Annotated in this window: 120 protein-coding genes and 1 riboswitch (1 of these 121 running past the window's edge); of the genes, 51 read left to right on the forward strand and 69 right to left on the reverse strand. The window is 70.8% G+C overall.

Features of this window, described 5'->3' with window-relative positions:
* Positions 1–282 precede the first annotated feature (282 nt).
* Positions 283–549, reverse strand: a complete 267-nt coding sequence (locus KXR53_RS09450; protein ID WP_437374872.1) for a hypothetical protein — start codon at positions 547–549, stop codon at positions 283–285.
* A gap of 206 nt (positions 550–755) precedes the next feature.
* On the opposite strand from KXR53_RS09450, the gene KXR53_RS09455 reads away from it, so the two are divergent.
* A complete protein-coding gene (locus tag KXR53_RS09455) occupies positions 756–1,778 on the forward strand; it encodes a cupin domain-containing protein (protein ID WP_437374873.1) in 1,023 nt (340 codons plus the stop codon).
* Positions 1,779–1,982: 204 nt separating this feature from the next.
* The gene (locus KXR53_RS09460) at positions 1,983–2,822 is read left to right on the forward strand and encodes a hypothetical protein (protein WP_437374874.1); all 840 of its coding nucleotides are present in this window, start codon (positions 1,983–1,985) and stop codon (positions 2,820–2,822) included.
* Between the two features lie 172 nt (positions 2,823–2,994).
* On the opposite strand, the gene KXR53_RS09465 is transcribed toward KXR53_RS09460, so the two are convergent.
* The 4 genes from KXR53_RS09465 to KXR53_RS09480 form a co-directional block, all read right to left on the reverse strand.
* Complete coding sequence (locus tag KXR53_RS09465) at positions 2,995–4,965, reverse strand: S9 family peptidase (RefSeq protein ID WP_437374875.1); 1,971 nt, start codon at positions 4,963–4,965, stop codon at positions 2,995–2,997.
* A 73-nt stretch (positions 4,966–5,038) separates the two neighbouring features.
* Positions 5,039–5,197, reverse strand: coding sequence for a YqaE/Pmp3 family membrane protein (locus tag KXR53_RS09470; protein WP_034850683.1), 159 nt, complete (start codon positions 5,195–5,197; stop codon positions 5,039–5,041).
* Between the two features lie 77 nt (positions 5,198–5,274).
* Complete coding sequence (locus tag KXR53_RS09475) at positions 5,275–5,445, reverse strand: hypothetical protein (RefSeq protein ID WP_437374876.1); 171 nt, start codon at positions 5,443–5,445, stop codon at positions 5,275–5,277.
* A 91-nt stretch (positions 5,446–5,536) separates the two neighbouring features.
* Positions 5,537–5,794 carry a hypothetical protein gene (locus tag KXR53_RS09480; RefSeq protein WP_437374877.1) on the reverse strand — a complete coding sequence of 86 codons (258 nt, stop codon included), beginning with the start codon at positions 5,792–5,794 and terminating at the stop codon, positions 5,537–5,539.
* 146 nt (positions 5,795–5,940) lie between these two features.
* Between KXR53_RS09480 and KXR53_RS09485 the strand changes: the two genes are divergently transcribed.
* Positions 5,941–6,810, forward strand: a complete 870-nt coding sequence (locus KXR53_RS09485) for a hypothetical protein (RefSeq protein WP_437374878.1) — start codon at positions 5,941–5,943, stop codon at positions 6,808–6,810.
* Positions 6,811–6,897: 87 nt separating this feature from the next.
* Positions 6,898–7,716: a hypothetical protein gene (locus KXR53_RS09490; protein WP_437374879.1), complete on the forward strand. Its 819-nt coding sequence runs from the start codon at positions 6,898–6,900 to the stop codon at positions 7,714–7,716.
* A 31-nt stretch (positions 7,717–7,747) separates the two neighbouring features.
* On the opposite strand, the gene KXR53_RS09495 is transcribed toward KXR53_RS09490, so the two are convergent.
* Positions 7,748–9,178, reverse strand: a complete 1,431-nt coding sequence (locus tag KXR53_RS09495) for an MFS transporter (protein ID WP_437374880.1) — start codon at positions 9,176–9,178, stop codon at positions 7,748–7,750.
* 158 nt (positions 9,179–9,336) lie between these two features.
* Between KXR53_RS09495 and KXR53_RS09500 the strand changes: the two genes are divergently transcribed.
* Complete coding sequence (locus KXR53_RS09500) at positions 9,337–9,690, forward strand: ArsR/SmtB family transcription factor (RefSeq protein ID WP_437374881.1); 354 nt, start codon at positions 9,337–9,339, stop codon at positions 9,688–9,690.
* Here the strand turns inward: KXR53_RS09500 and KXR53_RS09505 are convergent.
* The 5 genes from KXR53_RS09505 to KXR53_RS09525 all read right to left on the reverse strand — a co-directional run bounded on the left by KXR53_RS09505 (position 9,687) and on the right by KXR53_RS09525 (position 13,025).
* Positions 9,687–10,121 (reverse strand): YybH family protein, encoded by a 435-nt coding sequence (locus KXR53_RS09505; RefSeq protein WP_437374882.1) that lies wholly within the window; start codon positions 10,119–10,121, stop codon positions 9,687–9,689. The two genes, KXR53_RS09500 and KXR53_RS09505, sit on opposite strands and share 4 nt — an antisense overlap.
* 226 nt (positions 10,122–10,347) lie before the next feature.
* Entirely contained in the window at positions 10,348–10,791 is a 444-nt protein-coding gene (locus KXR53_RS09510) for a YybH family protein (protein ID WP_437374883.1), read from the reverse strand.
* A 74-nt stretch (positions 10,792–10,865) separates the two neighbouring features.
* The gene (locus KXR53_RS09515; RefSeq protein ID WP_437374884.1) at positions 10,866–11,288 is read right to left on the reverse strand and encodes a VOC family protein; all 423 of its coding nucleotides are present in this window, start codon (positions 11,286–11,288) and stop codon (positions 10,866–10,868) included.
* Positions 11,289–11,394: 106 nt separating this feature from the next.
* Positions 11,395–12,657 carry an RNA polymerase sigma factor gene (locus KXR53_RS09520; protein WP_437374885.1) on the reverse strand — a complete coding sequence of 421 codons (1,263 nt, stop codon included), beginning with the start codon at positions 12,655–12,657 and terminating at the stop codon, positions 11,395–11,397.
* Positions 12,654–13,025: a YciI family protein gene (locus KXR53_RS09525; RefSeq protein ID WP_437374886.1), complete on the reverse strand. Its 372-nt coding sequence runs from the start codon at positions 13,023–13,025 to the stop codon at positions 12,654–12,656. Before KXR53_RS09525 ends, KXR53_RS09520 begins: the two co-directional genes overlap by 4 nt.
* Before the next feature lie 163 nt (positions 13,026–13,188).
* Here KXR53_RS09525 and KXR53_RS09530 point away from each other — a divergent pair, with 163 nt between their 5' ends.
* The gene (locus KXR53_RS09530; protein WP_437374887.1) at positions 13,189–13,872 is read left to right on the forward strand and encodes a class I SAM-dependent methyltransferase; all 684 of its coding nucleotides are present in this window, start codon (positions 13,189–13,191) and stop codon (positions 13,870–13,872) included.
* A gap of 4 nt (positions 13,873–13,876) precedes the next feature.
* Here KXR53_RS09530 and xseA read toward each other — a convergent pair whose 3' ends face one another.
* Complete coding sequence (gene xseA / locus KXR53_RS09535; RefSeq protein WP_437374888.1) at positions 13,877–15,370, reverse strand: exodeoxyribonuclease VII large subunit; 1,494 nt, start codon at positions 15,368–15,370, stop codon at positions 13,877–13,879.
* 57 nt (positions 15,371–15,427) lie between these two features.
* Between xseA and purD the strand changes: the two genes are divergently transcribed.
* From purD to greB, 4 genes are read left to right on the forward strand one after another with little or no spacing between them, the layout of a single operon-like run.
* Positions 15,428–16,687 (forward strand): phosphoribosylamine--glycine ligase, encoded by a 1,260-nt coding sequence (gene purD / locus KXR53_RS09540; RefSeq protein ID WP_437374889.1) that lies wholly within the window; start codon positions 15,428–15,430, stop codon positions 16,685–16,687.
* On the forward strand, positions 16,684–16,962 hold the full coding sequence (locus KXR53_RS09545) for a CPCC family cysteine-rich protein (RefSeq protein ID WP_437374890.1): 279 nt from the start codon (positions 16,684–16,686) through the stop codon (positions 16,960–16,962). Before purD ends, KXR53_RS09545 begins: the two co-directional genes overlap by 4 nt.
* A 40-nt stretch (positions 16,963–17,002) precedes the next feature.
* Positions 17,003–17,191 carry a hypothetical protein gene (locus tag KXR53_RS09550; RefSeq protein WP_437374891.1) on the forward strand — a complete coding sequence of 63 codons (189 nt, stop codon included), beginning with the start codon at positions 17,003–17,005 and terminating at the stop codon, positions 17,189–17,191.
* 53 nt (positions 17,192–17,244) lie between these two features.
* Positions 17,245–17,796 (forward strand): transcription elongation factor GreB, encoded by a 552-nt coding sequence (gene greB, locus KXR53_RS09555; protein WP_437374892.1) that lies wholly within the window; start codon positions 17,245–17,247, stop codon positions 17,794–17,796.
* A gap of 171 nt (positions 17,797–17,967) precedes the next feature.
* On the opposite strand, the gene KXR53_RS09560 is transcribed toward greB, so the two are convergent.
* Positions 17,968–18,459 carry a GAF domain-containing protein gene (locus KXR53_RS09560; RefSeq protein ID WP_437374893.1) on the reverse strand — a complete coding sequence of 164 codons (492 nt, stop codon included), beginning with the start codon at positions 18,457–18,459 and terminating at the stop codon, positions 17,968–17,970.
* A 61-nt stretch (positions 18,460–18,520) separates the two neighbouring features.
* The gene (locus KXR53_RS09565) at positions 18,521–18,820 is read right to left on the reverse strand and encodes an ArsR/SmtB family transcription factor (RefSeq protein ID WP_437374894.1); all 300 of its coding nucleotides are present in this window, start codon (positions 18,818–18,820) and stop codon (positions 18,521–18,523) included.
* A 66-nt stretch (positions 18,821–18,886) separates the two neighbouring features.
* On the opposite strand from KXR53_RS09565, the gene KXR53_RS09570 reads away from it, so the two are divergent.
* Positions 18,887–19,804, forward strand: a complete 918-nt coding sequence (locus KXR53_RS09570; RefSeq protein WP_437374895.1) for a PhzF family phenazine biosynthesis protein — start codon at positions 18,887–18,889, stop codon at positions 19,802–19,804.
* A 3-nt stretch (positions 19,805–19,807) separates the two neighbouring features.
* On the opposite strand, the gene KXR53_RS09575 is transcribed toward KXR53_RS09570, so the two are convergent.
* Both KXR53_RS09575 and KXR53_RS09580 read right to left on the reverse strand, forming a co-directional pair.
* Positions 19,808–20,113 carry a DUF5076 domain-containing protein gene (locus tag KXR53_RS09575; RefSeq protein ID WP_437374896.1) on the reverse strand — a complete coding sequence of 102 codons (306 nt, stop codon included), beginning with the start codon at positions 20,111–20,113 and terminating at the stop codon, positions 19,808–19,810.
* 23 nt (positions 20,114–20,136) lie between these two features.
* Positions 20,137–20,571: a nucleoside deaminase gene (locus KXR53_RS09580; protein WP_437375127.1), complete on the reverse strand. Its 435-nt coding sequence runs from the start codon at positions 20,569–20,571 to the stop codon at positions 20,137–20,139.
* 123 nt (positions 20,572–20,694) lie between these two features.
* On the opposite strand from KXR53_RS09580, the gene KXR53_RS09585 reads away from it, so the two are divergent.
* Together KXR53_RS09585 and rsmD are read left to right on the forward strand one after the other, a co-directional pair.
* Entirely contained in the window at positions 20,695–21,576 is an 882-nt protein-coding gene (locus KXR53_RS09585; RefSeq protein WP_437374897.1) for a pseudouridine synthase, read from the forward strand.
* Entirely contained in the window at positions 21,545–22,114 is a 570-nt protein-coding gene (gene rsmD / locus KXR53_RS09590) for a 16S rRNA (guanine(966)-N(2))-methyltransferase RsmD (RefSeq protein WP_437374898.1), read from the forward strand. The genes KXR53_RS09585 and rsmD overlap by 32 nt, the downstream gene beginning before the upstream one ends.
* 172 nt (positions 22,115–22,286) lie before the next feature.
* On the opposite strand, the gene KXR53_RS09595 is transcribed toward rsmD, so the two are convergent.
* Complete coding sequence (locus KXR53_RS09595) at positions 22,287–22,781, reverse strand: 6,7-dimethyl-8-ribityllumazine synthase (RefSeq protein ID WP_437374899.1); 495 nt, start codon at positions 22,779–22,781, stop codon at positions 22,287–22,289.
* 72 nt (positions 22,782–22,853) lie between these two features.
* A riboswitch (FMN riboswitch) is annotated at positions 22,854–23,013 on the reverse strand.
* 172 nt (positions 23,014–23,185) lie between these two features.
* Between KXR53_RS09595 and KXR53_RS09600 the strand changes: the two genes are divergently transcribed.
* Positions 23,186–23,620: a GFA family protein gene (locus KXR53_RS09600; protein ID WP_437374900.1), complete on the forward strand. Its 435-nt coding sequence runs from the start codon at positions 23,186–23,188 to the stop codon at positions 23,618–23,620.
* Between the two features lie 3 nt (positions 23,621–23,623).
* On the opposite strand, the gene KXR53_RS09605 is transcribed toward KXR53_RS09600, so the two are convergent.
* Both KXR53_RS09605 and tldD read right to left on the reverse strand, forming a co-directional pair.
* A complete protein-coding gene (locus KXR53_RS09605; protein WP_437374901.1) occupies positions 23,624–23,962 on the reverse strand; it encodes an antibiotic biosynthesis monooxygenase family protein in 339 nt (112 codons plus the stop codon).
* The gene (gene tldD / locus KXR53_RS09610; protein WP_437374902.1) at positions 23,959–25,392 is read right to left on the reverse strand and encodes a metalloprotease TldD; all 1,434 of its coding nucleotides are present in this window, start codon (positions 25,390–25,392) and stop codon (positions 23,959–23,961) included. The genes KXR53_RS09605 and tldD overlap by 4 nt, the downstream gene beginning before the upstream one ends.
* Before the next feature lie 332 nt (positions 25,393–25,724).
* On the opposite strand from tldD, the gene coxB reads away from it, so the two are divergent.
* The 10 genes from coxB (at position 25,725) to KXR53_RS09660 (ending at position 35,326) form a co-directional block, all read left to right on the forward strand.
* Positions 25,725–26,594, forward strand: a complete 870-nt coding sequence (coxB, locus tag KXR53_RS09615) for a cytochrome c oxidase subunit II (RefSeq protein WP_437374903.1) — start codon at positions 25,725–25,727, stop codon at positions 26,592–26,594.
* Positions 26,595–26,671: 77 nt separating this feature from the next.
* On the forward strand, positions 26,672–28,267 hold the full coding sequence (gene ctaD / locus KXR53_RS09620; protein ID WP_437374904.1) for a cytochrome c oxidase subunit I: 1,596 nt from the start codon (positions 26,672–26,674) through the stop codon (positions 28,265–28,267).
* 74 nt (positions 28,268–28,341) lie between these two features.
* Positions 28,342–29,268, forward strand: a complete 927-nt coding sequence (locus KXR53_RS09625) for a heme o synthase (protein WP_437374905.1) — start codon at positions 28,342–28,344, stop codon at positions 29,266–29,268.
* A gap of 1 nt (position 29,269) precedes the next feature.
* A complete protein-coding gene (locus KXR53_RS09630; RefSeq protein ID WP_437374906.1) occupies positions 29,270–29,422 on the forward strand; it encodes a hypothetical protein in 153 nt (50 codons plus the stop codon).
* Position 29,423: 1 nt separating this feature from the next.
* A complete protein-coding gene (locus KXR53_RS09635; protein WP_437374907.1) occupies positions 29,424–30,032 on the forward strand; it encodes a cytochrome c oxidase assembly protein in 609 nt (202 codons plus the stop codon).
* A 76-nt stretch (positions 30,033–30,108) separates the two neighbouring features.
* Complete coding sequence (locus tag KXR53_RS09640; protein ID WP_437374908.1) at positions 30,109–30,990, forward strand: cytochrome c oxidase subunit 3; 882 nt, start codon at positions 30,109–30,111, stop codon at positions 30,988–30,990.
* A gap of 5 nt (positions 30,991–30,995) precedes the next feature.
* Positions 30,996–31,349 (forward strand): DUF983 domain-containing protein, encoded by a 354-nt coding sequence (locus tag KXR53_RS09645; RefSeq protein WP_437374909.1) that lies wholly within the window; start codon positions 30,996–30,998, stop codon positions 31,347–31,349.
* A gap of 4 nt (positions 31,350–31,353) precedes the next feature.
* On the forward strand, positions 31,354–32,079 hold the full coding sequence (locus KXR53_RS09650) for an SURF1 family protein (RefSeq protein ID WP_437374910.1): 726 nt from the start codon (positions 31,354–31,356) through the stop codon (positions 32,077–32,079).
* Complete coding sequence (locus KXR53_RS09655; protein ID WP_437374911.1) at positions 32,076–33,569, forward strand: carboxypeptidase M32; 1,494 nt, start codon at positions 32,076–32,078, stop codon at positions 33,567–33,569. Before KXR53_RS09650 ends, KXR53_RS09655 begins: the two co-directional genes overlap by 4 nt.
* 305 nt (positions 33,570–33,874) lie before the next feature.
* Entirely contained in the window at positions 33,875–35,326 is a 1,452-nt protein-coding gene (locus KXR53_RS09660; protein ID WP_437374912.1) for a DHA2 family efflux MFS transporter permease subunit, read from the forward strand.
* Positions 35,327–35,336: 10 nt separating this feature from the next.
* Here KXR53_RS09660 and KXR53_RS09665 read toward each other — a convergent pair whose 3' ends face one another.
* The 3 genes from KXR53_RS09665 to KXR53_RS09675 all read right to left on the reverse strand — a co-directional run bounded on the left by KXR53_RS09665 (position 35,337) and on the right by KXR53_RS09675 (position 37,011).
* Positions 35,337–36,062 carry a hypothetical protein gene (locus KXR53_RS09665; RefSeq protein WP_437374913.1) on the reverse strand — a complete coding sequence of 242 codons (726 nt, stop codon included), beginning with the start codon at positions 36,060–36,062 and terminating at the stop codon, positions 35,337–35,339.
* Positions 36,059–36,784: a VWA domain-containing protein gene (locus KXR53_RS09670; RefSeq protein WP_437374914.1), complete on the reverse strand. Its 726-nt coding sequence runs from the start codon at positions 36,782–36,784 to the stop codon at positions 36,059–36,061. The genes KXR53_RS09665 and KXR53_RS09670 overlap by 4 nt, the downstream gene beginning before the upstream one ends.
* Before the next feature lie 71 nt (positions 36,785–36,855).
* Entirely contained in the window at positions 36,856–37,011 is a 156-nt protein-coding gene (locus KXR53_RS09675; RefSeq protein ID WP_437374915.1) for a hypothetical protein, read from the reverse strand.
* Positions 37,012–37,144: 133 nt separating this feature from the next.
* Between KXR53_RS09675 and KXR53_RS09680 the strand changes: the two genes are divergently transcribed.
* A complete protein-coding gene (locus KXR53_RS09680; protein WP_437374916.1) occupies positions 37,145–38,065 on the forward strand; it encodes a LysR substrate-binding domain-containing protein in 921 nt (306 codons plus the stop codon).
* Positions 38,066–38,099: 34 nt separating this feature from the next.
* Complete coding sequence (locus KXR53_RS09685) at positions 38,100–39,152, forward strand: TAXI family TRAP transporter solute-binding subunit (protein WP_437374917.1); 1,053 nt, start codon at positions 38,100–38,102, stop codon at positions 39,150–39,152.
* A gap of 18 nt (positions 39,153–39,170) precedes the next feature.
* Here the strand turns inward: KXR53_RS09685 and KXR53_RS09690 are convergent, their stop codons facing one another.
* Entirely contained in the window at positions 39,171–40,343 is a 1,173-nt protein-coding gene (locus KXR53_RS09690) for a M20 aminoacylase family protein (RefSeq protein WP_437374918.1), read from the reverse strand.
* A 131-nt stretch (positions 40,344–40,474) separates the two neighbouring features.
* Complete coding sequence (locus KXR53_RS09695; RefSeq protein WP_437374919.1) at positions 40,475–41,362, reverse strand: trypsin-like serine peptidase; 888 nt, start codon at positions 41,360–41,362, stop codon at positions 40,475–40,477.
* A gap of 240 nt (positions 41,363–41,602) precedes the next feature.
* Between KXR53_RS09695 and clpS the strand changes: the two genes are divergently transcribed.
* Complete coding sequence (gene clpS / locus KXR53_RS09700; RefSeq protein WP_437374920.1) at positions 41,603–41,911, forward strand: ATP-dependent Clp protease adapter ClpS; 309 nt, start codon at positions 41,603–41,605, stop codon at positions 41,909–41,911.
* Positions 41,912–42,121: 210 nt separating this feature from the next.
* On the opposite strand, the gene KXR53_RS09705 is transcribed toward clpS, so the two are convergent.
* Complete coding sequence (locus tag KXR53_RS09705) at positions 42,122–43,060, reverse strand: ribokinase (RefSeq protein WP_437374921.1); 939 nt, start codon at positions 43,058–43,060, stop codon at positions 42,122–42,124.
* A 160-nt stretch (positions 43,061–43,220) separates the two neighbouring features.
* On the opposite strand from KXR53_RS09705, the gene KXR53_RS09710 reads away from it, so the two are divergent.
* Positions 43,221–44,426: a M20 aminoacylase family protein gene (locus KXR53_RS09710; protein ID WP_437374922.1), complete on the forward strand. Its 1,206-nt coding sequence runs from the start codon at positions 43,221–43,223 to the stop codon at positions 44,424–44,426.
* A 6-nt stretch (positions 44,427–44,432) separates the two neighbouring features.
* Here the strand turns inward: KXR53_RS09710 and KXR53_RS09715 are convergent, their stop codons facing one another.
* The 3 genes from KXR53_RS09715 to KXR53_RS09725 form a co-directional block, all read right to left on the reverse strand.
* A complete protein-coding gene (locus KXR53_RS09715; protein ID WP_437374923.1) occupies positions 44,433–44,999 on the reverse strand; it encodes a hypothetical protein in 567 nt (188 codons plus the stop codon).
* A gap of 81 nt (positions 45,000–45,080) precedes the next feature.
* Entirely contained in the window at positions 45,081–45,701 is a 621-nt protein-coding gene (locus KXR53_RS09720; RefSeq protein WP_437374924.1) for a TetR/AcrR family transcriptional regulator, read from the reverse strand.
* 76 nt (positions 45,702–45,777) lie between these two features.
* Positions 45,778–46,269, reverse strand: coding sequence for a VOC family protein (locus KXR53_RS09725; protein WP_437374925.1), 492 nt, complete (start codon positions 46,267–46,269; stop codon positions 45,778–45,780).
* A gap of 230 nt (positions 46,270–46,499) precedes the next feature.
* Between KXR53_RS09725 and hemA the strand changes: the two genes are divergently transcribed.
* Entirely contained in the window at positions 46,500–47,720 is a 1,221-nt protein-coding gene (hemA, locus tag KXR53_RS09730) for a 5-aminolevulinate synthase (RefSeq protein WP_437374926.1), read from the forward strand.
* 136 nt (positions 47,721–47,856) lie between these two features.
* Here the strand turns inward: hemA and KXR53_RS09735 are convergent, their stop codons facing one another.
* The 5 genes from KXR53_RS09735 to KXR53_RS09755 all read right to left on the reverse strand — a co-directional run bounded on the left by KXR53_RS09735 (position 47,857) and on the right by KXR53_RS09755 (position 52,235).
* Positions 47,857–48,099 (reverse strand): antitoxin, encoded by a 243-nt coding sequence (locus tag KXR53_RS09735; RefSeq protein WP_437374927.1) that lies wholly within the window; start codon positions 48,097–48,099, stop codon positions 47,857–47,859.
* A 132-nt stretch (positions 48,100–48,231) separates the two neighbouring features.
* Positions 48,232–49,128 carry a bifunctional 5,10-methylenetetrahydrofolate dehydrogenase/5,10-methenyltetrahydrofolate cyclohydrolase gene (locus KXR53_RS09740; RefSeq protein ID WP_437374928.1) on the reverse strand — a complete coding sequence of 299 codons (897 nt, stop codon included), beginning with the start codon at positions 49,126–49,128 and terminating at the stop codon, positions 48,232–48,234.
* A 79-nt stretch (positions 49,129–49,207) separates the two neighbouring features.
* Complete coding sequence (locus KXR53_RS09745) at positions 49,208–50,014, reverse strand: carbohydrate ABC transporter permease (protein WP_437374929.1); 807 nt, start codon at positions 50,012–50,014, stop codon at positions 49,208–49,210.
* Entirely contained in the window at positions 50,011–50,880 is an 870-nt protein-coding gene (locus tag KXR53_RS09750; RefSeq protein WP_437374930.1) for a carbohydrate ABC transporter permease, read from the reverse strand. Before KXR53_RS09750 ends, KXR53_RS09745 begins: the two co-directional genes overlap by 4 nt.
* Positions 50,881–51,014: 134 nt before the next feature.
* The gene (locus KXR53_RS09755) at positions 51,015–52,235 is read right to left on the reverse strand and encodes an ABC transporter substrate-binding protein (protein ID WP_437374931.1); all 1,221 of its coding nucleotides are present in this window, start codon (positions 52,233–52,235) and stop codon (positions 51,015–51,017) included.
* Between the two features lie 270 nt (positions 52,236–52,505).
* On the opposite strand from KXR53_RS09755, the gene KXR53_RS09760 reads away from it, so the two are divergent.
* A complete protein-coding gene (locus KXR53_RS09760; protein WP_437374932.1) occupies positions 52,506–53,528 on the forward strand; it encodes a LacI family DNA-binding transcriptional regulator in 1,023 nt (340 codons plus the stop codon).
* Between the two features lie 4 nt (positions 53,529–53,532).
* Here KXR53_RS09760 and KXR53_RS09765 read toward each other — a convergent pair whose 3' ends face one another.
* Complete coding sequence (locus KXR53_RS09765; RefSeq protein ID WP_437374933.1) at positions 53,533–54,321, reverse strand: phosphodiesterase; 789 nt, start codon at positions 54,319–54,321, stop codon at positions 53,533–53,535.
* A gap of 132 nt (positions 54,322–54,453) precedes the next feature.
* Complete coding sequence (locus KXR53_RS09770) at positions 54,454–55,506, reverse strand: trypsin-like peptidase domain-containing protein (protein ID WP_437374934.1); 1,053 nt, start codon at positions 55,504–55,506, stop codon at positions 54,454–54,456.
* A gap of 302 nt (positions 55,507–55,808) precedes the next feature.
* Here KXR53_RS09770 and KXR53_RS09775 point away from each other — a divergent pair, with 302 nt between their 5' ends.
* Positions 55,809–56,036 carry a hypothetical protein gene (locus KXR53_RS09775; protein WP_437374935.1) on the forward strand — a complete coding sequence of 76 codons (228 nt, stop codon included), beginning with the start codon at positions 55,809–55,811 and terminating at the stop codon, positions 56,034–56,036.
* Positions 56,037–56,056: 20 nt separating this feature from the next.
* Here KXR53_RS09775 and KXR53_RS09780 read toward each other — a convergent pair whose 3' ends face one another.
* The 4 genes from KXR53_RS09780 to fabI form a co-directional block, all read right to left on the reverse strand.
* Positions 56,057–56,377, reverse strand: a complete 321-nt coding sequence (locus KXR53_RS09780; protein WP_437375128.1) for a FitA-like ribbon-helix-helix domain-containing protein — start codon at positions 56,375–56,377, stop codon at positions 56,057–56,059.
* A 159-nt stretch (positions 56,378–56,536) separates the two neighbouring features.
* Complete coding sequence (gene aroC / locus KXR53_RS09785) at positions 56,537–57,613, reverse strand: chorismate synthase (protein ID WP_437374936.1); 1,077 nt, start codon at positions 57,611–57,613, stop codon at positions 56,537–56,539.
* Positions 57,614–57,632: 19 nt separating this feature from the next.
* A complete protein-coding gene (locus tag KXR53_RS09790; RefSeq protein ID WP_437374937.1) occupies positions 57,633–58,130 on the reverse strand; it encodes an N-acetyltransferase family protein in 498 nt (165 codons plus the stop codon).
* Complete coding sequence (gene fabI, locus KXR53_RS09795) at positions 58,127–58,966, reverse strand: enoyl-ACP reductase FabI (protein WP_437374938.1); 840 nt, start codon at positions 58,964–58,966, stop codon at positions 58,127–58,129. Before fabI ends, KXR53_RS09790 begins: the two co-directional genes overlap by 4 nt.
* A gap of 109 nt (positions 58,967–59,075) precedes the next feature.
* Between fabI and KXR53_RS09800 the strand changes: the two genes are divergently transcribed.
* The gene (locus KXR53_RS09800; protein WP_437374939.1) at positions 59,076–60,440 is read left to right on the forward strand and encodes a YihY family inner membrane protein; all 1,365 of its coding nucleotides are present in this window, start codon (positions 59,076–59,078) and stop codon (positions 60,438–60,440) included.
* Between the two features lie 42 nt (positions 60,441–60,482).
* On the opposite strand, the gene KXR53_RS09805 is transcribed toward KXR53_RS09800, so the two are convergent.
* Entirely contained in the window at positions 60,483–60,959 is a 477-nt protein-coding gene (locus tag KXR53_RS09805; protein WP_437374940.1) for an RT0821/Lpp0805 family surface protein, read from the reverse strand.
* A 117-nt stretch (positions 60,960–61,076) separates the two neighbouring features.
* On the opposite strand from KXR53_RS09805, the gene pdxH reads away from it, so the two are divergent.
* From pdxH to sppA, 4 genes are all read left to right on the forward strand, one after another.
* Positions 61,077–61,754, forward strand: a complete 678-nt coding sequence (pdxH, locus tag KXR53_RS09810) for a pyridoxamine 5'-phosphate oxidase (protein ID WP_437374941.1) — start codon at positions 61,077–61,079, stop codon at positions 61,752–61,754.
* Positions 61,751–62,692 (forward strand): cation diffusion facilitator family transporter, encoded by a 942-nt coding sequence (locus tag KXR53_RS09815; protein ID WP_437374942.1) that lies wholly within the window; start codon positions 61,751–61,753, stop codon positions 62,690–62,692. The genes pdxH and KXR53_RS09815 overlap by 4 nt, the downstream gene beginning before the upstream one ends.
* Before the next feature lie 69 nt (positions 62,693–62,761).
* A complete protein-coding gene (locus KXR53_RS09820) occupies positions 62,762–63,334 on the forward strand; it encodes a peroxidase-related enzyme (RefSeq protein WP_437374943.1) in 573 nt (190 codons plus the stop codon).
* 18 nt (positions 63,335–63,352) lie between these two features.
* The gene (gene sppA, locus KXR53_RS09825) at positions 63,353–65,098 is read left to right on the forward strand and encodes a signal peptide peptidase SppA (RefSeq protein ID WP_437374944.1); all 1,746 of its coding nucleotides are present in this window, start codon (positions 63,353–63,355) and stop codon (positions 65,096–65,098) included.
* A gap of 176 nt (positions 65,099–65,274) precedes the next feature.
* Here sppA and KXR53_RS09830 read toward each other — a convergent pair whose 3' ends face one another.
* Complete coding sequence (locus KXR53_RS09830; RefSeq protein WP_437374945.1) at positions 65,275–66,018, reverse strand: TlyA family RNA methyltransferase; 744 nt, start codon at positions 66,016–66,018, stop codon at positions 65,275–65,277.
* A 93-nt stretch (positions 66,019–66,111) separates the two neighbouring features.
* Between KXR53_RS09830 and KXR53_RS09835 the strand changes: the two genes are divergently transcribed.
* Complete coding sequence (locus KXR53_RS09835) at positions 66,112–67,185, forward strand: Gfo/Idh/MocA family protein (protein ID WP_437374946.1); 1,074 nt, start codon at positions 66,112–66,114, stop codon at positions 67,183–67,185.
* A gap of 10 nt (positions 67,186–67,195) precedes the next feature.
* Here KXR53_RS09835 and KXR53_RS09840 read toward each other — a convergent pair whose 3' ends face one another.
* Positions 67,196–67,612, reverse strand: a complete 417-nt coding sequence (locus KXR53_RS09840; RefSeq protein WP_437374947.1) for a hypothetical protein — start codon at positions 67,610–67,612, stop codon at positions 67,196–67,198.
* 268 nt (positions 67,613–67,880) lie between these two features.
* On the opposite strand from KXR53_RS09840, the gene KXR53_RS09845 reads away from it, so the two are divergent.
* From KXR53_RS09845 to KXR53_RS09855, 3 genes are all read left to right on the forward strand, one after another.
* Entirely contained in the window at positions 67,881–68,951 is a 1,071-nt protein-coding gene (locus KXR53_RS09845; protein WP_437374948.1) for an efflux RND transporter periplasmic adaptor subunit, read from the forward strand.
* A gap of 1 nt (position 68,952) precedes the next feature.
* Positions 68,953–72,066, forward strand: coding sequence for an efflux RND transporter permease subunit (locus KXR53_RS09850; RefSeq protein WP_437374949.1), 3,114 nt, complete (start codon positions 68,953–68,955; stop codon positions 72,064–72,066).
* A 146-nt stretch (positions 72,067–72,212) separates the two neighbouring features.
* Positions 72,213–73,007, forward strand: coding sequence for an undecaprenyl-diphosphate phosphatase (locus tag KXR53_RS09855; protein ID WP_437374950.1), 795 nt, complete (start codon positions 72,213–72,215; stop codon positions 73,005–73,007).
* A gap of 13 nt (positions 73,008–73,020) precedes the next feature.
* Here the strand turns inward: KXR53_RS09855 and KXR53_RS09860 are convergent, their stop codons facing one another.
* The 4 genes from KXR53_RS09860 to KXR53_RS09875 form a co-directional block, all read right to left on the reverse strand.
* Positions 73,021–73,350: a hypothetical protein gene (locus tag KXR53_RS09860; RefSeq protein ID WP_437374951.1), complete on the reverse strand. Its 330-nt coding sequence runs from the start codon at positions 73,348–73,350 to the stop codon at positions 73,021–73,023.
* Between the two features lie 112 nt (positions 73,351–73,462).
* Positions 73,463–74,200: a GNAT family N-acetyltransferase gene (locus KXR53_RS09865; protein ID WP_437374952.1), complete on the reverse strand. Its 738-nt coding sequence runs from the start codon at positions 74,198–74,200 to the stop codon at positions 73,463–73,465.
* A 6-nt stretch (positions 74,201–74,206) separates the two neighbouring features.
* Positions 74,207–75,418, reverse strand: coding sequence for a family 1 glycosylhydrolase (locus KXR53_RS09870; RefSeq protein ID WP_437374953.1), 1,212 nt, complete (start codon positions 75,416–75,418; stop codon positions 74,207–74,209).
* Positions 75,376–75,720: a cupin domain-containing protein gene (locus tag KXR53_RS09875; RefSeq protein ID WP_437374954.1), complete on the reverse strand. Its 345-nt coding sequence runs from the start codon at positions 75,718–75,720 to the stop codon at positions 75,376–75,378. The genes KXR53_RS09870 and KXR53_RS09875 overlap by 43 nt, the downstream gene beginning before the upstream one ends.
* A 145-nt stretch (positions 75,721–75,865) precedes the next feature.
* Here KXR53_RS09875 and KXR53_RS09880 point away from each other — a divergent pair, with 145 nt between their 5' ends.
* Complete coding sequence (locus KXR53_RS09880; RefSeq protein WP_437374955.1) at positions 75,866–76,285, forward strand: acyl-CoA thioesterase; 420 nt, start codon at positions 75,866–75,868, stop codon at positions 76,283–76,285.
* Here KXR53_RS09880 and KXR53_RS09885 read toward each other — a convergent pair whose 3' ends face one another.
* Together KXR53_RS09885 and KXR53_RS09890 are read right to left on the reverse strand one after the other, a co-directional pair.
* Positions 76,286–77,572: an MFS transporter gene (locus KXR53_RS09885; RefSeq protein WP_437374956.1), complete on the reverse strand. Its 1,287-nt coding sequence runs from the start codon at positions 77,570–77,572 to the stop codon at positions 76,286–76,288. It abuts the gene before it with no gap.
* A 16-nt stretch (positions 77,573–77,588) separates the two neighbouring features.
* Positions 77,589–78,179, reverse strand: a complete 591-nt coding sequence (locus KXR53_RS09890) for a PRC-barrel domain-containing protein (protein WP_437374957.1) — start codon at positions 78,177–78,179, stop codon at positions 77,589–77,591.
* A gap of 167 nt (positions 78,180–78,346) precedes the next feature.
* On the opposite strand from KXR53_RS09890, the gene mdh reads away from it, so the two are divergent.
* Positions 78,347–79,309 carry a malate dehydrogenase gene (gene mdh, locus KXR53_RS09895; RefSeq protein WP_437374958.1) on the forward strand — a complete coding sequence of 321 codons (963 nt, stop codon included), beginning with the start codon at positions 78,347–78,349 and terminating at the stop codon, positions 79,307–79,309.
* A 50-nt stretch (positions 79,310–79,359) separates the two neighbouring features.
* On the opposite strand, the gene KXR53_RS09900 is transcribed toward mdh, so the two are convergent.
* Positions 79,360–80,511, reverse strand: coding sequence for an alpha/beta hydrolase (locus tag KXR53_RS09900; protein ID WP_437374959.1), 1,152 nt, complete (start codon positions 80,509–80,511; stop codon positions 79,360–79,362).
* A gap of 92 nt (positions 80,512–80,603) precedes the next feature.
* Between KXR53_RS09900 and KXR53_RS09905 the strand changes: the two genes are divergently transcribed.
* Complete coding sequence (locus tag KXR53_RS09905; RefSeq protein WP_437374960.1) at positions 80,604–80,819, forward strand: hypothetical protein; 216 nt, start codon at positions 80,604–80,606, stop codon at positions 80,817–80,819.
* A gap of 2 nt (positions 80,820–80,821) precedes the next feature.
* On the opposite strand, the gene panC is transcribed toward KXR53_RS09905, so the two are convergent.
* The 5 genes from panC to KXR53_RS09930 form a co-directional block, all read right to left on the reverse strand.
* Complete coding sequence (gene panC, locus KXR53_RS09910; RefSeq protein ID WP_437374961.1) at positions 80,822–81,658, reverse strand: pantoate--beta-alanine ligase; 837 nt, start codon at positions 81,656–81,658, stop codon at positions 80,822–80,824.
* Positions 81,648–82,478, reverse strand: a complete 831-nt coding sequence (panB, locus tag KXR53_RS09915) for a 3-methyl-2-oxobutanoate hydroxymethyltransferase (protein ID WP_437374962.1) — start codon at positions 82,476–82,478, stop codon at positions 81,648–81,650. Before panB ends, panC begins: the two co-directional genes overlap by 11 nt.
* A 149-nt stretch (positions 82,479–82,627) precedes the next feature.
* Positions 82,628–83,104 (reverse strand): carboxymuconolactone decarboxylase family protein, encoded by a 477-nt coding sequence (locus tag KXR53_RS09920; RefSeq protein ID WP_437374963.1) that lies wholly within the window; start codon positions 83,102–83,104, stop codon positions 82,628–82,630.
* A gap of 101 nt (positions 83,105–83,205) precedes the next feature.
* Positions 83,206–84,624 carry an amidase gene (locus KXR53_RS09925; protein ID WP_437374964.1) on the reverse strand — a complete coding sequence of 473 codons (1,419 nt, stop codon included), beginning with the start codon at positions 84,622–84,624 and terminating at the stop codon, positions 83,206–83,208.
* A 54-nt stretch (positions 84,625–84,678) separates the two neighbouring features.
* On the reverse strand, positions 84,679–84,963 hold the full coding sequence (locus tag KXR53_RS09930; protein WP_437374965.1) for a GNAT family N-acetyltransferase: 285 nt from the start codon (positions 84,961–84,963) through the stop codon (positions 84,679–84,681).
* A 172-nt stretch (positions 84,964–85,135) separates the two neighbouring features.
* Between KXR53_RS09930 and KXR53_RS09935 the strand changes: the two genes are divergently transcribed.
* Entirely contained in the window at positions 85,136–86,377 is a 1,242-nt protein-coding gene (locus KXR53_RS09935; protein WP_437374966.1) for a class I SAM-dependent methyltransferase, read from the forward strand.
* A gap of 41 nt (positions 86,378–86,418) precedes the next feature.
* Here the strand turns inward: KXR53_RS09935 and KXR53_RS09940 are convergent, their stop codons facing one another.
* On the reverse strand, positions 86,419–87,603 hold the full coding sequence (locus tag KXR53_RS09940; RefSeq protein ID WP_437374967.1) for an MFS transporter: 1,185 nt from the start codon (positions 87,601–87,603) through the stop codon (positions 86,419–86,421).
* Between the two features lie 224 nt (positions 87,604–87,827).
* A complete protein-coding gene (locus KXR53_RS09945) occupies positions 87,828–88,991 on the reverse strand; it encodes a GSCFA domain-containing protein (RefSeq protein WP_437374968.1) in 1,164 nt (387 codons plus the stop codon).
* A gap of 184 nt (positions 88,992–89,175) precedes the next feature.
* Here KXR53_RS09945 and KXR53_RS09950 point away from each other — a divergent pair, with 184 nt between their 5' ends.
* Positions 89,176–90,069 carry a LysR family transcriptional regulator gene (locus tag KXR53_RS09950; protein WP_437374969.1) on the forward strand — a complete coding sequence of 298 codons (894 nt, stop codon included), beginning with the start codon at positions 89,176–89,178 and terminating at the stop codon, positions 90,067–90,069.
* 62 nt (positions 90,070–90,131) lie between these two features.
* Positions 90,132–90,884, forward strand: a complete 753-nt coding sequence (locus tag KXR53_RS09955; protein WP_437374970.1) for a nucleotidyltransferase domain-containing protein — start codon at positions 90,132–90,134, stop codon at positions 90,882–90,884.
* A 25-nt stretch (positions 90,885–90,909) separates the two neighbouring features.
* Here the strand turns inward: KXR53_RS09955 and KXR53_RS09960 are convergent, their stop codons facing one another.
* From KXR53_RS09960 to KXR53_RS09975, 4 genes are all read right to left on the reverse strand, one after another.
* Positions 90,910–91,431 (reverse strand): N-acetyltransferase family protein, encoded by a 522-nt coding sequence (locus tag KXR53_RS09960; protein WP_437374971.1) that lies wholly within the window; start codon positions 91,429–91,431, stop codon positions 90,910–90,912.
* Positions 91,428–92,081, reverse strand: coding sequence for a glutathione S-transferase family protein (locus tag KXR53_RS09965; RefSeq protein ID WP_437374972.1), 654 nt, complete (start codon positions 92,079–92,081; stop codon positions 91,428–91,430). Before KXR53_RS09965 ends, KXR53_RS09960 begins: the two co-directional genes overlap by 4 nt.
* A 74-nt stretch (positions 92,082–92,155) precedes the next feature.
* The gene (locus KXR53_RS09970; protein WP_437374973.1) at positions 92,156–92,779 is read right to left on the reverse strand and encodes an SRPBCC domain-containing protein; all 624 of its coding nucleotides are present in this window, start codon (positions 92,777–92,779) and stop codon (positions 92,156–92,158) included.
* Positions 92,776–93,690, reverse strand: a complete 915-nt coding sequence (locus KXR53_RS09975; protein WP_437374974.1) for a LysR substrate-binding domain-containing protein — start codon at positions 93,688–93,690, stop codon at positions 92,776–92,778. The genes KXR53_RS09970 and KXR53_RS09975 overlap by 4 nt, the downstream gene beginning before the upstream one ends.
* Positions 93,691–93,792: 102 nt before the next feature.
* Between KXR53_RS09975 and KXR53_RS09980 the strand changes: the two genes are divergently transcribed.
* Positions 93,793–94,989: an MFS transporter gene (locus KXR53_RS09980; protein ID WP_437374975.1), complete on the forward strand. Its 1,197-nt coding sequence runs from the start codon at positions 93,793–93,795 to the stop codon at positions 94,987–94,989.
* 3 nt (positions 94,990–94,992) lie between these two features.
* On the opposite strand, the gene KXR53_RS09985 is transcribed toward KXR53_RS09980, so the two are convergent.
* Together KXR53_RS09985 and KXR53_RS09990 are read right to left on the reverse strand one after the other, a co-directional pair.
* Positions 94,993–95,547, reverse strand: a complete 555-nt coding sequence (locus tag KXR53_RS09985) for a methylated-DNA--[protein]-cysteine S-methyltransferase (RefSeq protein ID WP_437374976.1) — start codon at positions 95,545–95,547, stop codon at positions 94,993–94,995.
* Positions 95,548–95,602: 55 nt separating this feature from the next.
* The gene (locus KXR53_RS09990; RefSeq protein ID WP_437374977.1) at positions 95,603–98,872 is read right to left on the reverse strand and encodes a hypothetical protein; all 3,270 of its coding nucleotides are present in this window, start codon (positions 98,870–98,872) and stop codon (positions 95,603–95,605) included.
* A gap of 135 nt (positions 98,873–99,007) precedes the next feature.
* Between KXR53_RS09990 and KXR53_RS09995 the strand changes: the two genes are divergently transcribed.
* Positions 99,008–99,742, forward strand: a complete 735-nt coding sequence (locus KXR53_RS09995) for an SIMPL domain-containing protein (RefSeq protein WP_437374978.1) — start codon at positions 99,008–99,010, stop codon at positions 99,740–99,742.
* Between the two features lie 127 nt (positions 99,743–99,869).
* Here KXR53_RS09995 and KXR53_RS10000 read toward each other — a convergent pair whose 3' ends face one another.
* Complete coding sequence (locus tag KXR53_RS10000; RefSeq protein ID WP_437374979.1) at positions 99,870–100,319, reverse strand: lytic transglycosylase domain-containing protein; 450 nt, start codon at positions 100,317–100,319, stop codon at positions 99,870–99,872.
* Between the two features lie 161 nt (positions 100,320–100,480).
* Here KXR53_RS10000 and KXR53_RS10005 point away from each other — a divergent pair, with 161 nt between their 5' ends.
* Genes KXR53_RS10005 through KXR53_RS10015 form a run of 3 tightly spaced genes read left to right on the forward strand, consistent with a single transcriptional unit; the run spans position 100,481 to position 104,164 of the window.
* Positions 100,481–102,562 (forward strand): 3-hydroxyacyl-CoA dehydrogenase NAD-binding domain-containing protein, encoded by a 2,082-nt coding sequence (locus tag KXR53_RS10005; RefSeq protein ID WP_437374980.1) that lies wholly within the window; start codon positions 100,481–100,483, stop codon positions 102,560–102,562.
* A gap of 46 nt (positions 102,563–102,608) precedes the next feature.
* Entirely contained in the window at positions 102,609–103,379 is a 771-nt protein-coding gene (locus tag KXR53_RS10010) for an SDR family NAD(P)-dependent oxidoreductase (protein WP_437374981.1), read from the forward strand.
* 20 nt (positions 103,380–103,399) lie between these two features.
* Positions 103,400–104,164 carry an SDR family oxidoreductase gene (locus tag KXR53_RS10015; RefSeq protein ID WP_437374982.1) on the forward strand — a complete coding sequence of 255 codons (765 nt, stop codon included), beginning with the start codon at positions 103,400–103,402 and terminating at the stop codon, positions 104,162–104,164.
* Between the two features lie 14 nt (positions 104,165–104,178).
* Here KXR53_RS10015 and soxA read toward each other — a convergent pair whose 3' ends face one another.
* The 6 genes in view from soxA to KXR53_RS10045 are tightly spaced (at most 3 nt apart) and all read right to left on the reverse strand, a layout consistent with a single transcriptional unit that may run on beyond the window.
* The gene (gene soxA / locus KXR53_RS10020) at positions 104,179–104,940 is read right to left on the reverse strand and encodes a sulfur oxidation c-type cytochrome SoxA (RefSeq protein WP_437374983.1); all 762 of its coding nucleotides are present in this window, start codon (positions 104,938–104,940) and stop codon (positions 104,179–104,181) included.
* Positions 104,940–105,260, reverse strand: a complete 321-nt coding sequence (gene soxZ, locus KXR53_RS10025) for a thiosulfate oxidation carrier complex protein SoxZ (RefSeq protein ID WP_437374984.1) — start codon at positions 105,258–105,260, stop codon at positions 104,940–104,942. Before soxZ ends, soxA begins: the two co-directional genes overlap by 1 nt.
* Complete coding sequence (locus KXR53_RS10030) at positions 105,257–105,853, reverse strand: SoxY-related AACIE arm protein (RefSeq protein ID WP_437374985.1); 597 nt, start codon at positions 105,851–105,853, stop codon at positions 105,257–105,259. The genes soxZ and KXR53_RS10030 overlap by 4 nt, the downstream gene beginning before the upstream one ends.
* A 3-nt stretch (positions 105,854–105,856) precedes the next feature.
* Positions 105,857–106,297 (reverse strand): c-type cytochrome, encoded by a 441-nt coding sequence (locus KXR53_RS10035; protein ID WP_437374986.1) that lies wholly within the window; start codon positions 106,295–106,297, stop codon positions 105,857–105,859.
* The gene (locus KXR53_RS10040) at positions 106,294–107,559 is read right to left on the reverse strand and encodes an FCSD flavin-binding domain-containing protein (protein WP_437374987.1); all 1,266 of its coding nucleotides are present in this window, start codon (positions 107,557–107,559) and stop codon (positions 106,294–106,296) included. Before KXR53_RS10040 ends, KXR53_RS10035 begins: the two co-directional genes overlap by 4 nt.
* Positions 107,546–107,774 carry the 3' portion of a c-type cytochrome gene (locus tag KXR53_RS10045; RefSeq protein WP_437374988.1) on the reverse strand. Its footprint extends 71 nt past the window's final position, so the window shows 229 of its 300 coding nt (coding positions 72–300); its start codon lies beyond the right edge, outside the window; its stop codon occupies positions 107,546–107,548. Before KXR53_RS10045 ends, KXR53_RS10040 begins: the two co-directional genes overlap by 14 nt.

Raw genomic sequence — 107,774 nt, forward strand, 5'->3', positions numbered from 1 at the left:
CGTGCGGCCATGTCCGCTGTCGGGAGCCTACTCCGATGGCCGGTTTGGATGCGTCCACGTCGGGCTGGGCCAACCGAGAAGGGCCGGATCCGGACGATTCGGTCGATATCCGGTGTCGGGGCGCTGGCGCGATGACCGCATATGGCGCAACGCAGACGGGTCGCATGTGATGGCCGACCGCAAACCCGACAGCCCCACGCCCGCCCTCACTCCGCCGCCACCACCCTGGCCACCACCCACTGGTTCTTCTCGATGCGGCGGGTGCGCGTGAAGCCCCACCGTTCAAACATCGACACCGCGCCGTTGTGCAGGAAGGATGACGAGACCGAGCGGCCCTGCGGGTCCTCGGGATAGCTTTCGACCGCGCCGCCGATGGGACCTGTCGACGAAGAAGCAGCTGATCCGCCAGTCCGGCAGCGCCGCCAGCCCGTCGCGACAGGCGCGCTGGTGCTTGATCCGCGGCAGTTCCTCCACCGGCCCGAACTGGCACCAGCCGATGCAGGCCGCGCCGTCGTAGACCAGCGCGGCATGGGATTGGCTGTCCCGCACCCGGCGCTCCTTCTCGGCCCGGTTCTGGCCGGGGATCTTCGTGCGCCCGATACCCTCCGGTCGGAGACGTTTGCCGGACGGCACACCGTCCACGGCGCATTGTGCTTGCCGGCACCCTGGCCGATGATCCTCGTTCCGCCGGCGGACCGGACCCGCGACCTGCCGGGCCGAGGCCGGCCGCCGGGCCGCAAGGGAGGTTCACCCGCATGCCCACCGGAACCCCGCCGAAGCCGATCTCGACGCCCGACCTGCCCTGGGAGGAATGGGCCGACATCCCGCGCTTCAGCCTGCGCTGTAAGCACCTGACGCGCGCCGCGATGGGCGACGACTACCATGTCGGCGTCGTCATCGAGGAGCTGCCGCCGGGCGGGCGGAGCGCGCCCGCCCACTACCACATCTTCGAGGAGGAGCATGTCTACATCCTCGAAGGCACCGTCACCCTGCGCCTGGGCGCCGAGACCCACGAGCTGAAGCCGGGCGACTACGCCTGCTTCCCGGCCGGCCAGAAGGCCGGGCACTGCCTGGTCAACACCGGCACCGCGCCGTGCCGCTACGTGCTGGTGGGCGAGCGCAACCCGAACGAGGTGGCGGTCTACACCGACAGCAACAAGGTGATGGTGCGCGCCCTGGGCCGCTCGATCCTCGATCTCGCTGCGCGGCGCGGCTATTGGGACGGGGAGGACACCGGCCTGCCGCCGGGGGAGAGCCCGCCCGAAGCCGCCGCCGCGCCCGAGCCGCCGGCCGTGCCGAAGCCGCCGATCTCCGCGGACCAGGTGGAATGGACCGACGAGGGTGTGCCCGGCAGCGCCCGCTTCGGCGGCCGGTCGAAGCACCTCACCTTCGCCGCCGTCGGGCGGGGCTACCACGTCGGCGTGCTGATCGAATCGCCGGCGCCCGGCAAGCGCCTGTGCCCCACCCACTACCACATGCTGGAGGAGGAGCAGGCGCTGGTCCTGGAGGGGCAGCTGACGCTCATCCTCGGCGAGGAGCGCCACACGCTGAAGCCGGGCGACTATGTCTGCTTCCCCGCCGGGCAGAAGATCGGCCATTCCTTCATGAACAGCGGCCCCGGCCCCTGCCGCTACCTGATGATCGGCGAGCGCAACCCGAACGACGTCTGCGTCTATCCCGATTCGAACAAGATGGCCGTCGCCGCCCTGCGAACGGAGCAGGACATCTTCGACATGTCGGGGGTGCGGCGGTACTGGGACGGCGAGGAGACGGACTGACCGGGGCCGCGCGAGCGGAGACATGGATTGCTTCGTCGGCTTCGCCTCCTCGCAATGACGGTTTTGGGGAAGCCGTCCCCTGCACCCCACCACCGTCATCGCGAGCCCCGAAGGGGCGTGGCGATCCAGGCTGCGGCAAGGCAGGCGGCGAGTTAACGCAGTGTCGTCTTGCGTTAACTCGCGACCTTGTTCATGATATGTTCCATGAACGCCGCCTCTCCCGATCTCGACATCCCGGCCTATTGCCGCGGCCTCGCGCTGCAGCAGGTCGAGATGCTCACGCGGATCGCGGAGCTCGGCATGCGGATGGTCGAGGCCGAAGGCGCCCGCGCCATCGCCGCCCAGGCCCGCGCCGCCGAACCCAAGGCCGACGAGGCCGCGGTCGAGACAGCCAGGGCCGAGGCGCAGGAGGCCGGGCTGGCCTTCAGCCGCTTCTCCCGCACGGTGCAGCGCGCCCTGGCGCTGCGCGCCCGCGCCGCCGACCGGCTCTGCGCCCTCGATCGCGCCGACCGCAAGGCCCGCCGCGCCCGCCAGCGCAACCACGTCACCGGCGCCCTCTACGCCCTGATCTGGGACCCGGCCCAGTCGACCGAGGAGCTCGACGAGGCCGACCATCGCACCGGCATTCTCCACGAGCAGCTCGACGCGCTCTACCAGGATGAGGAGGACCGGATCGAGGACCGGCCGGTCGGCGCGGTCATCACCGGCCTGGCCTGCGGCCTCGGCCTGTCCGACGAATGGCGCCGCCGGGCGCCCGACTGGTCGGACCCGCCCTATCCGCCGCCGCCGACCGGCACCCCGGCCGAGATCCGGGAACGGCGCCGGGCCCGGCTGCACGAGCTGATGCAGCGGACGCTCGACGCCATCGATCCCGACAAGGCTCCCGGCCTCGAGGCCGGGCTCGCGGCCCGGCTCGCGGAGCCCGATGTCGAGGCACTGATCGACACCGAGCCGCCGGCCCGGGCCGCCGAACGCCTCTGCCGCTCCCTCGGCGTCGGCTTCGACGGCGACTACGAGGAGCCCAAGGAACCCGACACCGGGTGACGGCTTCGGGCCGGTCGGATGGGCCGGAGCCGCCCCCCTCACCCGAAATCGCTGCGCGATTTCGACCTCTCCCCAAGGAGAGGTGAAGTGAGACGTCGCTCCGAAATCCCTCTCCTCGGGTGAGGGGGCTTCGGACCGCGCGTCAGGCAGCGGCGGCGCCCTCCAGGCCCCCTCAGAAAGCCAGCCCGGTCTTGAAGATCCCCACCGCGTAGAAGGCCAGCTCGCCGTCCAGGGCGCGCTGGATATTGGCCGCCTTGCGGAAGCCATGCTGCTCGCCTGCGAACAGGACGTAGCCGACCGGCTGGCCCTTGGCGCGCAGCGCCTCGACCATCGCCTCGGTCTGGTTCGGCGGCACCACCTCGTCCTCCTCGCCCTGGAAGAAGATCACCGGCTTCGACAGCCTGTCGGCGTGGTACAGCGGCGACCGCTCGCGGTACCGCTCGGCCTCCTGCGGATAGGGGCCGATCAGCCAGTCGAGATAGCGCGACTCGAACTTATGCGTGTCGCGGGCCAGGGCGGCGGCGTCGCTGACCCCGAAATGGCTGGCGCCGCCGGCGAACCAGGTGTCGAAGGCCAGGGCCGCCAGCGCGGTGTAGCCGCCGGCGCTGCCGCCGGTGATCACCGACCGGGCGGGGTCGGCCAGCCCTTGGGACGCCAGGTATTTGGCCCCGGCGACGGCGTCCTGCACGTCGACCACGCCCCAGGACAGGTGCAGCCGGTCGCGATAGGCGCGGCCGTAGCCGGTGCTGCCGCCGTAATTGACGTCCAGCACGGCGATGCCGCGGCTGGTCCAGTACTGGATGCCGAGATTGAGGGTCGAGGAGGCGGCGGCGGTCGGCCCGCCATGGATCTCCACCACCAGCGGCGGCACGTCGCCTTCGGGCGCCGCATGGTCCGGGCTGGTCGGCGGATAGTACAGGCCGTGGGCCGTCCGGCCGCCCGCGGTCGGGAATTCCACGGGCCGCGCCTCGGCGAAATAGCCGCGCAGCGCCGGGTCCTCGCCGATCTCGGTCGACCGTTTCAGCACCTCCCGGCGCAGCGTGGCGAGGTCGAGCCGGACGATCTGCGCGGCGTCGCGCGGCGAGCCGGCGCGGAACACCGCCACCCGCTCATTCGCGCGGACCGAGCTGATATCGGTGTAGGGCAGGTCGATCGGGGTCAGGGCGCCGGTCATGAGATCGACGAAGCCGAGCTTGCCGAGGCCGCCCTCGATGGTGCTGCACAGCAGGCGGCGAGGGCCCGAGAAGGCGTAGGTCGACATGCCGAACACCCATTGCGGCTGGCCGAACTCGGCCGCCATCGGCAGCACCGCCTCGGCCGGGCAGCCGCGCCCGTCGCAGCGATACAGGTTCCACCAGCCGGAGCGGTCGGCGACGAAGACCAGCCAGCGCCCGTCCGGCGACCATTCCGGCTGGAACACCGATTCACCCGCCCCGCCCGCCAGCGCCTGCGGCGGCCGGGACGGCAGGCCGTCGGCGGCGAGCTCGGCGACATAGAGCGTGGTCTCGACCCAGGGCATGTTCGGATGGTCCCAGGCCAGGAAGGCCAGCCGGCTGCCGTCGGGCGACAGTCGCGGCGAGGCGAAGAAGTCGTGGCCCTGCGCCAGGATGCGGATGCTGCCGGCGGCATCGCCCTCCAGCGGCACCGCGACGATCATGTTGTCGGGATGGGCCCGGCCGGGCCGGTGATGCTCGCCGACGCCGATCCAGAGGCGCCGGCGCGGATCGATCAGCCCATCGGCGAAGCGCCATTCGCCGCCTCCGGCCTCGGTCGCCGGGGTGACCGGGACCGGTGCCTTTCCCGGCGCCTGGCGGTACAGCCGGCGGTCCGGCGGCCCGCCCGCGGCGCCGGGGCGGTCGTTGGAGAAGAACAGGGTGCCGTCGGCCACGGTCCAGGCGCCGCCGCCATATTCATGCACCCGGGTGCGGACATTGACCCCGGGCGGGCTGACCTCGGCGACCGACCCGTCCGGCGCCCGCCGCATCAGCACGCTGCGGCCGCCTTCCTGCGGCCGGCTCTCCAGCCACCAGATCACGTCGCCGTCCAGCCGCACCTCGGACAGGCCGATCGATTGCGCCACGATCAGGTCGGAGGTGATCGGCGATCTCCAGAAGCCGTAAGGGGCGGTCCTGATGCTGGGCATGGTGGCACCTCCGATCGAGCGGTCGACCGCGCCAGCCTCTCCGATCGGCCACCGGGATTCCAGTGCCGCCGGCCTATTTCTTCGCGATCACCCAGACCGCATGGACGATGCCCGGGATGTAGCCCAGCAACGTCAGCAGGATGTTGAGCCAGAAATGCCCGCCGAAGCCGACCTGGAGGAACACCCCCAACGGCGGCAGCAGGATGGCGATGATGATCCGGAGCAGGTCCATGCGCGGCGGGATCCTTCGGGCGTCGGGCGGGGATCAGGGCGCCCGGGCGGGTGGGCCCATCCGCCCGGGCCGGCCGGTCACTGCATCGGTTGCGGCTGCGTCGTCTGCCGCTCGGGCGGGACCGACTGCTCGATGCCCTGGCCGGCTTCCCTGGTGTCCTGGCCGAAGCCGCGGACGGTGTTCTCGCAGGCGGCCATGCCGAGGCCCGCGGTCAGCAGGCCGGCGATGAGAAAGATGCGCGCGATCATGGGTTTCTCCTCGAGGATGGGGGGAAAACCGATCCGGGACGGACCGGTCAGGGAACGACGCCCGGATGCCGGAAGTTCCGGGCCGCCGGCCTCAGCGCACCAGGAAGCGGCCGATCGCCAGGCCGGCGGCGAAGGCCAGGCCGACGCTGGTCAGCGGCCGCTCTGCGACCTGGCCCTGGATCCCTTCGGCGGCGACGTCCGCCGCTCGGCCGACGCGGCGGGCGCCCCGCCGTCCGGCATCGACCGCGTCCCGCGCGGCATCGCCGGCCAGCGCGCCGATCTCCGACCGCAGCTCGGCGAGCGTGCGGGTCAGGGCATCGATATCCTGTTCGAGGTTTCGGGTCGCCATGGTCGTCTCTCCTCGAAGTTGGCGTTCATACGAGAGAAACAGGGCAACGCTCGGATCAGTCGCCGTTTCGACGCCCTCGCGGCAGGCCAGGGGTTGGCCCCGCCCGCGCGACGCGGCATGGTGCCCCCGGTCACAGCGGAGACAGCATGCGCCAGGACCCGATCGCCCTTCGCCGCCGCCTCGGGCCGCCCGCCCTGCTGACGGTGGCCGCCGCCCTGCTCTTCCCGGGAGCGGCGGTGATGGCCCAGCAGGGCACGCCCGGCCAGGCCGCCCCGCCCGCCGGCCAGGCCCTGCCGACGCAGGTGGTGCCGCAGACTGGGCCGGAGTTCCGCCGGGCCGCGACCCTGGGCCGCCAGATCTACGTCATCGACGGCGCCGCCGCCCTGGCCAGCGCCACGCTGCGCCGGAACGGCATCGATCCGCAGGCCGGCGGCGTCGTCGGCTGGGTGACCGAGCCGGCGGCGAACGGCATCCTGGTCCGCTTCGTGCGCCGGGGCGGCCGAGGACCGGAGGCCGCCTACGACGTCACCGTCGACGCCGGCGGCGGCACGCCCACCCTCGCCCGCCGCGACGGCGCGCCGCTGACGCCGGACCAGGCCGCCCAGTTCGCCGCCGAGGAGCTGGCGCTGGGGCGGCTGGACCAGCCCTGCTCCAAGACCTACCGGCCGGTCGCGTTCCGCGACCCTGGCACCCGCAACTGGCGGGTCTATGCCCTGGCCACGGCGACCGACCCGGGCGTGTTCATGGTCGGCGGCCATTTCCGCTTCCTGGTCAGCCCGGACGGCGGCCGCATCCTGTCCGGCGGCCGCCTGCCGCCCCCCTCCTGCCTGGCCGGCGAGCGCACGGCCGAGGGCCATCCGGCCGTCGCCTTCGCGGTGGCGGAGCCGGACTCGCCGATCCCGACCGAGCTGCACGTCTTCCTCAGCCTGCGCCAGGACCTGCCGCTGATCGTGCTGACCGCGGACGGCAAGCGCTGGCTGGTCGGCAACGGCGCGATCGCCGCGGTGAAGGAGTAGGCCCGCCCTTGGCCGCCGCCGTGGGACGCGGCATGCTGGCGGCACAGGGGGGACCAGATGATCGAGACCACCACATCGCTGCAGCGCATGGCGCTGCCGCTCGTCCTGCTGGCCGTCCTGGCCGGCTGCAACAGCACGACTCCGCCGGGCACGGGCGGCCAGGCCGCGGCGACAGGGATCGCAGGCTCCGGCCTGAGTCCTCAGGCCTCGCCGGAGATCCGGCGGATCGAGACGCTCGGCCGCACCATCTACGTCCTCGACAACGCCGCGGCGCGGGCGACGGATCTTCTCCTCGCCGAGGGGGTGAACCCGCAGACCGACCGGATACGGGGCTGGGTGACGGACACGTCGGGCGGCTCCGGCGTGCTGGTCCGCTTCCTCTGGCAGAGGGGTGACCGGTTCGAAGCGGCCTATGATGTGACCGTCGACGAAGACGGCCGGGCCGTCGCCATGACGCGGCCGAGGACTTCGGCGCTGACGCCGGACCAATCCGTCCAGCTCGCCGCCCGTCAGCTGGCGATGTCCAGCTTCGTTCCGCTGTGCCCGCCGCCTTACAATCCCGTGGTCTTCCGCGATCCCGGAAGCCGGAACTGGCTCGTCTATCTCCTGGTCGCCACCACAGATCCCGATCTCAGAATGTTGGGCGGTCATCACCGCACCTTGGTGAGCGCGGATGGCAAGCAGATCCTGTCATCGGAGAATCTGACGAAGACCTGCCTGGCGCCTCGCTTTAAATCCGTCCCCGGTTACACTCCGAAATTCAACTTCATCACCGAGCTGCAATCACCGACGCCGACCGAGACCCATATCTTCGTCAACCTCCTTTACCGCCTGCCGCTGCTAATCATGACCACGGACAAGAGGACGTGGATCGTCGACCAGGGGCGGATCTGGGGCGTGAAGTAGCGATCCAGCCTGCCGCACGCCCCTCCCGTGTTTACGCCGCCACCTGCACCGCCGCGCCGCGGGCCCGCCGCGGCAGGGCCAGCGCTGTCAGCCCGCCGAGCACGATGCCGAGGACGGAGAGATGGAAGGCGAGGCGGGTGCCGTCGGCGACGGCGAGGCGCAGCGCCTCGCCCTCCTGCCCTGCGATCCCGGCATTGGCGATGGCGATCAGGATGGCGAGACCGATGGCGTTGCCGATGTTGAGCGTGGTCGAGGCCATGCCGGAGGCCACGCCCTGCTCCTCCGTCGCGACGCCGGAGGCGGAGGCGATCCACATTCCGGTCCAGACGATGCCCTGGCCGATGCCGGAGACAATCAGGCCGGGCACCAGCGCGGCATAGCCGGCCGTGGTTTCGAGGCCGATCGCGACGGTGCCGACCACGCCGATCGCCGACCCGAGCAGCAGCGTGCTGCGCGTGGTCAGCTTGGTGGCCAGGCGCTCGCCGAGCTGGGTGCCGGCGGCGATGGCGAGCGACGGCACGATGAAGGCGAGGCCGGTCTCGAGCGCGCTGAAGCCCATCACGGTCTGGAACAGCACGGTCAGGAAATAGGGCAGCGCGCCGAAGCTGCCCATATAGATGAAGGTGATCGTCATGCCCGCGACCAGGCTGCGGTTGCGGAACAGCCGCATCGGCATCAGCGGGTCGGCGCTGCGGGTCTCGATCAGCACGAAGGCCGCCAGCAGGACGGCCGAGAGCACGGCGGCGGCGACGATCGGGGTCGCGTCCCAGCCCGTCTCCGGCCCCTGCACCAGGACATAGACCAGAAGCGTGACGCCGGCGGTGACGGTGAGGGCGCCGGGCAGGTCGAAGCTGCGGCGGGCGGCACGCGGCGGGTCGCGCGGGATCACCGCCAGGGCGGCGAGGGCGACGATCCCGGCCAGCGGGACATTGACGAAGAACACCGCCGGCCAGCCGAAATCGTTGGTCAGCACGCCACCGAGCAGGGATCCCAGGGTCAGCCCGCTGGCGCCGGCGCCGCCCCAGACCGCGAGCGCCCGGTTGCGCCGGGGCCCCTCCTCGAACAGTCGGTTGACCAGGGACAGCGTGGCCGGGAACAGGATCGCCCCGCCGATGCCCTGCACGGCGCGGGCGACGACGATCACGCCCGGGCTCCAGGCCAGCCCGCCGACCAGCGACGAGGCGGCGTAGAGGACGAGGCCGAGCACGAACATCCGGCGCTGGCCCAACAGGTCGGCGGCGCGGCCGCCGAACAGCAAGAAGCCGCCACAGAACACGGTGTAGGCGCTGACCACCCATTGCAGCGACTGCTCGGAGAAGCCGAGGCCGGCGCCGATCTCCGGCAGGGCCACGAACACGATGTTGAGGTCGAGCGCGAAGATCAGCTGCGCGAAGGCCAGGACGGCCAGGCTCCAGCCGAGCGAACGGTGCCCGCCGGCCTCGGCGGAAACGGATGCGGACATCGGATCGGAACTCCATGTCGGATTCGATTCGGTCCGACTGTACGCAGATTATCGTACTGTTGAACAGTACTAGAATTTTCGTACGATCAGCGCTGAAACGTGCCTCACCTGCAGGGTGACGGTTTGACTGTACGCGTATCGTCGCCTATCTATGCGGCATGATCACGCCGCAGCATCCCGAGCGCCACCAGATCCGGCTGGAGAACGTCCTGGCTGCGCTGGGCCATCCGATGCGGCTCACCGTGATCCGCGTCCTGGCGCAGGGCGGCGAGCACGCCTGCGGCACGGTGCTGCAGGGCGTGTCGAAATCCACCCTGACCCATCACTGGCGGGTGCTGCGCGACAGCGGCGTTATCTGGCAGCGCCCCTCCGGCCGGGAGAACCTGCTGTCGCTGCGGCGCGAGGATCTCGACGCCCGCTTCCCCGGCCTGCTCGATGCGCTGATCGGTGCCGTCGGGGTGGACGCCGAGACCTCTGGGCGCCAGGCCTCGTCCGAAGCCGCCGGCGTCTAGGGCTTCAGGTCCACCGCCGCCCGCAGGCTGCCGTCCATGTAGAAGGGCACCGATTCGTGCTCGTGCACGATGGTCCAGCCCTCGGCGGCCCGGCGCAGGCCGAGGGTAAGGCGGAACCAGAGATCGACGTTTTCGCCGTCGGTCTTGGTGCCGCTCATCCGGGCGAAACCGTGGCCGAAGGCGACGGCACCGTCGACGGCGATGCCGAGGTCGTGGATCTCGTACCCGATCGACCCCTTCCAGGTCGCGAACCAGGCCTCCAGCCCCTCGGCCCCCGAGTCGATCGTCCGCAGCGGCGGCGCCAGGGAGTAAAGGACATAATCGGCGGCCTGGCAGGCGACGACGCCCTTGGCGTCCTTGCGGCGCAGTGCCGCCGCGCGCTCCTCGATCAGGGCGCGGATCGGGGTTTCGCTGTCGTGCTGGCTGGTCATCTCTTCCTCCATCTGCATCCGGGATTCGGATGCCTGTCCAGAGGACGAAGCAGCGCCCATGCATCCGACAGGGCCGGAACGATGTCCGAAACGGAAAGCCGGCGGAAAGGCGCGCGCCCTCCCGCCAGGGTCTCGCCGAACGGCTCCCTACGATTGGACCGGCGCGTTCATCGCCCAGGCGACGCCGAATGGGTCTTTCAGCCGGCCGTGTCCAAAGCCGCCGGCCTCAGGGCTTCAGATCCACCGCGGCCCGCAGGCTGCCGTCCATGTAGAAGGGCACGGATTCGTGCTCGTGCACGATGGTCCAGCCCTCGGCGGTCCGGCGCAGGCCGAGGGTGAGGCGGAACCAGAGATCGACCGTCTCGCCGTCGGTCTTGGTGCCGCTCATCCGGGCGAAGCCGCGGCAGAAGGCGACGTCGCCGTCGGCCACGATGTCGAGATCGCGGACCTCATAGCCGAGCGGCCCCCGCCAGGTGGCGAACCAGGCGTCCACGTCCTCGACGTTCGCTTGGTCGGCTGCCAGCGGCGACCCCATGGAGTAGAGGGAGTAGAGGGAGTAATCGGCGGCCTGGCGGGCGACGAAGCCCTTGGCGTCCTTGCGGCGCAGCGCCGCCGCGCGTTCCTCGATCAGAGCGCGGATCTCGGCTTCGCTGTCATGCTGGCTGGTCATCTCTTCCTCCATCGCATCACGGAAGGCCGACGGAAAGGCGCATGCCCTTCCGCCGGCGTCTCACCGGACGGCTCCTACGATTTGACCGGTGCGTTCATCGCCCAGGCGATGCCGAACGGGTCCTTCAGCCGGCCCCAGCGGTCGCCCCAGAACATCACGTCCAGCGGCACCTCGATCGTGCACCCGGCATCGACCGCCCGCTTCCACCAGGCGTCGATCTCGTCCGCCTTGAGAATGAGCTGCAGGGTGAAGGCCTGCGGCGGCTCGAACGCGAACCCATGCTCCGGATAGAAATCGGAGATCATCAGCGAGCTGCCGTTGACGTGGGCATGGACATGCATGGTCCGGCCCTTCTCGTCCGGCGGCACCGAATAGACCGTCTTCGCGCCGAAGGCCTTCTCGTAGAACTCGGCGGCCTTCAGCGCCCCTTCGACGTTCACATAGGCGACCAAGCCGCCGAGGACCGGGGGAGCTGCGTGATCTGTCGTCTGAGCCATGACTTCCTCCTGGTTGCTCCTTTGCGCCGCGGCGGATGCTGCAGGCCTGCCTCAAGGACGGACGGGCCAGAGCGGCGCCGACAGCGGTTTCGAAAATTTTCCGGCCTCAGCGGGCGTCAGCGGTCCCATCCTGCTGCAGCCGGTCGAGATGCAGCCGGATATGGGCGGCCTCGGCCGCGGTGTTGGCCAGCGCGATGGCCTGGTTGAAGGCGGTGCGCGCCTCGCCGAACCGGCCGAGCTGCTGCAGCAGCGCGCCCCGGACCCCGAAGAAGTAGAAATAGCCGGACAGGCGCCCCGCCAGCGGCTCGATCATCTCCAGCGCCGCCTGCGGCCCGTGCAGCTTCGCCACCGCGACCGCGCGGTTGAGCGTGACCACGGGCGAGGGCTGCAGCCGCTCCAGCGTGGCGTACAGCATGTCGATCTGGGCCCAGTCGGTGTCCTGCGGCCGCGCCGCCCGGGCGTGCAGCGCCGCGATCGCCGCCTGCACCTGATAGGGGCCGGGCCGGCGGTGGCGGATCGCCTTGTCGATCAGCGCCAGCCCCTCGGCGATCATGGCGCGGTTCCACAGGCTGCGGTCCTGGTCCTCCAGCAGCACGATGCAGCCGTCGGCGTCGAACCGCGCCGGCGCGCGGGCGTGCTGGAGCAGCAGGAGCGCGGTCAGGCCCATGATCTCCGGCTCGGCCGGGAACAGCCGCAGCAGCAGCCGGGCCAGCCGGATCGCCTCGTCGCACAGCGGCGCGCGCAGCGGCGCCTCCTCGCTGTTGGCGGCGGAATAGCCCTCGTTGAAGACCAGGTAGATCATCGCGGCGACGGCGGCCAGCCGCTCCGCCCGCTCCACGGCGCCCGGCGTCTCGAACGGCACGCCGGCATTGGCGACCTTGGCCTTGGCCCGGGTGATGCGCTGCTCCATCGCGCTCTCGCCCACCAGGAAGGCGCGGGCGATCTGCCTGACCGAGAGGCCGGAGACGATGCGCAGCGCCAGCGCGATCTGCTGCGTCGCCGGCAAGTCGGGATGGCAGCAGATGAACAAGAGCCGCAGGATGTCGTCGCGGTATTCGGCGCCGTCCAGCCGCTCGGCCAGGTCGCTCTCGGCATCCTCGAGATCGGACAGCACCTCGTCCGGCGGCAGCGGCTCGTGCTTCCGGCCGCGGCGCACCCCGTCGAGCGCGGCGTTGCGGCCGACGAAGATCAGCCAGGCGGCCGGGTCGCGCGGCGGGCCCTTCTGTGGCCAGGTCTTCAGCGCCCGAAGACAGGCCTCCTGGAACGCCTCCTCCGCCGTGTCGAGGTCGCGGAAATAGCGCAGCAGCGCGCCGAGCGCCTGGGGGCGGGCGGAGGCGAAGGCCGCGTCGATCCAGGCGAGGTCGGTCATGATCCGGCTGTCCCAGGCTTGAAGATGCGGATCGGGCGGATCTCGTAGGATCCCCCGGGATTGGCACGCGCGAGGTCGCGCACGATGTCCAGCACCTCGTCCAGCGAGGCGCAGTCGAAGGTGTAGAAGCCCAGAAGCTGCTCCTTCGTCTCGGCGAAGGGGCCGTCGATCACCACCGGCTCGCCCGCGCCGGCGCGCAGGGTGGTGGCGGCGGTGGTCGGCAGGAGCCGGGCCACGGGCCCGATCTTGCCCTGCCGGGCCAGCGGCTCCTGCACCGCGGCCAGCCGGGCCATGACGGCGTCGTCTTCGGCCTTGCTCCAGGCCTCGGTCACGGCTTCGTTATGGTAGCAGAGGACGGCATACAGCATCCGGGTGTTTCCTTCTTCCTCCCGAGGACGACGGAGTATGCCCGCAGCCGACATGCCTCGCAAAAAATGCGGCGGTGGGCCGAGCTCAAGCCGCAGCGAAGCCTTCAAGGGCCACACCGTCATCGCCATTTCCGGCGGAGCACTGATCTTGAAGAGGCCCGAGATGCCATCCCAGATCCGATTCACCGGCACCGGGCCGGGCCCGCGTACCCAGGATGGCTGCGCCGTGGAGCTGTACCGGCGCCTGCTGCCAGATGACGAGCCGGAGATCGTCGCCGCCGTGGTCCCGGCCGGCGGCTCGATCCTGGAGCTGGGCTCGGGGCCGGGCCGCGTCACCCATCCCCTGGTCGCGCGCGGCTATGCCGTGACCGCGGTCGACAACTCCGCCGAGATGCTGACCCATATCCGCGGGGCTGAGACGGTGTTGGCCGACATCGAGGAGCTCGACCTCGGCCGGACCTTCGATGCGGTGCTGCTGGGCAGCACCCTGATCAACTTTCCCGATCCCCGGACGCGTGCTGCGCTGCTCGCGTCTTGCCGACGTCACGTCCTGCCTGGCGGCGCCGTGCTGATCGAGCGGCGCAACCCCGACATCTTCGCGACGCTGCAGCCCGGGCCGGCCGGAGAGGAAGCGGGCATCCGACATGTCATCGAATCGGTGCGGCACGACGGCCGCCTCGCCCACATCACCCTTCGGTCGGAAGCGGCCGATGCGGTGTGGATGCAGAGCTACACCCACGAGCTGATCGACGACGCGCAGATGGCGGAGGAGCTGGGCTCCGCCAGGCTGCGGCTGGTCCGCTGGCTCGATCTGCCACGCCGCTGGGCGCTCGCGGAACGGGCGTAACTGCCTACAGCAGCGTCCCCTGCTCCGGCTTCGGGTCCGGTGCGCGGGCGGGCCGGTGCGGCTTGCCGCCGCCGATCACGGCCGGCGCCTCGCCGTCCTGGAAGCGGAGGGTCACGGCCCGGCCGGGCGTCGCCTCCTGCGCCGAGCCGAGGGCATGGCCGGTCGCCGGGTCCAGCACCAGGGCGTAGCCGCGGCGCAGCACGTCGACATAGGAGTAGCTTTCCAGCAGCCGCCCGGCGGCGGCCAGGCGCGCATCGCGATCAGCCAGGGCGCGCAGCACCGGCTCCGGCCCGAAGCGGCCGGACAGGGCGTGGAAGCGTTCGGCCGGGCGGTGGGTCAGACGGCTGCCGCAGGCGACCAGGCGGTCACCGAGCTGGACCAGATGCCGTGCCGTCTCCGCCACCTGGCGGCGCGGATGCGGCAGCCGGGCGCCGAGCTCGGCCAGCCAGGCGCGGCACCGCTCGATCCGGCCGAGCGCGGCACGATCCAGCCGCTCGCCGCGGTCGTCCAGCCGCTGCATCGCGGTCTCGATCAGCCGCGCCGGGTCGCCGAGGCCGCGGCGCAGCGCGTCGAGCCGGGTGCGATGCTCGCCGAACAGCCGAGCCGTGCCGGCTTCGAGGCGGCGTGAGCAATCCAGAACGCGGCCCAGCAGCTCGGCCCGGACCGGCACCGCCATCTCCGCCGCCGCGGTCGGGGTCGGGGCGCGGCGGTCGGCGGCATAGTCGATCAGTGTCGTGTCGGTCTCGTGCCCGACGGCGGAGATCAGCGGGATGGCGCTGGAAGCGGCGGCGCGCACCACGATCTCCTCATTGAATGGCATCAGGTCTTCCAGGCTGCCGCCGCCGCGGGCGACGATCAGCAGGTCCGGCCGCGGCACCGGGCCCCCCTTCGGCAGCGCGTTGAAACCCTCGATCGCCGCCGCCACCTGCCCCGCCGCCGTGTCGCCCTGCACCGCCACCGGCCAGACCAGGACATGGCGCGGGAAGCGGTCGGACAGGCGGTGCAGGATGTCGCGGATCACCGCGCCGGTCGGCGAGGTGACGACGCCGATCACGGCCGGCAGGAAAGGCAGTGCCCGCTTGCGCGCGGCCTCGAACAGGCCTTCGGCGGCGAGGCGGCGGCGGCGCTCCTCCAGCATCTTGAGGATGGCGCCCTCGCCCGCCAGCTCCATCTGCTCGATCACCATCTGGTACTGCGAGCGCGAGCCGTAGACGGTCAGCCGGCCGGTGCAGACCACCTCCATCCCTTGCTCCGGCCGCACCATCAGCCGCGGCAGCTGGCCTTTCCAGATCACCGATTCGAGGGTGCAGCTGTCGTCCTTGAGCGTCAGGTACACGTGGCCGGAGCGCGGCACCGTGACCTTGCCGATCTCGGCGCGGACTCGCACCAAGCCGAATTCGCCCTCGATCGTGCGCTTCAGGGCGCCGGTCAGCTCGGCGATGGTGAATTCCGGCAGGTTGGAGCCGGTGCGGGGGGTATTCGCGTTTTGCTCGGTCATCGGCCCGGTGTTCGTGCTAAACCGCGGCCACCCTAGCAAGATATCGGGTCTGGTTTCATGCGCATCCTTCTGGTCGGCGGCGGCGGCCGCGAACATGCCCTGGCCTGGGCGATCGCCGCCTCCCCCCTCTGCGATACCCTCTACTGCGCGCCCGGCAATGCCGGCATCGCCCAGGAGGCAACCTGCGTGCCGATCGCGGCCGAGGATGTGGACGGGCTGGTGACCTTCGCCCAGGAGAACGCGATCGACTTCGCCGTGGTGGGGCCGGAGGCGCCGCTGGTGGCGGGGCTGGTGGACCGGCTGACCGAGGCCGGAATCAAGGCCTTCGGGCCGACCGCCGCCGCCGCGGCGCTGGAGGGGTCGAAGGGCTTCACCAAGGACCTGTGCGCGAAATACGGCATCCCGACCGCCCGCTACCGCCGCTTCACCGACGCGGCTGCGGCCAAGGCCTATATCGCCGCCGAGGGCGCGCCGATCGTGGTCAAGGCCGACGGCCTGGCCGCCGGCAAGGGCGTGGTGGTGGCCGGGACGGTCGAGGAGGCCCAGGCCGCCGTCGATGCGATGCTGACCGAGGGCGGCTTCGGCGCCGCGGGTGCCTCGATCGTGGTCGAGGAATGCCTGACCGGGCCGGAGCTGAGCTTCTTCGCCCTGTGCGACGGCGAGACCGCCCTGCCGCTGGCCACCGCCCGCGACCACAAGCGCGCCTTCGACCACGACGAGGGACCGAACACCGGCGGCATGGGCGCTGTCTCGCCGCACCCGCTGGCGACGCCGGAGCTCGAGGCCCGGATCATGGCCGAGATCGTGCAGCCGACCCTCAAGGCCATGGAGGCCGAGGGCACGCCGTTCCGCGGCATCCTGTTCGCCGGGCTGATGCTGACCGAGCGCGGGCCGCAGCTGATCGAGCACAATGTCCGCTTCGGCGACCCGGAATGCGAGACGCTGCTGCCGCGGCTGAACTCGGACCTCCTCACCGCCCTGATCGCCGCGGCCGACGGCGAGCTGCGCCACCTGACCCTGCGCTGGCGGATGGAGGCGGCGGTGACGGTGGTGATGGCGGCGAAGGGCTATCCGGGCGCGTATCAGAAGGGCAGCACGATCCAGGCGCTCGACCAGGCCGGGCAGGTGCCCGGCACCATCGTGTTCCACGCCGGCACGAAGGCGGAGACCGACGGCACCGTCACCGCCCAGGGCGGCCGTGTGCTGGCGGTGACAGCGCTGGGGAGCGACATCGCCGAGGCGCGCGCCCGCGCCTATCAGGCGGTCGACCGCATCGACTGGCCTGAGGGCTTCTGCCGAAGGGATATTGCGGTGTGAGCTTCCGGAACGTCTCGGAGCCGACCCAGGACCGGCCGACCTACAGATGCCCCTGCTGCGGCTGCAGGACGTTGCGGGGGCGCGCCGCCTTCGAAATCTGTCCGGTCTGCTGGTGGGAGGATGACGGACAGGACGAGCACGATGCCGATGTCGTCCGGGGTGGACCCAATGGCTCGCTGAGCCTCAGGGATGCGCAGCGGAACTACCGTGCATGCGGTGTGGCTGATCCGGCCTTCGTCCATCGTGTTCGAAAGCCGAGACCGGAAGAACTCTGACCGACCTGCAATGCTGTCGTTCCGAGTGTATGATCGGGTCATGACGCCAAAGATCATCACGACCACGCTGGATGACCGCGGTCAGGGACAGACCGATTGGAGCTGTGTCCGAGCGCTTTCGGATGCAGAGATCGATCGTGCCATCGCGTCCGATCCCGAGGAATCGGCTCTTGAAGGCACATGGTCCGAAGAGGCCGAATTCATCGTCCCCGAAGCCAAATCGCCATAGATGTTGGGTTTGTCGAGGCGAACCCAATCTACACACAGTGCTACAGTGTTCCGATGAGCAAGGCTTTCACTAAAGAGACCGACTCCGAAGAGGAGCTGGACGACGCGCCGGCGCCTCTGCCTGCGGGGTCGAAGAACTACATCACGCCGGAGGGCTTCCAGCGGCTGCAGGACGAGCTGAAGCAGCTGTGGCGGGTCGAGCGGCCGAAGGTGGTCGAGGTGGTGTCCTGGGCCGCCGGCAACGGCGACCGGTCGGAGAACGGCGACTACATCTACGGCAAGAAGCGGCTGCGCGAGATCGACCGGCGGGTGCGGTTCCTGACCAAGCGGCTGGAGATCGCCGAGGTGGTCGACCCGGCGCGCCAGACCAACCGCGACCGGGTCTATTTCGGCGCCACGGTCACCTATGTCGACGGCCAGGACCGCGAGCGCACGGTGCGCATCGTCGGCATCGACGAGACCCGGCCGGAGGAGGGCGAGATCAGCTGGATCTCTCCCCTCGCCCGCGCCCTGATGCGGGCGCAGGAGGGCGACGTGGTCGAGGTCCGCACCCCGGCGGGCATCGAGACCGCCGAGGTGATCGAGATCCGCTACGATAAGGGCTGAACGGTCTTTACGCGCAACCCTCCAGGCCCTTCTCCGTCATGGCGAGGCGCGCAGCGCCGTGGCCATCCAGGGGGCCGGTGCGAGCCGCCCTGGATGGCCACGCCCCCCAATAGGCGTAAGGGGCGGGGCTCGCCATGACGGGAATGTATTTCGGGCTGCCGGTACGAGCCGTCAGATCGCGCTGGCGGTGACCCAGAGCGCGGCCAGCGCCTCGATGCCGGCCTGGTCCTCGGCGTCGAAGCGGCCGGGCAGCGGGCTGTCGAGGTCGAGCACGCCCAGCACCGTCCCGTCGCGCAGCAGCGGCACCACCAGTTCCGACCGTGAAGCGGCGTCGCAGGCGATGTGGCCGGGGAAGGCATGCACGTCCGGCACCAGCACCGGCTGCCGCCGCTCCGCCGCCGTGCCACAGACGCCGCGGCCGAGCGGGATGCGGATGCAGGCCGGCTTGCCCTGGAACGGCCCCAGCACCAGCTCCCCGCCGCGCATCAGATAGAAGCCGGCCCAGTTCAGGTCCGGCAGGCCATGGAAGATCAGGGCCGAGAGATTCGCGGCATTGGCGATGGCGTCGGTCTCGCCGGCGAACAGCCCCTTCGCCTGGTCGAGCAGCTCTCGATACAGCGCCGGCTTCGGCAGGGAGGGGTCGGGGCGTGCGGTCTGGAACATCGGTCGGTCTTCGCTGCGGGTCGGGCCAAAGGATAGGGGCGGGAACGCCCGGCGGAAAGCCTCACAGCGTCTCAAGCATCGCCCGCGCCGCGCGGATCCGCTCCTCATCGCGCTTGTAGAAGGTCCATTGCTTGATCCGCTTCGGCACCACGAGGCCGGCCTGGACCAGGACGCGCATATGCTCGCTCAGGGTCGGCTGGCTGATGCCGAGCTTGTCGGCGATGAACAGGCCGCAGACCCCGTCCTCGACCAGGTCGCCGTCGACCTGCGGCGGGAAATGCGCGCGCGGATCCTTCAGCCACTCCAGGATCTGCAGGCGGCGCTCATTGGCCAGGGCACGGAAGAGATTGGCTGGATACATTTCGGCACTTTGCCAAGGTGCTAAGCCATGTCAAGACTCGGGGCCTTGAGCCGACAGGAGGACGCCATGCGCCGCTTCGCCTTCGAGACCGTCGACGTGTTCACCGACCGCCGCTTCGGCGGCAATCAACTGGCGGTGTTCCCGGATGCGCGCGGCCTGTCCGACGACGAGATGCAGTCGCTGGCCGCCGAGTTCAACCTGAGCGAGACGACCTTCGTGCTGCCGCCGGAGGACCCGGCGCACACGGCGCGGGTGCGGATCTTCAACCGCACCTACGAGATGCCCTTCGCCGGCCATCCCAATGTCGGCACCGGCTGCGTCCTGGCCCGGCACGGGCTGGACCGCGACGGCGTGCTGATTTTCGAGGAGCTGTCCGGGCTGGTCGAGGTGCGGGTCGAGCGCGACGCGACCGGGGCTGTGACCGGCGCCGTGATCGCCGCGCCGCAACCGCTGTCGACCCTGATGGAGCTGCCGGCCGAGGCGATCGCGTCCTGCGTCGGCTTGGCGCCCTCCGACATCGTCACCCGGGCGCACCAGCCGGTGCTGGCCTCGGTCGGCATCCCGTTCGTGCTGGCCGAGGTGACCGGCGAGGCGCTGACCCGCGCCGTGCCGGACGTCGCTGCCTTCCGCCGCACCCAGGAGGAGTTCCCGAAGGTGGAGCGGCGCCTGTCGCTGCATCTCTACGCCCGCGACCCGGCGGCCCCGGACATCGCGGCGCCGGGCGGCGCCCACCTCCGCGCCCGGATGTTCGCGCCGCTCTCCGGCACCTATGAGGACCCGGCGACCGGCAGCGCCAACGCCACGCTCGGCGCCCTCCTGCTCTCGCTGTCCGGCGCCGATGCGGGACAGGCCGAGATCGTCCAGGGCGTGGAGATGGGCCGCCCGAGCCTGCTGCGCGTGGCCGCCCGCCGCGCCGCGGACGGCATCCGCTCCACCGTCGGCGGTGGCTGCATCCCGGTGCTGAAGGGCGAGGCGGAGGTTTAGGGGCTAGTGAGCGGCGAAGTTGCCGCGGATGGGCGAAGTCGGATCATCGAGCTCCTCGAGGAATTTTGCCCGGATCTTCGCCAGAGCGTCCGGGTGCTGTCCTGGCGCCTGCAGATCGAGCGCCCGCGCCACGTGCCGGGCGGTGTCGGCGAGAATGGTGCCCCAGGCATCCTCCTCGACATCGCCACGCCCCTCGTAGATGCCGATCCTGATGGTGCAGTGCAGGCCATGTTCGGCGATCCAGACCCGCAGCATCTCAATCGACTCAGGATCTCGCCTGGCTGCATAGGGAATTCTCACCTCATCCATCGTCGCCCTCCGTGCAAAACCCACTATCGCCGCGCCCGGAAGAAGGCGCGTAGCAGCTCGCCCGCCTCCTCCGCGCCCGGCGCCTGTTCTACCTGCGGGCGGTGGTGGCAGGTCTTCTGCTCGAAGAAGCGCGGGCCGTGCAGCACCGCGCCGCCCTTCGGGTCCTGGGCCGCGAAGACCACCCGGCGGATTCGGGCGAAGGAGATGGCGCCGGCGCAGAGCGCGCAGGGCTCGAGCGTGACGTAGAGGTCGCAGTCGGGCAGCCGCGGCCGGCCGCGCAGACGCCCGGCCTCGCGGATCGCCAGCACCTCGGCATGGGCGGTCGGATCTGCCAGCTCCTCCACCCGATTGCCGGCCCGGGCCAGCACCTGGCCGGTCGCGGCCTCGACCACCACCGCCCCGACCGGCACCTCGCCGCGCGCGGCCGCCGCCGCCGCCTCGTCCAGGGCCAGGCGCATATAAGCCTCGGCCGGGTCGGCGGCCGGATCGAGGGAGGACGGGGCTGGCGGTTCGGCAGGCACGGGTCGGATCCTTGCGTTTCGCGCTAACCCTGGCCGGGCGCTTCGCGCTAGACAAGGGCGATGAGCAAGACCGACGACAAGACCCCGAAGCCCAAGCCGAAAGCGACCTTCAAGGACGGCGCCGAGAAGGAAGGTGAGCGCGTCGCCAAGGTGCTGGCGCGCGCCGGGATGTGCTCGCGCCGCGAGGCCGAGCGCTGGATCGCCGAGGGCCGCGTGGCGCTGGACGGCAAGGTGCTGGACACGCCGGCCGTGGTGGTGCCGCCCGGGGCCGTGCTGACCGTCGACGGCCAGCCGGTGCCCGAGGCCGAGCGCACCCGGCTGTGGCGCTATCACAAGCCGGCCGGCCTGGTGACCACCCGGTCCGACCCGCAGGGCCGGCAGACCGTGTTCGACAACCTGCCGGAAGGGCTGCCGCGGGTGGTCTCGATCGGCCGGCTGGACCTGAACAGCGAGGGCCTGCTGCTGCTGACCAACGACGGCGAGCTGTCGCGCCGGCTGGAGCTGCCAGCCACCGGCTGGCCGCGGCGCTACCGCGTACGGGTGCACGGCACCCCGGATCCGGTGAAGCTGGCCGGACTGGCCAAGGGCATCACCGTCTCCGGCGTCCATTACGGCCCGATCGAGGCGGCGCTGGACAAGGTGCAGGGCAGCAACGCCTGGCTGACCGTCACCCTGCGCGAGGGCAAGAACCGCGAGGTACGGAAGGTGATGGAGGCGATCGGCCTGAATGTGAACCGGCTGATCCGCATCGCCTACGGCCCGTTCCAGCTGGGAACGCTGGAGAGGGGCCAGGCCGAGGAGGTCAAGGCCTCGGTGCTGCGCGACCAGCTGGGCCGCTGGCTGGAGACCCGCGAGGAGGAACCGAAGCGCAAGCCGGCGACCAAGCCTGCGAACGCTCCCACAAGCCGCCATGCCGCTGCGCCTCGTCGCCGGCCGTCATAAGGGCCGCGTCCTCGCCGCCCCGCCGGACCGCGCCACCCGGCCGACCAGCGACCGGGTGCGCGAGGCGGTGTTCAACATCCTGGCCCATGCCGGATACGGTTCCGACGAGGGCGACGCGGTGGCGGATGCCGTCGTGCTGGACGCCTTCGCCGGCACCGGGGCGCTGGCCTTCGAGGCGCTGTCGCGCGGCGCCGCCGAGGCCTGGCTGTTCGACAGCTCGGCCGCGGCGCTGGGCTTCGCCCGCCGGAACGCCGAGGCGCTGGGCGAGACGGCGCGCGCCCATATCCTGCGCGCCGACGCGCTGAAGCCGCCGCCGGCGCGGGCGCGGGCCACACTGCTGTTCCTTGACCCGCCCTATCGTCAGGGGCTGGTCGGGCCGGCGATCCGGGCGCTCTCCGCCGCCGGCTGGCTGGCGCCCGGCTGCCTGGTGGTGGCCGAGACCGCGGCCGACGAGCCGGCGGTGCCCGGGCTCGACCTGCTGGACGAGCGCCGCTACGGCATCGCCCGGATCGCCTTCGGGCGGGTCGCGGACAGTTGATCGGGGAGCCAGCCCCCTCACCCTCCCAGCCCTGGCGGGCTGGGCCCCTCCCTCTCCCCGAGGAGAGGGGAAAGAAGAGCCGCATCCCCACACCTCTCCTTGGGGAGGGGTCGAAATCGCGTCAGCGATTTCGGGTGAGGGGGCGGCTCCGGCCCAAGCCGCCGGCTTGGTGTCAGGCCGCCGCGCGCAGACCCTGGCTGCGCAGCTTCGCCACCGCGGCGACGGTCACGAGCGCGGCTTCCGCCGCTTCCTTGCCCTTGACCAGAAAATGCTCGCGGAAGAAGGCGGCGTGGGTCTCATGCTCATGGAAGCGCTGCGGCGTCAGCACCGCGGACAGCACCGGCACCTCGGTGTCGAGCTGCACCCGCATCAGCGCGTCGATCACCGCGGTCGACACGAATTCGTGGCGGTAGATGCCGCCGTCGACGATGAAGCCCGCGGCGATGATGGCGTCGTAGCGGCCGCTCTTGGCCAGCAGCTGGGCGTGCAGCGGGATCTCGAACACGCCCGGCACCTCGAACAGCTCGACCTCGGCGGCCGAAGCGCCCGCCCGGGCGATCTCCGCCAGGAACGCGGTCTTGCACTGGTCGACGATGTCGCGGTGCCAGCAGGCCTGGACGAAGGCGATGCGGGGCGCGTCGGTACGGGAAGAAGACTGCTGATTCATGGTCATCCTCATGCAACGGACCAGAATCAGGGCATACGGGATCGGGCGCCGGGGTTTGCGCCCGGCCCTCGTCCCCGTTCTCTTTCATCCGGACTGTGACCGTCGGCTTCGGATTCTGACCGAATCTGCTGACCCTGCCGGTCGCCCGGCAGGCGCTCGCGGGCTCGTGCATGCCCCGAAGGGTCATGCCATCACCGCCGGTGGGGACTTCCACCCCGCCCTGAGAACGTCCGCCGCCCGGGGGATCCGGACGGCTCCGGCGAATATCGGAAGCGGAACGAGGCTTGGCAAGGCCGGACGCGACATGGCGGTGGCGCGGCTGCGACATCGCGGGACGGGTCCCGCACAATCGACTCGGCCGAGAGGCAGCATCCTGGGCGCCTGATCCTGAAGGGAGGCGAGCGATGACGGACCAGACCGGCGGCTGCCTGTGCGGCGCCGTGCGCTATCGGGTGACGGGCCCGCTGCGGCAGGTGGTGGCCTGCCATTGCGGCCAGTGCCGCCGCACCTCCGGCCATTACGCCGCCTTCACCGCCTGCGCCGCCGGTAACCTGGTGCTGGAGAGCGACCGCGCGCTGCGCTGGTACCGCTCCTCCCCCGAGGCGGAGCGCGGCTTCTGCGGCGAATGCGGCAGCAACCTGTTCTGGAAGCCGTCCCACGGCCGCACCATCAGCATCGCCGCCGGCACGCTGGACGGCGCCACCGGGCTCGCGATCGGCGGCCATCTCTTCACCGCCGACAAGGGCGACTACTACGCGATCGCCGACGATGCCCCGCAATGGCCGCGGTATCCGGAGGAGGGCGATCCCGACTATCCGCAGGTGCCGGGGCTGGGGTGATCGCTAGAACGGCGAATCCGCCGGCGCCTGCTCGCGCCGCCCGACCATGTCGTAATCGCGCAGCACCGCGGCGATGCGCAGGCGGTAGCCCTGGAAGATGCCGGCCCGGCCGGCGGCCTGGGCGATCCGGTGCTCGGCCCGGTTGCGCCAGCGCGCCACCGCATCCTCGTCCTCCCAGAAGGACAGCGACAGCAGCTTGTCCGGGTTGGTCAGGCTGCGGAATCGCTCGACCGAGATGAAGCCGGGCATCTGCTCCAAAATCGGCCGCAAGCGTGCGGCGTGGTCGAGATAATCGTCGAACCGGCCCTCCGCCGGCTCGACCTCGAAGATCACGGCGATCATGCGCGGGTGCCGCCCACCGTCAGCCCGTCGATCCGGAGCGTCGGCTGGCCGACGCCGACCGGCACGCCCTGGCCCTCCTTGCCGCAGGTGCCGATGCCGGGGTCAAGCGCCATGTCGTCGCCGACCATCGCCACCTTGGTCAGCGCGTCCGGGCCGTTGCCGATCAGGGTCGCGCCCTTCACCGCCGGGCCGATCTTGCCGTCCTCGATCAGATAGGCCTCGGAGGCGGAGAACACGAACTTGCCGTTGGTGATGTCGACCTGGCCGCCGCCGAAATTGACGGCGTAGAGGCCGCGCTTGACCGAGGCCAGGATCTCCGCCGGCGAAGTGTCGCCGCCGAGCATGATGGTGTTGGTCATCCGCGGCATCGGGTGATGGGCGTGGCTCTGCCGCCGGCCGTTGCCGGTCGGCGTCATGCCCATCAGCCGGGCGTTCATCCGGTCCTGCATGTAGCCGACCAGGATGCCGTCCTCGATCAGCGTGGTGCTGCGCGTCGGCGTGCCCTCGTCGTCGACTGTCAGGCTGCCGCGCCGGTCCGGCAGGGTGCCGTCGTCGACCACGGTGACGCCTGGCGCCGCCACACGCTGGCCCATCAGGCCGGAGAAGGCGGAGGTCCTTTTGCGGTTGAAGTCCCCCTCAAGCCCGTGGCCGATCGCCTCGTGCAGCAGGATGCCGGGCCAGCCGGGGCCGAGCACCACGGTCATCTCGCCGGCCGGCGCCTCGACCGCGTCGAGCCGGACCAGGGCCTGGCGCAGCGCCTCGTCCACCGCCGCCTGCCACTGCGCCGGCTCGAGGTAGAAGTCGTAGCCGGTGCGGCCGCCGGCGCCGTGGCTGCCGCTCTCCATCCGGTCGCCGTCGCCGACCACGACCGAGACGTTGACCCGCACCAGCGGCCGGATGTCGGCGGCGTGACGGCCGTCGGCGCGGATGATCCGCACCGCCTGCCAATGGCCGCTGATCGAGGCGCTGACCTGGCGCACCCGCGGGTCCTTCGCCCGGGCATAGGCGTCGATCTCGGCCAGGACCTTGACCTTGGCCTCGAACGGCACGGCCGAGAGCGGATTGGCGTCGGTGTAGAGCTGCCGGTTGGTGCCTTGCGGCGGCTCGGCCAGGCTGCCGCCATGGCCGGCGCGGATCGCGCGCACCGTCTCCGCGGCCCGCTTGACCGCCTCCTCGCTGAGGGTCGAGGCGTGGCTGTAGCCGGTGGTCTCGCCGGCCACCGCCCGCAGGCCGAATCCCTGGCTGGTGTCGAAGCTGGCGCTCTTCAGCTTGCCGTCGTCCCAGCTCAGCCCCTCGGACTGGACGTATTCGAGGAACAGCTCGCCGTCGTCGGCGCCGTGCAGGGCGTCGCCGACCAGCCGCTCGAGCCGGGTGCGGTCGAGCCCGGCCCGGGTGAAGAACAGGTCGTCGGTCTGGTCGAGGACGCTCATGGCGGGGATTCCGGTCAGCGGATCTGGACTCCTGAGATAATGTGCCCGGCCGGCAGGGGCCAGCCCCGATCGGCCGCAGGCGCCGAATCGGCTGCCGCGCGGATGCGACCATTTGCGTGATGGGCGCGGCAGCACGGCCTGTTGTTGGCCCCAGGAACGCCCTGTATTTTCGCCATGGCCAGGATTGGCCCGGCTTCGTGTGGCATTCGACGCTGTGAGGGCTTCAACCCTCGCGGTTCCGCCGGTATAAGGCCGAACGGAACCGAGCGCCGGCAGCCGCCGACGCGGGGCCATGGGTGGGAACGTCAACGATAACGAAAGAGCGGCAAGGCATGCGATCGGGCAGACTGCGTGGATTAACGGCAGGCGCGTCGGTCCTGCTTCTTCTGGGCACGGGCGCGGCCTTCGCAGACGGCCCTCCGCGGAACTGGCAGCTCGGATTCCAAGAGGCAGCGTCGCCGATCAAGGAGCAGATGGCGAGTTTCCACGACCTGCTCCTGGTCATCATCGTCGCCCTCAGCCTGTTCGTGCTGGGGCTGCTGGTCTATGTGATGTGGCGCTTCAACGCCAACCGCAATCCGGTGCCATCGAAGACCGCGCACAATACCCTGATCGAGGTGATCTGGACGGTCGCGCCGGTCCTGATCCTGCTGGTCATCGCGGCACCGTCGTTCCGGCTGCTCTACGCCAGCGACCGGACGCCGAATCCGGAGATGACGCTGATCGCGCATGGCTACCAATGGTACTGGGGCTATGAGTACCCGGACCAGAAGATCGCCGAATACACCAGCTACATGGTGAAGGACGCGGATCTGCAGCCGGGCCAGGTGCGGATGCTGTCGGTCGACAACCCGGTGGTGTTGCCGGTCGACACCGACATCCAGATCCTGACCACCGCGGGTGACGTCATCCACTCCTGGGCCGTCCCTGCCTTCGGTCTGAAGAAGGATGCGGTCCCGGGCCGGATGAACGAGACCTGGGTCCGAATCGACAAGCCGGGCGTCTATTACGGCCAGTGCTCGCAGCTCTGCGGCACCGACCACGCCTTCATGCCGATCGAGGTGCACGCGGTCAGCCGCGAGGATTTCGACAAATGGGTCATCGAGAAGGTCGGGCCCAACCCGGCCGAGAAGCCGAAGCTTCTGACCATGACCTGGGACGAGGCGCAGGCGCGCACCAAGCTGGCCCAGGCCGGCCAGTGATCCCAATCGGGGAGTGATCCCATTCGGGGCCGGCGGCCCCGACAGGCAAGGCCCCGGACGGGGGAGAGGTTGACACGATGGCTCACGCCGAAGCGCACGCACATGGTCACGACGACCACCATCACAAGCCCGGCTTCATCAAGCGCTGGCTGTTCTCGACCAACCACAAGGACATCGGCACGCTGTACCTGATCTTCGCGATCGTCGCGGGTCTGGTCGGCGGCGTGTTCTCGCTGCTCATGCGGCTCGAGCTGCAGAATCCGGGGATGCAGTTCCTGTCCGACGGGCAGGAGTGGAACGTCTTCGTCACCGCCCACGGCCTGACCATGGTCTTCTTCACGGTCATGCCGGCGATGATCGGCGGCTTCGGCAACTGGTTCGTGCCGATCATGATCGGCGCGCCGGACATGGCCTTCCCGCGGCTGAACAACATCTCGTTCTGGCTGCTGGTGCCGTCCTTCGCGCTGCTGATCGGCTCGGCCTTCGTCGGCCAGGGCGCCGGCACCGGCTGGACCATCTACCCGCCGCTGTCCGAGGCCGGGCAGCCCGGCATGTCGGTCGACATGGCGATCTTCTCGCTGCACCTCGCCGGCGCATCCTCGATCCTCGGCGCGGTGAACTTCATCACCACCATCTTCAACATGCGCGCCCCGGGCATGACGCTGCACAAGATGCCGCTGTTCGTCTGGGCGATGCTGGTGACCGCCTTCCTGCTGCTGCTGGCCGTGCCGGTGCTGGGCGGCGCCATCACCATGCTGCTGACCGACCGCAACTTCGGCACCAGCTTCTTCAAGCCCGAGGGCGGCGGCGACCCGCTGCTGTTCCAGCACCTGTTCTGGTTCTTCGGGCACCCCGAGGTCTACATCATGATCCTGCCGGGCTTCGGCATGATCAGCCACATCGTGTCGACCTTCTCGAAGAAGCCGGTGTTCGGCTATCTCGGCATGGCCTACGCCATGGTCGCGATCGGCGTCGTCGGCTTCGTCGTGTGGGCGCACCACATGTTCACCACCGGCATCGACGTCGACACCCGCGCCTACTTCACCGCCGCGACCCTGATCATCGCGGTGCCGACCGGCATCAAGATCTTCTCCTGGATCGCGACGATGTGGGGCGGGTCGATCGAATTCAAGACGCCGATGCTGTGGGCGATCGGCTTCATCTTCCTGTTCACCATCGGCGGCGTCACCGGCGTGGTGCTGGCCAACGCCGGCATCGACGTCGCCCTGCACGACACCTACTACGTGATCGCGCATTTCCACTACGTGCTGTCGCTGGGCGCCGTGTTCTCGATCTTCGGCGGCTTCTACTACTGGATCGGCAAGATGTCGGGCCGGCAGTACCCGGAGACCTGGGGCAAGATCCATTTCTGGATGACCTTCATCGGCGTCAACCTGACCTTCTTCCCGCAGCACTTTCTGGGGCTGGCCGGAATGCCGCGGCGCCAGCCGGACTATCCGGACGCGTTCCACGGCTGGAACATGGTGTCGTCCTTCGGCGCCTATATCTCGGTCGCGGCCGCCTTCCTGTTCGTCGGCATCGCGATCTACACGGTCAGGTATGGCCGCAAGGTGGAAGGCAATTACTGGGGCGAGGGCGCCACCACGCTGGAGTGGACGCTGCCGTCGCCGCCGCCCTTCCACCAGTTCGAGCACCTGCCCCGGATCAAATGACCCGAGGCCGATAGAGGAGAACCGGGCCGGGCCGCGCGGATCCCCCGTGCGGCCCGGTCCGCTTGAGGTTTATGATGTCGGACGTGACCCTGGACCGGACAGCCCGAACCGCCGCGGCGGATGCCGAAGGCGGCGCCACCTGGCAGGACTATCTCGCGCTCTTGAAGCCGCGGGTGATGACGCTCGTCGTCTTCACCGGCATCGCCGGGCTGATCGCGGCGCCGGGCCACCTGCATCCGGTCCTGGCGGCGACCGCGGTGCTGTGCATCGCCGTCGGCGCCGGCGCGGCCGGGGCCATCAACATGTGGTACGACCGCGACATCGATGCGGTGATGAGCCGGACCTGCGGCCGGCCGATCGTGCGCGGCCGCATCGCGCCGTCCGAGGCGCTGGCCTTCGGCGTGTTCCTGTCGGTCGCCGCGGTGCTGCTGATGGGGTTGGCGGTCAACTGGGTCGCCGCCGGGGTGTTGGCCGCGGCCTCGGCCTTCTACGTCTTCGTCTACACCATCTGGCTGAAGCGGCGGACGCCGCAGAACATCGTGATCGGCGGCGCCGCCGGCTCGTTCCCGCCGATGATCGGCTGGGCCGCCGTGACCGGCGATGTCAGCGTGCCGTCGATGCTGCTGTTCGCCCTGATCTTCATGTGGACCCCGCCGCATTTCTGGGCCTTGGCGCTGTTCCGCAGCGACGAATACGCCAAGGCCGGGGTGCCGATGCTGCCGGTGGTGTCCGGCGCGCGCGAGACCAAGCGCCAGATGCTGGCCTACACTCTGGCCCTGTTCCCGCTCGGCCTCGGGCCCTGGCTGCTCGGCACCGCCGGGCTGACCTACGGCGTCGGCGCCGCGCTGCTCGGCGCGCTGTTCATCCTCTGCGCCGTGCGGGTGCTGCGCGAGGACGGTGCGACCACGAACCACCGTGCCGCCAAGCAGATGTTCGGCTATTCGATCTTTTACCTGTTCGCGATCTTCGGCCTTCTGATCATCGACCACATTCATGTCTGAGATGGCCGACCGTTCCAAGCCGATCCCGATCAACGCCCCGGCGCCCGACGCCCGGCGCCGCCTGCGGGGCCGCAACATCGCGCTCGCCCTCGGCCTCCTGGCCTGGATCGTGCTGATCTACGTGATCACCATCGTCAAGATGAAGGGGGGCTGAGATGAGCGGCCCGGCCGGGATGGATCCGAAGATCCGGCGCCGCAACCGCCTGATTCTGACCGGGCTCTGCGGCGTTGCCTTCTCGATGGGCGTGCTGGCCTTCGCCTCGGTGCCTCTCTACCGGCTGTTCTGCCAGGTCACCGGCTATGGCGGCACCACCCAGGTCGCCGAATCGGTCTCCGGCCAGGTGCTCGACCGCACGGTGCGGGTGCGCTTCGTCGCCAACACCGATTCCGGCCTGCCCTGGACCTTCAAGGCCGAGCAGACCGAGGTCGAGGTCCGTCTCGGCGAGCCGGCGCTGATCTACTTCCAGGCCACCAACAACGCCAAGGAGCCGACCGCCGGCCAGGCGGTCTACAACGTCACGCCGGACAAGGTCGGGCTCTACTTCTCCAAGGTGCAGTGCTTCTGCTTCACCGAACAGATCATCCAGCCGGGCGAGACGGTGGAGTTTCCGGTCTATTTCTACGTCGACGCGGCGATGGACGCGCAGCCGAACCTGCAGGACGTGCGCACCATCACCCTGTCCTACACCTTCTATGCCCAGCGCTCGAAGGCGCTGGAGAATGCAGTCGCCGCCTACTATCGTGCGGCCAAGAACGACAGCTGACGGCGCGCCGGGAGCCGGAGCGATGGGACGGAACACCGAAACGAACATCGGAAAAGAGACCGAGAGGGGCACGAGGATGAGCAGCACCGACGTCCATGCCGACCGGCACGAGACGAGCTACGAACTGAACACGGTTCCGCATCCCTATCATCTGGTCGACCCCAGCCCGTGGCCGCTGCTCGGCTCGCTCGCGGCCGGCGTCATGGCGATCGGCGGCGTCCTGTTCATGCATGACGAGGGGCCGGCGCTGCTGATCATCGGCTTCCTCGGCGTGCTGGGGGTGATGTTCGGCTGGTGGCGCGACGTCATCAAGGAAGCCACCTTCCGCAAGCTGCACACCCCGGTGGTGAAGCTCGGCCTGCGCTACGGCATGATGCTGTTCATCGCCTCGGAGGTGATGTTCTTCGTCGCTTTCTTCTGGGCGTATTTCGACTCCAGTCTGTTCGTCAACGAGGCGGCGCAATACGCGCGGGTCGAGGCGACCGGGGGCATCTGGCCGCCCAAGGGCATCATCCCGGTCGACGCCTTCCATTTCCCGCTGCTGATGACCCTGGTGCTGCTGCTGTCGGGCTGCACCGTCACCTGGGCGCATCACGAGATCGTCGAAGGCAACATGAAGGAGGCGTCGAAGGCGCTCGGCGTCACCGTGCTCCTCGGCATCATCTTCACCTGCATCCAGCTCTACGAATACACCCACGCGGAGTTCGGCTTCCGCGACGGCATCTTCTCCTCGACCTTCTACATGGCGACCGGCTTCCACGGCTTCCACGTGCTGGTCGGCACCATCTTCCTGGCGGTGTGCTGGTTCCGCACCGCGCGTGGCGACTTCACCAAGGACAGCCATTTCGGTTTCGAGGCCGCGGCCTGGTACTGGCACTTCGTCGACGCGGTCTGGCTGTTCCTGTTCATCGCTATTTACTGGTGGGGCGGCAGCGGCGCCGCAGCCGCGGCGCACTGACCTCGGTGCCCTACGGCCCCGTCTCTCCCCTGACCGCGGCGCTGGGCTGCAAATGCCCGCGCTGCGGCCAGGGTGCCCTGTTCAAGGGCTTCCTGACGGTCGCCGAGCGCTGCCCGGTCTGCGACCTCGACCTCTCGGAGGTCGATTCGGGGGACGGCCCCGCCGTCTTCCTGATCTTCATTCTCGGCTTCACCGTGGTGCCGTTCGCGCTCTGGCTCGGCATCGCCTACGACTTGCCCGACTGGGCCCCGATCACGATCGGCGGCGTCCTGATCATCCTGCTCACCGCCATCCTGATCCGCCCCGCCAAGGCCTATGTCGTGGCGCTGCAGTACCGGCACCGCAGCACCGGCACGTGAGTTGATGGTGCGGCGTTTCCGGCCGGAGTTCTGGCCGACCGTTTTCCTGATCCCCGCCCTCGTCCTGCTGCTCGGCCTCGGCGTCTGGCAGCTCGAGCGGCGTGTCTGGAAGGCCGATCTCATCAACCGGATCGAGCACGGGCTGGCCGCGCCTCCGGCACCGCTGCCGGCCGAGATCGATCCCGGCTTCGACTACCGCCACGTCACCGTCACCGGCCGCTTCGACGCTGCCCACGCCTTCCGGCTGCTGGCCCGCGTGCATGACGGTGCGGCCGGGATCCAGGTGGTCGCGCCGCTGATCCGCGACGACGACGGGCCGGCGGTGCTGGTCAATCGCGGCTGGGTGCCGCTCGGCCCCGACGGCAAGCCCGCCGCCTTCGACCCGCCGCCCGCAGGCACCGTGACGGTCGAGGGCGTGGCCCGCCGTCCCCTGCCGCAGGGCTGGATGCAGCCCGACAACAGCCCGGCGACCAACGAGTGGTTCTGGATCGACCCGAAGGCCATGGCCGCCGCGGCCGGGCTGGACCGGGTGGCGCCGGTGGTCGTGGAGCAGGCGGCCGGCCCGGACCGCAGTCGATACCCGCTGGGCGGCCAGACCAAGGTCGACCTGCCGAACGACCATCTGCAATATGCGATCACCTGGTTCGGCTTCGCCGCCATCCTGGTCGCGATCTACCTGCTGCACCATCTGCGGCGCGGCCGCGCCGCCGGGAAAGGACCCGAAGCATGACCGCCTATGCCGAGATCACCGCCCATTTTGGCCGCATCGCCGCGCTGTCCAACGCCATCGGCATCCTGGACTGGGACAATGCCACGATGATGCCGACGGGGGCTGCCGGGACCCGGGCCGAAAGCCTGGCGCTGCTGCATGTTCTGCGCCACGGCATGCTGACCGATCCCCGCCTGTCGGACTGGCTGCCAGAGGCCGAGGCCGACAACAGCCTGGGCGAATGGGAACGCGCCAATCTGCGCGAGATCCGGCGGCTGTGGACGGTGCAGACCGCGGTGCCAGCCGACCTGGTCGAGGCGTCGAGCAAGGCGGTGTCGGCCTGCGAGATGGCCTGGCGCCAGGCCCGCACCGAGTCCAATTTCCCGTCCCTGCTGCCGAAGCTCGAGGAGGTGCTGCGGCTGCAGCGCGAGATCGGCCGGGCCAAGGGCGAGGTGCTGGGCCTTCCCGCCTATGACGCGTTGCTGAACGATTACGAGCCCGGCGGCCGATCGGAGCGGATCGACGCGCTGTTCGACGACCTGGCCGCCTTCCTGCCCGGCTTCACTGAGGAGGTGCTGGCGATCCAGGCGCGCCGGCCGGCGACGCCGCGGCCGGAGGGCCCCTTCCCGGTCGAGGCGCAACGGGCGCTGGGCATCGCCATGATGGGCGTGCTGGGCTACGACTTCGACCGCGGCCGGCTCGACGTCTCCACCCATCCGTTCTGCGGTGGCGCCGACAACGACGTGCGCATCACCACCCGCTACGACGAGACCGACTTCACCCGCGCCCTGATGGGCGTGCTGCATGAGACCGGCCACGCCCTCTACGAGCAGGGCCGGCCGCAGGCCTGGATGAACCAGCCGGTCGGCCAGGCCCGCGGCATGAGCCTGCACGAGAGCCAGTCCCTGCTGATGGAGATGCAGGCCTGCCGCAGCCGCGAGTTCATCGCCTTCGCCGCGCCCAGGATGCGCGAGGCCTTCGGCGCCTCCGGCCCGGCCTGGGAGGCCGAGGCACTGTGGCGCCACTACACCCGGGTCGAGCGCGGCTTCATCCGGGTCGACGCCGACGAGGTGACCTATCCCGCCCACGTCATCCTGCGCTATCGCCTGGAGAAGGCGATGATCGCCGGCGATCTGCTCTTGGTGGACCTGCCGGCCGCGTGGAACGACGGCATGAAGGCGCTGCTGGGCGTGGTGCCGCCGAACGACCGTCTGGGCTGCCTGCAGGACATTCACTGGCCGAGCGGCGGCTGGGGCTATTTCCCGACTTACACCCTGGGCGCGATGACCGCGGCGCAGATCTTCGACGCCGCCTGCCGGGCCGAGCCGGACATCGGGCCTGCGATCGGCCGCGGCGACTTCGCGCCGCTGATCGGCTGGCTGCGCGCCAATATCCATGAGCAGGGCTCGCGCTGGGAGACCGACGAGCTCTTGACCCGCGCCACCGGCCGGCCGCTGGACGCCGCTGTGTTCAAGGCGCATCTGCGCCGCCGCTATGCGGGTGAGGCCTGACGGTCACCGGAAGGCTGGCTTCTCAACACCATCATTGCGAGGAGGCGAAGCCGACGAAGCAATCCAGGGCAGCTCGCTGTGGCCCCTGGATTGCTTCGCTGCGCTCGCAATGACGGTATTGGGAATGCGATACGGCTTTGAGTCGGGGACCGACGTCATTCGCGAGAGACGGGGCATGGGGGCCTGACGCCTGAAACTTGCATGCCTCCAATGCCGGTTTGGCGCGCAGGATTTCGACTCGTCAGACGAGTGAAAAATCGGAATTCCGAACGCCCGAGGGGGCCGCACCGCCGCGGCCTTGAGACATGACGACGCGCCTTCCGCGCCAGGTGCTGATCCCGCTGATCATCGCCTGCGCGCTGTTCATGGAGAATCTCGATTCGACGGTGATCGCGACGGCGCTGCCGAACATCGCCCATTCCTTCGGCACCGACCCGCTGCATCTCAGCCTCGCCATCACCTCCTACCTGCTCAGCCTCGCCGTGTTCATCCCGGCCAGCGGCTGGATCGCCGACCGGTACGGCGCCAAGACCGTGTTCCGGGTCGCGATCGTCGTCTTCACCATCGGCTCCATTCTTTGCGGCCTGTCCAATTCGACGGCGGAGCTGGTCGGCGCCCGCATCGTCCAGGGCATCGGCGGGGCGATGATGGTGCCGGTCGGCCGGCTGGTGCTGCTGCGCAGCGTCTCGAAATCCGAGCTGGTGCGGGCGATGGCCTATTTCACCACCCCGGCCCTGCTGGGCCCGGTGCTGGGCCCGCCGCTGGGCGGCTTCATCGCCACCTACAGCTCCTGGCGGCTGATCTTCTTCATCAACGTTCCGATCGGGATCATCGGGGTGATCCTGGTCACGCTGTTCATCGACGATGTGCGCGAGGAGGAGAAGCCGCCGCTCGACGGCTGGGGCCTGTTGATGACCGGCACGGCGCTGGCCTGCCTGGTCTTCGGCTTCGAGACGATCGGGCGGTCGATCCTGCCGCTGCCGGTGACGCTGGGCCTGCTGGCCTTCGGCGCGCTGCTGGTCTGGGCCTATGTCCGCCATGCCCACCGGGTGCCGGCGCCGATCATCGACCTGAAGCTGCTGCATGTCCGCACCTTCCGCATCTCGCTGGTCGGCGGCACCATCTTCCGCATCGGCATCGGCGCCATCCCCTTCCTGCTGCCGCTGATGCTGCAGCTGGGCTTCGGCATGACGCCGTTCGAATCCGGCCTGCTGACCTTCGTCAGCGCCGCCGGAGCGCTGTGCATGAAGATGACGGCGACCCGGATCATCCGCCATTTCGGCTTCCGCCCGGTGCTGGTGTGGAACGCGGTGATCAGCTCGGTCTTCCTGATGAGCTATTCGTTGTTCCGGGCGGACACGCCGCACCTCCTGATCCTCGGGCTGCTGCTGGCCGGCGGCTATTTCCGGTCGCTGCAGTTCACCAGCCTGAACACGCTGGCCTTCGCCGACATCCCGCCGCAGAAGATGAGCCGCGCCTCCAGCTTCTCGAGCACGGCGCAGCAGCTTTCGGCCAGCCTGGGCGTGGCCACCGGCGCGGTGCTGCTGAACCTGACCCTGCTGCTGCATGGCAGCACCACGCTGCAAGCGGCCGACTTCTCCTGGGCCTTCGCCGCGGTCGGCCTCTTGTCGCTGTCCTCGGTGCTGATGTTCCTGCGCCTCGCCCCCGATGCCGGGGCCGAGGTCTCCGGCCATGCCGTCGCCCCGGTGGCGCCGCCAGAGGCCTCGGGGGCTCCCCGAGTCGCGCCGGGGGAGTGACCCTCCCGGCTCAGATCCCGAGCAACTTGTCGCGAGCGGCGTTGAGCTTGGCCGCCATGTCGGCCGAGCCGCCGCGGTCCGGGTGGTGCCGCTTCATCATCCGGCGATGCGCCGCCTTCACCGCCGCGGGCGAGGCGCCGGCGGCGAGGCCGAGCAGGGCGTAAGCCTCCGCCTCCGACATCTCCCCCTTGCGGACGCCGGCGCCGTCCTGCTTCGTCCAGTCGGGCCCGAAGCGGCGGTCGAGATAGGTCTCGAGCACCCGCGCCGAATCGGGATCGTCGGCGCGGCACTCGGCCAGGAGGCGCAGCAGCGCCGATAGCGGCAGCGAGGCCAGGCTGCGCCCTTCGATCGGGCCCGGGCGCAGGACATAGCCGTCCATCGCGCCGCTGGCGTGGTCGAGCTGCATGTCGAGGCTGCGCGTCTTCAGCCGCGAGGCACCGCCAGGCTTCGGCCCGGCCGCGGTGCGGCGTGAGCGGTGCCAGCGCAGGATCCAGGGCGCGAACTGGATCAGGAGCGGCGACAGGCGCTGTAGCCAGAGCAGCAGGGCGCCGAACACGGCAAGCAGCCCGGCCAGGCGGCCGGTGAGGAGCAGGAACAGCCCGAGCCCGGCCAGCAGCACGATGCCGCCCCAGCGGGCGCCGCGCAGCACCGTCTTCGGCTCGGTGGTGGCGAACCAGCGGGCGAGCAGCGGCAGCCCGATGCCGAGCGCCAGAACCAGGATGAGGAGCTGGATCACGGCTTCGGCCCGGTCCCCCCCATCCGCCCGATCAGCGCCGTGACCGCGGCGCCGCGGCGGCGGCCGAGATCCTCCAGCGCCGCGCGACCGCCGGCAGCATAGACCGCGACCGCCGCCAGCAAGTCGCGGAGCTGGCCGGGGCTCGAGGAATCAAAGGGGCAGTAGGCGCCGCGGGTCAGGCGCGCGATTTCGCGGAAGGCGCGGGCGGCGACCGGATCGTGCCCTTCGTGGAACAGGAAGACCGGCACGCCGCGCAGCCCCAGCCGGCCGGCCTGGGCGCAGACCCGGTCGATCGACTCCTCGAAGGCGTCGCCGACGAAGACGAGGGCGTCGACCTTGCCACGCCCGGCCTCGGCCTCGGCATGCGCCAGCACCCGGCCGATCTGGGTCTCGCCGGCCCGGCAGCGCACCTTGCTCATCAGCCGCGCCAGCTCCGCCCCGTCGGAGATCCAGGCGCTGGCCTTGCATTCGCCGAAGCCGCGGTAGAAGACGAGCTGCAGGTCGAGCCCGCCGAGCGACGCGGTCTCGACGAACATCTCGCCCTGCAGGCGGCAGGCACGGTCCCAGGTATCCTCACGGCTCTGCGTCGCGTCCAGCGCGAAGATCAGCCGGCCGCGCCGCCCGTCCTCACGCCGCACCGGCGTCGCCGCCACCCGGCGCAGGAAGGCATCCACCTCCGACCGGCCCTGGCCGGCGGGCAGCTTCTCGTCGGATCCCGTCATCGTTTCGCGTCCATCGCAAATATGATGGGGACCGGCGGACGGAAATCCAATCGGAACGGGTTGCGAACCGCTCAGCGGCGATCGGTCAGACCCCCCTCTGTCAGGCCCACGTCCCGGCGCAGCGCCTGCGGCAGCATCTCGACCGAACGTAGAGCCGGGCGCCATGTCAGCAACCGGCGCAGCAGGCCGGGGCGGAAGGGGCGGCGGGAGATCGGGACGAAGGCCATGGCCGTGCTCCGAGGCTTGCCGGGGTCGCCGATCCATGAGACAGAATCATCATGAACTCGGCTGGGCAGCAGCCTATGCAGCCCCACGGGCCGTGGCGAATGATGGTTTTTCGCATCGGCATGAGCATGACTAATGGGTGACGTGATCCTGCACCTGCCGTTGGCGGCGCTGCGCACCTTCGACAGCGTCGCCCGGCACCTCAGCTTCACCAGGGCGGCGGCCGAGCTGGCGGTGACCCAGAGCGCGGTCAGCCACCAGATCCGGTCGCTCGAATCCGATCTCTGCGTCCGGCTGTTCAAGCGGCTGAACCCCGGCATCGCCCTGACTGAAGCGGGAGAGCAGCTGGCGCCGGAGGTGCGGGCGGCGCTGGAGCGGCTGGGCACAGCCGTCGCCCATGTCAAGCGCTGCGGCCGCGGCGGGGTGCTGCGGGTCGGGGCCGGGGGCGCCTTCGCCACCGGTTGGCTGGTGCCGCGGCTCGGCCGCTTCGCTGCCACGCATCCGGAGATCGAGGTGCGGCTGTCGATGGCGATGCGCAATCCGGACCTGGAGGAGGATGAGCTGGACCTCGCGGTGCTGAGCCGGGACTCGGACCGGCCGCTGCAGCCGGATAGCGAGGCGGTGCTGTTCGAGGAGCGGATCTACCCGGTGTGCAGTCCGACCCTGCTGCCCCTGCTGAAGCGCCCGGCCGACCTGACCCGGGTGACCCTGCTGCACGAGGAATGCGATGAGGAGCCGTCGCCGCGCTCGGCCCTGAGCTGGGAGCTGTGGCTGGAGCGGCTGGGCGTGGCCGGGCTGCCGCGGCGCAGCGGCATCCACCTCAGCCACTTCACCCTGGTGCTGGCAGCGGCGCTGGACGGGGTCGGGGTCGCGCTCGGCCGCGAGCAGTTGATCCAGGCGCCGCTGGCCGAGGGCCGGCTGATCCGCCCCTTCGGCCCGGAGCTGGAGCTGCGCAGCCGACGCCAGGTCATCCGCTGGCGCAGCGCGCCCGGAAACGAATCCCGCATCACCGCATTCCGCAGCTGGCTTCTGGCGGAAAGCGCGGCCGATCGTTAGCCTCCTCGCGGTGCACCACCAATCCGGATCGATGATGCCCGCTTCGCGCGCCCCCCTCCTCTCGGCCGTCGTCCTCCTCCTCGGCCTCGCCGCCGCTGGCGCCCGGGCCCAGGACACCGCCCCCCAGGCCCCGCCGCGGGAGATCATCGTCGCCACCGCCCCGGTCGACTCGCCGCTCGGCCGCTGGGGCGCCGCCTTCGTCGATCGGCTGAAGGCGGAGGCCGGCCAGCCGGTGTCGGAGGCGATCACCGCCGGCCCCCTGCCGAATGTCGCGCTGCTGCAGAGCGGCCGGGTGGCCATTGGCCTCGTGTCGCTGGACGTCGCCGCCGCGGCCTGGGAGGGCAAGAGCCCGATGGCGCCGGGCCTGAAGTTCGATCATCTGCGCGTCCTGGCGCCGGTGGCGCCCGCCGCGGTGCTGCGCTTCGTGGTCCCGGCCGGCAGCGGCATCGTCACCGCCTCCGCCCTCGCCAGCAAGCGGGTGGCCGTCGCCACCGACGACGCCTTGACCGAGCCGATGCTGAAGGCGCTGGGCATCGAGGCGACGCTGCGGCGCATGCCGCTGACCGAGGCGGCGAAACAGCTGGCCGACAAGAAGATCGACGCCGTCGCCGTCACCGGCCTCGCCCCCTTCGCCCTGCCGCCGGAGCAGCCGGCGGTGACCTTCGGCCTGACCGTGGCGGAGATCGCGAAGGTGGCCGGGGCGATTCCGGGCGTGGCCGCCGCCGCGGTGCCGCTGCCGCCGCCCGCGCCCCCGGCCCCGCCGGCCGATCCGGCCGCCGCCGCCGACCCAACCGTCGGGCCACCGACTGCGGCGCCGGCCCCCGCCCCGGCCGCACCACCGCAGCCGCTGCCGCCCAGCGCCGGCATGTGGACCTGGCTGGTCGCGACCGATGCGCTGCCCGAGGGGGTAGCCCGCCGCGCCACCGAGATCGCGGTCGGCAAGGCCGGGCCGCTGACCGAGGCCGCGGGCCTCGCCGGCGCCCCGGCCCCCGACCCGCTGACCAACCGCGCCCTGCCCTTCCATCCCGGCGCCGCCGCGGCCTGGGCGGCACACGGCGTCACGGTGCCGACGGACCGGGCGCCGTAAAGGAGGGTTCAGCCGGGGCTAGCTCGCCTTCAACTGGGTCTCAACCAGGGTCGCCAGCAGCGAGGCGCCGATCGGCAGGATCTCGTCGTTGAAGTCGTAGCGCGGGTTGTGGATCATCGCGTCCGAGGCGCCGCCGGCCTGGCCGAGGAAGAGATAGGCGCCCGGCCGGGCGTTCAGCAGATAGGCGAAATCCTCGCCGCCCAGCGACGGCTCGACGTCGCGCCGGACATTGTCGTCGCCGACCACCGCGGTCGCCGCCAGCGCTGCGGCCTCCGCCTGATCGGCGTGGTTCAGCGTGGCCGGGTAGCCGTACTGGTAGTCGAGGCCGATCGACACGTCGAAGGCGGCGGCGATGCCGTCGACGATCCGCCGGATGCCGGCGACGATCATCTCCTGCACCTCGGGCCGGAAGGTCCGCACCGTGCCGTTCAGATAGGCCTCGTCCGGGATCACGTTATGGGTGCTGCCGGTGTGGATCTGGGTGACCGACAGCACCGCCGCATCCATCGGGTTGGCATTGCGGCTGACGAGCGTCTGCAGCGCGCCGACCAGCTGGGCCGCGATCACCACCGGGTCCTTGGCCCTCTGCGGGATGGCGGCATGGCCGCCGACGCCGCGGATCCGGATCTCGAACATGTCGGCCGCCGCCATCATCGGGCCGGGCCGCACCCCGACCGTGCCGGCCGGCAGCAGCGGCCAGTTGTGCAGGGCGTAGACCTCGTCGCAGGGGAAGCGATCGAACAGCCCTTCCCTGACCATCACCTCGCCGCCGCCGCCATTCTCTTCGGCCGGCTGGAAGATGAAATGCACGGTGCCATCGAAGTTGCGGGTCTCCGCCAGGTACTGCGCGGCGCCCAGCAGCATGGTGGTGTGGCCGTCATGGCCGCAGGCGTGCATCTTGCCCGGCACGGTCGATTTGTAGGCGAAGTCGTTGGCCTCGGCCATCGGCAGGCAGTCCATGTCGGCGCGCAGGCCGATGGTGCGGCCGCTGTCGGTCCGCCCCTTCAGCACCCCGACCACGCCGGTCTTGGCCAGGCCGCGATGCACCTCGATGCCCCAGGCGGCCAGCCTCTCCGCCACCAGGGCCGATGTCCGCACCTCCTCGAAGGCCAGCTCGGGATGGGCGTGGAGATCGCGCCGCCAGGCGGTCATCTCCTCCTTGCGGGCGGCGATCGAATTGATGACGGGCATCGGTCGGTCTCGTCTTGCGCTGGCTGGGATGGCGAAACCCCGATACTGGTCCGTCCGCGCCGCCGGGGCAACCCGGCGCTGGCGCGCAGGGGCCATTCACACCGCGTCAGCCGAGTCGGTACCCCCGCCGGTCAGACGAACCGCGCCCGCGCCTCCCGCACGAGATCGGTCAGGTCGGGGCCGCCGGCGACGGCGGTCGCGGGGCTTTCGTCGCCGACTCCGGCCACGCCGACGACGAAGGGGCCGCCATCCCAGAAGCCGAAGACCGGGCTGCCGGACATGCCGGGCCCGAAGGCGGCCCCGGCGACCTGCATCCGCCCGGGATCATCCTCGTCCAGGAAGAAGCCGGTCTGGAACACCGGCAGGGTGCCTCCCGCGGCGTCCGGCGCATAGGCGATGTTGCACCAGACGTCGGTCTCGTTGTCCCAGTCGCCGTCATAGGTCCTGGCGCCCAGGAAGCCCAGGCTGTCGCCGAGGCGCTGGTTGAGCACGATCACCGCATAATCGCCAGCGTCGCAGGTGATCACATCCGTCACCGCCGCGGCCGCGAAGACGAGGCCGCCGCGGGGAAACAACACCGAGGCGATCCGCGCGTCCCAATCCAGGACATGGCTGGCGGTGAGCACGTGCCGGGGCCCGATCAGCACACCGGATCCCGACCGCGCACCCGATACCACCTTGCAGACGCAGCGCCAGGGGAAGGAGGCGTCGGTGTAGGACCGGCGGGTCCCGGCGGCGGGTTGCCGCCCCTGCTCTCCCGACGGCAGCCGCGGCAGCGGCGACGGCCGGAGCGGCACCGGCCGCGCGATGATCGCAGCGGGATGGCTGGGCATCGACGGCAGCACCTCCGGCACGAGCGCCGGCGGAGACAGGAGGCTTGGGGTACGATGCCAGGCGAAGCAGGACCGCGTGCCGTGGAAATCGGACAGGCCCGCAGGGGCTTCCGCCCGATGGATCGGGATCCGGAGCTGGCAGGCGGCCAGCGCATCCGGTGACAAGGGCAGGGTGCTTCTCGTCAAGACCGACAGCATCGTCATCGCCCCCCGGTTCAACCGATCGGGTCCAGCCGCTCCGCCGCGACGGGCCCTCGGAATGCTGCCATTCCAGCAGAGGCGGTGGGCCGCGTCGTCATACGAACGGAGGATGCCGTGTCGGATTCCGAGGCCCGGACGGAAGGTCGCGCGGGATGGACCCATGGCGCCGGGCGTGAGAAGCTGCCGCCGCATTTCCGCTGCTGCACCGCATCCGAGGAGCAGCCGATGAGCGAGATCACGACCAAGCCCCGCGTCACGACCCGGCCCAAGACGGAACGGCCGCGCCTGCACAAGGTCATCCTGCTGAACGACGACTACACGCCGCGCGACTTCGTGGTCGTCGTCCTGAAGGGCGAGTTCCGGATGAGCGAGGACCAGGCCTACCGGGTGATGATGACCGCGCATCGGCGCGGCGCCTGCGTTGTCGCCGTCTATCCCAAGGAGATCGCCGAGACGAAGGCGACACGCGGCACCGAGGCCGGCCGCCGGATGGGCTATCCGCTGATGTTCACGACCGAGCCGGAGGAGAAGTAGGGCTGGCCCTTGCCCTGTGCGGACGCGATAGGCGGATGGGCCGGAGTCGCCCCCTCACCCGAAATCGCTGCGCGATTTCGACCTCTCCCCAAGGAGAGGTGAAGGAAGGCGTCGCTCCGAAATCCCTCTCCTCGGGGAGAGGGAGGGGCCCATTCGCGACAGCGAATGGGAGGGTGAGGGGGATCCCGGCCGAGCCGCCGGGCCCAAATATCAGCCGATCCCGGCCGTCGGGCCGAGCTGCGGCAGGGCGGCGTCGATCGCGGCGGCGGTCGGCATGCTTTCCTGCGCGCCGAGGGCCAGGCAGGCCAGGGCGGCGCCGGTCGAGGCCCGGCGCAGCGCCTGCTCGAGCGGCAGCCCGGCATCGAGCCCGGCCGCCAGCACGCCGGTGAAGGTGTCGCCGGCGCCGGTGGTGTCGACCGGCCGGATCGGCAGCGCCGGCACGGCGAAGCCGGCACCCCAATCAGGAAGATCGGGCCCGACCGCGATCGCGCCCTCGCCGCCCAGGGTGACGACGCAGGTCAGCCCCAGCCTGTCGCTGAGCGCCCCGGCGGCGGCCCGTGGATCGGCGGCATCGAGGCCGAGCCCGCCGGCGATCGCCAGCGCCTCGTGCTCGTTCACCACCAGCAGGTCGAGGTCGCGCAGCGCCGCCTCCGGCACCGGCGCGGCCGGGGCGACGTTGAGGATGGCGCGGCAGCCGCGGGCCCGGGCGCGCCGCAGCAGCGCCCAGTTCTGCTCCGGCGGCAGCTCCATCTGCAGCACCAGCAGCGTGTCCGGCGTCAGCCGATCGTCCGGCACCTGGCCGGCCGTGACCGCGAGATTGGCGCCGCTGCCGACGGCGATGAAGTTCTCGGCCCCCGCATCGACGCAGATATAGGCGACGCCGGTCGGGCGGTCGCTGGTGGCGATCAGGGCCGTATCGACCCCTTCCTTCGCCAAGGTGGCGCGCATCACCTGGCCGAAGCCGTCGCCGCCGACCGCGCCGGCCATCGCCACCCGCGCCCCGGCCCGCGCCGCCGCCACCGCCTGGTTCGATCCCTTGCCGCCGGGCTTGGTGACGTAGCCCTCGCACAGAACGGTCTCGCCCGGCCGCGGCAGCACCGTGACCGCCATCACCAGGTCCATGTTGATCGAGCCGAAATCCAGGATCACGCGGCTTTCCTCCCCGACGAAGCGCGCGATCCTGGCGCGCCGCGGGCCGGAACGCAACCGATCCGCACGGGATCCGTCCACCGCCCCTGGGCGCAGGACGGAAAACCTGCAAAGCTTCGTCCCTTCCCGACCTGCCGAGACCCAACCGAGAGGGACGACCGTGACCACCGACCCGAATGCCATCTTGTCGGCCATCAAGGCCTATGAGGACGAGCTGATCGCCATCCGCCGCGACATTCACGCCCATCCCGAGACCGGCTTCGAAGAGGTACGCACCGCGGCCCTGGTGGCGCGGAAGCTGCGCGACTGGGGCATCGAGACGCATGAGGGTATCGCCAAAACTGGCGTGGTCGGCACGCTGAAGGGCAACCGGCCCGGCCAGCGCGCGGTGGCGCTGCGCGCCGACATGGACGCGCTGTTCATTGATGAGAAGACGGGCCTGCCGTACGCCTCAACCGTTCCCGGCAAGATGCATGCCTGCGGCCATGACGGCCACACCGCAATGCTGCTGGGCGCGGCCCGCTATCTCTCCGAGAACCGGGACTTCGCGGGCACGGTGCACTTCATCTTCCAGCCGGCCGAGGAAGGCCTGGGCGGCGGCCAGCTGATGGTGGAAGAGGGCCTGTTCGACCGCTTCCCGGCCGACGCCGTCTACGGCATGCACAACAATCCCGGCCGGGCGGTCGGCGAGTTCGGCCTCCGCCCCGGCCCGATGCTGGCGGCCAGCGACACCTGGACCGTCACCTTCGGCGGCACCGGCGGCCATGGCGGCTCGGCCCCCCATCTCGCCACCGATCCGACGGTGGTGACGGCGCATTTCATCCTGGCGGCCCAGGCCATCGTCGGCCGCAACATCCCGGCGGTGGAGCCGGCGGTGATCAGCGTCGGCCATGTCTCCGGCGGCTCGATCGGCTCGCCCAACATCATCCCGCCCGAGGTGGTGGTGGCCGGCACCTCGCGCAGCTACTCCCCGAAGGTGCGCGACACGATCGAGCGCCGGCTGCGCGAGACCGCCGAGGGGCTGGCCGCCACCTATGGCTGCACCGCCGAGGTCGAGTACCAGCGCCGCTACCCGCCTCTGGTCAACCACCCGGAGCAGACGGAGATCGCGGCTGGGGTCGCAGCCAGCATCGTCGGCGCCGACAAGGTCGCGACCAGCATCCCGCCGATCACCGGGGCCGAGGACTTCTCCTTCATGCTGGAGAAGAGGCCCGGCGCCTTCATCATGATCGGCAACGGCGTCAACCCGGACGGCAGCTACCACTACGTCCACACGCCGCATTACAACTTCAACGACGAGATCCTCGCCCTCGGCGCGACCTACTGGGTCACGCTCGTCGGCGAGGAGTTGGGCGTGAAGGAATAGGGCGCTTTACGCCGCCTGCACCGTGCCGTCCGGCGCGAGCCGGACGGTGAACGGGTCGGCGACCTCGCCGGCGACGCTGAGATGCGACACCCAGCCGCTGACCTCGATCGTGCCGTCGGGCAGGGTGCGGGCGGCGGCGGGGCGGACGGCACCGTCCAGCGCGGGCGGCACCAGGTCGGCGCCGCTCTTCAGCACCTCGCCGCCCATCACGATCTCCTCGACCCAGCGCAGGGCGATCGCTTCGCGCGTCGCCGCATCCGCCGCGGCCCAGCCGGTCTCCGGCAGCAGCAGCGGGGCGAGGTCGTCCGGCGTGGCCGCCGCCTGCCAGACTCCGCCGATGGCGACGCCGCGCCACCGTGGCGCCGCATCCGGCGCGATATGGCCGATGAAGGTCACCCGCGGGAAGCTGTCCGGACGATACAGATAGAGGGGGGCTTGCGCGGCGTCGGTCCCGGCCGAGCCGAAATACGCGGCCAGGGCCTCCTCGTAGGGCGGCCTCTCGCTGGCGACCGCCAGATCGGCCTGACCCAGGCTGAGCAGGACCGACATGCCCCAGTAGCGAAACTTCGCCATCCGCTTTCCTCCGCCGCCTGCGCCCCTTCGCACCCGGAGGTAAGTGGGAATTGCGGCGAAACAAGGGTCCGAAACAAGACCTTAACGTGTTGTATAGGCGCGCAAAAAGACCGCCACCGCGCGCTCGGCGATGCCCCGCAGCTCCGCAGGCTGCGGCGGCGGCTCGACGCCGAACAGGGTGCGCTGCCGCCGTCCGCCCTGCATCAGCGCGACCAGATCCTCCGCCGCCTCGGCCGGATCGGCGGGGCGCAGCGCGCCCGCCTCCATCTTGGTCCGCAGGAAGTCCGCCAGGGCGGCGCGGACGCGGCCCGGACCCGCGTCGTAGAACAGGCGCGCCAGATCCGGAAAGGCGGCGGCCTGGGCGACCATCAGCCGCTGCACGCCGAGGATCTCGGGATCGAAGATGCGGCGCAGCATGCGTTCGCCGAAGGTGGCGAGCTCGTCCGCCAGGTCGCCGGCGGGGTCGAGCCCGGCCAGGGACTGCTGCTTGTAGCGGTCGAAGATGGCGCGGAACAGCCCTTCCTTGCTGCCGAAATGGCTGTACAGGGTCTGCTTGGCGACGCCGGCCTCGGCCGCCACCCGGTCCATGCTGGCGGCATAGCCGTCGGCCATGAACACCCGGATCCCGGCCTCGAGAATCGCCTCGCGCTTCTTCCGGCTGCGCGGGGTCGCCGCCCAGGCCGCCGCGGTCTGCGCCATCATCCACCCCTGCTCGCGCCTCGATGCCCGCGATCATGCCGCCGAAGCCGGCCATCGCAAAGCCCGGCGCGAGGAGTGGTCAGGCTTCGCCCCGATAGGCCCGCTGCAGCGCGGCGATGTCGATCTTGCCCATCTGCATCATCGCCTGCATCACCCTGGCCGCTTTCGCCGGGTCGGGGTCGTGCTGCATCTCGATCAGGATGTCGGGCGTGACCTGCCACCACACGCCGAACTTGTCCTTCAGCCAGCCGCATTGGCTGTGCTCGCCGCCGCCCTCGACGAGGCAGGCCCAGAACCGGTCGACCTCCTCCTGCGTCTCGCAGTGGACGACGAAGGAGACCGCCCAGGTGAACTCGAAACGCGATCCGCCGTTCAAGGCGGTGAAGGCCTGGCCCTCCAGCTCGAAGCCGACGGTCAGGACGCTGCCCTTCGGCCCCGGCCCGGCGTCGCCGTTGCGCAGGACGGAGGTGATCCTCGAATTGTCGAAGATCGAGACATAGAACTCGGCCGCTTCCTCGGCCTGGCCGTTGAACCACAGGAAGGGGGTGATCTTCTGGGTGATCTTGGGCACGTGAACTCTCCCTCGGCTGGACACCGTGATCCAAGGACGGTCGGATCCGGCGCCTTCCGACAGGCGGCCGGAGATTTTCCAGCCGTTCATCGCGTGCGGCGGATCGCCGCCGAAGCCGCCGGCGGCCTCGCCTCTTGGCGCGCTTCGACTATGGTGCCATTTCACGCGGCGGCGCCAGATGCGTTAGTATTCCTGCCTGGGCCCGGCCCGCGGCACGGCGAGACGGTGGAATGGACTACGAGAACATCTTCCGGACGGCGATCGAGACGCTGAAGGCCGAGGGCCGCTACCGCATCTTCGCCGAGCTCGAGCGCCATGCCGGGGCATTCCCGCGCGCCGCCCATCACGGGCTGGAAGGGGCGCCGGACGTCACCGTCTGGTGCTCGAACGACTATCTCGGCATGGGCCAGCACCCGGCGGTGCTGACGGCGATGCACGAGGCGCTGGACCGCTGCGGCGCCGGCGCCGGCGGCACCCGCAACATCTCCGGCACCCATATCTATCACCGGGCGCTGGAGGCCGAGCTGGCCGACCTGCACGGCAAGGAGGCGGCCCTCCTCTTCACCTCCGGCTACGTCTCGAACGACGCCTCGCTGTCGACCCTGGCGAAGCTGATCCCCGGCTGCGTCGTGTTCTCCGACGCGCTGAACCACGCCTCGATGATCGCCGGCATCCGCAATTCCGGCTGCGAGAAGCGGATCTTCCGCCACAACGACCCGGCCGACCTCGACCGGCTGATGTCGGAATACCCGCTGACCCGGCCGAAGCTGGTGGCGTTCGAGAGCGTGTACTCGATGGACGGCGACATCGCGCCAATCGCCGAGATCTGTGACGTCGCGGACCGGCACGGCGCCATGACCTATCTCGACGAGGTCCATGCCGTGGGCATGTACGGGCCGCGCGGCGGCGGCATCGCCGAGCGCGACGGGTTGACCCGGCGCCTCACCGTGATCGAGGGGACGCTGGGCAAGGCCTTTGGCGTGATGGGCGGCTATGTCGCCGGCTCGGCCATGCTGGTCGACGCGCTGCGCAGCCACGCCCCCGGCTTCATCTTCACCACCTCGTTGCCGCCGGTGGTCGCGGCCGGGGCCCTGGCTGCGATCCGGCACCTCAAGGCCAGCACCGCCGAGCGCGAGCGGCACCAGGAGCGGGCGGCGATGCTGAAGCGTCTTCTGCGCGCCGCCGGCCTGCCGGTGATGCCGTCGGTCAGCCACATCGTGCCGGTCCTCGTCGGCGACGCCCGGCTGTGCAAGGCGGCCAGCGACCTGCTGCTGGAGCGGCACCGCATCTACGTCCAGCCGATCAACTACCCGACCGTGCCTCGCGGGGCCGAGCGGCTGCGCCTGACCCCGACGCCGCTGCACGATGACCTGCAGATGGCGCGGCTGGTCGAGGCGCTGCGCGATGTCTGGTCGACGCTCTCGATCCCCGTCTCAGCCGCGGCAGCCTGACCTGCCGCGCAGGCCGCCCGCGCCGCCCCCGGCGCGGGACCGGCCGCGGGTGAAGCCGCCGCCTCCGAAGGGCCGGGTCAGGCCTTCGCCCAGTTCTCCACCGCCAGGCGGGAAGAAGAGCTGAAAGGGGGTTGGCTCAGGAAGAGTCCCAGTCCCTCTCCTTCTGCTCGCGCTGCTCCCGGCCTTCAGCCATGAAGCCTGGCGGGAAGGAGGCGAAGACCTCCGCCACCCTGGCCAGCGAGCGGGCCGCCGCCGGCCGGATGATCAGGCTATCGCCCCGGCGCTCGATCTCGACATCCCGCGCCGTATCGGCGAAGGCGAGCTCCTTCGGGATGCGCACGGCCAGGGAGTTTCCGCTTCTGAAGAGCCGGGTCCGCATCTCGGATGCCTCCGCGCCGCTGGATCGCCACGCCCCCCGGCTCAAGGCCGGGGTCCTCGCGATGACGGGTCGATATTTCGGGCCACTGCTACTACAGCATATACGACGCGATCGGTCTCGCGCGCCGCCCCGTCAGGCCATTGACGCCCCCAGCCGCGCCTCGTAATGCGCCTTCTGGCGGCGGGTGGCGACCACGGTGTTGCGCATCAGCACCGCCACCGTCACCGGCCCGACGCCACCCGGCACCGGGGTGATCCAGCCCGCCACCGGGGCGACGCTGTCGTAATCGACATCGCCGACCACCCGGCTCTTGCCGTCATCGTCCAGCACCTCGTTGATGCCGATGTCGATCACCGCGGCGCCCGGCTTGATCATGTCGCCGGTGACCAGCTTCGGCTTGCCGACGGCGACGAACACCGCATCGGCCCGGCGAGAATGCATCGAGACGGAGCGGGTCATGTGGTGGCAGACCGTGACCGTCGCCCCCTCCGCCATCAAGAGGAAGGCGATCGGCTTGCCGACGATCTCGGAATGGCCGATCACCACCGCCTCCAGCCCCTCCAGCTTCAGGCCGGTGCGCTTCAGCATCTCGACGGCGGCCAGTGCGGTGCAGGGCGCCAGCTCCAGCTCGTTGTAGACGATGTTGCCGATCGAGGCCGGGTTCATGCCCTCGACATCCTTCAGCGGGTGGATCGTCGTCTGCATCGCCTTGATCGAGATGTGCTTCGGCACCGGCCGCTGCAGGATGATGCCGCTGACCTGCGGATCGACATTGAGGGCGGCGATGGTGGCGCGCAGCTCCTCCTGCGTCAGGCTCTCGGGCAGGCGCCTCGTCTCGAAGGCGATGCCGACCCGCTCTGCCGTCCGCCGCTGGTTGCGGACATAGACGTCGACCGCGCTCTCGTCGCCAACCGTGATCGACACCAGCTTCGGCGGCCAATGCGCCTCACCCAGCGCCTGCACCTCCGCCGCCACCTCGGCCAGGATGGCATCCGCCACCGCCCGTCCGGTTAGGTCCCGTTCGCCCATCGCCCGCTCCGCCACACATCCCGCGATGCGCGGCTTTTGGCCCCAGGGGGCCGCAGCGTCAACCCATGGTCGCGGATGTCTACTTTGTGCCGAGAGCGAAGCCGCGCAGCAGGTGCTTCTGGATGTAGCCCGCGACCAGCAGCACCGGCAGGGAGGACAAGAGGCCGATCGCCATCAGCCGGCCCCACAGCGTCTCGTCCTCGGTGATGAAGGTGGCGACGTAGAGCGGCAGGGTGAAGCGGCTGGGCCGCTGCAGGTACAGCAGCGAGAACAGGAACTCGTTCCAGCACAGGATCAGGGCGAAGATCAGCGTCGCCACCAGCCCCGGCAGCGCCAGCGGCAGCACGATGTGCCACAGCCGGCGCAAAAGGCCCGCGCCGTCGATCGCCGCCGCGGCCTCGATCTCCACCGGCACCTCGCGCACGAAGCCGAGCAGCATCCACAGGCAGAAGGGCAGGGTGTAGAGCTGGTAGACCAGCACCAGGCCGGAGAGGGTGCCGAGCAGGCCGAGATCGAGCAACAACGCGTGCAGCGGCAGCGCCACCACGATCGGCGGCATCAGCTTGACCACCAGCACCAGCAGCAGGAACAGGACGTCGAGCCGCTTCGGGAAGCGGAACCGGGCCAGCGCATAGGCGGCGAGAAAGCCGGCGGCGAGCGACAGCAGCGTGGCGCCGAAGGCGACGATGGCGGTGTTCTTCAGCCGCACCAGGAAGCCGTCGTCGAGCACGGCCCGGATGTTGTCGAGCGTCGGGGCGGTCGGCAGGAAGCCCCGGCCGGCGCGGGCCGGGTCCTCGAAGGCGGCGCCAAGCATCCAGACGATCGGCAGGGCGAAGACGAGGACGAACAGGGCGATGCCGAGATAGGGCAGGGCGCGGCGGATCACCTGGCCGAGCCCCGCATCGCCTGGGCGGCGTAGACGGCGCAGAGCACGCAGGCGATCGCCATCATCACCACCGAGGCGGCGGCGGCCAGGCCGACATCGAAGAACTTGAAGCCCTTCTGATAGACATACATCGACATCGTCTCGGTGGCGTTGCCGGGGCCGCCGCCGGTCAGGGCGTAGACCTTGTCGAACAGCTTGAAGGTGTCGATCAGGCGCAGCAGCAGCGCCAGGAAGATCTGGCCGCGCACCAGCGGCAGCACGATGCGGGTCAAGAGCACCCAGGGCCGGGCGCCGTCGGTCCGCGCCGCCTCCACCACCTCGGGCGGGATCGACTGCAGCCCGGCCAGGACGATCAGCGTCGTCATCGGCGTCCACTGCCAGGTGTCGACCAGCATCACCGACCACAGCGCCAGGCCGGGGTCGGACAGCCAGGCCACCGGCGGGAGGCCGAGCCAGCCGAGGGCGCCGTTCAGCACCCCGACATCGTGATGGAACCAGGACCGCCAGATCGCCGAGCAGACCAGCGTCGACAGCATCATCGGATAGACCACGACCGACAGCACCGCGCCACGGCCGCGGAACTCGCGGTTCAGCAGCAGGGCCAGCGCGGTGCCGAGCGCGACCTGGACCACCGAGGCGACGACGGCGAATTTCACCGTGTTACCGATGTCGACCCGGAAGAACCAGTCGCCGAACAGCGCGGCGTAGTTGCCAAAGCCGGCCCAGCGCGCCGCGTCCGCCGCGAAGTCGATCTTCTGGAAGGAATAGGCCGCGACCTGCAGCACCGGCCAGAGCGCGAACACGACCAGCAGCAGCGCGGCGGGAAGCAGGAGCAGGACGAGCTGCCGTCGGTCGGTGAAGAGCATGGATACCGTCTAGTGCTTTCCGTCATCCCCGCAGAAGCGGGGATCTCCTCGAGACTTCAAAGAGATCCCGTGTCTGCGCTGCAGCACGTTGTGCCGCAGCGCGCACGGGATGACGATTCAGGATGTGACCGCGCCTACTTCGCTAGCGCCGCATCGATATCGGCCGAAGCCTTCTTCAGCGCCTCCTCGGCGCTCATCTGGCCGACCAGGGCGAGCTGGAGGTAATCGCCAAGGATTGATTCGACCTGCGGCCACTGCTTGATCCGCGGCCGCGACACGCCGGCCTCGAGCGCCTTCAACTGGTCCGGGTACCAGCGGTACTTGGCGACCAGGTCCTTGTCGGCATAGAGCGCGGTCAGGGTCGGCGGCAGGCCGAAGCGCAGCGCCAGCTCCTTCTGCATCGCGGCCGAGCCGAGGAAGTCCAGAAACTTCTGCGCCGCCTCGGCATTGGGCGCGCCGGACGGGATCGCCACCTGCCAGATGCCGAGCATCGGCGCCGGGCCCTTGGTCTCGCCCGGGGCCGGGCCGATCGCGACCTTGCCGACCACCTTGGACTTGGCGGCGTCGTCCAGCGACGGCACCCAGGCCGGCCAGATTTCGATCGCCATGGCAGCGCGGCCCTGCTCCAGCGCGTCGCGCACCTCGGTGGCGTTGTACGTCTCGACCCCGGTCGGGGCATAGGCCTTCAGCGACAGGAACTGCTGCAGCGCCTTGATCCCGGCCGGCGAGGCCAGCGCCGCCTTGCCCGAGCCGTCGATGATCTCGCCGCCATGGGCCCAGAAGATCGGCAGGAAGCCGGTGACGATCGGGTTGCCCTTGGTGCCGCGGAACACCACGCCGGCGACATTCGGGTCCTTGGCCTTCAGCGTTTCCGCCGCCTTGACCACGTCGCTCCAGCTCTTCGGCGCCGACAGGCCGGCGGCCTGAAACAGGTCGGTGCGGTAGGCGAACATCTCGACATTGCCGACGAAGGGCTGCGCCACCGCCTGCCCGTCCTTGTCCTTGGCCAGGGCTGCCAGGCTGGGGATCACGCCGGACAGGTCGGCCGTCACCGGCTTCAGCCAGCCATTGGCGGTGAATTCCGGCATCCAGGTGTCGTCGACGACGATCACGTCATAGGCGTCGGCGCCACCGCGCAGCGACACCACCAGCTTCTCGTACAGGCTGCCATAGGGCAGCTTCAGCAGCTCGATCTCGGTGTCCGGCGACGCCTTCTTGTAGGCCTCGACCGCATAGGCCAGCGCATCGCCGTAGACGCCGTCGCGGCCGGCGATCACCAACTCGTCCGCCTGCGCCGCCCCGGCCAGCAGCAGCGCCGCCAGCCCGGCCACCCGGCCGATCATCGTCCCTGTCATCTTCGATACCTCCCAGTCCGCAGGATGGTCGGCGACGTCCCGGAAGACGAGCCTTGAACACGTGTTCACAAACCCTCACACCAGTTCGTCGGCCGCACCGCTCTCCGGCGGCGCTTCTATCATGGCGCCCGGAACCGCACGCTTTCAAGGAAATGAATGTTTGGTGACGGTCCGATGACATTCGCGCGGGCCAGGCAATTCCGGCTTTACGGCGCGTCATCTTCGTGAACACGTGTGCGCCATTCTTGAGTCTTCCGCAGGGAGCGCCGCTTGGGACGACGACGGCAGGACAGCGGGATGCGGCCGGTGACGGCCCAGGCGGTGGCGGATCGGGCCGGGGTGTCGCGGGCCACGGTCTCGCGCATCATGTCGGGCCAGGCGCGGGTGGCGCCGGAGACCCGCGACCGGGTGCTGGAGGCGGCCTCGGCCCTGGGCTACCAGGTCAACATGCTGGGCCGCGGCATGAACCGCCAGCGCTCCGACCTGGTCGGCATCGTCGTGCGCGGCGCCACCGACCCCTACCGCGCCAGCCTGTTCGAGGCGCTGTTGCGCGAGATCGACGCGCGCGGCCTGCAGTCCCTGGTCAGCGAGGTCGCCGACGAGGCGGCGCTGGACCGCACCATCGCCCGATTCCTGCAATACCGCGTCACCGGGGTCCTGGTGACCTCCGGCGCGCCGCCGCTCGCGCTGGCGGAGCACTGCGCCCGGCTGGGCATCCCTGTGGTGGCGATCAACCGCGCCGTATCGATCCCGGGGGTCGACGCGGTGCTGTCGGACAACGAGACCGGCGGCCGGCTGGCGGCGGAGGCGCTGCTGGCCGCCGGCTGCCGGCATCTCGGCTTCCTCGGAGTCGAGGGCGGCACCTATAGCGGCCTAGCCCGCAGCGCCGCCTTCGTCGCCGCCCTGGCGCCGGCCCTGGCCGCGGGCCGCGCCACCTTCCGGCCGATTGCCGCGGCCGGCCCCGATCAGGCTGCCGGAGCCGCGGCCGCCGCCGAGGCTTGGGGCGCGCCGCTGGACGGGCTGTTCTGCGCCAGCGACGTGCTCGCCTGCGGCTTCCTGGACGGGGCCCGGGCCGCGGGGCGGACGGCGCCGCGCGACTTCTCGATCATCGGCTTCGACGACGTGCCGCCGGCCGGCCTGGCGCCCTACCGCCTGACCACGATCCGCCAGGATGCCGGCCGCATCGCCGCCCGGGCCGTGGCGCTGATGCTGGACCGCGCCGAGGATCCCGGCCGGCCGGCGGCGGTGGAGACGGTGCCGGTCACGCTGGTAGCGCGCGACACGGTCCGCTGAGGTCTTACGACACCCGGCGCTGCATCCCGTCGATCGGTGACAGATGTGAGATCAGCCGTTTGCCGGTCCAGTAGAGGAGCCGGACCAGGGGCGGCTCGATGCCGACCATCAGCTCCGCCCCCTGCTCCAGGTTCAGCCCGACCGCATGCGACGGGCTGGGCCCGATCGAGGCCGGGATGCCGGCGAAGGTGGTGTCGACCGCGCGATGGACATGGCCACACAACACATGCACCACCTGCCGATGCCGGACCAGCACCCGGGCCAGCCCGTCGCCATTGCCGCAGCGCCAGCTGTCCATCCGGGTCATCCCGGTCTCGAAGGGCGGGTGGTGCATGAACACCAGCGCCGGCTGCTGCGGCGCCTCCGATAGCCGGGTGTCGAGCCACTCCAGCCGCTCCTCGCAGAGCAGGCCTTCGATCCGGTCCGGAATGGTGGTGTCGAGCCCGATCAGCCTGAGGCCGGCGGTTTCGCCAGCGATGTTGAGGAAGGGGCCGTCGGTGCCGATTCCGGCATGGCCGGCGAAGGCCGCGCGCATCGCCTCGCGCGAATCGTGGTTGCCGGGAACCGCCAGCATCGGCAGGCCGAGCGGAGCCAGCGCCTTCTGGAACAACCGGTACGATTCGACGTCGCCGCGGTCGACCAGGTCACCGGTGACGAGCAGCAGGTCCGGCCGGGGCGACAGCAAGCCGAGATGCTCGACGCAGCGGCGCAGCGCGCCGAGGGCATCGATCCCCGTCTCGACCGCGACTTCCGGCGTGGTCACGTGAGTGTCGGTGATCTGGGCGATCAGCATGAACGTCCGGTCCCTCGGCGCCGCGGAGCGAGACAGGTCGGCACGGTCGCGCGGGCCGTGCCGGCCAGACTTCTGTCCCAGACCGTTACAACGACGGCAAGGCCGAGCGCCAGCGCCGGAACGTGAATTCGGCTACTGGGCGCCGAGCGCCACCAGCATGCTCAGCGTCTCCCTGCCGCGCACCACGGTCAGCGTCACCGAGGTCTGCGGCCGCATCAGGCCGACAGCGTTGCGCAGGGCGGTGGCGCTGTCGATCGGGTGTCCGTCCAGCGCCGTGACCGCATCGCCGACCCGGAGACCGGCCGAGGCCGCGGCGGTGCCGGGAACGACACCGGTGATCAGCGCGCCGCGGTTGACGGAGATGCCGCGCGAGGCCGCCTTGGCCGGGGTCAGGTCCTCGATCGCCACGCCGAGCCGGGCCCGTGACACCGAGCCGTACTGCTCGATCTGCTCGATCGAGCTCTTGACCATGTGCATCGGGATGGCGAAGCCGATGCCGGCATTGGCGCCGGAGGGGCTGATGATGGCGGTGTTGATGCCGACCAGCCGGCCGTCGAGATTGATCAGCGCGCCGCCGGAGCTGCCGGGGTTGATCGCTGCATCGGTCTGGATGAAGTCCTCATAGCCCTCGATGCCGAGGCCGCTCCTGCCCGTGGCGCTGACGATGCCGAGCGAGGCGGTCTGGCCGAGGCCGAACGGGTTGCCGACCGCGACCACAAAGTCGCCGACCTTCGGCATGTCGGTGTCGTCCACCGGCAGCTCGGTCTTCAGCCCGTTGGTGGGGATGCGCAGCACCGCGATGTCGATGTCGGGGGCGGATCCCACGACCTGGGCCGGCACCTCGTTGCCGTTGCCGAGCGTCACGCCGATCTCGTTGGCGTTCTCGACGACATGGGCGCTGGTGATGACCAGCCCCTTGGCGGCGTTGACGATGACGCCGGAGCCGACGCTGCGGAACGGCTTCTCCTTCTCGCCGCCGAAATAGCGCCGGATGTCGGGATCGCGCAGCATCTCGGCGGTCGGGCGGACGGTGCCGCGGACCGAAACGTTCACCACCGCCGGCATGGCCTGCGTCAGCACCGGGTTGAGCGTCGGCGGCAGGCCGCCGCCGGCGGGCCCTCCGCCGCCGCAGGCGGCCAGCGCCAGCGTCGCGGGAACCAGCAACAGCATCAGGATGCGGCGCATCGAGTGTCTCCTTCCGATCCGCTGGAAGATGTGCGCCGGTTTGCGGCGAGCGTCCAGGATTGGTTCATTCCCCGCCCCACCGAACCCGTGAGTGCGGCGAAAGTTCACCGGCACGAGGCCGGAACCTTCCTCGCGGCGAGGTGGCGGCCAGCGATGACCCGAACAACCGTCTTGCGATCGGGTATCGGGTCCCCCTCCCATCCGGCCGCCGGCCCGGCTATAGTCGGACATGACGGCTGCGTGACATTGGCATCGGCGACAGCGTCGGGCCGCTGCGATCCGCTCAGATCAGGAGGAACTTCATGACCGCGAGCGACCATGCCGACAGCGCGGATATCGAGGCTTTGGCGAAATTTTTGTCGGAATCCGGCTCGTCCTCGGTGGCGCCCTACGCCCTGGTGCGCCATGGCAAGGTCATGTGCTTCTTCGACAGCCCGGCGACCGCGACCGAAAGCGGAACGCGGGCCTATGCCGACCGCGCCTTCTCGGTGATCGACATTCGCGCGCGGAGGATTGTCCGCCGGCGGTGAGGCGACGCCCTCCTAATAGCTCACGACCGCCAATCATTCCTCAAGGCGAGTGGCTTGCGGATCGCTTCCCTCGGCATATTCGGAAGGTCGACGCCGCCGAGCGGCGCAAATCGCTGCCGGATCGCATCAGGAAGATTGCCGACGGCGTCGGTTTCCCTCGATAGCGCAGACCGGAGAATATCCAGCGCCTCCTCGTCTATCGCACGGCCGTTGCGGGCTGCACGCAGATGCAGACGAGCCATTGGACGGGTATCGAGTTGGCGAATGACGATGCTTGCGAGCCCTGCTCCAACGATCGGTGATGCGCTGTGGTTCTCCCACGGGAGGGTGGCCTCCGCAATTCCCATTCCATACCCGCAAAACGGTCGAGCGAAAAGAATCGGATCTTCCCCAGCCTGTCATGCCCGGGCTTGACCCGGGCATCCAGAGAACGTCGAAATCTTCTGGATTGCCGGATCAAGCCCGGCAATGACTGAAATAAGAAGCCCTCGCGCTCCGCGTCACCCCCGCTCCTCGATCGCCCTCTGCCGCAGCATGTGGTCGGCCAGGACGCAGGCCATCATCGCCTCGCCCACGGGCACGGCGCGGATGCCGACGCAGGGGTCGTGCCGGCCCTTGGTCAGGATCTCGGTGTTCCGGCCCTCGATGTCGACCGTGCGCCGCGGCGTCAGGATCGAGCTGGTCGGCTTGACTGCGAAGCGCACCACCACCGGCTGGCCGGTCGAGATGCCGCCGAGGATGCCGCCGGCATTGTTGGCGGTGAACCGGACCTCGCCGTCATTGCCCATCTGCATCTCGTCGGCGTTCTCCTCGCCGGACAGGGACGCGGCGGCGAAACCGGCGCCGATCTCGACCCCCTTCACCGCATTGATCGTCATCATCGCCCGGGCGAGGTCGCTGTCGAGCTTGTCGTAGATCGGCTCGCCCCAGCCCGCGGGCACGCCCTCGGCCACCACCTCGACCACCGCGCCGGTCGAGGACCCGGCCTTCCGCACGCCGTCGAGATAGTCGGCCCAGCGCGACGCCGTCTCGGAGTCGGGACAGAAGAACGGGTTGCGGTCGACCTCGTCCCAGTCCCAGCGGCCGCGGTCGATCGCGTGCGGGCCGATCTGCACCAGCGCGCCGCGGATGGTCACGCCGGACAGGATCCTGCGGGCGATGGCGCCGGCGGCGACGCGGCAGGCGGTCTCGCGCGCACTGGAGCGGCCGCCGCCGCGCGGGTCGCGGATGCCGTATTTCTTCCAATAGGTGTAGTCGGCATGGCCGGGCCGGAACTTGGCCGCGATCTCGGAATAGTCCTTGCTGCGCTGGTCGGTGTTCTCGATCAGCAGCGAGATCGGCGTGCCGGTCGTCTGGCCTTCATAGACGCCGGACAGGATCTTCACCGCGTCGGCTTCGCGCCGCTGGGTGACGAAGCGCGACTGGCCCGGCTTGCGCTTGTCCAGCCAGGGCTGGATGTCGGCCTCGGCCAGCGGGATGCGCGGCGGCGTGCCGTCCACCACCACGCCGATCGCGGGACCGTGGCTTTCGCCCCAGGTGGTGAAGCGGAACAGGGTTCCGAAGCTGTTGCCGGCCATATCCGAATCCGTCCGGGCGTCAGCCCTCTGCGGCCATACGGTCGAGGGCATCGCCCTCGAGCCGATAATAGATCTTCTGCGGCAGGCGCGCCGCGCCGAGCCGGTCGTAGAGGCGCTGCGCCCCTTCGTTCCAGGTCTCGGTGGTCCAGTCGAGCCGGCTGCAGCCGCGCTGACGCGCCAGCTGCGCCAGGAAGCGCAGCAGCGCCTCGCCGGCGCCGAGCCCGCGGGCGCCGTCGCGCACATACAGGTCCTTGAGCTGCAGGTGCCCGGTCAGCGCCTGCCCCGGAAACAGCATGCCGAAGCTGGCCAGGCCGACCGGCCGGCCGTCGATCTCGGCCAGCGCGATCTCGGTCGGGTGCTGGCCATAGACGTAGCGCCCGACCCGTTCGGCCGTGACCGCATCGGGGTCGAGCGCGCGACCCTGGGCGTAGTGCCGGTCGAGGTCCTGGAACAGCGCGATGACAGCCGCCCGATCGGCTTCCGTGGCCAGCCGGACCGTGACGGCGGCCGCGTTCATGACTTCGGCGCCAGGCTCTGCAGCAGCTCGGCCGTCGCGGCCGCATTGTCGACCGCGACCATGCCGACGGTGTGATAGCCGCAATCGACGTGGTGCACCTCGCCGGTCACGCCGGAGCCGAGGTCGGACAGGAGGTACAGCCCGGCGCCGCCGACCTGCTCGATGGTGACGTTGCGCTTCAGCGGCGCATTCAGCTCGTTCCACTTCAGGATGTAGCGGAAGTCGCCGATGCCGCTGGCGGCGAGGGTCTTGATCGGGCCGGCCGAGATGGCGTTGACCCGGATGCCGCGGCCGCCGAGATCGGCCGCGAGGTAGCGGACGCTGGCCTCCAGCGCCGCCTTGGCCACGCCCATGACGTTGTAGTGCGGCATCACCCGTTCCGCCCCGTAATAGGTCAGGGTCAAGAGGCTGCCGCCTTCGGTCATCAGCGGCACCGCCCGCTGCGCCACCGCGGTGAAGCTGTAGCAGGAGATGTCCATGGTGCGCAGGAAGTTGTCCCGCGTCGTGTGCAGGTACAGGCCGTCGAGCTCGTTCTTGTCGGAGAAGGCGATGCCGTGCACCAGGAAATCGAGCCGCCCCCAGTCCCGCGCCAGCGTCTCGAACACCGCGTCGATGCTGGCCTGGTCGGTGACGTCGCAGGGCAGCACACGGGTCGAACCGACGCTGTCGGCGAGCGGCTTGACACGTTTGTAGAGGGCGTCACCCTGGTAGGTGAAGGCGAGCTCCGCACCATGGGCCGCGCAGGCCGAGGCGATCCCCCAGGCGATCGACCGGTCATTGGCGACGCCCATGATCAAGCCGCGCTTGCCTTGAAGGAGCGGAGAGGGAACCGTCATCGCAGAGCCTCAGTTGGGATCAGGAAGCCCGAACGGGGCGCGCCGCGGGTCCTCGGGAAGTGCGGGGATCGTACACGAACGCCCTGTCGGGTCAAATGTGGGCTGATGAATGGCATCGGGACTGGGTGATCGGCAAGAGTGGAGCTGGAGTATCAGCCACACGGCACGCGACTGGGCGCGGGCGTTCTACACCTTCAGCCGCTACGCCGTGCTGCGCTTCTGGAACGATCGCGGGGCGCAGGCGGCCTCGGCCTTGACCTATTCTTCGCTGCTGGCGCTGGTGCCGATGGCGACCATCGCCTTCTCGATCCTGTCCGCCTTCCCCGCCTTCGGCGTGATCAAGGGCGCGGCCCAGGCCTGGCTGGTCGAGATGCTGGTGCCCGAGGTCGGGCACACCGTGCTGAACTATCTGGAAGGGTTCAGCCAGAACACCGGGCGGCTGACCGCCTTCTCGATTGTCGGCCTGGTGGTCACCTCGGTCCTGCTGCTGGCCACCATCGAGGACGCCTTCAACGGCATCTGGCGGGTGAAGGAGCAGCGGGCCTGGGTGGTGCGGATCGTCACCTTCTGGGCGATCCTGACGCTGACCCCGATCCTGGTCGTCGCCAGCTTCTCCTTCACCATCAGCTTCTTCGGCGGCCATGGCGGATTCGTCCAGCAGCTCTGGGCGCCCTTCATCGGCTTCGTGCCGCTGGTGCTGCAGTTCATCGGCTTCACCCTGCTGTACCAGCTGATTCCGAACCGTTCTGTACGCTGGACCGACGCCGTGATCGGCGGGCTGATCGCGGCGGTGCTGTTCGACATCTCCAAGCGCCTGTTCGCCTGGTATCTGCGCGCCTTCCCGGCCTATGAGACGATCTACGGCGCACTCGCCACGATCCCGATCTTCCTGCTGTGGCTCTATCTCGCCTGGTCGATCGTGCTGATCGGCGCGGTGATCGCCGCCGCCCTGCCGGACTGGCGCTCCGGCCGCCTCCTGGGCGGCGAGGTCGACGACCTGCTGCCCGGGCCGAGGCTGACCATCGCCGTCGCCATATTGCGCGAGCTGGCGGCGGCCAGCCGCCTCGGCGTCGGCATGCATCGCCGCACCCTGCTCGACCGGGTGCCGGTCGGCATCTCCGCCCTCGACGGCATGCTGGAGCAGCTGCGCCACGCCCGCTTCGTCGAACGCTCCGCCGCCGACACCTGGCTGATCTCGCGCGACCTGCGGGTGACGACGCTGGCCGACCTGATGCGCGGCCTCGGCGTCGGCATGCGCGGCAAGATCGGCGAGGTGCCGGGGCTGGACGGGCCGTGGCTGCAGGCGCTGTCGGACCGGATCCATGCCGCCGAGGAGGCGCATCAGGACAGCCTGGGCGTGCCGCTGGCGGCGGTGCTGGTCGACGAGCCGCAGGCGGAGCGTCTGCCCGGCCGAGGGGAGACGCCGCCGATTCCGCTGCACCGTGGCTCCCCGAAAGCGGAAGGCCCGCCGTGAGCGACACGGCGGGCCCTCGTCGGACGGTCGGGATCGTGCGTCTTAGCCGTTGACGATCCGCCAGGTGCCGTCGCCTTCGCGGCAGGCCGTGCCGGTGCCGGTCTGGGCTCGACCCTGGACATAGATGGTCTGGGTGAATTCGCGACAGTCGCGCCCGTATTCCTGGTCCCGGTAAGTGCGGGTCGGGGTGACGGTGCCGTAGTTGCCAGAATCCGGGTTGCGCCAGGAGCTCGACGTGCCGGTGGGGGCGGTTTCGAAGGCGCGGTTGTAGGTGCGCTCGGCATAGAGCTGGTCCGACCGGTCGAGCGAGGCGCCGACCGAGTTGCCGAGCCAGCCGCCGATCAGCACGCCGGCGGCCGTGGCGGCCAGCTTGCCCGTGCCGCTGCCGAACTGCGAGCCCAGCAGGCCGCCGCCAGCGGCGCCGATCAGGGTGCCGGCGCCCTGCTTCGGGCCGAAGTCCTGGCAACCGGCCAGGGCGACCGCACCGACGAGCACGGCGGCGATGGTGAACTTCCTCATAATCTTCGATCCTCCTGGGATGCCCGCAGCGGGCATCCGACCTGTCCTGGCCGCCATGGACTTCACGGCGTCGATCCCTAATGTAGCCGGAATTCGACCGAATGAAGGCCGTGCGCCATGACGACGCCCCCGTCCCCCGCCCCGAATTCCGGCAGTGCCGCAAGCGAACCCGCCAACCGCGATTTCGTTCCGCCGGCGGACCCCTTCGCGCTGTTCGAGGACTGGTTCGCGCTGGCGTCGGCGCATGAGATCAACGATCCGAACGCCATGGCGCTGGCGACCGCGACCGCCGACGGCGCGCCCTCGGTCCGGACGGTGCTGCTGAAAGGCGTCGACGACGCCGCGGCGGAAGCGCGCGGCTTCGTCTTCTACACCAATCTGGAGAGCCGCAAGGGCGAGGAGCTGGCGCGCAACCCGCGGGCGGCGCTGTGCTTCTACTGGAAGAGCCTGCGCCGGCAGGTGCGGGTCGAGGGGCCGGTGACGCCGGTCGAGCCGGCGGAGGCCGACGCCTATTTCGCCAGCCGCCCCCGCGGCAGCCGGATCGGCGCCTGGGCTTCGGCCCAGTCGCGGCCGCTGGCCGACCGGGCGACGCTGGAACAGGCCGTGTCCGAGGCGACCCGCCGCTTCGGGCCGGAGGAGGCGGACGGGCCGGTGCCGCGGCCGCCGCACTGGTCCGGCTTCCGCCTGGTGCCGTGGCGGATCGAGTTCTGGCAGGAGCGGCCCCACCGGCTGCACGACCGCATGGTGTATGAGCCGGGCCGGGACGGCTGGCGCCACCACCGGCTGTACCCGTGACCGCCCACGCCCAGAACGGCGACGACCCGGCCCGACGCGACCGGCTGCTGCGCCTGGCCACGGCGGTCAGTGTCTCGGTCGCCTCGGTGCTGGCCGTCCTGAAGCTGGCTGCCTGGCTGGTCACCGGATCGGCCGCGATCCTGTCCTCGCTGCTGGACAGCCTGGTCGACGTCGCCGCCTCCGGCATCCTCCTGATCAGCGTGCGCCATGCGCTGCGGCCGCCGGACCGGTCGCACCGCTTCGGCCACGGCAAGGCCGAGCCGCTGGGCGCCGTCGCCCAGGCCGCCTTCGTCGGCGGCTCGGCCCTGCTGCTGATCTTCGAATCGGCCGGCCGCTTCATCACCCCGGCGCCGATCGCCGAGGTGCCGCTGGGCATCACGGTCATGATCGTGTCGGTGGTCGCCACCGTCGCGCTGGTGCTGTTCCAGCGCGCCGTCGCCCGCCGCACCGATTCGACCGCGATCGCCGCCGACCGGCTGAACTATGTCGGCGACACCGCGACCAGCCTGGTGGTGCTGGCGGTGCTGGTGATCGGTCAGCGACCCGGCTGGCTGTGGCTCGACCCGGCCGCCGCGATCGGCGTCGCGCTGTGGCTCCTGGTCAGCGCCGCCCGCATCGCCCGCCGCGCCGCCGACCATCTGATGGACCGCGAGCTGCCGCGGGAGGACCGGGACCGGATCGCCGCGATCGTCCGCGCCGACCCGGAGGTGGCGGGCCTGCACGACATGCGCACCCGCAGCGCCGGCGGCACCCGCTTCATCGAGCTGCATGTCGAGATGGACGGCGCCCTGACCCTGTGGCAGGCCCACACCGTCTGCGACCGCCTTGAGGCCGCGCTGTCCGAGGCCTTCCCCGATGCCGAGGTGATCCTGCACCAGGAGCCGGCCGGGCTGGACGACGAGCGGCTGGACCACCGCATCTTCAAGCGCCGAAGCTAGCGGCTGGGTTCGACCCGGCCCCGGGCGCCTGCTAGGCTGCGGCCCAGCGATCAGAGAGGGAGCCCCACAGTGCCGCAGCCCGATCACGTCATGGCCTTCCCGATCCCGGACGAGACGGCGCTCGACGAGGATCTCAAGGCCTATTACGCCAAGTGCCTGGAGAAGCTGGGGCTGGTGCCGAACGTGATCCGCGCCTACAGCCTGCGGCCGAAGAAGCTGCGCAACTTCATCGCCACCTACAACGAGCTGATGCTGGGCGACAGCGGGCTGTCGAAGCTGGAGCGGGAGATGATCGCCGTCACCGTGTCCTCGGCCAATCGCTGCTACTACTGCCTGGTCGCGCACGGCCAGGCGGTGCGGCGGCTGTCGGAGGACCCGGAATTGGGCGAGATGCTGGCCTTCAATTACCGCGTCGCCCGGCTGCCGCCGCGCCACCGCGCCATGCTGGACTTCGCCTGGCTTCTGACCACCGAGCCACACCGGGTCGGCGACGCCGAGCGCGCGGCGCTGCGCGAGCACGGCTTCTCCGACGAGGACATCTTCGACATCTGCGACGTCGTCGGCTTCTTCAACATGTCGAACCGGGTCGCCTCGGGCGTCGACATGATGCCGAACCGCGACTATCACGCGATGAATCGCTGATTCCGGGCAGGACGCATCATGGGCCGCTTCACCCGCGCCATCCTCATCATCTTCGGCGTGCTGTTCCTGCTGCTGCTCGCGGTCGTCGGCGGGACGGCCTGGTACCTGGCGACGCGGACGCCGCAGCTGCCGAAGGGCGATCTCGCCCTGGTCCTGGATCTGCGCCGCGGCGTGCCGGACCAGGTCCCGGGCAGCGGCTTCAGCCTGACCCGCACCCCGCTGACGCTGCACCAAGCGATCGACGCGATCGACCGCGCCGCCGCCGATCCGCGGGTCGGCGCCATCGTCGCCCGGCTGGCACCCGACGCGGTGCCGCTGGCCTCGGCGCAGGAGTTGCGCGACGCCATCGACCGGGCACGGCGGGCCGGCAAGCTGACCGTGGCCCATGCCGATGATTTCGGCAGCGCCGGGCCGGGCAATGTCGCGGTCTATCTCGCCGCCGGCTTCGACCAGACCCTGATGATGCCGCAGGGCGCCGTCGGCCTGACCGGCATCTCGGTCGAGGTGCCGTTCGTCCGCGACCTCCTGGACACCGTCGGCATCCAGGCCGAGGTCAGCAAGCGCGGCCAGTACAAGTCGGCCCCCGAGACGTTCACCGAGCGCGACTTCACGCCGGCCAGCCGGACGGTGAACGAGGCCATCGCCCAGGGCCTTTACGAGCAGCTGGTCGCCGGCATCGCCCAGGGCCGCGCCCTGCCGCCGGACGAGGTCCGGCGGCTGATCGATGGCGGCCCCTACACCGCCCGGGAGGCGGTCGAGGCGCGGCTGATCGACAAGCTGGCCTATTGGGACGAGGTCGACGGGCTGGTCGACGCCCGGATCGGCCGCAAGCTGGCCGAGGTCAAGGCCAGCGACTATCTCGCCGCGACCGAGCCCGAGGCGGGGCGCGACCAGCCGCGCGTCGCGGTGATCTACGCCACCGGGCCGATCGTCGACGATCCGTCCGACGGCAGCCTGGAACGCCGGATCGTCGGCCACGAGCTGGCCGAGACCATCGACGACGCGGTCGAGGACAGCCGGATCAAGGCGATCGTGCTGCGCATCGACAGCCCCGGCGGCTCGGTCGTCGCCTCGGCGCTGATCGGCCGGTCGGTCGAGCGGGCGCGCGACAGCGGCAAGCCGATCGTGGTGTCGATGGGCGAGACCGCAGCCTCCGGCGGCTACTGGATCGCCGCCCAGGCCAAGGCGATCGTGGCCGAGCCCTCGACCCTGACCGGGTCGATCGGCATCTTCGCCGGCAAGCCGGTGCTGCAGGCGCTGTGGAAGAAGGTCGGGGTCAACTGGGGCAGCGTGCAGCGCGGCCGCAATGCCGGGATCTGGACCCTGAACGAGCCCATGGACGCCGGCGAGAAGGGCCGGTTCGAGGCCGGCATCGACGCCGGCTACAACGCTTTCGTCCAGCTCGTGGCCAAGGGCCGCGGGCTGGAGGCCAGGGCGGTCGACGCGATCGCCCAGGGCCGGGTCTGGCTGGGCAGCGAGGCGGCGAAGAACGGGCTGGTCGACCGGCTGGGCGGCCTCGACGCCGCCATGGTCATCGCCCGCCAGGCGATCGGCCTCGGCCCCGACGCCAAGGTGGCGGTGGAGCGGCTGCCGCGCCCGCGCTCGGCGCTCGAGACGCTGCGCCGGCTGGTCTCGGGCAGCCCGTTCGGCGAAGGGGCGCTGGCCGAAGCCGGCCTCGGGCCGATCCTGGAACGCTTCGGCGCCTTCGCCGCCGCCACGGACGGGCCGGTCGCGGCGATGCCACCGATGGTGCTGGGACGGTGACCACTGCACCCGATGAAATCTGTCGTCATCCCGTGCGCGCTGGGGCGCGAAGTGCCGCGGCGCAGACACGGGATCTCAGCACGAACATCGAAGAGATCCCGGTTCTGCGGCGCATCACTCCGTGCTGCGCCGCGCCCGGGATGACGAGTGAGAGTTTTTGATTCGAGCTAGAACGATCACCCCTCGAACCGGCCGCCGATCAGGAACTCGACATTGCCCTCCGGGCCGGTGATCGGGCTTTCGGTGACGCCCAGCACCCGCCAGCCCGGACGGGCGGCGAGCCAGGCGGCGATGCGGTCGCAGACCTCGCGGTGGAGATCCGGGTCGCGCACCACCCCGCCCTTGCCGACCCGGTCCGGCCCGACCTCGAATTGCGGCTTGATCAGCGCCACCAGCCAGGCGCCCGGCGCGGCCAGGGCCAGCGGCGCGGGCAGCACGGTCTCGAGCCCGATGAAGCTGGCGTCGCAGACGACGATGCCGATCGGGTCGGGGACCATCGTCCGGTCCAGATGCCGGGCGTTGGTCCGCTCCAGCACCACCACCCGCGGGTCCTGGCGCAGCGACCAGGCCAGCTGGCCGTGGCCAACATCGACGGCATAGACCTTCGCGGCGCCGCGATGCAGCAGCACGTCGGTGAAGCCGCCGGTCGAGGCACCGACATCGAGCCCGACCAGCCCGGCCGGATCGATGCCGAAATGGTCCAGGCCCTTGACCAGCTTCAACCCGCCGCGGCTGACCCAGGGATGGTCGCGGCCGCGCACCGACACCGCCGCCGGATCGGCGATGCCGTCCCCGGGCTTCTCGACCCGGCGCGTGCCCTCATAGACCAGGCCGGCCAGGATCAGCGCCTGGGCCCGGGCCCGGCTTTCCACCAGGCCGCGCTCGACCAGCACCAGATCCGCCCGCGGCCGCTTCGCCATTACCCCTCCCGTCGCGTCCCGCGCCGGTTTACACCCTTTGCCGTCTCGGGTGAGATCGGTTTATGCCACCCGCGCCCGCCGGAAGGATTGCCCGTGAGCCCCTGCAACTTCGCCATCGTCGGCCCCGGCTGGCGCACCGAGTTCTTCCTGCGCGTCGCCCGGGCCCTGCCGGAATGCTTCCGCGTCGACGGCGTGGTGGTGCGCGACCCGGCGCGCGGCGCCGCCTTCGAGGCGCAATGGGGCCTGCCGACCTTCCGCACGACCGAGGCTCTGCTGCGCCTGACCCGCCCGCGATTCGTCGTGGTGTCGGTGTCGCAGACGGCCGCGCCGGGGGTGATCGCCGAGCTGGCGGCCGAAGGCCTGCCGGTGCTGACCGAGACGCCGCCGGCACCCGACCTGGACGGGCTGCGGCACCTCGCCGAGCTGGTCCGCGGCGGCGCCCGCATCCAGGTGGCCGAGCAGTATTTCCTGCAGCCGACCCACGCAGCCCGGCTGGCGCTGATCGCCGCCGGCCGCATCGGCACGCCGAGCCACGCCCATGTCGCGGTGGCGCATGGCTATCACGGCGTCAGCCTGATCCGGAAATATCTCGGCCTGCGGTTCGAGACCGCGACCATCCGGGCGCAGGGCTTCACCAGCCCGATCGTCGCCGGCCCGACCCGGGCGGGACCGCCGGACGAGCTTCGCATCGCCCGGTCCGAGCAGACCATCGCCACGCTCGATTTCGGCGACAGGCTGGCGGTGTTCGACTTCACCGGCGACCAGTACCACCACTGGATCCGGTCGCCGCGCCTCCTGGTGCGGGGCGAGCGCGGCGAGATCAAGGATGACGAGCTGCGCTTCCTGCATGACCACCGCACGCCGGTGACGCTGCGCCTGCTGCGCCAGGACGCCGGGCAATACGCCGATATCCAGGGCCACCATCTCGTGGGCATCCTGGCCGGGACGGAATGGGTCTACCGCAACCCCTTCGCCGGCACGCGGCTGAACGACGACGAGATCGCCGTCGGCGCCTGCCTGGCCGGCATGGCCCGCTATGTCGAGACGGGAGACGAGATCTACGGCTTCGCCGAGGCGGCGCAGGACCAGTATCTGGCGCTGTCGATCGCGGCAGCCAAGGCATCGGGCCAGGCAGTGCAGACCGAGGCCCAGCCGTGGAGCGCCTGAGACCGGCCGGTCAGTGGATACTGGTCGGGCGTGCGGGAACGCTGAAGATCGACTGCACCAGCCCGGAGAAGCGGCGCGGATCGTAGGGCTTCGGCAGGATCGGCAGGTTGCGGTACGGGGCCGGCAGGCTTTCCCGCGGATAGCTGGTCGCCAGGATCACCGGCACGCCGCGCTGCAGCAGGATGTCGACCGCCGGGAAGGCCGCGCCGCCGGACAGGTTGAGGTCGACCATGGCGCCGTCGATCGGCTGGCTGCGCGCCATCTCGACGGCGCGCGACACCGTCGTTGCCGGGCCGACCACGGTGCCGCCCCAGGTGCGCAGGGTCAACTCCAGGTCGAGCGCCACGATCTGCTCGTCCTCGACGATCAGGATGCGGCGACCGTGCAGATCGACCACATCCTCCGCTTCGCTGTAGAGCAATCCCATTCCGCCTGTCCCCACGGCCGGCGCGATCGGCCGCCCCTCGGGTCCCTTCCAGTGGCGCTGCTGGGTGCAGCGCGAAATCGTCATATCGATGCCATAAACACAGAATGTCATGAGCTGTTCCCGATCTCGGCATCGCCGCGACGGAATCTCCCGACTGTGCCGTGAAGAACACGGACGGCATCAGCCAAGAAGAAACGGGCCGTTGGTAGTACAATGTGCCCGCGGGTTCGGGTGCGCGGACGGAAGGGGGCTTCGCGGACGCATGCGCGTGTGGAAACAACTGGTGGTCATCGGCCTGCTCACCGCGGCAGCGGCGGGCGTGTGGCATTATGCCCCATGGCAGGCCGATGGCGCGGTGGCGCCGCGCAGCGGTCCTGCCGCGGTCCCGGTGGCGTTGGCGCCGGTGCGCACCGGCACGGTGACCGAGGCTATCGACGCGGTCGGCACCACCCGGGCGCGCGAGGCGGTCACAATCACCGCCAAGACCAGCGGCATCGTCGACAGGATCGAGTTCGAGGACGGCCAGGTCGTGGCCGCGGGCGCTCCCATCATCCGGCTGGACAGCGCCGAGCTGGAGGCGACCGTCGCCTCCGCCGAGGCAGAGCTGCGCAATGCCCGCCTGGCCCTGGAACGGGGCGAGGCCCTGTCGCGGTCGCGCAACATGCCGCAAGCCCAGCTGGACACGCTGCGCGCCGATGTCGAGGTCAAGACCGCGGCGGTGGCGGCGCAGAAGGCCCGGCTGGCGGAACGGGTGATCGTCGCCCCCTTCGCCGGCACGCTGGGCATCCGCCAGGTCAGCCCGGGCGCCCTGGTGTCGCCCGGCACCGCGATCGTCACGCTGGACGATCTGAGCCGGGTGAAGGTGGACTTCAACCTGCCGGAGGTGCTGCTGCCGCGGCTGGCCCCGGGGGTCGCGCTCGAGGTGCACAGCGACGCCTATCCCGACCGCGCCTTCACCGCCACCATCACCTCGGTCGACACCCGCATCGACCCCGCCACCCGGTCGGTCACCACGGTGGCGGAGATCGACAACCGCGACGGCCTGCTGCGCCCCGGCATGTTCATGGTGGTGCGCGTGCAGCTGTCGACCGACCCCAAGGCCCTGCTGGTGCCGGAGCAGGCGCTGGTGCCGCAGGGCGCGCGGCAGTTCGTCTATCTGGTCGTCGACGGCCGGGCGGTGCGGCGCGAGGTCACGCTGGGCACGCGGCTGCGCGGCGAGGTGCAGATCCTGTCCGGCCTGGCCGCCGGCGAAGCGGTGGTGGTCGAGGGCACGCAGCGGCTGCGCGACGGCGTGCCGGTCGAAGTGCAGGCGGCCGGAGCCGCGCTGACGGGCACCTGACATGGTCCTCTCCGACACCGCCATCCGGCGTCCGGTCTTCGCCATCGTCGTCAGCCTGCTGCTGGTGGTGCTGGGCGCCTTCGCCTTCCAGCGGCTGACCGTCCGCGAATATCCCAACATCGACCCGCCGGTGGTCTCGATCACCACCACCTATGAGGGTGCTTCGGCCCAGGTGATCGAAAGCCAGATCACCCAGGTGATCGAGGAGGGCGTGTCCGGCGTCGCCGGCATCCGCACCCTGCGCTCGACCAGCCAGGAGGGGCGGTCCAGCGTCCGGCTGGAATTCGACATCGAGCGCGATGTCGAAAGCGCGACCAACGACGTCCGCGATTCGGTCGGCCGGGTGATGGGGCGGCTGCCGGACGACGCCGACACCCCGATCATCCGCAAGGTCGATGCCGACGCCAGCCCCATCATCTACGCCACCCTGACCAGCGAGGGGCGGTCGGCGGTCGAGCTGAGCGACATCGCCCGGCGCTATGTCGTCGACCCGCTCTCGGCCGTGGACGGCGTCGCCCAGGTGACGATCGGCGGCGAGCGCCAGCCGTCGATGCGGGTCTGGCTGGACCGCAACGCCATGGCGGCGCGGCGGGTGACGGTGCAGGACGTCAGCGACGCACTCGAATCCCAGAATGTCGAGCTGCCCTCCGGCCGGGTCGAATCGAGCGACCGCGAGCTCACGGTGCGCACCAACACGCGGCTGTCGACGCCGGAGGAGTTCGCCCGCATCGTGCTGCGCCGCGACGGCGAGACGCTGGTGCGGCTGGGCGATGTCGCCAAGGTCGAGGTCGGCCCGCGCGACGACCGCAGCGGCTTCCGCGTCAACGGCCAGCCCGCCGTCGGCCTCGGCATCGTCAAGCAGTCGACCGCCAACACCCTTGACGTGGCCGAGGGCGTGCGCCAGGCGCTGGACACGCTGCGCCAGTCGCTGCCGCCGGATGTGCGGATCGAGATCTCCTCCGACGACAGCATCTTCATCGACAAGTCGATCGAGGAGGTGTTCCTGGCGCTGGCCATCGCGCTGGCGCTCGTGGTCGGCATCGTCTTCGTCTTCCTGCGCAGCGTCCGGGCGACGCTGATCCCGGCCGTGGCGGTGCCGGTCTCGATCACCGCCTCCTTCATCATCCTCGCGGCGCTGGGCTATTCGATCAACGTGCTGACCCTGCTGGCGATGGTGCTGGCGATCGGCCTCGTGGTCGACGACGCCATCATCGTGCTCGAGAACATCAGCCGGCGGATCGAGCATGGCGAGCCGCCGCTGGTCGCGGCCTATCTCGGCTCGCGCCAGATCGGCTTCGCCGTGGTCGCCACCACCGCGGTGCTGAGCGCGGTCTTCGTGCCGATTTCCTTCCTGCAGGGCAATGTCGGGCGGCTGTTCAGCGAGTTCGGCATCACCGTCGCCTCCTCGGTGCTGTTTTCGGCGCTGGTGGCCCTGACCCTGACCCCGGCGATGTGCAGCCGGCTGCTGCGCCCGGCCAATGAGGAGACCTGGCTGCACAAGGTGACGGAGCATGGCTTCGAGCTGCTCAACCGCTTCTATCGGGCGACGCTCGGCTTCGCCCTCGGCGCCCCGCTGCTGGTCTGCGCCATCGCCGTGGCGCTCAGCCTCGGCGCCGTGGCGCTGCTGCGCAGCCTGCCGCAGGAATTCGTGCCGACCGAGGATCGCGGCCGCGTGGTGGTCAGCGCCACCGCGCCGGAGGGGTCCAGCGTCGAATACACCAACGCCCAGCTGGCCCGGATCGAGGCGACGCTGTCGCCTTATGTCGAGGCGGAGGACGTCAACCGGCTGCTCGCCATCCTGGCCCCGGCCTGGGGTCCGACCGGGGTGAACCGGGTCATCGTCATCGGCCAGATGAAGCCGTGGGAGGAGCGCAGCCGATCGCAGCAGGAGGTGGTGCGCGAACTGTCAGCCAAGCTGGCCGGCATTCCCGGCATCCGCGCCGTCGCCATCAACCCTAGCGGCCTCGCCCGCGGCTCCGGCGCCCCGGTGCGTTTCGTCATCGGCGGCAACACCTATGAGGAGTTGGTCGAGTGGCGCGACCGGCTGGAGGATCGGCTGCGCGCCTCTCCCGTGCTGCGCAACCTGCAGGCCGATTACGACGAGACCAAGCCGGAGCTGCGCGTCGCCATCGACCGCGACCGCGCCGCCGATCTCGGCATCTCGATCCGCACCATCGGCGAGACGCTGGAGACCATGTTCGGGACGGTCGCCGTCACCCGCTACGAGGACGACGGTGAGGAATACGACGTGGTGCTGCGGGCCCGGCCCGAGGACCGGCAGACGCCGCGCGACCTGTCCAACGTCTTCGTCCGGGCGTCCGGCGGCACGCTGGTGCCGCTGACCAGCCTGGTGAAGCTGCAGGACGTGGCCGGGCCGGCCAGCCTGGGCCGCTTCGACCGGGTCCGCGCCATCAGCTTCACCGCCAGCCTGGCCGATGGCGCCACGCTGGGCGACGCGGTCACGGAGATCCGCGCCGCCGTGGCCGATGTGCTGCCGACCGAGGCCCGCCTGTCCTGGGACGGCGACACCCGCGAGTTTCTGGAGAGCAGCGCCTCGCTCTACATCACCTTCGGCACCGCCCTCCTGATCGTCTTCCTGGTGCTGGCGGCGCAGTTCGAGAGCTTCGTCCACCCGGTCACGATCCTGCTGACCGTGCCGCTCGCGATCTTCGGCGCGCTCGGCTCCGTCGCCCTCCTCGGCATGACGATCAACATCTACACCCAGATCGGCATGGTCATGCTGATCGGGCTGACGGCGAAGAACGCGATCCTGATCGTCGAATTCGCCAATCAGCTGCGCGACGAGGGGCTTGGCGTGCTGGAGGCGGTGCGCGAGGCCGCGGCCACGCGGCTGCGGCCGATCCTGATGACCTCTATTGCCACCGCGCTGGGCGCCCTGCCGCTGGCGATCGCGACCGGGGCCGGCGCCGAATCGCGCCAGGCGATCGGCGTTGTCATCTTCGGCGGCGTCATGGTCTCGACCCTCTTGTCGCTGTACCTGGTGCCGGTGATCTACCGGGCCCTGGCCCGATTCACCGCCCCGGCCAACCGCACCGCCAAGGAACTGGAGCGGCAGCTTCTGGTGCATCGCAGCGAAGGCTCGCCGGCGGAATGACCGGGCAAGGGGGTCGTCGAGGGCAATTTACGAAACTTTAACCGGCTTCCGGGGTTGAAGCGGCGCTTTCGGCCCGGCCGGGGGTTCCCAAATCCGCCCGCTTCGTTCACAAGCGAGACGGCCTCTCGTCACCCCGGAGCACTGTCTTGGACTATCTGAGCGCGATCATCCTCGGGGTGATCGAAGGCATCACCGAATTCCTGCCGATCTCCAGCACCGGGCACCTGATCATCGCCGAGCACTGGCTGGGCGAACGGTCCGACGCCTTCAACATCGTCATCCAGGCAGGGGCCATCCTGGCGGTGACGATCATCTACTGGCGACGCCTGTTCGACCTGGTGCTGGGCTGGCGGCGGCCGGAGAACCGCCGCTACGGTATCCGCCTGCTGGTCGCCTTCGCGATCACGGGGGTGCTCGGCTTCATCGCCAAGAAGATGGGCTTCACCCTGCCCGAGAACCTGGTGCCGATCGCCTGGGCCCTGATCATCGGCGGCCTCTGGATGATCTGGGCGGAACGGCAGGCGGCGAAGCTGCCCGAGAGCTTCAAGGTGACCTGGCTGGTCGCGATCGTGGTCGGCCTCGCCCAGTTCGTGGCCGGGATCTTCCCGGGCACCTCGCGCTCGGCCGCCACCATCTTCGCCGCCATGCTGGCCGGCGCCAGCAATCGCGGCGCCGCCACCGAATTCGCCTTCCTGGTCGGCATCCCGACCATGTACGCGGCCAGCGCCTACGAGCTGTACGGGCAGCTCAAGGACGGCGGGGCGCATGAGGATTGGGGCGCGCTCGGGATCGCCTTCGTGGTGTCCACGATCACGGCCTTCATCGCCGTGAAGTGGCTGCTGGGCTACATCCAGACGCACCGCTTCACCGTCTTCGCGATCTACCGGATCGTCTTCGGCGTCCTGCTGCTGGGTGCGGCGGCGCTGGGCTGGATCGCCTGATCAGGTCGAGCGGCTACCGCCGGCTGCCCCTGTCGTAGTCGTAATAGCCATAGCCGCCCCGATAGCCATAGCGCGGATAGGCGTAACCGTAGCGCGGATAGCCGTAGTAGCGGGGATACCCGTAGGCCCTCGGGTAACGGTAGTACCGCGGATAGCTGTAGTAGGTGGGATAGCTGTCGTACCGTGTGTACCCATAGGTCGGCGGCGGGGCATAGGCATAGTCGTAGCTGTAGGTGCTGTAGCCGGCATAGCCCACCGGATAGGCGACGCAGCCGCCGAGACCGGCCGCAGCGGCGGCCACGGCGCCGGCCAGAACGAGCCGGCGCAGACGGGTCCAAGACATGACCTGACACTCCATCAGGCCGCGGGCCGGCGCCGCGATGGGGATCGCGGCATCCCCCGCGACGTGATGAATCAACGCCGCGCCGCCCGTCCGGTTCCGCCGGGCTGGCCTCTCACACCGGGTGGCGCATCCACAGATTCGGCTCGACGTAGCGGCCGACATCGTCCTCACGGTCGATCTGGACCGGCGCCAGCGCGCCCGGCACGACATAGTCGCCACTGTCCGGGAAGGCCATGCCGGTCCAGCCCTCCCAGTCGGCGATGGTGCCGGTGATTGTCATCGACCGCAGCGCAGGCTTCACCGCCCGGGCGCCGAGCCGCCAATGGGTGCGGATCCAGGGGTCGAAGGGCGCGCCGTCCGGCCTTTGCCAAGCGGCGTAGCGCCCGATCGGAGTCAGCGGATAGCGCGCCTTCTGCGTCGGCCGCACCGGCGCCACCAGCGCGGCGAGGCCATGCGCCGCGGCCGCCGCCTTCATCGCCGCGATCAGCCGCTCGGCCAGGCCCTGGCCCCGCCGGTCCGGCGCCAGGGTGATCGACAGGGCCGACAGAGCGGTGGGCACGCGGCCGGAGTCGCGGTCGGCGACGCCCTGTTCGAGCACCGCGTCCCAGCCGGCCTCCGGCAGGTCCTCGTCGCGCAGCGACCAGCGGAACGGAATGGCGTTGCCGGCACCGACCAGGGCGCCGTCCTCGGCAAGAAGGAAGTGCTGGAAGGCGGCGAAATCGGCGTCGAGCCGCGGCCAGAGCCGACCGGCGATCGGATCCTCTTGCATGAAGCGCGGCCACAGCGCGTCGACCAGCGGGTTGCGCTGCGCCACCAGATCCGGCCGTTCGGCGGCGGTGACGACGATCATCCGTCCTTACCCCCGGATCCGCCGCTGCAGCCGGCGCCAGCTTTCCTTCGGCTGCGGCACGTCGGTGCGGGCGTCCCAGGCGGCCAGCCCGGCGGGTGGCGCCGCGCCGTCGTCCAGCACCGGGCCGAGAAACACGGTCGCGAGCGGCACGCCCGACGCCGACGCGGCCTCGACCGCTTCCAGAGTTGCCTCCAGCGCCTCGATCCGGGCGCCATCCTCGATCCGCCCCTCGCGCAGCGGCGGATCGTCGGCCGCGATCCGCAGCGTCAGATGGACCGGCAGCTTGGGCCAGGCCCGGGCCAGGCGATCCAGTGCCTGGCGCAGCGATTGGGGGCCGGCGGCCTCCGGCATCGCGCCGCCGCGCGGCCGGTCGGCCAGATCGACACCGCCCGGGGCCGCGCTGTCCATCCGGGCCCAGAGCGGCCCGGCATGGTCGAGCAGCAGCAGGTCGACCGGCGCGCGGCAGCGCGCGGCGTCACCCTCCTCCACCAGCCGGCCCAGCCGCTCCGCCGCCAGCTCGGGATAGCGGCCGTCGCGCAGCGTCGCGATCGACGCCTCCCAGCCCAGCGCCTCGGCGATCGCGACGGCGTCGGAGGAGGCCAGCGTGTCGTCCCAGGGCTCGGGCGGCGGCGAGGCGAGCGCGGCGCCGAGGCGCCAGCGGCCGCTTTCCTGCCGCAGCGCCGCCAGCGCCAGGCCGCGGCCGAGCAGCAGATGGTGCAGGGCGGCACGGAAAGCGGCGTCCTCGGCCATGCCGACCGGCCGGTCGCGCCAGGCCGCCTCGGTCCAGGCGAAGCCGGGGGCGCCGGCATCGACCACCAGCGCCGCCATCCTGTCGCCGATCCGGTCGGCGATGCGGCAGGCGAATTCGGCGAAGCGCCAGGCCGTGTCCCGCGCGGTCCAGCCGCCGCGGATGCGGATGTCGCGCGGCAGATCGGCCGGCGCCAGCATCGGCCAGGGGGCGAGCCCGGCCTCGCCGATCGCGTCGATCCGGCGGTCGAGCCGGGCCAGCGCCGCCGGGTCGAGCCGGCCGCGGCCCTCCGGCTGCAGCGCCGCCCAGCCCACGCCGAATCGGCCGGCGGCCGCGCCCATCTCCGCCGCCAGGCGCAGCGCCTCGGCCTCCTGCCGCGGCGTCGCCGGCGCGCCGAGATCGGCGCCCCAGGCCGGCGCCGCCGACTCTAGCTCTTCTCCCCGCCCTCCGGGCCCCAGAAGATCACCCATGTCGCAAAGTCATCGCTGAAATCCTCGAACCGATGCTCCATATGGGCCGGAACGAAGATCACGTCACCCGGTCCGAACGTCCGGCGCTCGCCGTCGCGGACAAAGGTGCCGGCGCCGCGCCAGACGACATAGAGCTCGTCGCGCTTGTGCGGCCCCTGCGGATCGGTCCCGCGCGGGGCGTAGAGCCCGACCTTCATGGTGCCGTGCTGCAGGCGGTAGACGAACTGCTCGGCCGGCAATGCGGGGAAGAGGGCCGCGGTCTCGGCCACCGTGATCAGCCAGCGATCCTGCTCGGCGCTCATGGCGCTCTCCTTCTGTCCCTGGTCTGGAAACGGTAAGCCCGTGGGCCCCCGGCAGGCGACCGGAACCTTGTCTCGCGACAAGCTGCGGCTTCCCTCCGCCGCCGATTCGAGGCTATGTCGCGAACGGACCCAGACGGAGAGCGCCGTGACCGATTTCGACCCGACCGATCCCGCCGCCTATCGCCACTGGGCGGAGGAGCGCGTGCGCTATTCCGACACCGACGCGCTGGGTCATGTGAACAACAACGCCTATGGCGTCTATTTCGAGACGGCGCGGCTGCTGTTCTTCCGCGACGCCGGGATCCATCTGGGCCGGAGCCGCGCCGCCGTGGTGGTGCGCATCACCATGAACTTCCTGCGCGAGCTGACCTGGCCGAACGAGGTGCGCATCGGCACGCGGATGGTGAAGCTCGGCGGCAAGTCCTTCACCTATGCCCAGGCGCTGTTCGTCGGCGACCGCTGCCACGCCACGGCGGAGACGGTGAGCGCCATGTTCGACCTGGAGACGCGGCAGTCCTTCCCGATCCCGGAGGAGCTGCGCGCCCGCTTCGCGCCGGAGCTGTAGTCACGGCCGCGTCTTCGCCTCCGTTTCCGCCTCTGCCTTCGTCTCCGGCATCGTCAGCAACAGGAGAACGAGGCCGACAGTGGCGATCGCCGACAGCATCATGAAGGCGGCGTAGCTGCCGAAATTGTCCGCGATGAAGCCGCCGAGGACGGTGCTGACCGAGGCGCCGAGGCCCATGGCGCTGCCGATCACGCCCTGGGCGAGGTTGAAGTGCCCGGACTGCCGCGTGACATCGGCGACGGTGAGCGGCACGAGCACGCCGAGCACCGCCGCCGCCACCCCGTCGAGGACCTGGAATGCGACCAGGAGGTGCGGCTGGCCGGTCATCGCGAACAGCAGGGCGCGAAGCGCGAGAGCGGCGAAGCCGAGGGCGAGGAAGGGCCGCCGCCCCCAGCGCTGCGCGCCGCGGCCGATCCAGGGCGAAAGGAAGGTCACGGTGAGCTGGGGAACGATCATCGCCGCGGCGACCATCGCCGTTGCCGCCTGGCTCGACCGCAGGGTCACCATGCTGGCGGCGATCGGCATCATGGTCGCGTTCGCGAGGTGGAACATCGCGATGCAGACGGCGAAGATGACGAGGGTGCGGTTGCGCGCCAGGGCCGACAGCCCGGCCGCAAGAGCCCTTGGCTCCGCCGATTCCCGATGAAAGGAGGCGGTCGCCCGGATCTCCTCGGCCCGAATGCGGGACAGGGCGAACAGGGCCGGGACCACCAGGGCCGCAGCGAGGAGGAAGACCGAACGGCTAGACAGGTACAGGCCGCAAAGCCCCATGACCGCAGCGGCGATTCCCGTGCCGGCGGAGGCGAAGGCGGCGTTGCGGCCCAGCCTTTCGCTCATCCCCGCGCCGCCGACCAGGCCGAGGCTGATCGAGACGACGCAGAAGCTGACGATGATACTGGCCGCCGCATGCAGCACGCGGGAGGCGACCACGACCGGGAAGATCGGCCAGGCCGCGAAGGCAAAGGCGCTGACGCCGATCACCACGAGCGCAACGGCGGCGGTGATCCGGACCGATCTCACGGCATCGACGAAAGCCCCGAGCGGCATCTGGCCGATCAGGCCGACGAGGCCGCTGACGGTGAGGACGAGGCCGATATCGACCTGGGTCCATTTCTGCGTCGTCAGGAAGACGGCGACGAAGGCGCCGAAGCCGGTCTGGATGTCGGCGACGAAGAACACGAACCAGTCGAGTCCGCGGCGGCTGCGAGCGGAGACCGGCCGGGCCTGCTGCCGGGCCGGGGCTTGCGGCGGGGTGCCGCCCCGATCGAGTCCGCCGTTCTCCGCCATGCGCCGGGCCGCGGCTTCAGGGCTTCGGCGCCGGCGGATTGGCCTCCGGCGCGGGCATGGCCGGCGCCGACGAGGGCGATCCGGGGGCATCCGGGGCCGCGGGCGCCGGTGCCGTATCCGCCCGGCCCACCACGACCACCGGCTCGCCCCGCTTGTAGGCGGGAGCGCCGCGGAGCTGGGCCTCGGACAGATCGGTGACGATCCGGTCCATGCTGCCGTTCTTCGGGAAATGCAGCACGCGCCAGTCGACCGCGATCTGCCGCGTGCCGACGCCAAGGAAGCCGCCGAAATCGATGATGGCGGCCCGCGTCATCCCGGCGCGGTCGACGACGACATCGACGATGCGGCCCAGATCCTCCCCCGACGCGCTCTGTACCGTCTTGCCGAGCAGAGTGTCGGCCGCATCGCCGTCGATGACCACGGCCGGGGTCTCGGAGGCCTGCCGCTGGTCGGGCGCCGGCGCGGCCGGGGCGGGCGGGACCGCCGGAGCGTCGGTCGCGGCTGGGGGCGGCGTCTGGGGCTGCGCCGGCGGCGCGTCCTGGGCCCGGGAGGTGTCGGCCGACGCCGCAGCGAGGGCGGCGAGCACGGCCAGGAAGAGAATGCGCATCGCGGAACCTGCCTTTGTTGTGGTCCTGATCTGGGGCGCTTCCGAGCGAAGACAACCGCTTCGCCCGGATCGCTTATGGAAGGGCCCGGCCCATCCTTGCCGCACCCGCGAAATCGCGCTAGGACGGGGCCCGACTCTTCTGCCCCTCATCGCAAGGATGGCACGTTATGGCGCGCAACAAGATCGCCCTCGTCGGCGCCGGGCAAATCGGCGGCACCCTCGCCCTCCTCGCCGGACTCAAGGAGCTCGGCGACATCGTCCTCTTCGACGTGGTCGACGGCGTGCCGCAAGGCAAGGCGCTGGACATCGCCGAGGCGTCGCCGGTCGAGGGCTTCGACGCCGTGCTCAAGGGCGGCAGCGACTATGCCGCGATCGAGGGCGCCGATGTGGTGATCGTCACCGCCGGCGTGCCGCGCAAGCCGGGCATGAGCCGCGACGACCTGATCGGCGTCAACACCAAGGTCATGCAGGCGGTCGGCGCCGGCATCAAGCAGTACGCCCCGAACGCCTTCGTCATCTGCATCACCAATCCGCTCGACGCCATGGTCGGCGTGCTGCGCGAGGTCTCCGGCCTGAAGCCGGAGAAGGTGGTGGGCATGGCCGGCGTGCTCGACTCGGCGCGCTTCCGCTACTTCCTGGCCGAGGAGTTCAAGGTCTCGGTCGAGGACGTCACCGCCTTCGTGCTCGGCGGCCACGGCGACACCATGGTGCCGCTGGCCCGCTACTCCACCGTCGCCGGCATCCCGCTGCCGGACCTGGTGAAGATGGGCTGGACCACGCAGGAGAAGCTGGACCAGATCGTCCAGCGCACCCGCGACGGCGGCGCCGAGATCGTCGGCCTCCTGAAGACCGGCAGCGCCTTCTACGCCCCCGCCTCCTCCGCCATCGCCATGGCCGAGAGCTATCTGCGCGACAAGAAGCGCGTGCTGCCTTGCGCCGCCTATCTGACCGGCCAGTACGGCGTCGACGGCTTCTACATCGGCGTGCCGGTGGTGATCGGCGCCCGGGGCGTGGAGCGGATCGTCGAGGTCCAGTTCAACGCCGAGGAGAAGGCCGCCTTCGACAAGTCGGTCGCCGCGGTCAAGGGCCTGGTCGAGACCACCAAGAAGCTGATGGAATCGGCGGCCTGAGTGTCGTTCTCGCGACGTGAAACGGCCGGCGCACGCCGGCCGTTTTCGTCTCAGCCCGTGAACGGCAAGGTGTAGAGGCAGCCACCATCGGGCCGGCGGCCGGTGATGGCGGCACTGGCGGTGCCGCCCAAGACTTGCACGATGTCCGCCGCCACCCTGGGAATGCGCCGGTAATACTGGTGGGTATCCAGATCTGCCTGGTCGGTCGGAACCACCGGCGAGCAGTTCACGACCGCGACATTCACGCCGAGCCCGTCCGGCAGCGACGGCCCCTGGCGGCCGAGGCGCAAGGGGTTGGCCATGACGCTCCAGCTGAACCAGAGCGGGAAGTCCCGCCGGTTGACGTAGACGGTGACGCGGTCGGAGAGACCGCATAGCGGCCGCAGCTTGCCAGCTTCGGTCAGCGTGTCGAAATCCTCGTCCGCCGCGGCCAGGATCGTCTCCTCGGCCAGCCGTGGCGGCATCGGCAGATGGTTCACCGCGTATTGCACCCCGTTGCGGAGGGCCCAGTTCCCCATGCTGTGGGCCAGCAGGATGCGCCGGCGGGAGGGGACGAGGGTGCCGGCGAAGTTCGACCAGCGGACGAGCGCTTCGCCGCAGGCAGGGCCGGACCGCTGCGCCGCGTCCCGATCCTGGCGATAGGCGGCCTTGTTGTCGCCGACCAGGGAGCCGAAATCGATCACCACGCCGCGCGATGGCCAGCAGAAGGCAAAGGGGCACACGGCCGGTCCGCCCTGGGCCTGGTAGAATCCGGCGAGCTGCGCCGCCCGTGCCAGGGCGCTGCGGAAAGTGTTGGCGAAGCCGTGGACGAAGAACATCGGTTCCGCCGGCTCGGCCTGGATCTGCTGCCGCAACGTGTCGAAGGTCTCAACGACGCCGTGCCGCCGGCCCTGGGCATCGCCGCCGCGCGGCACGGACAGGTTCTTCACGGCGCCGTCGGCTGTCAGGTCGGCCCAGCCGAACCAGAGCTCATCGACGGTCCCGTTCGACTGATCCGCCGTGAAATCGGTGGGGTTCGAGCGCGAATTCGGCGCCCGGTTGGTCGCGAAATAAACCCGGATCATCTCGAAATTCCTTCGATTATCCGCCGGATCGCACCTTAGCCGCGGCGCCGTCCGGTGCTCCGGCAGGATACCGTTCGTCTGGGGGCGGCCGTCGGGCCGAAACCGGGCCGAATCAAGGCAGCGATCATCGTTGCCCATTTCTGCCGCAATCGCGCGGCAGCGTGCCCCCTCGCCTCTGTCAGCCCGTCTGGCTAGAGTGCGCGCCCCATGGAACGATCGAGGGAGTGCCCATGACCCGTCTGATCCTGGCTGCCGCCGGCCTGTCCGTCCTGACCCTCGCCGCCTGCAGCGACCCGAACACCGTTCCGATCGACCGGCCGGTCATGCAAGGCGAGCCGGCCCCGCCGGCGGTCCCGGCCGAGACGATCCAGCGTCGGCCGCTGTCGGCCCCGCCCTCCTCGCTGACCGGCACGCCCGACCAGACCCAGCAGCAGCCGGCGCAGTAGGCCTACGACACCGGCATGTTGTCGAGCAGCCGGGTGGCACCGAGCCGGACCGCGGCGAGCAGCCGTCGCGGCCGGCCGGGCGCCGGTTCGGCCAGGGTCTCGGCGTCACGCAGCACCAGATAATCGACCGCGTCGAAGCCGGCGTCGCGCAGCCGGTCCGGCCCCGCGGCCAGCGTCGATGGATCGGCGGTGATCTCGGCCAGGATGCGATTGAGCCGCCGGGCGACCGCCAATTGGGCCGGGCTGAGATAGGCGTTGCGCGACGACAGGGCCAGCCCGGCCCGGTCGCGCACCGTCGGCACCGGCAGGATCTCGACCGGCAGATCGAGGTCGCGCACCAGCCGGCGCACCAGCAGCAGCTGCTGGTAGTCCTTCTCGCCGAAGGCGGCGAGGTCCGGCGCGGCCTGGATCAGCAGCTTCGCCACCACTGTCGCCACCCCGGCGAAATGGCCGGACCGCACCGCCGCTTCGAGGTCGGCGACGATCGGGCCGCTGGGCACGATCGAGAAGGCGAAACCCTCCGGATAGATCTCCCCGGCCGCGGGCAGATAGGCCAGATCGGCGCCGATCGCCGCCAGCCTCGCCAGATCTTCGGCCTCGCGCCGCGGGTAGCGGCTGAAATCCTCGTTCGGCCCGAACTGGGTCGGGTTGACGAAGATGCTGAACAGCACCCGGTCGGCCCCGGCCCGGCGCGCCGCCGCAGCCAGGGCCAGATGGCCCTCGTGCAGGGCGCCCATAGTGGGCACGAAGCCGATACGGCTGCCGGCCCGGCGCCAGCCGGCCACGGCGTCGCGCAGCTCGGCCGCGGTGCGGGCGATGATGGGAGCGTCAGCACTCATGACGCTTCTTCTCGGCGAAGACGTGCTCGGGCCCCGGAAAGCGCTGGGCGCGGACATCGGCGGCGAAGGCGCCCGCGGCCTCGGTGATGGTCGCCTCGAGATCGGCATAGCGGCGGACGAAGCGCGGCGTGGCGGCGCCGGTGAGGCCGAGCAGGTCGTCGACCACCAGCACCTGGCCGTCGCAGGCGGGCGAGGCACCGATGCCGATGGTCGGGACCGGCACCTCTTCCGTGATCCGGCGGGCCAACGGCTCGACCGTGCCCTCGATCACCAGCGAGAAGGCGCCGGCCCCGGCGATCGCCTTCGCCGCGGCCAGGATGCGCCCGGCCTCCTCCGCCGTGCGGCCGCGGGCGTTGTATCCGCCCAGCACATGGACCGACTGCGGCAGCAGCCCGACATGGCCCATCACCGGGACGCCGCGGGCGACAAGGAAGGCCACCGTCTCCGCCATCTCCTCGCCGCCCTCCAGCTTCACGGCCGAGGCGCCTTCCGCCATCAGCCTGGCGGAGGCGGCGAAGGCGTCGCGCGGCGAGGCCTGGTAGCTGCCGAAGGGCAGGTCGGCAACGATCGCGGCGCGGGCCGAGCCGCGGCGGACCGCGGCGGTGTGCAGCGCCATCATCTCGAGCGTGACGCCGACCGTGCTGTCGAGCCCGTGCACCACCATGCCCAGGCTGTCGCCGACCAGCAGCACGTCGACATGCGGGTCCAGCAGCCGGGCGACCGGCGTGGTGTAGGCGGTCAGCGCCACGATCGGCTCCTGCCCCTTGCGGCCGCGGAGCTGCGGGATCGTGATGCGCCGGATCGCGGCGGAAACGCTCACCTCGGTGCACTCCCCACTCGGTTCGAGATCTGTCGTCCCGGACGGGGATGCTGCAGTGCAAAATCATCCGGTGCAAGCCGGATGGGTGTCACAGGGTGAAAAAGGCGGGCGGCCGAAGCCGCCCGTCGGGGCTGAAGATCGACCGGCCGTCAGGCCGCGGCCGCCCGCTCGCTCTCCGCATCCGGCTTCGGCCACACGACGAAGCCGACATTCAGGCGGTTCCAGCTGTTGATCGAGCACACGGCCAGGGTCAGGTCGACCAGTTCGCGGTCGCTGAACTGCGCCTTCGCCGCCTCGTAGACCGCATCCGGCACTTGCCGGGTATCGGCGACCAGGGTCAGCGCCTCGGCCCAGGCCAGCGCCGCCTGTTCGCGCGGGCTGAACAGGCCCTGCGCCTCGCGCCAGCCGGCGACGCAGTCGAGCCGCTGCTGGCCTTCGCCGGCCGCACGCAGGGCCTTGGCGTGCATGTCGAGGCAGTAGACGCAGCCATTGATCTGCGACACGCGCAGGAACACCAGCTCCTGCAGGGTCGTGGGCAGGCCGCAGCCTTCGAGATAGGTGTGCACGCCCAGCTGGGCCTTCATGGCACCGGGGGAGGCGGCGGCCCAGGAGATGCGCTTGGACATTCGGAAAGCTCCCGTCTTGAGATCGGACCCGCCCATCGGGGCGGTTTCGACATCAAGACGAGATGGCTTTCGCGGATGTGACAGGCTCCTCGAAAAAATCGTCAGACGCTCTCCGGCACCGCCCGCCCGAAGCCGTTCCGCCCGGCCCAGGCCTCGACCGCGCGGGCGACGGCGAGCACCGCATGGTCGCCGCGGCGGCGGCCGATGATCTGCAGGCCGAAGGGCAGTCCAGCTTCGTCGCGGCCGAAGGGCAGCGCCACCGAGGGCAGCCCGGCCAGGGTCGGGCCATAGGCCAGCGCCAGCCAATGGAAGTAGCTGGTGAGCGGCAGCCCGTCGATCGCGGCCGGATACCACTCCTCACACGGGAAGGGTGGATGCCCGGCGACCGGGCAGATCACCGCGTCGGCCCCGGCCAGGAAGGCGTCGGCGTCGCGGACGACACGGGTCTGCACGGTCAGCGCCTCGGCCACATCGGCGAGGCCGAGCCTGAGCCCGGCGGCGACATTGGCGCTGACATTCGGCCCGACCTTGTCCGGCGTCGCCTCGACCTTCTCGCGATGCGCCGCGACGAAACCGACGGCGCGCAGCGTGGCGAAGGCCTCGTCCACGCCGCTCATGTCGACGGCGAAGTCGACGCTGCGACCGACCGCCGGCTCCAGCGCCTGACGGGCGCGGCGGAAGGCGGCGCGGACCCGGTTGTCGACCGGGGCGAAGCCGAGATCCTCAGTAAAGGCGACGGTGAGACCCGCGAGGTCGATGTCATCGAGCGAGCGGAGGGAGTCGCCGTCCACCCCGAGCGACAGCGGGTCGCGCGGATCGTCGCCGACCATGGCTGAGAGCATCAGCGCCGCATCGGCCACGGTGCGCGCCATCGGCCCGTCGACCGGCAGCGGCGACCAGCCGTGGCCGCGCGTCTCGGTCGGGATCAGGCCGGGGGTCGGGCGGAAGCCGACGATGCCGCAGAAGGCGGCCGGAGTGCGCAGGCTGCCGGCGAGGTCGGAGCCGGTGGCGAGCGGGACCATGCCGCAAGCCAGCGCCACCGCCGAGCCGCCGGAGGAGCCGCCGCAGGTCAGCCGCCGGTCGAAGGGGTTGCGGGTCGGGCCGAACACGTCGTTCCGGGTGTTGGCGCCGGCGCCGAATTCCGGCGTGTTGGTCTTGGCCAGCACGATCGCCCCGGCCTGGCGCAGCACCGCCACAACCCGCTCGTCGGCCGGGGGCACGTTGTCGGCGAAGAGCGGCGAGCCGTAGGTGGTCAGCAGCCCTTCGGTGTCGCTGAGATCCTTGACCCCGATCGGCAGGCCGTGCAGCAACCCGAGCGCGTCACCGCGGCGCACCGCCGCCTCGGCCGCCCGCGCTTCGGCCCGGGCACGGTCATAGGCCTTGGCGGTGATGGCGTTGACCGCCGGGTCGGCCGCCTCGATCCGGGCGATGCAGCTTTCGACCAGATCGACCGGCGAGACCTCCCCCGCCCCGATCAGGCGCCGCAGCACCACCGCTTCCAGATCGCACAGCTCCGCCATGTCCGCCTCGCAGGATTTTTGTCCGGCCAATCTGCGGGGCCGCGGCGGACAGCGTCAACCGCGATCGGCGGCGACCAGATCCGCGATGTCCGGATGGCGTTCGATGAAGGCGGCGATGAAGGGGCAGAGCGGCCGCACCGTCAGCCCTTCGGCGCGGATCCGGTCGAGCGTGCCGCGCGCCAGGGCGGAGCCGATGCCGCGGCCGGACAGCGCCTTCGGCACCTCGGTATGGATCAGTTCGACGATGTCGCCGTCGCGGCGGTACTCGACGAAGGCGGTGACGCCGTCGACCACCAGCTCGTAGCGGTTCAGCGCCGGGTTGTCGGCCACCTCGGCCATGATCTTCTCCCTCGGATTCGCTGCAGGCAGTATGGCCCGGCGGCCACGCCGCGACAAAAAGGGTACACAAACAGTCCGAGGCATGATCCAACTTCGGGCTCGAACAGGGAATCGCCTCCGGTGCCCGGGTGCGCCGCAAGGCGACCGCGCAAAAAAGAGAGATTGATTCGGGATGTTCATCGCACTTCTGAAATCGATCGTCCGGACCGGCAGCCTGCGGGTGATCGACGCCGGCGGCATCGTCCACAAGATCGGCGACGACACGCCGCCCCGCGCCGTGATCCGCCTCAAGTCGCGGCGACTGGCCTATACGCTCGCGCTCAACCCCGGCCTGGCGCTGGGCGAGGCCTATATGGATGGGCAGCTGACGGTCGAGGAGGGTTCGCTCTACGACTTCCTGGCGCTGGTGGCGCGGAACCTGAAGGTCGACCGCCATTCCTGGCTGGCGCTGATCGAGCGGGTGACCCGCGGGCTGAAGCAATACAACCCGGTCGGCAAGGCGCAGCAGAATGTCGCCCATCACTACGACCTGTCGGCCGAGCTGTACGACCTGTTCCTCGATGCCGACCGGCAATACTCCTGCGCCTATTTTGCCAGCCCTGACGACAGCCTGGAGACGGCGCAGCTGAACAAGAAGCGGCACATCGCCGCCAAGCTGCTGTTCGACCGGCCGGGGCTGAAGACGCTGGACATCGGCTCCGGCTGGGGCGGGCTCGGCCTCTACCTGGCCCGCGAGGCCGGGGCCGACGTCACCGGGGTGACGCTGAGCACCGAGCAGCACAAGCTGAGCGCGGCGCGGGCGGCGGCGGCCGGCCTGGCCGACCGGGCGAAGTTCCATCTGCGCGATTACCGGCAGGAGCCCGGCCCCTACGACCGCATCGTGTCGGTCGGCATGTTCGAGCATGTCGGCAAACGCAACTACGCCGAGTTCTTCGCCAAGCTGCACGATCTGCTGGCCGATAACGGCGTCGCCCTGATCCACACCATCGGCTATTCCGACACGCCGGGCCCGATCAATCCCTTCATCCGCAAATACATCTTCCCCGGCGCCGACCTGCCGACCCTGTCCGAGCTGGCGACGATGGCGGAGCGCAGCGGCCTGTTCATCACTGATGTCGAGGTGCTGCGCATCCACTATGCCGAGACGCTGCGGCACTGGCGCGAGCGCTTCATGGCCCGCCGGGCCGACGCGGCGAAGCTGTATGACGAGCGCTTCTGCCGGATGTGGGAATTCTACCTGGCGCTGTGCGAGGTCGGCTTCCGCCATCGCACCAATGTCGTGTTCCAGCTGCAATTCGCCAAGCGCATCGACACCGTGCCGATCACCCGCGACTACATGGTCGAGCGCGAGCGGGCGATGGCGCTGACCGACGGCGGCGACGCCGTGCCCCAGCCGAGCCGGGCGACTGCCTGACGGCAAACGGCCCGCCGGAGTTCGGCGGGCCGTTCCGATGGTCAGGAGGCGCAGTCCGCGGCAGGGACCAGCGCCGGGGCGCGGCGGTCGAGCCGCAGGCTGAGCAGCGCCACCGCGACGCCGGCCAGCGGCACCAGCGCCGCCACCCAGGGCACCGCGGCGAGGCCGGGGCCATGCTCGATCACTGCCCCGCCGAGCCACGCCCCGAGCGCGTTGCCGAGGTTGAAGGCGGCGATGTTGAAGCTGGAGGCCAGGCTCTGGCCCGCTCCTTCCGCCTTCTCCATCACCCACATCTGCAAGGGCGCGACGGTGGCGAAGCCGGCAGCGCCGAGCAGGCCGACGAACACCACGGCGAGGACGGTGCCGTGCACGGCGAAGGTCATCAGGCCGAGCACCGCCGCCAGGACCAGCATGCTGCCCAGCACGGTCGGCACCAGCCAGCGGTCGGCGAACCTGCCGCCGAGCAGGTTGCCGACCACGAGGCCGCCGCCGAACACCAGCAGGATCGGGGACACCGCGGCCTCGGACACGCCGGTGATCTGCGTCAGGATCGGCGCGATATAGGTGAAGACGGCGAAGACCGCGGCGAAGCCCAGAACGGTGGTCAGGAGGCCCAGCAGCACCGGGCGGCGCGCCAGCACCTTGAGGTCCTGCCGCCAGTCGGACTCCTCGGCCGGCGCTTCGTCCTTGGGCACGGCGAAGGCGATCACGGCGAAGGCTGCGACACCGACGGCGGTCACGGCCCAGAAGGTGGCGCGCCAGCCGAAGCCCTGGCCCAGCCAGGTGCCGAAGGGCACGCCGAGGATGTTGGCGATGGTCAGGCCGGTGAACATGATGGCGATGGCCGAGGCGCGCTTCTGCGCCGGCACCAGGCCGGTGGCGACCACCGAGCCGACGCCGAAGAAGGTGCCGTGGGCGAAGGCGGTCAGCACCCGCGCCGCCATCAGCGTGACGTAGTCGGGCGCCACCGCACAGGCCAGGTTGCCGATGGTGAAGATCCCCATCAGGGAGAGCAGCACCGTCTTGCGCGACATCCGCCCGGTCAGGGTGGTGAGGATCGGCGCGCCGGCGACGACGCCGAGCGCATAGCCGCTGATCAGGAGGCCGGCCGTGGAGATCGAGACGCCGAGATCGGTCCCGACCTCCAGCAGCAGGCCCATGATGACGAATTCGGTGATGCCGATGCCGAAGGCACCGACCGCGAGGGCATAGAGGGCAACGGGCATGACGGGCCACCTTGCGATGAAAGCTCGCCGGTAGATGGCCCGCGCGCCTGCCTTGGACTATGCTTCGGCAAATCCAATCAGCTGTGATGCAGGTTCAAAGATGACGAGACTTCCATTCGTCATCGCGAGGCGCGAAGCGCCGTGGCGGTCCAGGGATCCGTGCCGCTGGATCGCCACGCCCCTGCAGGGCTCGCGATGACGTTGGGAGCGCCGGCCCGCGCGCCCTACTCCGCCGCCAGCGGCGCCGCCTGCGCCGCGCGCCGGGCGGCGATGCGCTGCTGGCGCCGCTCATCACGGATCCGCGCCCGCTCCAACTCGCGCTTGCGCTTCGCCAGCGCCACCCTGGCGGCCTTGCGCTCATCCGCCGTCTGGGCCTCGCCCAGCATCACCGCGGCATGACCGAGTTGGCCGATCAGCCGGTCCTGGCGCTGGGCGTAGCGGAAGGAGGCCAGCAGCGCCTCGTCGTCCATCCCGGTCTGGCAGTAGTAGCGCTCGAACACCTTCATGTTGAAGTCGAGCACATGCGAGTAGACGTGCCGCCGGTCGTCCCGCCACTGGTGGCTGAAGCCGTGCATGACGATGTCGTAGCTGGGGAAGTAGAACAGCTTCGGATCGTTCGGCGCGTTGCGGCGGAAGAACTCGTCGGCCGCCGCGCGCAGGACCGCCTTCGACACGGCGTTGGCGGAGATGCAGTTCACCGGCCGGAAGGTCGCGGTCAGGGGGATCGGCGACACCGTGAACAGGATCGCCGCGTCCGGCCGGAAGGTGCGGATCAGGGCATGGATCGCCTGCAGGTTCTCCAGGTTCTCGGCATGGCTGGTGACCCGGAACTTGTGCCGCGCCGGGTCGTATCTGTCCTTCGGCACCGCCCGCCAGAACACTTCCCCGGTCGGCTCGTCGTACCACACCTCGGACAGGCCGAGGGTGATGATGAACATCTCGGCCTCGTCGAACAGCGCCCTGGTGCGCAGCCGGACCGCCTCGTCATAGCCGAACTGGGATGCGTCGTAGCCGTGCCACAGCTCGGCCTGCGGCGTCTTGCCCAGCCAGGCCCATTCGAACTGCTGGCGGATGGCGAAGGTGTTGACCATGCCGTCGCCCATCTTCGAGACATAGGAGAGGTCGTCGCGCTTGGTCAGAACGTTGAAGCCGGCCTTGTGCAGGTAGCGGCTGATGTTCTCGGCGAAGCAGGAGCCGAAGGCGACGATCGGCGTGGCCCTGGTCACGAACCGCTCCGCCGGCATCCAACCCTTGGCGAGGTATTCGGAGACGACGCTGTTGCGTTCGAGCGACCTGTCGCTCGGGTAGAAGTTCGTCGTCTCGCCCCGGAAGAACGACGCGCTTGCCTTGCGCTGCACACCGTCCTGCTCGATCACGATTCTGGACATGGTGGTCGTGGTTCCCCTTCGGTTGACCTGGCCCATTTCGAACGGAGCCGTTGGCACCTCGAAATCCGTTTTGATGCACCGCAGCATGACAGGCGGCCATCTCTGAATCCACCCCCAATGCGGCGAACCTTGACGCTCAAAGGTTTCGTCAAACCAAACCACAGATCATCAGCCGAGGACGCCCATGGACATCAATCGCTCCGGAGAGATGGAGGTCTTCGTTCGGGTGGTGGAGGAGGGCGGCTTCTCCGCCGCCGCCCGGCGCCTGGGCCTGACGCCGTCGGCCGTCGCCAAGCTGATCGGGCGGCTGGAGGGCCGGCTGGGGGTGCGCCTCCTGGCCCGGTCGACCCGCAGCCTGAGGCCGACGCCCGAGGGCGACCTGTTCTACGAGCAGGCCAGCCGCATCCTGGCCGACATCGCCGAGGCCGAGGCCGGCGTCTCCGGCTCCTCAGCGCCGCGCGGGCGGCTGCGGATCAGCGCCTCGATCCCCTTCGGCACGCATTGCCTGATGCCACTGCTGCCGGAGTTCCGCACCCGCCACCCGGCCGTGACGCTGGATGTCAGCCTGACCGACGAGGTCGTCGACATCCTGGCGGAGCGGACCGATCTCGCCATCCGCCACGGGCCGCTGCGCGACAGCAGCCTGCAGGCCCGCAAGCTGGGCGCCAGTCGGCGCCTGCTGATCGCGGCGCCTTCCTATCTCGAGCGGCGCGGCACGCCGCGGACCCCCGCCGATCTGGCCGGGCACGACTGCCTGACCTTCAACTACCGGCGCAGCTTCACCGACTGGATCCTGGCCGGGCCGGAGGGGCCGAAGCCGATGCAGGTGACCGGACCCTTGGTGGTCAACAACGGCGAGACGCTGCGCCAGGCGGTGCTGGCCGGGATGGGGATCGGCCGCACCGCCCTGTACCATATCAAGGACGACCTCGCCGCCGGCCGGCTGGTCGAGCTGCTGCCGGACCACGACCCGCGCGAGACGGAGGAGATCCACGCCCTGTTCCTGGGCCGCGGCACCATGCCGGCCCGGGTGCGCGCCTTCATCGACTTCCTGGTAGAGCGGCTGCGGTTCGACTAGGGAATCTGGGCAGGGCTCACCGCGGAGACCCAGCCTGAGTCCAGTCCGTTGGGAGGTGGGTGATGATGGCAGAGACCGCGCGGCTCGAGGCGGCGCTGGCGACGGCCGAGTCGATCCTGGCCGCACGCTATCCGGATGCCCGCTTCGCCTTCGTGGCGGGCTCCATCATCCGCGGCCAGGGTACGCCCCATTCCGACATCGACCTCGTGGTCGTGTATGGCCGGATTGACCGCGCAAGGCGGGAATCCTTCCGCTCGGGCGGCTTTCCGGTCGAGGCCTTCGTCCATGACCCCGGGACACTGCGGTGGTTCATGGACCAGGATGTGGCGCGGGGCCGCCCCAGCATCGTTACCATGGTCGCCGAGGGCCGCCTCGTCGGTCCGGCTACTGCCGACGCCGAAGCCCTGCGCTCCGAAGCGAGCAGTCTCCTGGCAAAGGGGCCTCCGCCGCTGGCGGCCGAACGCCGCGACGCGCTCAGATACGAGATCACCGACTTGGTCGACGACCTGCGGGATCAGCGCACCCCACCGGAGATGCTGGCCATCGGCGCCGCCCTCCATCAGCGGCTCGCGGATCTCATGCTGCTGGGACGCGGCCACTGGACCGGAGGCGGGAAGTGGATTCCCCGATTACTGGCGACGCTGGACGATTCGCTCAGCCGGGACTTCGACGAGGCCTTTCGGCGCCTGTTCGCCGACGGTCGCGCGGATCTCCTGATCGCCTTGGCCGAGACCGAGCTGGGACACCATGGTGGACCGCTCTTCGAGGGCGATCGCCGCGAGGCTCCGGTCGACGCCCGCCGGTCCTCCGACTGACCGGCGTGCCGGACGCCGTCTGCGCCTATCGCCGCGCCGCCAGCGCCGCCAAATCGTCCCAGGCGTAGAGCAAGTTGTGCGAGCGCCAGAGCGGGCCGGGGTCGGTGTAGGCGCCGATCCGGCGGCCGCCCTGCGCCTCGTAGAAGGCGATGGCCGGGTCGTTGCCGACCACCACGCCGAGGCCGAGCGCGGCGTAGCCCCGCGCCGCCAGCGCCGCGGCCAGGGCGGCGAGCAGCCGGCGGCCGATGCCGCGGCGGGCGAAGCCGCGGCCGACATAGAGGTACTTCACCTCGGCCCGGCCGCCGAAGGCGGGGTCGCCCGGCGACCCGGCCAAGCCGAAGCCGGCCAGCGCACCGTCGGTCTCGGCCACCAGGGCGATCTGGTCCGGGTCGGCCAGGATCGCCTCCCACCGCGCCTGCCGGCGGGGCACGTCGAGCGCCGCCGCGGCCTCCGGCGGCGCCAGGTCGCGATAGGTGTCGCGCCAGACCGCGACATGGAGGGCGGCGAGCGCCGGTGCGTCGGCGGGAACGGCGGGGCGCAGGATCATGCCGCGGCCAGCGCCGCGTCCCGGGCCTGGGCGCGCTGCACCGCCGGACGCGCGGCCAGCGTGGTGAGATAGGCCGACAGAGTCGGCGTCTCCGGCAGCTTGCCCCAGCTCTGCAGCCATTGCAGCAGCGATCCGATCAATACGTCGGCGGCGCTGAACCGGTCGCCGAGCAGATAGGGACCGCCGGCCTGCAGCGCCGCCTCGACCCGCCGCAGCGCCTCGGGGAAGGGGCACCAGCCGAGCGCGCTGGCCGGCGGCTCCTCCCGGCGCGGGAACACCGAGTCGGCGAGGGCGGGCTCGAGCACCGAGGGACAGTAGCCGATCCAGGTGGCGTAGGCGGCGCGCTCGCGCGAGCCGACCGGCGGCGCCAGGCCGGCCTCGGGCACGGCATCGGCGACATAGGCGCAGATCGCGGCGCTCTCAGTCACCACAGCCGGCGGTGACCAGTTGCCGGCCGGGCCGCGGTCGATCAGCGCCGGCACCTTGCCGGCCGGGTTGATGGCGAGATAGGCGGGGTCCTTGTGCGTCGCCTTGGCGAAATCGTGCAGCGCGATCTCGAACGGCACCCCCGTCTCCTCCAGCAGCCACAGGATGCGGGCGGAGCGGGAGCGCAGCGCATGGTGCAGGGTGAAGCGCGGCGTGGTCGTCATGGCCGAAGGTCCTCCCCAGGGAATATCGTCGCGGCGGCAGTGAACCACAGGTGCCGAGCGTAAAGCGAGGGGCGTCAGGCCGGCTTCGCCCGCCCGACCAGCGCCGCGAAGCGGTCGGCGACGCCGCGCCAATGCGCCCGCATCGCCTCGCGCGCGGCGGCATCCGGCAGCCTCTCATGGTGGAAGGTGATCACGGTCTTGGCGCCGCCGGGCTGCAGAGCGATCTGCACGGTCGAAGGCGCCGATTCGCCCGGCCGCCGCCGGGTCAGGCGCAGCCGATCGCCCGGCTTGACCACGCGGATCTCGCCCGAGATGCCGTCCGGTGTTCGGTAGGCGAGGCCCGGCGCCAGCTCCGCCGGTTCCGCCGTGCCGAGCCAGAGGGCGCGGCCTTCCGGCGACAGCAACAGGCGCCACACGGTCTCCGCCGGCGCCGGCAGGGTACGGCTGACGCCGATCTGGAAGCCGGCATCGGCGGTCTGGCCAAGGGTGCGGCGGCCGATCGCCCGCTCATAGCCGACGGTGACCGACTGGCCCCACCAGCCGGACAGGCCGTGCTGCTCGCGCAGCCAGGAGACGATACGCGGATGCGGCCAGTCGCGGCCGCCGGCGGCGTCGAGCAGCGCCTGCCATTCCGCCGGGGTCCGGCCGGTCGCGGCCACCACCGCCGCGTCGCCCGGCTCGCTCTTGCCGCCGGTCATCCGTTCCCTCCCCCTGCTTCGGCCGCCCCATCCTCGGCCCCGCGCACCTCCTCGGCAAGCCAGGCGCGGAAGGCGGCGAGCTTCGGCGTCCGCCACACCGCCGGCCGGGCGGCGACGTAGTAGGCGAAGCGGGTGGGCCAGGGCCGGTCGAGCACCAGCGCGAGGCGGCCGGCGGCGATCTCCTCCGCCACATAGAGGTCGCGCACCAGCGCCAGCCCCTGGCCGGCGATGGCCGCCCGGACCAGCAGCAGGTCGCTGTCGAAGGCGGGGCCGCGCTCGGCCCGCGGATCCTCGATGCCCTGCGCCGCCAGCCACAGCCGCCAATCGGCCCGGTCGCCGTCCTGCAGCAGCGGATAGGCCAGGCAGTCGGTCGGCTCGGCGATCGGCGGGCCGCGCCGCAGCAGGTCGGGGCTGGCGACCGGCAGCAGCCGCGGCGCCAGCAGCGGTTCCGACACCAGCCCCGGCCAGCGGCCGAGGCCGTGGCGCAGCACCACATCGACCCGGCCGAGATCGGCCAGCGCCGTGGTCGCCTCGACCCGCACCTCGATCCCGGGATGCCGGGCGGTGAAGCGGCCGAGCCGCGGCACCAGCCAGGAGGCGGCGAAGGAGGGCGCGGTGCTGACCGTCAGCGTCTCCCGCCGCCCTTCCGCCGCCAGCAGGTCGAGCGCCTCGGCCAGCTGGTCGAAGCCGCGCTGGACCACCGGATGCGCCAAGGCGCCGGCCTCGGTCAGGCGGATGCCGCGGCGGTCGCGCACGAACAGTGCAAGGCCCAGCCGTTCCTCCAGCAGCTTGAGCTGCTGGCTGACCGCGCCCGGGGTCACGCCCATCGCCTCGGCCGCCGCCTTGACGCTGCCGCGCCGGCCGATCTCGGCATAGGCCCTGAGGCCAAGGATAGGGAGCGGCCCGGTCATGGCTTGGGTTTAGCCATTCTAAACCTGAATCGCATGGAATCTCGTTTGCTCGCCTTCTTCCGCCCGGTGAGACTTTAGCCGATCTGTGCGAGGAGCGACATCATGCGGGAACGGACGCCGGGCGGCCGCTGGATCCTGGTCAGCATCGGCTTCCTGGGCTTGGCGCTGTCCTTCTCGGTCCGTGCCGTGCTGGGGCTGGCGATGCCGGCGATCGAGACGGAGCTGGGCTGGGGCCGCAGCTTCCTGTCGGGGGCGAGCGCGCTGGCGCTGTGCGTCATGGCGGCGATGGCGCCGGTGATGGGCGCCGCGGTCGACCGTTACGGTCCGCGCCGCCTGCTGGCCGGCGGCCTGCTGCTGATCGGCGCCGGCGCCGCGATAGTGGCTGCGGGCCAATCCGAGGCGCTGTTCCTGCTGGGCTTCGGCCTCCTCGCCGCGATCGGCTTCACCGCGGTCGGCACCAACATCGTCGCCGCAGCGGTGGCCCGGCGCTTCAAAGAGGGGCGCGGCCTCGCCACCGGCATCGCCACCGCCGGCGCCACGGCGGGCCAGCTCGTGCTGGTGCCGCTGGTCGCGCTGCTGGCGGCGGGCGAGGCCTGGCGCGCCGGCTTCGCCGCCATGGCCGCCGCCTGCCTGGTGCTGGGCGTCGCCGCCTGGGCGGCGCTGCGCGGCGAACCGGTGCCGGCGGCGCCGTCACGGCAGGAGGCGGGCGGCCCGGCGGCGCTGCTGCGCAGCCCGGTGTTCCACCTGCTGTTCTGGAGCTTCGCCATCTGCGGCTTCACCACCACCGGGGTGATCGAGACGCATCTCCTGCCCTTCGCCGCCCTGTGCGGCTTCCCGCCCCTGCCTAGCGCCACCGCCTATGGCGTGCTGTCGGCGGTGAACCTGGCCGGGATGGTGCTGGCCGGCTGGCTGACCGACCGGGTCGACCGGCCGCTGCTGCTGGGCGTGATCTACCTGGCCCGGGCCGCCAGCTTCTTCCTGCTGATCGGCCTCGGCCCCGACATCCGCCTGCTGTACCTCTTCGCCGTGCTGTTCGGCCTGTTCGACTACTCGACCGTGCCGGTCACGGTCAGCCTCGCGGCGAGCCATCTCGGCACCGCGCGCCTCGGCCTGGCCATGGGGCTGATCTCGGCCGGCCATGCCGCGGGCGGGGCGCTCGGCGCCTTCCTAGGCGGGGTGGTGTTCGACCGCTTCGCCGATTACGCGCCGCTCTGGGCCGGCTCGATCGGCCTCGCCGTCCTGGCCGGCATCCTGGCCCTGCTGCTGCCGCGCCGGGCGCCGCAGCCGGCGGCGGCGTGAGGCTCAGCCCGCCAGCGACAGCCCCGGCGGCCTTGCACCCTCCAGCTCCAGCAGTGCCGCCTTGCGGTGCAGGCCGCCGCCATAGCCGGTGAGGGTGCCGTCGCTGCCGACCAGGCGATGGCAGGGTACCACCACCGAGATCGGGTTGGCGCCGTTGGCGGCGCCGACAGCGCGGACCGCCTGCGGCCGGTCGATCCGCTGCGCCAGGTCGCGATAGGTCAGGACGACGCCGCAGGGGATGGCGCAGAGCGCCGCCCAGACCAGGCGCTGGAACTGCGTGCCGAAGGGCGCCAGGGGCAGATCGAAGGCCCGGCGCCGGCCGGCGAAGTATTCGCCCAGCTGGTCTGCGATCGGGCGGATGGCGGCGGGATCGGCCGGCCCCGTCTGCAGCCCTTGCCGAGCCACGCGGCGCTGGCTGAAGGTCGGGGTGCCATCGGCGTCCTCGAAATCCAGGCCGACCAGGGCGCCCGTGGCGTCGACCAGGGCCAGCATCCGGCCCAGCGGCGTGTCGACCGGGCCGCCGGCGATCGGAGGGATGGGTTCGGCGAGGGTGGTCATGGCCGTATGACGCTCCAGGAAACCGGTGCCGGCAACCCGGATCTTGCGCTGGTCGTCACGCCGCCCCCGCGGGCTGCCCGTAGCGCCGCCGCTCTCCGCCGCGCTCCAGCTCAACCGCCAGGTCCGGATGCGCGGTCGGCAGCAGCGGCTCGAACAGCCGCTCGCCGAAGCTGCGGCGCAGGCCGAAGACGTGGCGCAGCATCAGGTTGGTGGTCAGGCCGGGACCGCTGGAATAGACCCGCCAGCCGCCATCGGCGGCAATGGCGCCCTGCTTGACCAGATCCCAGTCGGTGCCGGCAGCATAGCGGTCGGCGAAGGCCGCGTCGCTGGAGCTGAAATAGGCGTTGCGCTGGCGCGGCGCCGCGTTCGGCACCAGCTCGGTGACCGCCACCGGGCTGGCCTGCAGCAGGATCCGCCACACCGCATCGGCCTCGCCATGCGCCGCCATCGCCTCGCCGGCACGGAGATGGGCGTGGGTGTACATCAGCCCGATCTCGCGGCCAAAGAAGGCAGCGGATTCGGCCCGGCGGAACAGGGTCTCGACCCCGCCGCGATAGGCCACCGGCCGGTCCATCAGCCGGATGCCGTCGGGGAAGGTCAGGTGGTCGCGGATCAGGTCGAGATGGCGCCGCACGGCCTCGCCCGCGAACAGCCCGGCGATCAGCGCCCGCTTCATCGGCAGGAGCGAGTAGTGCAGGCCGGTGCGGGTGTCGCTGAGGTGCAGCAGCAGCTCGGCCACCGTGCCGTCCGGGTTGAACACGGCGTAGCCCGCCAGCACGCCGTCGCGCAGCAGGTGGCGCTCCAGATCCCAATGCATCGCCCCGGCCAGAGCCTCGATCTCGCGCGCCCGGGCGGATCGGCCGGCATGGTCCAGCACCGCGGCCCAGCGGCCGAGCTGCTGGATCAGAAGGGCGACGGTCCAGGCGCTGACCATCCAGTCGCGCAGATGCGGGTCGACCGGCTGCAGCGAATCGTTCCAGTCGCCCTCGCCGTAGCGCAGCAGCCTGGTGCCGGGGATGAAGCGCTCCTGCACCACCTCGACGATGCGGTCGATATGGGCCGAAACCGGGTCGCGCCGCTCGGTGCGGGTGAAGTCCTGCTCGCTGCGCCAGGCCACCTTCTCGTCGAGGAAGGCGAGGTCGCCCGTGGCCTCGACATAGTCGCACAGCGCCTTCAGCGGCCAGACGATCACGTCGCCATGGGCATGCCGGTCCTGGATCGGCGAATACGGCTCCAGCATGAACCATTGCGGCCAGTCGCCCCGGCTCTCGTATTGCTGGGCGAAGACCGTGCGCAGGATCTCCTTGGCCGCGGCGTCGTGCTCCAGCGCCAGCAGGAACTCGACCGCGCCCTGGCAGACGTCGCGCGTGCCCCAGGCGCCGCCGGTGTACTGCTCCAGCCCGTGCGGCACGGTCAGATGGATCATCGCGTCATGAGCCAGCCAGGGGAAGGCGGCGTCCAGCGCCTCGCCCTCCGCCCCGCCGCCGCTGATCCGCAGGCCGCGCGTGACCTCCGTCCAATGGGCATTGGCCGAGGCCAGCATCTCGTCGAAGGACACGCCGGCGGCGTAGCGGTCGGCCAAGGCGCCGGCCGCGTCCGGGTCGGTCAGAGAGCCGGTGACGGCGAAGCCGAAGCCGGCGACGACGCCGGTGCGCAGCGCGATGTATCCGCCGCCCCTTCCCTGCCCGTCAGCATAGAGCATCTCGTCGCCGCCGATGGCCTCGACCGCGTCCGGCGTCGGGGTGACGAGGTGATAGACCGAGTCCGGATAGCGCTGGCCCCACAGCCAGTCCGGATCGGGGCGGAAGGCGATGCGCTTCCCGGCCGCGTCGATCGCGACCCGCCCGGCCTGCTCCAGCTCACGCTCGCCGAGCACGAGATGGCCGAGGACGAGGAAGCGGCAGGGCGCGCCCTCCACCTCCACCCGCCACTGCATCGCCGTGTCGGCGCCCGAGACGGCGGCGCGGACGGTGACGATCCGGCCGCCGAAGCGGTAGATCCAGCGGGCCTCCGCCAGCCCCATCTCGAAGGCTGAGGGGACGGCCAGCAGACGCCAGCCCTCCCCGGCCTCCACCAGGATGCGAAGGCCGGAGGCGCGGCTGATGTTGTAGGGGTCGCGCGAGACCGAGAACAGCTTGTGGAAGGAGGTGTTGCCGATGGTCAGCTGGGCGGCGAAGACGCCATGCGCCCAGACCGTGGCGCAGAGCAAATCATCCGCCGGCAGCAGGGCCGAGCCGGAGCGCAGCAGTGCGCCATGGCGCCGGCGCAGCCCCAGCTCCTTCGCCCGCAGCACCACGTGGCGGTTCAGGCTGCCCTCGTCGACGAAGAAGGATTGCAGCGCGCCATCTCGCCGCTCCTCCAGCCGCCGGGCCGGCCACAGCCGGTCGAGCGCGGCAGCGTCGAGATCCTCGGCCACCAGCGGCGGCACGTCCTGCAGCAGGCTGCGCACCGGGGTTTCCAGCGCCACTTCGGCCGGTTGGAAGGATTCGGCGGCCTTCAGCGCCTGCTCGACCGCCGCGAGATCCCCGTCGCCCGACGCCGCCTTGTGGTCCGGCACGAACAGGCCGAAGAAGCTCCACGCCGCCTTGCCGCCGGGCGCCAGCGTCGCCGGAGCGGACGCGATGGCGGGGCAGGCAACCTCGTGCTGCAGCCGCTCGTCCGGCAGATCGCCGGTGACCTCCGCGCGGTCGCGAAAGCCGGGGCCGAAGCTCTGCGCCGCGTCGGTGGCGAAGCCGGATGCGCCTTCCAGGCAGCCATGGGCCACCCAGGGATTGCGGCCGCCCTGGGCCAGGGCCTGGCGGCTCATCACCACCGGGCCGAGACGCGGGTGCCGGGCGATGTGGTGGTCGATGTATTGCGAGGCGTAGGCCTCGTTGTTCATCAGGAAGCCGCGGCTGCCGAGGCCGATATCCTGCAGCAGCACCGCCGAGACCTCGGCCGCGGCGGCGCCCTTGTTCTCGACCTCGACCCGCCAGAGCCAGAGATTCGCGTCCGGCGCCAGCCACAGGATGACGCGGTGCGATAGGCCGCCGGTCTCGCCAGCCCAGACGAATCGGTCCGCCCCCACGCCGACCTGCAGCCGCGCCGTCGGCCCGACCGCCTCCAATGCCCGGCCGCCCAGCCGCAGCAGCACCCGGCCGATGCCGCCCGCCAGCGGCGAGCCCAGCACCTGGTTGACCAGCACCGGGTCGCTCTTCTCGTCCGCCTGGTGCGACAGGGCGAAGAGCGTGCCGTTCGGCAGCAGGGCGGCGGCGAGGCCGGTGCGGTTGGCGATCCGGCGCAGCCCGAGCTCGGCGTCGCGCGGCAGGGTGAATTCGGCCGTCATGTTTGCGTTCCCTCCGTCCCGGTTCCCTTCTACCCCGGCCCGGAGCCTGTGCCTATGGGACCCGATGCCTGCCTTGGCGGCGTCGCAATTCGCCTCTCTACTCCGGACCAACCGCAATCCATCCCGGAACCGACCATGAACCGCTTCCGCCCCAGCCTCCTCGCCGTCGCCCTGCTCGCCGCCGTCGCCGTGCCGGCCGCGACCGCCACCCCGGTCCTGGCCGCCGAGGCCGGCCAGACGGTGCCGACCCTGACCATGACCGGCGAGGGCACCGCCAGCGCCGCGCCGGACCAGGCCATGGTGACCAGCGGCGTCACCAGCGAGGGCAAGACCGCGCGCGAGGCCGTGGAGGCGAACAGCACGGCCATGGGCGCGCTGATCGACGCCTTCAAGAAGGCGGGCATCCAGCCGGCCGACCTGCAGACCAGCGGCTTCTCGGTGCAGCCGCGCTACGCCGCGCCGAAGGAGGGGTCGAGCGAGGCGCCGCGGATCGACGGCTATGAGGTGCGCAACCAGGTGACGGTCCGCATCCGCGACCTGACCAAGCTGGGCGCGATCCTCGATACCGCGGTCGCCACCGGCTCGAACCAGATCGACGGCATCGGCTTCGGCCTGGCCGACCCGGCGCCGGTGCTGGACAAGGCGCGCGAGGCCGCGGTGGCGGACGCGAAGCGCAAGGCCGGGCTGATCGCCGAGGCCGCCGGGGTGAAGCTGGGCCGCATCCTGGCGATCAGCGAGCCGGGTGTCGAGCCCGGCCCGCGCCCGATGATGGCCGCCTATGCCATGGAGAAGGCCGCCGCCGTGCCGGTCGAGGCCGGCGAGAGCGAGTTCAAGGCGCGGGTCACCGTGACTTGGGAGATCGCGGAGTAGCCCTCGGAACGAAATAAAGGATCGTCATGGCGAGCCCCGAAGGGGCGTGGCCATCCAGGGGGGCGGTGCCGCTGGATCGCCACGTCGCTTCGCTCCTCGCGATGACGATCCAACGTCGGCTGCTCAGTCATTGTCCCTGAATGACGTGGATCGCCTCATACACCCGGCGGACCTGGTCGGCATAGGGCCGGCCCGCCTCGATATTCTCCGGCCCGGCATTGTAGGCGGCGACCGCGGACCAGATGTCGCTGCCGCCGGTGGCGACGCGCATCTCGCGCAGGATCTCGCCGCCGACCAGGAGGCAGACGCAGCGATCCGCCAGAAGCGCCTCGCGGGTGACGCCGAGCGCGGCCAGGCGGGGATAGTGGATCGAGTTGATCTGCATCATGCAGACATCCTCGGTGCCGTTGCCGTTGGCCGCGTTCACGGCCTGTTGCCGCCAGCGCGTCTCGACATAGGACATGGCCAGGATCAGCTCGGTCGGCACCCCGGCCTGCCGGGCGGCGCGGGCCATGCAGTCCCCGGCCGAGGCGGTACTCGGCAGCGCCAGGGCGAGCGCCGTCAGCGCCGCCGCCACCGGCTTTCGCCGGGCAATCCTCTTTTCGCCATGCCGAGCCATGGGATCCGCCCCTGCCACCGACAGGATGCGAAGCCTATAGCATTCGGCTTGCCGATCAATGACATCGGCCTATACCGAAGGGTGAGCCAGCTCCGGAAGCGGAGAGCCGAGGAGGACCGATGGAGAAGGTGCGTTACGCCGCAGAGGACGGGGTCGCGGTCGTCACCATCGCCAACCCGCCGGTCAACGCCCTGGATGCCGGGGTGCGCGCCGGCCTGGCCGAATCGGTTCGGCGCGCCGATGCCGACCCGGCGGTGCGCGCCATCGTCATCGCCGCCGAGGGCCGCACCTTCATCGCCGGCGCCGATATCTCCGAATTCGGCAGGCCGCCGGTGCCGCCCTCCCTGCCCGAGGTCATCGACGCCTTCGATTCGGTCGGCAAGCCGATCGTGGCGGCGATCGGCGGCGCAGCCCTGGGCGGCGGTCTGGAAGTGGCGCTGGGCTGCCACGCCCGCATCGCCGGCCCGCCGGCGACGCTGGGTCTGCCCGAGGTCAAGCTGGGCCTGATCCCCGGCGCCGGCGGCACCCAGCGGCTGCCGCGGCTGATCGGCGCCGCACCGGCCTTCAAGCTGATGGCCGAGGGCAATCCCGTCCCCGCCGCCAAGGCGCTCGCGCTCGGCATCGTCGACGCGGTGGCCGAGGGCGACCTGCTGGCCGCGGCCAAGGCCAGGGCGCTGGAGCTGGCCGCAGCCGGCACGAAGCGGCGGACCCGCGACCTGGACCGGCACCTGCAGCCCGGCGGCCGCGAGGCCTTCGAGCAGGCGGCGGCCGGAGCGCTGAAGCGCAGCCCGGAGCTGCCCAACATCGCCGCCCTGGCCGAGGCCGTGCGCGCCGCCTTCACCGAAACATTCGAGGCCGGCCGGGCGTTGGAGCGCGCCCGCTTCGTCGAGCTCGTCGCCGACGACCGGTCCAAGGCCCTGCGCCACGCCTTCTTCGCCGAGCGCGAGAGCGCGCGGGTGCCGGGCCTGGCCAAGGACACGCCGCGGCGGCCGGTCGGCCGGGCCGCGGTGATCGGCGCCGGCACCATGGGCGCCGGCATCGCCATCTGCTTCGCCAATGCCGGCATCCCGGTCACGGTGATCGAGACCGGCGAGGAGCAGCTGGCCCGCGGCCTGGACCGCATCGCCAAGACCTACACCTCCTCCGTGCAGCGCGGCAGCTTGTCGGCGGAGGAGCGGGACCGGCGCCTAGCGCTGCTAACCGGCAAGGTCGGGCTCGATGCCGCGTCGGACGCCGATCTTGTGGTCGAGGCCGCCTTCGAGGACATGGATCTGAAGCGGCAGATCTTCGGCACGCTGGACCGGGTGGCGAAGCCGGGCGCGATCCTGGCCACCAACACCTCCTATCTCGATGTCGATGCGATCGCCGCCGCGACCGCCCGGCCCGGCGACGTGCTGGGGCTGCATTTCTTCAGCCCGGCCAATGTCATGCGCCTGCTGGAGGTGGTGCGCGGCCGGGCGACCGCGCCGGAGGTGCTGGCGACCGCGATCGACCTGGGCAAGCGGCTGGGCAAGGTGCCGGTGGTGGTCGGCGTCTGCCGCGGCTTCGTCGGCAATCGCATGCTGGCCCGCCGCACCCAGGAGGCGGAACGCCTGCTGATCGAGGGCGCGCTGCCGCATGAGGTCGACGCCGCCCTGACCCAGTTCGGCTTCCGCATGGGGCCCTTCGCGGTCAGCGACCTGGCCGGGCTGGACATCGCCTGGCGCAACCGCAAGGCGCTGGGCCAGACCGCGCCCGTGGCCGACGCGCTGTGCGAGGCCGGGCGCCTGGGCCAGAAGGCCGGCCGCGGCTATTACCTCTACCCCGAAGGCGCCCGCAGCGGCGTGCGCGACCCGGAGGTGGAGAGGCTGCTGGAGCAGGTCTCGGCCCGGCTGGGTGTCGCCCGCCGGGCGATCCCGGCCGAGGAGATCGTCGAGCGGCTGGTCTATCCGATGGTCAATGAGGGCGCGCGGATCCTGGAGGAGGGCATCGCCGCCCGCCCCGGCGACATCGACGTGATCTGGGTGAACGGCTATGGCTGGCCGGCCTGGCGCGGCGGTCCGATGTTCTACGCCGATCATGTCGGCTTGAAGACCGTCGCCGCCCGGCTGGAGGCCTTCGCCGCCGCCCGCGGCGAGCCGAGCCTGGCCCCGGCGCCGCTGCTGCGCCGCCTGGCCGATTCCGGCCAGGGCTTCGCCGACTGGACTGCGCCGGCGCGCTGATCGGTCGCGGCGGCATGACGACCAGGTACAGGGGAGATCGTCCGAAATGACACAGCAGGCTGTGCTGATCGCCGGGGGCGCCGGCGGAATGGGTCTGGCGACCGCGCTGCGCTTCGCCGCGGACGGCGCCCGCGTGATCCTGGCCGACCTGCCGGGAGCGAAGCTCGACGACGCGGTCGCCCGGGTCGCCGCGGCGGGCGCCGCAGTCCTCGACCTGCCGCTCGACATCCGCTCGGTCGCCGCCTGCCGCGAGACGGTGGCGCGGGCGGCGGACTGGGCGGGCGGCCTGAATGTCCTGGTCAACGCGGCCGGAGTCTGGCTCGAAGGGCCCGCGGAATCCGTGGCCGAGCCGGATTGGGACCGCGTGCTCGACGTCAATCTGAAGGGCGCCTTCTTCCTGATCTCAGCGGCGATCCCGGTTCTCGCGGCGGCGCGCGGGGCGATCGTCAACATCGCCTCCGATGCCGGCCTCGTCGGCAACAGCGGCGCCGCGGTCTACTGCGCCTCGAAGGGCGGGCTGGTGCTGCTGAGCAAGGCCTTGGCGCTGGAGCTCGCGCCGCGGGGCATCCGGGTCAATGCGGTGTGCCCGAGCGATGTGGCGACGCCGATGATCGAGCATCAGGCCTCCGCCTATGGCGGCGGCGATCCCGACGGCTACAAGCGCCGCCTGCTCGGCCATTACCCGCAGGGGGACGCGGCCCGCTTCATCCGGGCGGAGGAGATCGCCGGCTTCATCCACTATCTGTGCCAGCCGGGCGCGGCGCCGATCACCGGCGCGGCGCTGCCGATCGATTTCGGCGTGACCGCCGGCTACTGATCGCGATCCGGGAGACGACGATGGACCATCCCTTTCGGCGGTCGAGGACCGCCCTGGTGACCGGCGCCGGCGCGGCAGACGGGATCGGCATCGCCGTCGCCCGCGCCCTCGGCCGGGCCGGCCTGTCGGTCGCCATCACCGCCACGACCGCCCGCATCCACGAGCGGGCCGAGTCGCTGCGGACGGAGGGAATAGAGGTCCGCGCCGGGATCGCGAACCTGACCCGCCCGGGAGAGGTCGAAACGCTGCGCGCGTCGATTGGCCCGGTCGACATCCTGGTCAACAACGCCGGCATGGGATCCGTCGGCCAGCCGGCGCTGCAGCGCCGCTTCGCGGAGCTGGACGAGGCCGACTGGGACCGCAGCCTCGACGCCAGCCTGAAGACGGCGTTCCTCGTCACCCGCGCCTTCCTGCCGCCGATGCTCGAGGCCGGGCACGGGCGCGTGGTCAACATCGCCTCCGTCACCGGCCCCTACGTGTCCAATCCAGGCGAAGCCGCCTATTCCGCCGCCAAGGCCGGCATGGTCGGCCTGACCCGCGCGCTGGCCCTGGAGGTCGCCCGCGCCGGCGTCACCGCCAATGCCGTCGCGCCGGGCTGGATCGAGACCGGCGCCTCGACGCCGGAGGAGCGCGCCGCCGCGCGCAACACGCCGCCCGGCCGGGCGGGCCGGCCCGAGGAGGTGGCGGCGGCGGTGGTGTTCCTCGCCTCCGACGCCGCCAGCTACGTCAACGGCGCGGTGCTGGTGGTCGATGGCGGCAACATCCTGCAGGAGCGCAAGGGGTAGCGCCTGCGTCGACTCTATGGACGCACCCCCGGGGTTTCGACCGGCAGCCCTGCGGCGCGTGACCGCAGATAGAGCTCGAGCGCCGTGAACTCCGGCGCGCCCCAGGCGTAGGGCTCGGCCCGCACCCCGATCATGCAGTTGCGCATCCGTCGCTGCAGCGACCCGACCGACTGCCATTCCAGCCGGTAGATCGGATAGCCGGTCGGATGCGCCTGCGGGATCGCGCTGCCGCCCAGCCTCTGCCCCCAGCGCTGGTCGTGGCAGGCGGCGCAGGACAGATCGAGCTGGCCGATCCGCCGCTCGAACAGCTGGCGCCCGTCTTCCAGAAACGGCGTCAGCCGATCATCGTCGACGGGCTCGACCGGCATCCCGCGCGACTGGTGGGCGATATAGGCGGTCAGCGCCAGCAGCTCCTCGCTTTCGTGGTCGAAGGGCGGCGCGCCCTGCCGCGCCATACGGCACTGGTTGACCCGTCCCTGCAGGTCGACCGGCCGGCCGTTCGCCGTGTCGAACGCTGGGTAGCGGGCGGCGACGCCGCGCATGCTGCCGGCCGCATCGCCATGGCAATCGGCGCAAGATTTGCCGGCCGCACCCTCCGGCTGCTGCCACAGCGCCTCGCCCTGTATCACCCACAGCATGCCGGGGTTGGCGGCGTCGTCCCGCTGCAGCGCCTGCGTCTCCGGCGCCATGAAGTCGAAGCCCGAGCGCCGGTCGGCATTCGGGGCCTGGCCGCCGACCGCCAGGACCATGCCGAGCAACAGGAACGCGCGCCGCATCAGGTGACGGTGATCTCGACCGACGCCGTCTCGGTGCTGCCGTGGTCGTCGGTCCAGGCGAAGTCGAGCGTCCCTGACTCCGTGGCCACGGTGGTGAAGGCGATAAAGGGGTTGGCGGAGACGGCCGGGAACAGCTCGGCCGAGAACACCTCGACGCCGTTATAGGTGCAGGTGAAGCGATGGATGATGTCACGCGGGATCGGCCGGCGGTCGGCACCGAGGCGAAAGCCGGTCTCCATCTTGTGCGCGATCATCGTCTTGATCTCGATCACCTCGCCGCGGCGGGCGGTCTTCGGCGCGTTGATCAGCGGCTTGGTCACGTCAGGTCCTCGATGCAGGCGGCGAGCGTCACGATCACATCCGCCTCGGCCGACCAGACGGTGCCGTCGCTCATCTCCGCCAGCGCGACCACGGTCTGGGAGTCGGCGAGGCGGATCCGGGTCGACACGCTGGCCCGGCCGGACCGCGGGCCGAGATGGAAGATCGCGACGCCGGCCTGCGGGTTCTTCTCGTTGAACAGGGCGATGCGGCGGACGTGGTCGGCCTCGGTCATCGGGCTGTCCACCGCCACCGTGATGCCGACGGCGTTGCCGTTCTCGACCAGAGGCGGGATGTCGAACCGGACCCGGCCCGGCCGGATCTCCGCCTCGCCGGCGAAGCCGCGGATGGCCTCCTCCAGCGACGGGCGGGCGCGGGCCGGCGATGGCGCCAGCACCAGCACGGCCAGGCCCGCGCCGGCTGCTAGGAGGCCACGGCGACCGAGCGAGAACCGTTCAGGAACTCCAATATCGTCATTGCGAGCGCAGCGAAGCAATCCAGGGGCGGCTCGCTCCGGCCCCTGGATTGCTTCGTCGGCTGCGCCTCCTCGCAATGACGGTGTTGGAGATCGGGTGTTGCACCGAACCTCGACCATCCCTCAGTCCTTCAGCGTCGCGAGATAGGCGATCAAATCCTCGATCTCCTCGGCCGTCAGCACGGGCTTCCCCTGCCAGGCCGAGGCGACGCGCTCGAAGCCGTCCGCCCGATAGTAGGACGGCATGATCGAGCCCGGGACCAGGCGCTTCATGTCGACCAGCCGCAGCCGCAGCTGGCCCTCGCTCAAACGCGCGCCGATGCCGCGCAGGTCCGGCGCCAGGGAGCCCTGCTGGTGCGGCGGGGCGAAGGGGCCGGGGTGGCAGAGCGAGCACAGGCTGCGGTGCCGGTCGGCCATCAGCGCCTGGCCCCGGGCCGGGTCGCCCGGCCGGCCGGTGAGCGGCGCCGGGATGGCGTCGCCCTCGACGGTATAGGGTTGCAGCGGCTGCCCGGATGCCGGCGCGGCGGCGGCCATCGCGGCCAGGACGAGGGACGCCGCCCTCATCCGAACACCGCCCCGGTGATGGTCTCGAACCAGGCCTGGGCGTAACGAGCCTCCATCTCCCGGACCTCCGGCGGCGCGTCGAGCGGGCTGGTGCCGCCGGCACCCTCGACCTCGCGCAAGAGGCCGTCGGCCGGCTGGTACACCCCGGCGATCGAGATGCCGTAGCCAGGCGCGATCAGGCTGTAGCAGGTGTTGACCAGCTTCTGCTCGCCCGGCGTCTCGCCGCGCAGCATCGCGGCGACGGCGGCGGCGCAGACCTTGGCCTGGCCGTTGGCGGCGAAGGCGGATTTTGGCATGGCGCCGGCGATCGCGGCATCGCCGATCACATGGATGCCGGGCTGCAGCCGGGATTCGAAGGTGACCGGATCGATCGGGCACCAGCCGGTCTGGTCGGCCACGCCGGCGGCCTGGGCGATGGCGCCGGCCCGCTGCGGCGGGATGACGTTGGCGACATCGGCTCGATGGCTGTCGAATTCAGTGACCAGCATCTTCGTCGCGGGATCGACCTCGGTCACCCGGCCGCCGGAGGACAGCGGCACCCATTCCAGCAGCCCCGGATACAGCGCCGCCCACGCCGCCTGGAACAGCCGCTGCTTCGAGAACGCGTCCTTGGCGTCGAGGACGATCAGCTTCGAGCGCGGCTTCTGCGTCTTCAGATAATGCGCGATCAGGCTGGCCCGCTCATAGGGGCCGGGCGGACAGCGGAACGGGTTGGGCGGGGCCGAGATCACGACCACGCCGCCATCCGGCATCGCCTCCAGCTGCCGGCGCAGCAGCAGCGTCTGGTCACCCGCCTTCCAGGCATGGGGCATGATTTCGGCTGCGGACTGGTCGTAGCCGGGAAGCGCGTCGAAGCGCAGCTCGATCCCCGGCGCCAGCACCAGCCGGTCGTAGTCCAGGGTCGAGCCGTCGTCGAGCCGGACCCGCCGCGCCGCGGGGTCGACCGCGACGGCGCTGCGCCGCGCGAGCTCGACGCCGTCCCGCCGCAGCGCGTCATAGCCGAAGCGCTGGGCGTCGAGATCGCGCAGGCCCGCGATCACCTCGTTGCTGAAGGGGCAGGCGGTGAAGCGCTCCTCCGGCTCGACCAGCATCACCGCCAGGTCGCCGGCCTCGTGCCGCAAGGCGCGGGCGCAGCTGGCCCCGCCGAAGCCGCCGCCGACGACCACGACCCGCGCCCTGGGCCCCTGCCCCAGCACGGCAGGAGCCCAGAGCGCCGCCCCTCCGGCCGCGAGGCCCTGCAGGACGGCCCTACGGCCCGGCATGGTCTCGCTCGTTGGCGAGCCACTCCGCGATCGCGCGCGTTTCCTCATCCGTGAAGCCTTTGGCGATTCGATCCATCACGGTCGCCGGCCGCTCGCCGCTGCGGAACGCCGCCATCGCCGCGGCGATCTCCGCGGCCGGGCGGCCCTCCAGGCTCGGCACCGGCCCCGCCCCGGCCGGCGCGTGGCAGCCGGAGCAGGAAGCGGCGCCGGAAGGC

Origin of the sequence: Inquilinus limosus, from assembly GCF_051487185.1 — a bacterium.
Classification (GTDB): domain Bacteria; phylum Pseudomonadota; class Alphaproteobacteria; order DSM-16000; family Inquilinaceae; genus Inquilinus; species Inquilinus limosus_F.

Coding starts and splice junctions, on each gene's coding strand:
- KXR53_RS09640 (WP_437374908.1), top strand. CDS start 30,109: ATGAGCAGCACCGACGTCCATGCCGACCGGCACGAGACGAGCTACGAA.
- KXR53_RS09840 (WP_437374947.1), bottom strand. CDS start 67,612: ATGGGATTGCTCTACAGCGAAGCGGAGGATGTGGTCGATCTGCACGGT.
- KXR53_RS09630 (WP_437374906.1), top strand. CDS start 29,270: ATGGCCGACCGTTCCAAGCCGATCCCGATCAACGCCCCGGCGCCCGAC.
- KXR53_RS09560 (WP_437374893.1), bottom strand. CDS start 18,459: ATGTTCCAGACCGCACGCCCCGACCCCTCCCTGCCGAAGCCGGCGCTG.
- KXR53_RS09495 (WP_437374880.1), bottom strand. CDS start 9,178: ATGTCCGCATCCGTTTCCGCCGAGGCCGGCGGGCACCGTTCGCTCGGC.
- KXR53_RS10015 (WP_437374982.1), top strand. CDS start 103,400: ATGGACCATCCCTTTCGGCGGTCGAGGACCGCCCTGGTGACCGGCGCC.
- soxA (WP_437374983.1), bottom strand. CDS start 104,940: ATGCGGCGCGCGTTCCTGTTGCTCGGCATGGTCCTGGCGGTCGGCGGC.
- pdxH (WP_437374941.1), top strand. CDS start 61,077: ATGACGACGCCCCCGTCCCCCGCCCCGAATTCCGGCAGTGCCGCAAGC.
- KXR53_RS09565 (WP_437374894.1), bottom strand. CDS start 18,820: ATGTATCCAGCCAATCTCTTCCGTGCCCTGGCCAATGAGCGCCGCCTG.
- KXR53_RS09520 (WP_437374885.1), bottom strand. CDS start 12,657: ATGACCGACCTCGCCTGGATCGACGCGGCCTTCGCCTCCGCCCGCCCC.
- KXR53_RS09680 (WP_437374916.1), top strand. CDS start 37,145: ATGGGTGACGTGATCCTGCACCTGCCGTTGGCGGCGCTGCGCACCTTC.
- KXR53_RS10030 (WP_437374985.1), bottom strand. CDS start 105,853: ATGGTCGAGGTTCGGTGCAACACCCGATCTCCAACACCGTCATTGCGA.
- KXR53_RS09675 (WP_437374915.1), bottom strand. CDS start 37,011: ATGGCCTTCGTCCCGATCTCCCGCCGCCCCTTCCGCCCCGGCCTGCTG.
- KXR53_RS09800 (WP_437374939.1), top strand. CDS start 59,076: ATGGCATCGGGACTGGGTGATCGGCAAGAGTGGAGCTGGAGTATCAGC.
- KXR53_RS09735 (WP_437374927.1), bottom strand. CDS start 48,099: ATGCGGACCCGGCTCTTCAGAAGCGGAAACTCCCTGGCCGTGCGCATC.
- KXR53_RS09625 (WP_437374905.1), top strand. CDS start 28,342: ATGTCGGACGTGACCCTGGACCGGACAGCCCGAACCGCCGCGGCGGAT.
- KXR53_RS09575 (WP_437374896.1), bottom strand. CDS start 20,113: ATGGATGAGGTGAGAATTCCCTATGCAGCCAGGCGAGATCCTGAGTCG.
- KXR53_RS09930 (WP_437374965.1), bottom strand. CDS start 84,963: ATGGCCGAGGTGGCCGACAACCCGGCGCTGAACCGCTACGAGCTGGTG.
- KXR53_RS09650 (WP_437374910.1), top strand. CDS start 31,354: ATGGTGCGGCGTTTCCGGCCGGAGTTCTGGCCGACCGTTTTCCTGATC.
- KXR53_RS09690 (WP_437374918.1), bottom strand. CDS start 40,343: ATGCCCGTCATCAATTCGATCGCCGCCCGCAAGGAGGAGATGACCGCC.
- KXR53_RS09740 (WP_437374928.1), bottom strand. CDS start 49,128: ATGGGCGAACGGGACCTAACCGGACGGGCGGTGGCGGATGCCATCCTG.
- KXR53_RS09790 (WP_437374937.1), bottom strand. CDS start 58,130: ATGAACGCGGCCGCCGTCACGGTCCGGCTGGCCACGGAAGCCGATCGG.
- KXR53_RS09715 (WP_437374923.1), bottom strand. CDS start 44,999: ATGGCGAAGTTTCGCTACTGGGGCATGTCGGTCCTGCTCAGCCTGGGT.
- KXR53_RS09580 (WP_437375127.1), bottom strand. CDS start 20,571: ATGCGCCTGGCCCTGGACGAGGCGGCGGCGGCGGCCGCGCGCGGCGAG.
- KXR53_RS09945 (WP_437374968.1), bottom strand. CDS start 88,991: ATGTCCAGAATCGTGATCGAGCAGGACGGTGTGCAGCGCAAGGCAAGC.
- KXR53_RS09505 (WP_437374882.1), bottom strand. CDS start 10,121: ATGACCAGCCAGCACGACAGCGAAACCCCGATCCGCGCCCTGATCGAG.
- KXR53_RS09465 (WP_437374875.1), bottom strand. CDS start 4,965: ATGCCCAGCATCAGGACCGCCCCTTACGGCTTCTGGAGATCGCCGATC.
- KXR53_RS09770 (WP_437374934.1), bottom strand. CDS start 55,506: ATGCGCCGCATCCTGATGCTGTTGCTGGTTCCCGCGACGCTGGCGCTG.
- KXR53_RS09990 (WP_437374977.1), bottom strand. CDS start 98,872: ATGACGGCCGAATTCACCCTGCCGCGCGACGCCGAGCTCGGGCTGCGC.
- KXR53_RS09585 (WP_437374897.1), top strand. CDS start 20,695: ATGAGCAAGACCGACGACAAGACCCCGAAGCCCAAGCCGAAAGCGACC.
- rsmD (WP_437374898.1), top strand. CDS start 21,545: ATGCCGCTGCGCCTCGTCGCCGGCCGTCATAAGGGCCGCGTCCTCGCC.
- KXR53_RS09660 (WP_437374912.1), top strand. CDS start 33,875: ATGACGACGCGCCTTCCGCGCCAGGTGCTGATCCCGCTGATCATCGCC.
- KXR53_RS09970 (WP_437374973.1), bottom strand. CDS start 92,779: ATGACCGGCGGCAAGAGCGAGCCGGGCGACGCGGCGGTGGTGGCCGCG.
- tldD (WP_437374902.1), bottom strand. CDS start 25,392: ATGAGCGTCCTCGACCAGACCGACGACCTGTTCTTCACCCGGGCCGGG.
- mdh (WP_437374958.1), top strand. CDS start 78,347: ATGGCGCGCAACAAGATCGCCCTCGTCGGCGCCGGGCAAATCGGCGGC.
- KXR53_RS09750 (WP_437374930.1), bottom strand. CDS start 50,880: ATGCTCTTCACCGACCGACGGCAGCTCGTCCTGCTCCTGCTTCCCGCC.
- KXR53_RS09905 (WP_437374960.1), top strand. CDS start 80,604: ATGACCCGTCTGATCCTGGCTGCCGCCGGCCTGTCCGTCCTGACCCTC.
- KXR53_RS09720 (WP_437374924.1), bottom strand. CDS start 45,701: ATGATGGCGCAGACCGCGGCGGCCTGGGCGGCGACCCCGCGCAGCCGG.
- KXR53_RS09940 (WP_437374967.1), bottom strand. CDS start 87,603: ATGCCCGTTGCCCTCTATGCCCTCGCGGTCGGTGCCTTCGGCATCGGC.
- KXR53_RS09900 (WP_437374959.1), bottom strand. CDS start 80,511: ATGGGCAACGATGATCGCTGCCTTGATTCGGCCCGGTTTCGGCCCGAC.
- KXR53_RS09500 (WP_437374881.1), top strand. CDS start 9,337: ATGATCACGCCGCAGCATCCCGAGCGCCACCAGATCCGGCTGGAGAAC.
- KXR53_RS09755 (WP_437374931.1), bottom strand. CDS start 52,235: ATGACAGGGACGATGATCGGCCGGGTGGCCGGGCTGGCGGCGCTGCTG.
- KXR53_RS09655 (WP_437374911.1), top strand. CDS start 32,076: ATGACCGCCTATGCCGAGATCACCGCCCATTTTGGCCGCATCGCCGCG.
- KXR53_RS09510 (WP_437374883.1), bottom strand. CDS start 10,791: ATGACCAGCCAGCATGACAGCGAAGCCGAGATCCGCGCTCTGATCGAG.
- KXR53_RS09960 (WP_437374971.1), bottom strand. CDS start 91,431: ATGATCCTGCGCCCCGCCGTTCCCGCCGACGCACCGGCGCTCGCCGCC.
- aroC (WP_437374936.1), bottom strand. CDS start 57,613: ATGGCCGGCAACAGCTTCGGAACCCTGTTCCGCTTCACCACCTGGGGC.
- KXR53_RS09870 (WP_437374953.1), bottom strand. CDS start 75,418: ATGGGTGATCTTCTGGGGCCCGGAGGGCGGGGAGAAGAGCTAGAGTCG.
- ctaD (WP_437374904.1), top strand. CDS start 26,672: ATGGCTCACGCCGAAGCGCACGCACATGGTCACGACGACCACCATCAC.
- fabI (WP_437374938.1), bottom strand. CDS start 58,966: ATGACGGTTCCCTCTCCGCTCCTTCAAGGCAAGCGCGGCTTGATCATG.
- KXR53_RS09925 (WP_437374964.1), bottom strand. CDS start 84,624: ATGGCGGAGCTGTGCGATCTGGAAGCGGTGGTGCTGCGGCGCCTGATC.
- KXR53_RS09530 (WP_437374887.1), top strand. CDS start 13,189: ATGCCATCCCAGATCCGATTCACCGGCACCGGGCCGGGCCCGCGTACC.
- KXR53_RS09475 (WP_437374876.1), bottom strand. CDS start 5,445: ATGATCGCGCGCATCTTTCTCATCGCCGGCCTGCTGACCGCGGGCCTC.
- greB (WP_437374892.1), top strand. CDS start 17,245: ATGAGCAAGGCTTTCACTAAAGAGACCGACTCCGAAGAGGAGCTGGAC.
- KXR53_RS09860 (WP_437374951.1), bottom strand. CDS start 73,350: ATGTCTTGGACCCGTCTGCGCCGGCTCGTTCTGGCCGGCGCCGTGGCC.
- KXR53_RS09920 (WP_437374963.1), bottom strand. CDS start 83,104: ATGTCCAAGCGCATCTCCTGGGCCGCCGCCTCCCCCGGTGCCATGAAG.
- KXR53_RS10040 (WP_437374987.1), bottom strand. CDS start 107,559: ATGCCGGGCCGTAGGGCCGTCCTGCAGGGCCTCGCGGCCGGAGGGGCG.
- KXR53_RS09670 (WP_437374914.1), bottom strand. CDS start 36,784: ATGACGGGATCCGACGAGAAGCTGCCCGCCGGCCAGGGCCGGTCGGAG.
- KXR53_RS09595 (WP_437374899.1), bottom strand. CDS start 22,781: ATGAATCAGCAGTCTTCTTCCCGTACCGACGCGCCCCGCATCGCCTTC.
- KXR53_RS09570 (WP_437374895.1), top strand. CDS start 18,887: ATGCGCCGCTTCGCCTTCGAGACCGTCGACGTGTTCACCGACCGCCGC.
- KXR53_RS10005 (WP_437374980.1), top strand. CDS start 100,481: ATGGAGAAGGTGCGTTACGCCGCAGAGGACGGGGTCGCGGTCGTCACC.
- KXR53_RS09980 (WP_437374975.1), top strand. CDS start 93,793: ATGCGGGAACGGACGCCGGGCGGCCGCTGGATCCTGGTCAGCATCGGC.
- KXR53_RS09635 (WP_437374907.1), top strand. CDS start 29,424: ATGAGCGGCCCGGCCGGGATGGATCCGAAGATCCGGCGCCGCAACCGC.
- KXR53_RS09605 (WP_437374901.1), bottom strand. CDS start 23,962: ATGATCGCCGTGATCTTCGAGGTCGAGCCGGCGGAGGGCCGGTTCGAC.
- purD (WP_437374889.1), top strand. CDS start 15,428: ATGCGCATCCTTCTGGTCGGCGGCGGCGGCCGCGAACATGCCCTGGCC.
- coxB (WP_437374903.1), top strand. CDS start 25,725: ATGCGATCGGGCAGACTGCGTGGATTAACGGCAGGCGCGTCGGTCCTG.
- KXR53_RS09480 (WP_437374877.1), bottom strand. CDS start 5,794: ATGGCGACCCGAAACCTCGAACAGGATATCGATGCCCTGACCCGCACG.
- KXR53_RS10035 (WP_437374986.1), bottom strand. CDS start 106,297: ATGAGGGCGGCGTCCCTCGTCCTGGCCGCGATGGCCGCCGCCGCGCCG.
- sppA (WP_437374944.1), top strand. CDS start 63,353: ATGGGCCGCTTCACCCGCGCCATCCTCATCATCTTCGGCGTGCTGTTC.
- KXR53_RS10010 (WP_437374981.1), top strand. CDS start 102,609: ATGACACAGCAGGCTGTGCTGATCGCCGGGGGCGCCGGCGGAATGGGT.
- KXR53_RS09525 (WP_437374886.1), bottom strand. CDS start 13,025: ATGCTGTATGCCGTCCTCTGCTACCATAACGAAGCCGTGACCGAGGCC.
- KXR53_RS09965 (WP_437374972.1), bottom strand. CDS start 92,081: ATGACGACCACGCCGCGCTTCACCCTGCACCATGCGCTGCGCTCCCGC.
- xseA (WP_437374888.1), bottom strand. CDS start 15,370: ATGACCGAGCAAAACGCGAATACCCCCCGCACCGGCTCCAACCTGCCG.
- KXR53_RS09830 (WP_437374945.1), bottom strand. CDS start 66,018: ATGGCGAAGCGGCCGCGGGCGGATCTGGTGCTGGTCGAGCGCGGCCTG.
- KXR53_RS09955 (WP_437374970.1), top strand. CDS start 90,132: ATGATGGCAGAGACCGCGCGGCTCGAGGCGGCGCTGGCGACGGCCGAG.
- KXR53_RS09600 (WP_437374900.1), top strand. CDS start 23,186: ATGACGGACCAGACCGGCGGCTGCCTGTGCGGCGCCGTGCGCTATCGG.
- KXR53_RS09935 (WP_437374966.1), top strand. CDS start 85,136: ATGTTCATCGCACTTCTGAAATCGATCGTCCGGACCGGCAGCCTGCGG.
- KXR53_RS09455 (WP_437374873.1), top strand. CDS start 756: ATGCCCACCGGAACCCCGCCGAAGCCGATCTCGACGCCCGACCTGCCC.
- KXR53_RS09985 (WP_437374976.1), bottom strand. CDS start 95,547: ATGACCACCCTCGCCGAACCCATCCCTCCGATCGCCGGCGGCCCGGTC.
- KXR53_RS09875 (WP_437374954.1), bottom strand. CDS start 75,720: ATGAGCGCCGAGCAGGATCGCTGGCTGATCACGGTGGCCGAGACCGCG.
- KXR53_RS09890 (WP_437374957.1), bottom strand. CDS start 78,179: ATGCGCATTCTCTTCCTGGCCGTGCTCGCCGCCCTCGCTGCGGCGTCG.
- KXR53_RS09485 (WP_437374878.1), top strand. CDS start 5,941: ATGCGCCAGGACCCGATCGCCCTTCGCCGCCGCCTCGGGCCGCCCGCC.
- KXR53_RS09775 (WP_437374935.1), top strand. CDS start 55,809: ATGACCGCGAGCGACCATGCCGACAGCGCGGATATCGAGGCTTTGGCG.
- KXR53_RS09850 (WP_437374949.1), top strand. CDS start 68,953: ATGGTCCTCTCCGACACCGCCATCCGGCGTCCGGTCTTCGCCATCGTC.
- KXR53_RS09765 (WP_437374933.1), bottom strand. CDS start 54,321: ATGCTGATCGCCCAGATCACCGACACTCACGTGACCACGCCGGAAGTC.
- KXR53_RS09950 (WP_437374969.1), top strand. CDS start 89,176: ATGGACATCAATCGCTCCGGAGAGATGGAGGTCTTCGTTCGGGTGGTG.
- panC (WP_437374961.1), bottom strand. CDS start 81,658: ATGAGTGCTGACGCTCCCATCATCGCCCGCACCGCGGCCGAGCTGCGC.
- KXR53_RS09885 (WP_437374956.1), bottom strand. CDS start 77,572: ATGGCGGAGAACGGCGGACTCGATCGGGGCGGCACCCCGCCGCAAGCC.
- KXR53_RS09805 (WP_437374940.1), bottom strand. CDS start 60,959: ATGAGGAAGTTCACCATCGCCGCCGTGCTCGTCGGTGCGGTCGCCCTG.
- KXR53_RS09975 (WP_437374974.1), bottom strand. CDS start 93,690: ATGACCGGGCCGCTCCCTATCCTTGGCCTCAGGGCCTATGCCGAGATC.
- KXR53_RS09550 (WP_437374891.1), top strand. CDS start 17,003: ATGACGCCAAAGATCATCACGACCACGCTGGATGACCGCGGTCAGGGA.
- KXR53_RS09470 (WP_034850683.1), bottom strand. CDS start 5,197: ATGGACCTGCTCCGGATCATCATCGCCATCCTGCTGCCGCCGTTGGGG.
- KXR53_RS09490 (WP_437374879.1), top strand. CDS start 6,898: ATGGCGCTGCCGCTCGTCCTGCTGGCCGTCCTGGCCGGCTGCAACAGC.
- KXR53_RS09685 (WP_437374917.1), top strand. CDS start 38,100: ATGCCCGCTTCGCGCGCCCCCCTCCTCTCGGCCGTCGTCCTCCTCCTC.
- KXR53_RS09515 (WP_437374884.1), bottom strand. CDS start 11,288: ATGGCTCAGACGACAGATCACGCAGCTCCCCCGGTCCTCGGCGGCTTG.
- KXR53_RS09995 (WP_437374978.1), top strand. CDS start 99,008: ATGAACCGCTTCCGCCCCAGCCTCCTCGCCGTCGCCCTGCTCGCCGCC.
- KXR53_RS09865 (WP_437374952.1), bottom strand. CDS start 74,200: ATGATCGTCGTCACCGCCGCCGAACGGCCGGATCTGGTGGCGCAGCGC.
- hemA (WP_437374926.1), top strand. CDS start 46,500: ATGGACTACGAGAACATCTTCCGGACGGCGATCGAGACGCTGAAGGCC.
- clpS (WP_437374920.1), top strand. CDS start 41,603: ATGAGCGAGATCACGACCAAGCCCCGCGTCACGACCCGGCCCAAGACG.
- KXR53_RS09460 (WP_437374874.1), top strand. CDS start 1,983: ATGAACGCCGCCTCTCCCGATCTCGACATCCCGGCCTATTGCCGCGGC.